97 protein-coding genes, 1 pseudogene and 1 riboswitch (1 of these 99 only partly in view) are annotated in these 91497 nt (G+C 67.3%); of the genes and pseudogenes, 60 read left to right on the top strand and 38 right to left on the bottom strand.

All coding sequences use genetic code 11. The annotated features are described in order from the left end of the window. Positions 1-448 precede the first annotated feature (448 nt). Positions 449-643 carry a hypothetical protein gene (locus tag ACH438_RS07450; RefSeq protein ID WP_397002268.1) on the bottom strand — a complete coding sequence of 65 codons (195 nt, stop codon included), beginning with the start codon at positions 641-643 and terminating at the stop codon, positions 449-451. A gap of 76 nt (positions 644-719) precedes the next feature. Then, positions 720-896: a hypothetical protein gene (locus tag ACH438_RS07445; RefSeq protein WP_397002266.1), complete on the bottom strand. Its 177-nt coding sequence runs from the start codon at positions 894-896 to the stop codon at positions 720-722. Between ACH438_RS07445 and ACH438_RS07440 the strand changes: the two genes are divergently transcribed. Further along, entirely contained in the window at positions 895-1878 is a 984-nt protein-coding gene (locus ACH438_RS07440) for a dimethylarginine dimethylaminohydrolase family protein (protein ID WP_397002264.1), read from the top strand. The two genes, ACH438_RS07445 and ACH438_RS07440, sit on opposite strands and share 2 nt — an antisense overlap. Positions 1879-1893: 15 nt before the next feature. Here ACH438_RS07440 and ACH438_RS07435 read toward each other — a convergent pair whose 3' ends face one another. After that, entirely contained in the window at positions 1894-2382 is a 489-nt protein-coding gene (locus ACH438_RS07435) for a Fur family transcriptional regulator (RefSeq protein WP_397002262.1), read from the bottom strand. Between the two features lie 141 nt (positions 2383-2523). Between ACH438_RS07435 and ACH438_RS07430 the strand changes: the two genes are divergently transcribed. The 17 genes and pseudogenes from ACH438_RS07430 (at position 2524) to ACH438_RS07350 (ending at position 17702) form a co-directional block, all read left to right on the top strand. Continuing rightward, complete coding sequence (locus ACH438_RS07430; protein WP_397002260.1) at positions 2524-3663, top strand: HoxN/HupN/NixA family nickel/cobalt transporter; 1140 nt, start codon at positions 2524-2526, stop codon at positions 3661-3663. 35 nt (positions 3664-3698) lie between these two features. Continuing rightward, positions 3699-3920 (top strand): annotated as a pseudogene (locus ACH438_RS07425) (hydrogenase maturation nickel metallochaperone HypA); the annotation flags it as partial. 240 nt (positions 3921-4160) lie between these two features. Then, entirely contained in the window at positions 4161-5216 is a 1056-nt protein-coding gene (locus ACH438_RS07420) for a hydrogenase expression protein HypE (RefSeq protein ID WP_397002258.1), read from the top strand. Between the two features lie 10 nt (positions 5217-5226). Next, positions 5227-7023, top strand: a complete 1797-nt coding sequence (locus ACH438_RS07415) for a nickel-dependent hydrogenase large subunit (RefSeq protein WP_397002256.1) — start codon at positions 5227-5229, stop codon at positions 7021-7023. Positions 7024-7053: 30 nt separating this feature from the next. Beyond that, on the top strand, positions 7054-8040 hold the full coding sequence (locus ACH438_RS07410; RefSeq protein ID WP_397002254.1) for a NifU family protein: 987 nt from the start codon (positions 7054-7056) through the stop codon (positions 8038-8040). Next, positions 8037-8669 carry a DUF5947 family protein gene (locus ACH438_RS07405; RefSeq protein WP_397002252.1) on the top strand — a complete coding sequence of 211 codons (633 nt, stop codon included), beginning with the start codon at positions 8037-8039 and terminating at the stop codon, positions 8667-8669. The genes ACH438_RS07410 and ACH438_RS07405 overlap by 4 nt, the downstream gene beginning before the upstream one ends. Continuing rightward, positions 8666-9316 carry a DUF6084 family protein gene (locus ACH438_RS07400; RefSeq protein ID WP_397002250.1) on the top strand — a complete coding sequence of 217 codons (651 nt, stop codon included), beginning with the start codon at positions 8666-8668 and terminating at the stop codon, positions 9314-9316. The genes ACH438_RS07405 and ACH438_RS07400 overlap by 4 nt, the downstream gene beginning before the upstream one ends. After that, a complete protein-coding gene (locus ACH438_RS07395; protein WP_397002248.1) occupies positions 9313-10653 on the top strand; it encodes a hypothetical protein in 1341 nt (446 codons plus the stop codon). The genes ACH438_RS07400 and ACH438_RS07395 overlap by 4 nt, the downstream gene beginning before the upstream one ends. 48 nt (positions 10654-10701) lie before the next feature. Next, a complete protein-coding gene (locus ACH438_RS07390) occupies positions 10702-10821 on the top strand; it encodes a DUF6893 family small protein (protein WP_397002246.1) in 120 nt (39 codons plus the stop codon). Between the two features lie 34 nt (positions 10822-10855). Next, complete coding sequence (locus ACH438_RS07385; protein WP_397002244.1) at positions 10856-11341, top strand: hydrogenase maturation protease; 486 nt, start codon at positions 10856-10858, stop codon at positions 11339-11341. A 3-nt stretch (positions 11342-11344) separates the two neighbouring features. After that, on the top strand, positions 11345-11599 hold the full coding sequence (locus ACH438_RS07380) for a HypC/HybG/HupF family hydrogenase formation chaperone (RefSeq protein ID WP_397002242.1): 255 nt from the start codon (positions 11345-11347) through the stop codon (positions 11597-11599). After that, positions 11596-13974, top strand: coding sequence for a carbamoyltransferase HypF (gene hypF / locus ACH438_RS07375; RefSeq protein WP_397002240.1), 2379 nt, complete (start codon positions 11596-11598; stop codon positions 13972-13974). Before ACH438_RS07380 ends, hypF begins: the two co-directional genes overlap by 4 nt. 18 nt (positions 13975-13992) lie before the next feature. Further along, on the top strand, positions 13993-14319 hold the full coding sequence (locus ACH438_RS07370; protein WP_397002238.1) for a HypC/HybG/HupF family hydrogenase formation chaperone: 327 nt from the start codon (positions 13993-13995) through the stop codon (positions 14317-14319). Continuing rightward, a complete protein-coding gene (hypD, locus tag ACH438_RS07365) occupies positions 14316-15428 on the top strand; it encodes a hydrogenase formation protein HypD (protein WP_397002236.1) in 1113 nt (370 codons plus the stop codon). Before ACH438_RS07370 ends, hypD begins: the two co-directional genes overlap by 4 nt. Further along, a complete protein-coding gene (gene hypE, locus ACH438_RS07360) occupies positions 15421-16551 on the top strand; it encodes a hydrogenase expression/formation protein HypE (protein WP_397002234.1) in 1131 nt (376 codons plus the stop codon). The genes hypD and hypE overlap by 8 nt, the downstream gene beginning before the upstream one ends. 46 nt (positions 16552-16597) lie before the next feature. Continuing rightward, on the top strand, positions 16598-17341 hold the full coding sequence (locus ACH438_RS07355) for a DUF6390 family protein (RefSeq protein ID WP_397002334.1): 744 nt from the start codon (positions 16598-16600) through the stop codon (positions 17339-17341). A gap of 103 nt (positions 17342-17444) precedes the next feature. Continuing rightward, the gene (locus tag ACH438_RS07350; RefSeq protein WP_397002232.1) at positions 17445-17702 is read left to right on the top strand and encodes a hypothetical protein; all 258 of its coding nucleotides are present in this window, start codon (positions 17445-17447) and stop codon (positions 17700-17702) included. Between the two features lie 8 nt (positions 17703-17710). Here ACH438_RS07350 and ACH438_RS07345 read toward each other — a convergent pair whose 3' ends face one another. The 3 genes from ACH438_RS07345 to ACH438_RS07335 form a co-directional block, all read right to left on the bottom strand. Beyond that, complete coding sequence (locus tag ACH438_RS07345) at positions 17711-17866, bottom strand: hypothetical protein (RefSeq protein ID WP_397002230.1); 156 nt, start codon at positions 17864-17866, stop codon at positions 17711-17713. Positions 17867-17869: 3 nt separating this feature from the next. Beyond that, positions 17870-18079: a CsbD family protein gene (locus tag ACH438_RS07340; RefSeq protein ID WP_397002228.1), complete on the bottom strand. Its 210-nt coding sequence runs from the start codon at positions 18077-18079 to the stop codon at positions 17870-17872. A gap of 110 nt (positions 18080-18189) precedes the next feature. Next, positions 18190-19008 carry a SigB/SigF/SigG family RNA polymerase sigma factor gene (locus ACH438_RS07335; protein WP_397002226.1) on the bottom strand — a complete coding sequence of 273 codons (819 nt, stop codon included), beginning with the start codon at positions 19006-19008 and terminating at the stop codon, positions 18190-18192. Positions 19009-19275: 267 nt separating this feature from the next. On the opposite strand from ACH438_RS07335, the gene ACH438_RS07330 reads away from it, so the two are divergent. Further along, positions 19276-20469 (top strand): PP2C family protein-serine/threonine phosphatase, encoded by a 1194-nt coding sequence (locus ACH438_RS07330; RefSeq protein ID WP_397002224.1) that lies wholly within the window; start codon positions 19276-19278, stop codon positions 20467-20469. On the opposite strand, the gene ACH438_RS07325 is transcribed toward ACH438_RS07330, so the two are convergent. Beyond that, a complete protein-coding gene (locus ACH438_RS07325; protein WP_397002222.1) occupies positions 20409-20765 on the bottom strand; it encodes an STAS domain-containing protein in 357 nt (118 codons plus the stop codon). The two genes, ACH438_RS07330 and ACH438_RS07325, sit on opposite strands and share 61 nt — an antisense overlap. Positions 20766-20983: 218 nt before the next feature. On the opposite strand from ACH438_RS07325, the gene ACH438_RS07320 reads away from it, so the two are divergent. Then, positions 20984-21400 (top strand): ATP-binding protein, encoded by a 417-nt coding sequence (locus ACH438_RS07320; RefSeq protein ID WP_397002220.1) that lies wholly within the window; start codon positions 20984-20986, stop codon positions 21398-21400. Between the two features lie 15 nt (positions 21401-21415). Here ACH438_RS07320 and ACH438_RS07315 read toward each other — a convergent pair whose 3' ends face one another. The 9 genes from ACH438_RS07315 to ACH438_RS07275 all read right to left on the bottom strand — a co-directional run bounded on the left by ACH438_RS07315 (position 21416) and on the right by ACH438_RS07275 (position 30521). After that, complete coding sequence (locus tag ACH438_RS07315) at positions 21416-21676, bottom strand: GlsB/YeaQ/YmgE family stress response membrane protein (RefSeq protein ID WP_397002218.1); 261 nt, start codon at positions 21674-21676, stop codon at positions 21416-21418. Positions 21677-21796: 120 nt separating this feature from the next. Continuing rightward, the gene (locus tag ACH438_RS07310; RefSeq protein ID WP_397002216.1) at positions 21797-25705 is read right to left on the bottom strand and encodes a SpoIIE family protein phosphatase; all 3909 of its coding nucleotides are present in this window, start codon (positions 25703-25705) and stop codon (positions 21797-21799) included. After that, the gene (locus tag ACH438_RS07305) at positions 25686-26042 is read right to left on the bottom strand and encodes an STAS domain-containing protein (protein WP_397002332.1); all 357 of its coding nucleotides are present in this window, start codon (positions 26040-26042) and stop codon (positions 25686-25688) included. The genes ACH438_RS07310 and ACH438_RS07305 overlap by 20 nt, the downstream gene beginning before the upstream one ends. 35 nt (positions 26043-26077) lie before the next feature. Then, positions 26078-26686, bottom strand: coding sequence for a PAS and ANTAR domain-containing protein (locus tag ACH438_RS07300; protein WP_397002330.1), 609 nt, complete (start codon positions 26684-26686; stop codon positions 26078-26080). A gap of 137 nt (positions 26687-26823) precedes the next feature. Then, positions 26824-27285, bottom strand: coding sequence for an ATP-binding protein (locus ACH438_RS07295; RefSeq protein ID WP_397002214.1), 462 nt, complete (start codon positions 27283-27285; stop codon positions 26824-26826). 110 nt (positions 27286-27395) lie between these two features. After that, complete coding sequence (locus tag ACH438_RS07290) at positions 27396-27680, bottom strand: hypothetical protein (RefSeq protein ID WP_397002212.1); 285 nt, start codon at positions 27678-27680, stop codon at positions 27396-27398. 73 nt (positions 27681-27753) lie between these two features. Then, positions 27754-29718, bottom strand: coding sequence for a potassium transporter Kup (locus ACH438_RS07285; protein WP_397002210.1), 1965 nt, complete (start codon positions 29716-29718; stop codon positions 27754-27756). Between the two features lie 22 nt (positions 29719-29740). Continuing rightward, positions 29741-30058 (bottom strand): STAS domain-containing protein, encoded by a 318-nt coding sequence (locus ACH438_RS07280; protein ID WP_397002208.1) that lies wholly within the window; start codon positions 30056-30058, stop codon positions 29741-29743. 193 nt (positions 30059-30251) lie between these two features. Further along, positions 30252-30521: a hypothetical protein gene (locus ACH438_RS07275; protein WP_397002206.1), complete on the bottom strand. Its 270-nt coding sequence runs from the start codon at positions 30519-30521 to the stop codon at positions 30252-30254. Positions 30522-30761: 240 nt separating this feature from the next. On the opposite strand from ACH438_RS07275, the gene ACH438_RS07270 reads away from it, so the two are divergent. From ACH438_RS07270 to ACH438_RS07260, 3 genes are all read left to right on the top strand, one after another. After that, positions 30762-31616 carry an aminotransferase class V-fold PLP-dependent enzyme gene (locus tag ACH438_RS07270; protein WP_397002204.1) on the top strand — a complete coding sequence of 285 codons (855 nt, stop codon included), beginning with the start codon at positions 30762-30764 and terminating at the stop codon, positions 31614-31616. Then, entirely contained in the window at positions 31600-32211 is a 612-nt protein-coding gene (locus ACH438_RS07265; protein WP_397002202.1) for a hypothetical protein, read from the top strand. The genes ACH438_RS07270 and ACH438_RS07265 overlap by 17 nt, the downstream gene beginning before the upstream one ends. Before the next feature lie 74 nt (positions 32212-32285). Beyond that, positions 32286-32849, top strand: coding sequence for a DUF4142 domain-containing protein (locus tag ACH438_RS07260; protein ID WP_397002200.1), 564 nt, complete (start codon positions 32286-32288; stop codon positions 32847-32849). Here the strand turns inward: ACH438_RS07260 and ACH438_RS07255 are convergent. After that, positions 32810-33019, bottom strand: a complete 210-nt coding sequence (locus ACH438_RS07255) for a hypothetical protein (protein ID WP_397002198.1) — start codon at positions 33017-33019, stop codon at positions 32810-32812. The genes ACH438_RS07260 and ACH438_RS07255 overlap by 40 nt on opposite strands. A gap of 75 nt (positions 33020-33094) precedes the next feature. Between ACH438_RS07255 and ACH438_RS07250 the strand changes: the two genes are divergently transcribed. Then, entirely contained in the window at positions 33095-33688 is a 594-nt protein-coding gene (locus ACH438_RS07250; RefSeq protein WP_397002196.1) for an ArsR/SmtB family transcription factor, read from the top strand. A 12-nt stretch (positions 33689-33700) separates the two neighbouring features. Here ACH438_RS07250 and dgoD read toward each other — a convergent pair whose 3' ends face one another. The 3 genes from dgoD to ACH438_RS07235 are packed head-to-tail and all read right to left on the bottom strand — an operon-like array spanning position 33701 to position 36544. After that, entirely contained in the window at positions 33701-34849 is a 1149-nt protein-coding gene (gene dgoD / locus ACH438_RS07245; protein WP_397002194.1) for a galactonate dehydratase, read from the bottom strand. A 52-nt stretch (positions 34850-34901) separates the two neighbouring features. After that, positions 34902-35525 (bottom strand): 2-dehydro-3-deoxy-6-phosphogalactonate aldolase, encoded by a 624-nt coding sequence (locus ACH438_RS07240; RefSeq protein WP_397002192.1) that lies wholly within the window; start codon positions 35523-35525, stop codon positions 34902-34904. A gap of 11 nt (positions 35526-35536) precedes the next feature. After that, positions 35537-36544, bottom strand: a complete 1008-nt coding sequence (locus ACH438_RS07235; protein WP_397002190.1) for a 2-dehydro-3-deoxygalactonokinase — start codon at positions 36542-36544, stop codon at positions 35537-35539. Positions 36545-36607: 63 nt separating this feature from the next. On the opposite strand from ACH438_RS07235, the gene ACH438_RS07230 reads away from it, so the two are divergent. After that, positions 36608-37378: an IclR family transcriptional regulator gene (locus tag ACH438_RS07230; protein ID WP_397002188.1), complete on the top strand. Its 771-nt coding sequence runs from the start codon at positions 36608-36610 to the stop codon at positions 37376-37378. Positions 37379-37382: 4 nt separating this feature from the next. Here ACH438_RS07230 and ACH438_RS07225 read toward each other — a convergent pair whose 3' ends face one another. Together ACH438_RS07225 and ACH438_RS07220 are read right to left on the bottom strand one after the other, a co-directional pair. After that, a complete protein-coding gene (locus tag ACH438_RS07225; protein ID WP_397002184.1) occupies positions 37383-38591 on the bottom strand; it encodes a M20 family metallopeptidase in 1209 nt (402 codons plus the stop codon). Next, positions 38575-39912 (bottom strand): MFS transporter, encoded by a 1338-nt coding sequence (locus ACH438_RS07220; RefSeq protein WP_397002182.1) that lies wholly within the window; start codon positions 39910-39912, stop codon positions 38575-38577. Before ACH438_RS07220 ends, ACH438_RS07225 begins: the two co-directional genes overlap by 17 nt. 117 nt (positions 39913-40029) lie before the next feature. Between ACH438_RS07220 and ACH438_RS07215 the strand changes: the two genes are divergently transcribed. Continuing rightward, positions 40030-41058, top strand: a complete 1029-nt coding sequence (locus ACH438_RS07215) for an Lrp/AsnC family transcriptional regulator (RefSeq protein ID WP_397002180.1) — start codon at positions 40030-40032, stop codon at positions 41056-41058. Between the two features lie 218 nt (positions 41059-41276). After that, positions 41277-41726 (top strand): SRPBCC family protein, encoded by a 450-nt coding sequence (locus ACH438_RS07210; protein WP_397002178.1) that lies wholly within the window; start codon positions 41277-41279, stop codon positions 41724-41726. A gap of 25 nt (positions 41727-41751) precedes the next feature. Here ACH438_RS07210 and ACH438_RS07205 read toward each other — a convergent pair whose 3' ends face one another. Beyond that, positions 41752-42318, bottom strand: coding sequence for a TetR/AcrR family transcriptional regulator (locus ACH438_RS07205; RefSeq protein ID WP_397002176.1), 567 nt, complete (start codon positions 42316-42318; stop codon positions 41752-41754). A 92-nt stretch (positions 42319-42410) separates the two neighbouring features. On the opposite strand from ACH438_RS07205, the gene ACH438_RS07200 reads away from it, so the two are divergent. The 3 genes from ACH438_RS07200 (at position 42411) to gcvH (ending at position 46037) form a co-directional block, all read left to right on the top strand. Beyond that, complete coding sequence (locus ACH438_RS07200) at positions 42411-43532, top strand: zinc-binding alcohol dehydrogenase family protein (RefSeq protein WP_397002174.1); 1122 nt, start codon at positions 42411-42413, stop codon at positions 43530-43532. Between the two features lie 42 nt (positions 43533-43574). Next, positions 43575-45335, top strand: coding sequence for a CocE/NonD family hydrolase (locus tag ACH438_RS07195; RefSeq protein ID WP_397002172.1), 1761 nt, complete (start codon positions 43575-43577; stop codon positions 45333-45335). A gap of 39 nt (positions 45336-45374) precedes the next feature. Further along, a riboswitch (glycine riboswitch) is annotated at positions 45375-45462 on the top strand. A 158-nt stretch (positions 45463-45620) separates the two neighbouring features. Next, positions 45621-46037 carry a glycine cleavage system protein GcvH gene (gcvH, locus tag ACH438_RS07190; protein WP_397002170.1) on the top strand — a complete coding sequence of 139 codons (417 nt, stop codon included), beginning with the start codon at positions 45621-45623 and terminating at the stop codon, positions 46035-46037. Between the two features lie 11 nt (positions 46038-46048). Here gcvH and ACH438_RS07185 read toward each other — a convergent pair whose 3' ends face one another. Further along, positions 46049-46195 (bottom strand): DUF6307 family protein, encoded by a 147-nt coding sequence (locus ACH438_RS07185; protein ID WP_397002168.1) that lies wholly within the window; start codon positions 46193-46195, stop codon positions 46049-46051. A gap of 213 nt (positions 46196-46408) precedes the next feature. Between ACH438_RS07185 and ACH438_RS07180 the strand changes: the two genes are divergently transcribed. After that, entirely contained in the window at positions 46409-47500 is a 1092-nt protein-coding gene (locus ACH438_RS07180; protein ID WP_397002166.1) for a fatty acid desaturase family protein, read from the top strand. Here ACH438_RS07180 and ACH438_RS07175 read toward each other — a convergent pair. Beyond that, positions 47497-48717: an alpha-hydroxy acid oxidase gene (locus ACH438_RS07175; RefSeq protein ID WP_397002164.1), complete on the bottom strand. Its 1221-nt coding sequence runs from the start codon at positions 48715-48717 to the stop codon at positions 47497-47499. The genes ACH438_RS07180 and ACH438_RS07175 overlap by 4 nt on opposite strands. Next, a complete protein-coding gene (locus ACH438_RS07170; protein ID WP_397002162.1) occupies positions 48714-49475 on the bottom strand; it encodes an SDR family NAD(P)-dependent oxidoreductase in 762 nt (253 codons plus the stop codon). The genes ACH438_RS07175 and ACH438_RS07170 overlap by 4 nt, the downstream gene beginning before the upstream one ends. 187 nt (positions 49476-49662) lie before the next feature. On the opposite strand from ACH438_RS07170, the gene ACH438_RS07165 reads away from it, so the two are divergent. Genes ACH438_RS07165 through ACH438_RS07140 form a run of 6 tightly spaced genes read left to right on the top strand, consistent with a single transcriptional unit; the run spans position 49663 to position 56092 of the window. Continuing rightward, positions 49663-51018 (top strand): enolase C-terminal domain-like protein, encoded by a 1356-nt coding sequence (locus ACH438_RS07165; protein WP_397002160.1) that lies wholly within the window; start codon positions 49663-49665, stop codon positions 51016-51018. Further along, the gene (locus tag ACH438_RS07160) at positions 51015-52127 is read left to right on the top strand and encodes a sugar ABC transporter substrate-binding protein (protein WP_397002158.1); all 1113 of its coding nucleotides are present in this window, start codon (positions 51015-51017) and stop codon (positions 52125-52127) included. Before ACH438_RS07165 ends, ACH438_RS07160 begins: the two co-directional genes overlap by 4 nt. After that, positions 52127-53677, top strand: a complete 1551-nt coding sequence (locus ACH438_RS07155) for a sugar ABC transporter ATP-binding protein (protein ID WP_397002156.1) — start codon at positions 52127-52129, stop codon at positions 53675-53677. Before ACH438_RS07160 ends, ACH438_RS07155 begins: the two co-directional genes overlap by 1 nt. Further along, entirely contained in the window at positions 53674-54858 is a 1185-nt protein-coding gene (locus ACH438_RS07150; protein WP_397002154.1) for an ABC transporter permease, read from the top strand. Before ACH438_RS07155 ends, ACH438_RS07150 begins: the two co-directional genes overlap by 4 nt. 2 nt (positions 54859-54860) lie before the next feature. After that, entirely contained in the window at positions 54861-55172 is a 312-nt protein-coding gene (locus tag ACH438_RS07145) for an L-rhamnose mutarotase (RefSeq protein WP_397002152.1), read from the top strand. A 5-nt stretch (positions 55173-55177) separates the two neighbouring features. Continuing rightward, positions 55178-56092: an aldo/keto reductase gene (locus ACH438_RS07140; RefSeq protein WP_397002328.1), complete on the top strand. Its 915-nt coding sequence runs from the start codon at positions 55178-55180 to the stop codon at positions 56090-56092. Between the two features lie 8 nt (positions 56093-56100). Here the strand turns inward: ACH438_RS07140 and ACH438_RS07135 are convergent, their stop codons facing one another. After that, the gene (locus tag ACH438_RS07135; protein ID WP_397002150.1) at positions 56101-56769 is read right to left on the bottom strand and encodes a FadR/GntR family transcriptional regulator; all 669 of its coding nucleotides are present in this window, start codon (positions 56767-56769) and stop codon (positions 56101-56103) included. A gap of 38 nt (positions 56770-56807) precedes the next feature. Here ACH438_RS07135 and ACH438_RS07130 point away from each other — a divergent pair, with 38 nt between their 5' ends. From ACH438_RS07130 to ACH438_RS07120, 3 genes are all read left to right on the top strand, one after another. Further along, a complete protein-coding gene (locus ACH438_RS07130) occupies positions 56808-57650 on the top strand; it encodes an amidohydrolase family protein (RefSeq protein ID WP_397002148.1) in 843 nt (280 codons plus the stop codon). 53 nt (positions 57651-57703) lie between these two features. After that, positions 57704-58549 (top strand): fumarylacetoacetate hydrolase family protein, encoded by an 846-nt coding sequence (locus ACH438_RS07125; protein WP_397002146.1) that lies wholly within the window; start codon positions 57704-57706, stop codon positions 58547-58549. A gap of 315 nt (positions 58550-58864) precedes the next feature. Next, positions 58865-59167: a hypothetical protein gene (locus ACH438_RS07120; RefSeq protein WP_397002144.1), complete on the top strand. Its 303-nt coding sequence runs from the start codon at positions 58865-58867 to the stop codon at positions 59165-59167. A 102-nt stretch (positions 59168-59269) separates the two neighbouring features. Here the strand turns inward: ACH438_RS07120 and ACH438_RS07115 are convergent, their stop codons facing one another. Further along, entirely contained in the window at positions 59270-60109 is an 840-nt protein-coding gene (locus tag ACH438_RS07115) for an LLM class F420-dependent oxidoreductase (RefSeq protein WP_397002142.1), read from the bottom strand. Between the two features lie 132 nt (positions 60110-60241). Here ACH438_RS07115 and ACH438_RS07110 point away from each other — a divergent pair, with 132 nt between their 5' ends. Beyond that, positions 60242-60628 carry a DUF4282 domain-containing protein gene (locus ACH438_RS07110; RefSeq protein ID WP_397002140.1) on the top strand — a complete coding sequence of 129 codons (387 nt, stop codon included), beginning with the start codon at positions 60242-60244 and terminating at the stop codon, positions 60626-60628. A 5-nt stretch (positions 60629-60633) separates the two neighbouring features. On the opposite strand, the gene ACH438_RS07105 is transcribed toward ACH438_RS07110, so the two are convergent. The 6 genes from ACH438_RS07105 to ACH438_RS07080 form a co-directional block, all read right to left on the bottom strand. Further along, a complete protein-coding gene (locus ACH438_RS07105; protein WP_397002138.1) occupies positions 60634-61047 on the bottom strand; it encodes a lipopolysaccharide assembly LapA domain-containing protein in 414 nt (137 codons plus the stop codon). Between the two features lie 70 nt (positions 61048-61117). Continuing rightward, entirely contained in the window at positions 61118-62086 is a 969-nt protein-coding gene (locus ACH438_RS07100; protein ID WP_397002136.1) for a glycine betaine ABC transporter substrate-binding protein, read from the bottom strand. Further along, positions 62083-62835 carry an ABC transporter permease gene (locus ACH438_RS07095; RefSeq protein ID WP_397002134.1) on the bottom strand — a complete coding sequence of 251 codons (753 nt, stop codon included), beginning with the start codon at positions 62833-62835 and terminating at the stop codon, positions 62083-62085. The genes ACH438_RS07100 and ACH438_RS07095 overlap by 4 nt, the downstream gene beginning before the upstream one ends. Next, complete coding sequence (locus ACH438_RS07090) at positions 62832-64046, bottom strand: ABC transporter ATP-binding protein (protein WP_397002132.1); 1215 nt, start codon at positions 64044-64046, stop codon at positions 62832-62834. The genes ACH438_RS07095 and ACH438_RS07090 overlap by 4 nt, the downstream gene beginning before the upstream one ends. After that, positions 64039-64689 carry an ABC transporter permease gene (locus tag ACH438_RS07085; RefSeq protein ID WP_397002326.1) on the bottom strand — a complete coding sequence of 217 codons (651 nt, stop codon included), beginning with the start codon at positions 64687-64689 and terminating at the stop codon, positions 64039-64041. Before ACH438_RS07085 ends, ACH438_RS07090 begins: the two co-directional genes overlap by 8 nt. Positions 64690-64755: 66 nt before the next feature. Further along, entirely contained in the window at positions 64756-66081 is a 1326-nt protein-coding gene (locus tag ACH438_RS07080) for an NAD(P)/FAD-dependent oxidoreductase (RefSeq protein WP_397002130.1), read from the bottom strand. A 240-nt stretch (positions 66082-66321) separates the two neighbouring features. Here ACH438_RS07080 and ACH438_RS07075 point away from each other — a divergent pair, with 240 nt between their 5' ends. The 8 genes from ACH438_RS07075 to ACH438_RS07040 all read left to right on the top strand — a co-directional run bounded on the left by ACH438_RS07075 (position 66322) and on the right by ACH438_RS07040 (position 74323). Continuing rightward, the gene (locus ACH438_RS07075; RefSeq protein WP_397002128.1) at positions 66322-66969 is read left to right on the top strand and encodes a DJ-1/PfpI family protein; all 648 of its coding nucleotides are present in this window, start codon (positions 66322-66324) and stop codon (positions 66967-66969) included. Further along, entirely contained in the window at positions 66966-67289 is a 324-nt protein-coding gene (locus ACH438_RS07070; RefSeq protein WP_397002126.1) for a hypothetical protein, read from the top strand. Before ACH438_RS07075 ends, ACH438_RS07070 begins: the two co-directional genes overlap by 4 nt. 256 nt (positions 67290-67545) lie before the next feature. After that, positions 67546-69270, top strand: coding sequence for a hypothetical protein (locus ACH438_RS07065; RefSeq protein WP_397002124.1), 1725 nt, complete (start codon positions 67546-67548; stop codon positions 69268-69270). 29 nt (positions 69271-69299) lie between these two features. Then, positions 69300-70538 (top strand): FG-GAP repeat domain-containing protein, encoded by a 1239-nt coding sequence (locus tag ACH438_RS07060; protein ID WP_397002122.1) that lies wholly within the window; start codon positions 69300-69302, stop codon positions 70536-70538. Further along, positions 70535-70975 carry a hypothetical protein gene (locus tag ACH438_RS07055; protein ID WP_397002120.1) on the top strand — a complete coding sequence of 147 codons (441 nt, stop codon included), beginning with the start codon at positions 70535-70537 and terminating at the stop codon, positions 70973-70975. The genes ACH438_RS07060 and ACH438_RS07055 overlap by 4 nt, the downstream gene beginning before the upstream one ends. Before the next feature lie 13 nt (positions 70976-70988). Next, positions 70989-71495 carry a hypothetical protein gene (locus ACH438_RS07050; RefSeq protein WP_397002118.1) on the top strand — a complete coding sequence of 169 codons (507 nt, stop codon included), beginning with the start codon at positions 70989-70991 and terminating at the stop codon, positions 71493-71495. 30 nt (positions 71496-71525) lie between these two features. Next, positions 71526-73277: a hypothetical protein gene (locus ACH438_RS07045; RefSeq protein WP_397002116.1), complete on the top strand. Its 1752-nt coding sequence runs from the start codon at positions 71526-71528 to the stop codon at positions 73275-73277. 26 nt (positions 73278-73303) lie between these two features. After that, complete coding sequence (locus ACH438_RS07040; protein WP_397002114.1) at positions 73304-74323, top strand: nitroreductase family deazaflavin-dependent oxidoreductase; 1020 nt, start codon at positions 73304-73306, stop codon at positions 74321-74323. Here ACH438_RS07040 and ACH438_RS07035 read toward each other — a convergent pair. The 3 genes from ACH438_RS07035 to ACH438_RS07025 form a co-directional block, all read right to left on the bottom strand. Next, positions 74285-75949 carry an AMP-binding protein gene (locus tag ACH438_RS07035; protein WP_397002112.1) on the bottom strand — a complete coding sequence of 555 codons (1665 nt, stop codon included), beginning with the start codon at positions 75947-75949 and terminating at the stop codon, positions 74285-74287. The two genes, ACH438_RS07040 and ACH438_RS07035, sit on opposite strands and share 39 nt — an antisense overlap. Positions 75950-75993: 44 nt before the next feature. Further along, complete coding sequence (locus ACH438_RS07030) at positions 75994-77589, bottom strand: GMC family oxidoreductase N-terminal domain-containing protein (RefSeq protein ID WP_397002110.1); 1596 nt, start codon at positions 77587-77589, stop codon at positions 75994-75996. A 99-nt stretch (positions 77590-77688) separates the two neighbouring features. Beyond that, the gene (locus tag ACH438_RS07025; protein ID WP_397002108.1) at positions 77689-78732 is read right to left on the bottom strand and encodes an AraC family transcriptional regulator; all 1044 of its coding nucleotides are present in this window, start codon (positions 78730-78732) and stop codon (positions 77689-77691) included. 189 nt (positions 78733-78921) lie between these two features. On the opposite strand from ACH438_RS07025, the gene ACH438_RS07020 reads away from it, so the two are divergent. From ACH438_RS07020 to ACH438_RS06970, 11 genes are all read left to right on the top strand, one after another. Then, entirely contained in the window at positions 78922-80592 is a 1671-nt protein-coding gene (locus ACH438_RS07020) for a hypothetical protein (RefSeq protein ID WP_397002106.1), read from the top strand. A gap of 151 nt (positions 80593-80743) precedes the next feature. Next, positions 80744-81598, top strand: a complete 855-nt coding sequence (locus ACH438_RS07015) for an MlaE family ABC transporter permease (protein WP_397002104.1) — start codon at positions 80744-80746, stop codon at positions 81596-81598. Further along, positions 81598-82464, top strand: coding sequence for an ABC transporter permease (locus ACH438_RS07010; RefSeq protein WP_397002102.1), 867 nt, complete (start codon positions 81598-81600; stop codon positions 82462-82464). The genes ACH438_RS07015 and ACH438_RS07010 overlap by 1 nt, the downstream gene beginning before the upstream one ends. 5 nt (positions 82465-82469) lie before the next feature. Beyond that, the gene (locus ACH438_RS07005; RefSeq protein ID WP_397002100.1) at positions 82470-83456 is read left to right on the top strand and encodes an MlaD family protein; all 987 of its coding nucleotides are present in this window, start codon (positions 82470-82472) and stop codon (positions 83454-83456) included. Next, on the top strand, positions 83453-84475 hold the full coding sequence (locus tag ACH438_RS07000; RefSeq protein WP_397002098.1) for an MCE family protein: 1023 nt from the start codon (positions 83453-83455) through the stop codon (positions 84473-84475). Before ACH438_RS07005 ends, ACH438_RS07000 begins: the two co-directional genes overlap by 4 nt. Further along, complete coding sequence (locus ACH438_RS06995) at positions 84463-85452, top strand: MlaD family protein (RefSeq protein ID WP_397002096.1); 990 nt, start codon at positions 84463-84465, stop codon at positions 85450-85452. Before ACH438_RS07000 ends, ACH438_RS06995 begins: the two co-directional genes overlap by 13 nt. Further along, entirely contained in the window at positions 85452-86552 is a 1101-nt protein-coding gene (locus ACH438_RS06990; RefSeq protein ID WP_397002094.1) for an MlaD family protein, read from the top strand. The genes ACH438_RS06995 and ACH438_RS06990 overlap by 1 nt, the downstream gene beginning before the upstream one ends. After that, positions 86549-87601 carry an MlaD family protein gene (locus ACH438_RS06985; protein WP_397002092.1) on the top strand — a complete coding sequence of 351 codons (1053 nt, stop codon included), beginning with the start codon at positions 86549-86551 and terminating at the stop codon, positions 87599-87601. The genes ACH438_RS06990 and ACH438_RS06985 overlap by 4 nt, the downstream gene beginning before the upstream one ends. Continuing rightward, positions 87598-88569: an MlaD family protein gene (locus ACH438_RS06980; protein ID WP_397002090.1), complete on the top strand. Its 972-nt coding sequence runs from the start codon at positions 87598-87600 to the stop codon at positions 88567-88569. Before ACH438_RS06985 ends, ACH438_RS06980 begins: the two co-directional genes overlap by 4 nt. Before the next feature lie 23 nt (positions 88570-88592). Next, positions 88593-89177, top strand: a complete 585-nt coding sequence (locus tag ACH438_RS06975) for a hypothetical protein (RefSeq protein ID WP_397002088.1) — start codon at positions 88593-88595, stop codon at positions 89175-89177. Between the two features lie 11 nt (positions 89178-89188). Then, positions 89189-90766 (top strand): FAD-dependent oxidoreductase, encoded by a 1578-nt coding sequence (locus ACH438_RS06970; protein ID WP_397002086.1) that lies wholly within the window; start codon positions 89189-89191, stop codon positions 90764-90766. Positions 90767-90778: 12 nt separating this feature from the next. Here ACH438_RS06970 and ACH438_RS06965 read toward each other — a convergent pair whose 3' ends face one another. Beyond that, on the bottom strand, positions 90779-91497 hold the 3' portion of the coding sequence (locus ACH438_RS06965; RefSeq protein ID WP_397002084.1) for an enoyl-CoA hydratase-related protein. The gene runs 31 nt beyond the window's last position; 719 of the gene's 750 nt are visible here — the last part of the coding sequence; its start codon lies off the right edge, out of view — the gene reads right to left on this strand; its stop codon occupies positions 90779-90781.

The following is a 91497-nucleotide window of genomic DNA, read 5'->3' as shown; positions in this document are numbered from 1 at the left end:
GCCGAATCGGTAGCCCGGATCCACGCCCGCACCGAACGCGAATCACGCCGCCACCGCGAATGGCTGGCCCAACGCGCCTGTTCGAGTGCAGCGCAAAGCCCTACGCCAAAAACCGGATCAGATGTCGAATCGGGCATCGAGCCAGAAGCTGGGCTAGGGGCAGGTCTAGAGGTCTAGTTAGTCCGACAGAGGCACGACCAGCACACCAGCGCGGGAACGCAGACAAGATCCCGCACTGGTGTTCCGGTCGTGCCTGCGTCAGTTTTCTTCAGGTTTCGGGGTTTTCGTGTTTGCCGTTTCCGGTTTTTGGTTTTGGTCTCGAGAAGGTGAGGCGTGCAGTCCATGGGCCGGGACAGGGGTCACGGCTCCCAGCTGGGCGTCAGCCCCGGCCCGGCAGGGCAGGGCAGGCGACGCAACCACACCTCCAGTTTTTATCTTTGTCTCTGTCCTAGCGGCGCAGCGCCCGGTAACCCACCCACACCAGCAAGCACGCGCCCACTACTACGAGCACGCCACCGATGTAGCTCCACTCGGAGTGCCCGGTCATCGGGGAACCGTGCAGAGATCCGGCGCCCTGCACTATCCATATCGCGCCGATGACGCACAAGATCACGCCGACCGCCGCCATAACGATCCGTTTCATGACACCTCCACTCGGATGTGATGACCGTATCGCCGTGTTCGGTGACGGCGATAGGGATTGCCGCTAATCAGGCATTTCAGTTGCGGCCGGTGAGCAGCCTGCGGGTGAGTTCGTCCAGGTGCCGCGCGGCGGAAGGGGCGAAGGGCGAGCCCCCTGTTGGGATGCGATGACCTTCGACGTGGGCGGTCAGTAGACCTCCACGCTCGACCTCGCGAGCGTATCGGGTCGGGGCGGTGGATATCGTTTCAGTCATGGTTGCCGACACTTTGCTGGTTCGGGTGGACAGTGAGTTCGCACCGTTGAAGACGGTGGTGGTTTCGCAGTGTGAGTTCCGGGGGCCTGCGGATCCTTCGTTTGTGGGGCACTGGATGCCGGTGGAGGCGGGGGCCGTGGAGATACTCGACGCGGTGTGGGGCAAGACGTTCGGGGAGGTGTATCCCGAAAAGCAGGTGGCTTGGGAGGGCGAGCGGGCGGCTTTGGCGGGGGTGTTGCGGCGGCATGGGGTCGAGGTGTTGCGGCCGCGGTTGTTCACGCGGGCGGAGCGGGCTGCGGCGGGGCGGGCGGGGTATGCCAATTTCTTCGTTCGGGATCCGTGGTTCACGGTGGGTGAGCACGTGATCGAAGGGGGGCTGCAGTTTCCGCATCGGCGGATGGAGGTGTTGCCGAGCCGGCCACTGCTGTTGGAGCGGGTCATGCCGTCGGATGCGCGGTATGTGTCGTTGCCGCAGCCGGAGAAGTCCGCGCTCGGTGAGCCGGGAGCGGGGCCGTTTCTCGAGGGCGGGGATGTGCTGGTGCTGGGTAAGCAGATCTTCGTGGGGCTTTCGGGCATGGCCACCAATGAGATCGGCGTGCAGTGGCTCGCGAAGTACTTGCAGCCCTTCGGATTCACCGTGACCACCGTGCGACTGCCCGAGCATGTGCTGCACCTGGATTGCGCGATCGGGCTGGTTCGCGAGGGTCTTCTGATCGTTTGCCCGGACCGCCTGCCCGAGGGACTCCCCGAGGCCTTGCGCGCTTGGGACCGCATCGAAGTCAGCGAGGACGAGGCGGCGGCCATGGCCACCAATGGACTGCCGATCGATTCCCGCACCTACATCACCGATCCGGAATTCGAGCGGGTCGGCGCCGCGCTGGAGGCGCGCGGAATCACGGTGGAGTACATCGATTTCTCGATATCACGGCTGTTCGGCGGCGCCTTCCGCTGCTCGACCCAGCCGCTGCTCAGGACCGAGTGAAGACTGACCGACCGATCAACTCTGCTGGCAGTTCGGGCACAGCCCGTGCAGGGTGAGCCCGGCGGTCTCGGGCAAGGCGAATCGGCTGCGCAGGCGAGCCTCGGCCAGCGCATCGGTGAGGTGTTCGGACGGGACTTCGTCGATCGCGCCGCAGCGGTTGCACACCGCGTGGTGGTGCGGAATATCGGTGAGCCCGTAGCTGGTCACGCGCTCGTCGATGACCAGCGCGTGCAGCACATGCGCGTCAACCAGCGTTGACACCGTGCGGTACACGGTCGTGAGATCCACATCGCGACCGGCTTCCGCGAGCCGCTCCTGAATCTGCGACACCGTCAGATGCCCCCGGTCCCGCGCCCGATCCAGGGTCGACAACACCGCCAATCGCGGTGCCGTGCACCGCAATCCACGACTGCGCAATAGACCACGCGCATATTCCTCCCCATCCCCCACCGGGGCCTGGGCACCGCCTGCGGCGGCGTGGGCGTGATGCGGCACTGCGGGCATGGCCACAGTCTGCCCCGTCCACCCCCGCCTCCGCCAACGTGTTCCCGGTCGGCGCATCACCGCCCCTCCTGCCAATGACTTGCAACAAGGAACAGTCGCGCCTACCTTCAAGAAATTCGGTTCGCACGGAGAGGGCAGACGGTGACGTCGACAGTTCAGCAGCGCAGGCCCTTTCGATTCCTCGAGCGGCTCGCGCTGACCAAACAGGAGTGGCTGCGCCTGGGCGGTATGGCTGCGGTGATCATCGGCCTGCACGTGATCGGCTGGTTCATCCTGGTCACCCTGGTCGCGCCGCAGCATTTCAGCCTCGGTGACCGCACCCTCGGCATCGGCGTGGGACTCACCGCCTACACCCTGGGCATGCGGCACGCCTTCGACGCCGACCACATCGCCGCCATCGACAACACCACCCGCAAACTCATGCACGACGGGCAGCGACCGCTCTCGGTGGGATTCTTCTTCTCACTCGGCCATTCCACCGTGGTGTTCGGCCTGGCGCTGCTGCTCTCGATCGGCGTGAAGACCATCGTCGGCCCGGTCGAGGACGATTCCTCGTCCCTGCACCACTACACCGGCCTGATCGGCACCACGGTTTCCGGCACCTTCCTGTACATCATCGCGATCATCAATATCGTCGTGCTCATCGGCATCCTGCGGGTCTTCCGGCGCATGCGCAGCGGCGATCTCGACGAGGCGGAACTCGAAAACCAGCTCGCCCGAAGAGGTTTCGCCAATCGCCTGCTGGGCCCGATCATGAAATCGGTCACCAAGCCGTGGCAGATGTACCCGATCGGCCTGCTGTTCGGCCTCGGCTTCGATACCGCCACCGAAGTAGCCCTGCTGGTGCTGGCCGGCACCAGCGCCGCGGCCGGGCTGCCGTGGTATGCGATCCTGTGCCTGCCGGTGCTGTTCGCCGCGGGCATGAGCCTGCTCGACACGATCGACGGCACCTTCATGAATTTCGCCTACGGCTGGGCTTTCGCCGAACCGGTGCGCAAGGTGTTCTACAACATCACGATCACCGCCCTGTCGGTTGCGGTTGCACTCATCATCGGCAGTGTCGAACTGCTCGGACTGCTCGCCGAGCAACTCGGCTGGACCGGCGGTATCTGGGATTGGCTGAGCGGACTCGATCTCAATATCCTCGGCTACTTCGTCGTCGGCCTGTTCGTTCTCACCTGGGTCGTCGCCTTGCTGACCTGGCGGTTCGGCCGGATCGAGGAGAAGTGGAACGCGGGGCTGAACACCGAAGGGGCCCCTGCCATTCGACCCGGGGAGTAGCGTGAAGCTACTCCGATCGTCGAACCGAGGCCGCCATGCACGAAATGGCGATAACCCAGAGTGTGATCGACGCCGTCTGTGAGCATGCGGCCGGCAGGCGCGTGCACCGCGTGACGGTCGAGGTCGGCGCACTGTGCGCGGTGGTGCCCGAGGCCATGGAGTTCTGTTTCGAACTGATCGCCGAGGGAACCGTCGCAGCCGGCGCGCACCTCGACATTTGCCTCGTCCCGGGCACAGCGTCGTGCCGGACGTGCGGATGATCGGGCCGGCGAGAGCGAATTATGCCCCGTGCGACTCATCCTCAAGGACGCTGAACAGCTTCGATCGCTGTGCGAATACCCAGTCGTACCTAGCGGGCAGGCCGGCGCCGGTGGTGGCCGAGAGCGGCAGCAGCTCGATACCGGGGTTGACAGAGTTCGCATATTCGCAACATTTGCCTAGCAGGAACCTGGCCTGGTGGCCGACAGCTTCAAAAGCTTCTGTAAGGGGTGGCGTCAATGCCAACTCGTGAAGCAGTCAAAGCCGAAGAGACGTTGATCCACGTTCTTTGGATCAATGCCGGCCTCAGTTGTGACGGTGATTCGGTGGCGTTGACTGCCGCCACCCAGCCCAGTATCGAGGAGATCGCTCTCGGATCCCTGCCCGGGCTGCCCAAGATCGCCGTGCATTGGCCGCTCATCGATTTCGAATGCGGCCCCACCGGCGGAGCCGACGACTTCCTGGAATGGTTCTTCAAGGCCGACCGCGGCGAACTCGACCCGTTCGTGCTGGTCGTGGAGGGCTCGATCCCCAACGAGCAACTGCACACCGAAGGCTACTGGTGCGGATTCGGCAACGACCCCGCCACCGGCCAGCCCATGACCACCAGCGAATGGCTGGATCGTCTCACGCCGAAAGCCACCGCGGTGGTCGCGGTCGGCACCTGCGCCACCTACGGCGGCATCCACGCCATGGCCGGTAATCCCACCGGCGCCATGGGCGTCCCCGACTATCTCGGCTGGGAGTGGAAGAGCAAGGCCGGCATCCCCATCGTGTGCGTGCCCGGCTGCCCGATCCATCCCGACAACCTCTCCGAGACCCTCACCTATCTGCTCTACATGGCCACCGGCCAGGCCCCGATGATTCCGCTCGATGAAGCGCTGCGGCCGAAATGGCTGTTCGGCGCCACCGTCCACGAGGGCTGCGATCGCGCCGGCTATTACGAGCAGGGCGATTTCGCCGACGAATACGGCTCCCCCAAGTGCATCGTCAAACTCGGTTGCTGGGGTCCGGTCGTGAAATGCAATGTGCCCAAACGCGGTTGGATCAACGGCGTGGGCGGTTGCCCGAATGTAGGTGGTATCTGCATCGGCTGCACCATGCCCGGATTCCCGGACAAGTTCATGCCGTTCATGGACGAACCGCCGGGCGGGAAGCTCTCGTCCACTGCTTCCGGACTCTACGGGTCGGTGATCCGCAGTCTGCGCCACATCACCGCGCGCACGGTCGACAAGGAGCCGCACTGGCGGCACCGCGGCACCGAGCTGGAAACCGGTGCGACACGCACCTGGTAGGAGAACTGCGATGACTCAGATCATCCCGGAACCCTCGCACCGCAATATCGAACCCGGCGCCCTGGTGGAAATGGCGTGGGATCCGATCACTCGTATCGTCGGCAGCCTGGGTATCTACACCAAAATCGATTTCGCCAATCGCGAAGTGGTCGAGTGTCACAGCACCTCGTCCATCTTCCGCGGTTATTCGATCTTCATGCGCGGCAAGGATCCGCGCGACGCGCACTTCATCACCAGCCGCATCTGCGGTATCTGCGGGGACAATCACGCGACCTGCTCGTGCTACTGCCAGAACATGGCCTACGGCGTGAAGCCGCCGCACCTCGGTGAATGGATCGTCAATCTCGGCGAGGCCGCGGAATACATGTTCGACCACAATATCTTCCAGGAGAACCTGGTCGGTGTGGACTTCTGCGAGAAGATGGTCGCCGAGACCAATCCGAGCGTGCTCACCCTCGCGGAGAAGACCGACGCCCCGCAGGCCGGCGCGCACGGCTACCGCACCATCGCCGACATCATGCGGGCGCTGAACCCGTTCACCGGCGAGTTCTACCGGGAGGCCTTGCAGGTCAGCCGGTACACGCGAGAGATGTTCTGTCTCATGGAAGGCCGCCACGTACACCCCTCCACGCTGTATCCCGGCGGAGTCGGCACGGTGGCCACCATTCAGCTGATGACCGACCACATGTCGCGGCTCATGCGGTACGTGGAGTTCATGAAGAAGGTCGTGCCCATGCACGACGACCTGTTCGACTTCTTCTACGAAGCCCTGCCCGGCTACGACAAGGTCGGCCTGCGCCGCACCCTGCTCGGCTGCTGGGGCTCCTTCCAGGACCCGGAAGTCTGCAACTTCGCCTACAAGGACATGGAGGAGTGGGGGCGGCGCATGTTCGTCACCCCGGGCGTCGTGGTGGACGGCAAACTCGTCACCACCTCGCTGGTCGACATCAACCTCGGCATCCGAATCCTTTTGGGCAGTTCGTATTACGACGACTGGACCGATCAGGAGATGTTCGTCAAGAACGATCCGCTCGGCAATCCGGTCGACCGGCGCCACCCGTGGAACCAGCACACCAACCCCAAACCGCAGAAACGCGATCTGGAGGACAAGTACAGCTGGGTGATGTCGCCACGCTGGTTCGACGGCAAGGACCACCTCGCCCTCGACACCGGCGGCGGACCCCTCGCCCGACTGTGGTCCACCGCACTGGCCGGGCTCGTCGATATCGGCTACGTGAAGTCCACCGGGCACAGCGTGCAGATCAACCTGCCCCGCACCGCCTTGAAGGGCCCCGTCGAATTCGAATGGAAGATACCGGCTTTCGGTAGCAACACTATCGAACGCAACCGCGCCCGCACCTACTTCCAGGCCTATGCCGCCGCGTGCGCACTGCACTTCGCGGAACAGGCGCTCGCCGAGATCCGGGCCGGGCGCACCAAGACCTGGGAGTCCTTCGAGGTCCCCGACGAGGGCATCGGCTGCGGCTTCACCGAGGCCGTGCGCGGCGTGCTGTCGCACCACATGGTGATCCGCGACGGCAAGATCGCCAACTATCACCCGTATCCGCCCACCCCGTGGAATGCCAACCCGCGCGACAGCTTCGGCACGCCGGGCCCCTACGAGGACGCGGTGCAGGGCCAGCCCATCTTCGAGGAGAACGACCGGGAGCACTTCAAAGGCATCGACATCATGCGCACCGTGCGCAGTTTCGACCCCTGCCTGCCGTGCGGGGTGCACATGTACCTCGGCGACGGCAAGTCCCTCGACCTGCTGCACTCCCCCACCCAAACCCCGCTCGCCCAGTGAGCATGAACCGATCGGCGGTGGGAGCGGCAGATGGCCAACGAACAGCCGGTCGGAGCCGGCACATACGGTGCAGCCGGAACACCCGGGTCACCCGGAAAGGAGAGCGCCCACCGGGCCGGTGACGCCTACTGGCGCGACGCCGGGCAGCGGATAGAGACACTGCTGCAAGCCAGTTCGGCCGGCGGCGCCGCGGCCCGGGAACGCGCCGAGCAGCTCGTCCACGAGTTGCTCGGCCTGTACGGGGCCGCGCTCGAGCGCATCGCGGTAGTGCTGGGCGATACCGAGATGCGCAAGCTGGCCGACGACGATCTCATCGCCAGCCTGCTCCTGGTCCACAGCCTGCACCCGCACGACGTGGACACCCGGGTCCGGACCGCCCTCGACAGCGTGCGCCCCTATCTCGGGTCGCACGGCGGCGACGTCACCCTGCTGGGCGTCGAAAACGGCGTGCTACGACTGGAATTCGCGGGCAGCTGCCGCACCTGCCCGTCCTCCTCGGTGACGCTGGAGCTGGCCGTCGAGGAAGCGGTCCGCGCCGCGGCGCCGGAGATAGAAAGCATCGAAGTCGTTGCCGCCCAGGAGGACAAGGCGCAATCCGGGGTGTTCTCCACCGAATCGCTGTTCGGCCATGTGCGTCCCGCCGGAGAATGGATCACGGTACCCGAACTGGCCGAGCTGGCGGCCGGTGAGGTCGGCGGATTCCGGATCGGCGGCGTCTCCACGCTGGCCTGCCGGGTGGGTGACAACCTGCTCGTCTATCGCGATCACTGCCCCGCCTGCGGCAATTCCCTGGCCGGGGCGGTGCTGCACCGCCGTATGGGTTTCCCCGCGGGCGACGCCGTACTGCGCTGCCCGACCTGCCACGCCCACTACGACGCCGTCCACGCGGGCGCACGCCTCGACCACGAGGAGCCGGCCCACGCGGCAGCGCTCGTGGCCGAGCATCTCGATCCGCTGCCGCTGCTCATGCGTGACGGGCTGCCCGCCGTCGCGGTACCCGCGGAGGTGCCGGGGTGAATCCGTCGTTCTCGGTGCTGCGCCGTCTCGCTGCCGCCGGGCCGCCGACGGATCGGGCCGAGCCGCGTTGTGAGATGTGCGCGGTACCGATCTCCGAGCCGCATACGCATGTGGTGAACATCGAAGGGCGGCAGCTGATGTGCGTATGCCGCGGCTGCTATCTGCTGTTCACCGAGCCCGGAGCCGGGCTGCGCTACCGGGCCGTACCCGACCGGTATCTGGCGTTCCCCGGCACGGTCGTGGGCCCGGCCGAATGGGATGCGCTCGAGATCCCGGTCGGACTAGCGTTCTTCTTCCGCAATTCGGCGCTCGGGCACACCGTGGCCTTCTATCCCGGGCCCGCCGGAGCCACGGAATCCGAACTGCCGCTGGAGAGCTTGCAGGCGGTATTGCAGCAGCACCCGGAGCTCGATGTGCTCACCGACGATGTCGAGGCGCTGTTGATCCGGATGCCCGAACGGGGCTCGGCGGGCGGCTGCCTGCTGCTGCCCATCGACGCCTGTTACGAGTTCGTGGGTCGAATGCGTCTGCTGTGGAAGGGATTCGACGGTGGTTCGGAGGCCCGGCAATACGTGGAATCCTTCTTCACGACCATGAGCGGCCGAGCCCGAGGCGGTGGGCGGCCATGAGCCCGGCCTACTCGATCACCTTCGCGGTGCTCGATATCAAGCCGGAAGCTTATGCCGTCAGCCCGACCCTGTCGGCGCGGGTGGGCATCGCGGCGCTGGCGGACGATCCGGTGCACGCCATCGCGCTGCGCGCACAGGTGCGGATCGAGCCCAACCGCCGGCCCTATACCGAGGGCGAAAGCGCCGGACTGCTCGATCTTTTCGGCACCCGGGACCGCTGGCACGATACCCAGCGCTCGTTCCTGTGGATGCACGCCACCACCATGGTGCCCGGATTCTCCGGCGGCACCGAGATCGATCTGCCGCTGCCGTGCACCTACGACCTGGAGGTCGCCGGGTCGAAGTATCTGCACGCGCTGCGCGACGGAAAAGTGCCGTTGCTGTTCCTGTTCAGCGGGACCGTGTTCTTCAAGGGCGCTTCGGGTTTCGCGGTACAGCAGATCCCCTGGGATCGCGACGACCGGTTCGAGATGCCGGTGGCGGTGTGGCAGCAGCTCGTCGACCTGCACTTCCCGCATGCGGGATGGCTGCGACTGCGCACCGAGACCCTCGATGCCCTCACCGCCTACAAGTCCGAGCACGGACTCCTCGACTACGACCAGACGGTCAGCGACCTGCTGGCCACCCGTTCCAAGGGGTCGGTATGAGCAGCGAGACCGGGGCCGACATGGTGCGGGCACACGCCCGCGCGGTCGCCGACGCCGTCCTCTACGAGGGCTATCTCCTCTACCCGTACCGCGCGAACTCCCGGAAGAACCAGTCCCGCTGGCAATTCGGCGTGCTCGGCCCGCAGGGCGCCGCCGCGGACGGCCTCGGCGAGGACTCCGAGCTACGCGCGCAGTTCCTGCTCGAGGGCACAGACACCACCACGCTCACCTTGGCCTTGCGGTTCCTGCAACTGCAGCAGCGCGCCGTCCACGACAGCGACGGACAGGTCCGGGCCGAACTGCGGGTAGACGGCCGCAGCCGGCTCGGCTGGGACGAGGCCGTCGAACAGGAACTGAGCTTCGGCCCGATCACCTTGGCCGACAATATCTTCCGAGCCGAGATCCACGGCGGCACCGAAACAGAGGAGATTCCCGCCGCCGACGGCACGCACGCCGGACAACTCGTACGCACCCGCCAACCACTCACCGGCCTGGTCGAGGTCACGGTGCACCCGGCCGGCGACTACCGGCGGATCAGCATCTCCGTCCGCAATACCGGCCGGCCCGCCGCCGACAAGGACGAGGCCATCGCCCGCTCGTTCATCGGCGCGCACCTCATCGCCGAAACCGGCAGCGGCGCTTTCGTTTCCCTGCTCGACCCGCCACCCGATGCGGTGACCGCGGTCGAGGACTGCACACAGCACCGCTGCTTCCCGGTCCTCGCGGGCCCCGAAGGCACCCGCAACCTGCTGCTGATCTCGCCCATCATCCTCTACGACCATCCCGAGATCGCCGAGCAGAGCGACGGACCACTGTTCGATTCCACCGAGATCGACGAGATCCTCACCCTCCGGGTACTCACCTTGACCGACGACGAGAAGTCCCAGGCCCGCGCCACCGACCCACGCGCCGCACAGCTCATCGACCGCTGCGAAGCAATGACACCCGAGCAGATGCAGCAGCTACACGGAGTTCTGCGCAGTCCCGTAGCAGAACCCCCACGCGTGCTTCCCGATCCAGCGGCGGACCTGCCCTGGTGGGATCCCTCGGTCGACGAGGCCGTGCGCCCCGACGCCGACATGATCATGGTCGCCGGCGTGCCGATCGCCAAGGACAGCCATGTGCGATTGCGCCCGTCCCGCCGGGCCGATGCGCAGGATCTGTTCTACGCCGGGCGTACCGCCCGCGTCGCCGCCGTGCACGAGGACGTCGACGGCCAGGTCCACATCGCCGTGGTCGTGGAGGACGACCCGGCGGCGGAAATGCACGAATGGTACGGCCGCTACCTGTATTTCGCGCCCGACGAAGTAGAGCCGCTCGATGGCGCACCGTCGTGACGACCCGACCGCGGGCCGGCACGGCAACCCTCTAGGAAAGGAACCAGCATGGAAGTCGTAGGAGTGATCGCGACCGTCATCGTGGCGCTGATCGTGGTGGCGCTGGCCGCCGTCGGCCTGCTCTCGATCCCGGATGTCAAGCGCTACATGAGAATTCGCCGCATGTAGCGCACTCGGCAAGACTCGGAGACGAGGTGATCCCGTGACGCGAGTGCTGATCGCCGGCATCGGCAATATCTTCCTCGGCGACGACGGCTTCGGCCCGGAGGTGGTGCGGCGCCTGCCGCCGCTCGCCGACCCCGCCGTGCGCGTCACCGATTACGGCATTCGCGGCATGCACCTCGCCTACGACCTGCTCGACGACTGGGACGCACTGGTACTCGTCGACGCGCTGCCCGACCGCGGCGCACCCGGCGAACTGCGCGTCTTCCGCGCCGAACCCGATACGACCGCCGCCGGACTCGACGCCCACGCCATGGATCCCGGTGCGGTGTTCGCGGCCGTGCGAGCACTGGGCGGCACCGTCCCGCCCACGGTGATCGTCGGCTGCCAGGTCGCCTCGATCGCCGACGGCATCGGCCTCACCGCACCCGTGGTCGCGGCGATAGAACCCGCTGTCACCGCGGTCGAATCGGTGCTGGCCGACATTCAGCACAGCCACAACCCCGGTCACCGGCAGGAGGTGTGAATCATGTGTCTCGGCATCCCCGGCCACGTGATCAGCATGGTCGAGGGCTACCACGATCAGATCGCGCTCGTCGACGTCTCCGGCGCCGAACGCACGGTGAATGTCGGCATGCTCGAAGACGATCCGGTCCATCCGGGTGACTGGGTGATCATCCACATGGGTTTCGCCGTCGAGAAGACCGACGCCGCCGGCGCGGCCACCGCGCTGCACGGACTGCGCCTGCTCGGTTCCGGCGAGCAGTCCGGAGAGCAGCCGTGAACACGCCACGGATCAGGCGGCGGATCCTGGTCCGCGGCGTGGTCCAAGGCGTCGGATTCCGGCCCTTCGTCTACACCACCGCCGCCGAACTCCACCTGTCCGGCGAAGTCTGCAACGACAGTTCCGGCGTGATCGTCGAAATCGAAGGCACACCCACCGACGCCGACGCCTTCACCGAACGACTGCGCCTACGACCCCCACCTCTGGCGGTCATCGAATCCATCGACGAGACCGGCATTCCGGTGCGCGGCGGCACCGGATTCCGCATCGGCGATACCACCCGCGGCGGCGGCCGCACCCTGGCCTCCCCCGATGTCGCGCTCTGCGCCGACTGCGCGGCCGAACTCCGCGACCCGGCCGACCGGCGCTACCGCCACCCGTTCATCAACTGCACCAACTGCGGTCCGCGATTCACCATTATCGCGGCGCTGCCCTACGACCGCCCGCAGACCTCGATGGCCGACTTCCCGATGTGCGCCGAATGCGCCCGCGAGTACGCCGATCCGGCCAACCGCCGCTTCCACGCCCAGCCCATCGCCTGCCACGCCTGCGGACCCACGCTGACTTTCACTACCACGCAGTCTGTCACCACCACGCGGTCTGTCACCACCACGCGGTCTGTCACCACCACGCCGTCCTTCACCACCACACAGCCGTTCCCCGGCCCCGACCGGCCCGATCCCGACATGCCGATCCAGAACGCGCGAGAATTGCTGCGACGCGGCGGAATTCTCGCCGTGAAAGGCATCGGCGGCTACCACCTGGCATGCGACGCCGCGAACGAGCAGGCTGTCACCGAGTTACGCCGCCGGACACGGCGCGGCGACAAGCCTTTCGCCGTCATGGTGCCCGATCTCGCCACGGCGCAATCCATTGTCGAGGTGGACGCCACCGCCGCGGCCCTGCTCACCGGCCCGGCGCGCCCCATCGTGCTGCTGCCCCGTAGAGCAGCGGCCCCCACCGCCGACGCCGTGGCTCCGCGCAATCCCGATCTCGGCGTGATGATCGCCTACACCCCACTGCACGTGCTGCTGTTCGGCCTGCCCGGCGATCCACCCGGCCCGCAGGTGCTGGTCATGACCTCGGGAAACCTTGGCGGCGAACCGATCTGCTACGCCGACGCCGATGCCGACTCGAGGCTGTCCGGCCTGGCCGATGCCGTACTCTCGCACAACCGCCGCATCCTGGTGCCGTGCGACGACTCGGTCGTCAGAGTGATCGACGGCTTCGAGATGCCGCTGCGGCGGTCACGCGGGTACGCGCCACTGCCACTCGCCTTGCCGATACCCGCGCCGCCCACTCTCGCGGTCGGTGCCGACCTGAAGAACACCTGCGCGGTGGCCGACGGCCGATATGCCTGGCTGAGCCAGCACATCGGCGATATGGACGATCTCGCGACCCTGCAGGCCTTCACCGCCACCGAGAAGCATCTGGAACAACTGACCGCGGTGCATCCGGAGCAATTGACCGCCGACGCCCACCCCCGCTACCGCTCTTCGGCCTGGGCCGCCCAGCACGCCGAAGGCCGCCCGGTACATCTCGTCCAGCATCATCACGCGCATCTCGCCGCCGTCATGGGTGAGCACGGCCTCGACGCCGACGCCACGGTCCTCGGATTCGCGTTCGACGGCACCGGTTTCGGACCGGACGGCGCCATCTGGGGTGGCGAAGTACTCGCCGCCGGATACAAGGGCTTCCACCGCCTGGCACACCTGCGCTACGTCCCGCTCGCCGGCGGCGACACCAGCGTCCGGCGGCCGTACCGAATGGCCTTGGCGCACTTGTACGCCGCGGGCATCCCCTGGTCGGAGGACCTGCCCGCCGTTCAAGCCTGCCCGCCCCAGGAGCGGGATGTGCTCGCCCATCAGCTCGAAACGGGATTCGGTTGCGTACCCACCTCCAGCATGGGCCGCTTGTTCGACGCGGTCGCCTCGCTCTGCGGGGTCCGGCACGTGGTGGATTACGAGGCGCAGGCCGCCATCGAATGGGAGGGCCTGGCCCGCGGCATCGACCCCGGCACGGCCGGTTACCGCTTCGGAATCACCGAGCCGGAGACCGATGAGCCCGCCGTCATCGACCCGGCCCCGGTACTGGCAGCGGTGATCACGGACATCCGGGCAGGCCGATCCCCAGCGGTCATCGGCGCGCGATTCCACGCGGGCGTATCGCGCTTGGTTCTCGACATCGCGCTCCACCACGGCGACCCGGCAACCCCGGTAGCCCTCTCCGGCGGCGTCTTCCAGAACGCACTACTACTCACCACCGTCGTGCACCTGCTGCGCGACAACGGTTTTCACGTCATCACCCACCACCGGGTCCCGCCCAATGACGGCGGCCTCGCATTCGGACAGTTACTCGCCACCGTGGCGAGATGAGCGGAGAGGAGAACAGCGATGTGCCTGGCAGTTCCCGGAAAGGTGCTCAGCCTGCACGAGCGCGACGGCACGCAGATGTCGATCGTCGATTTCGGCGGCGTGCACAAGGACGTGTGCCTGCAATACATTCCGGACGTGGCGGTCGGCGATTACGTCATCGTGCACGTCGGCTTCGCGCTGCAGCGCCTCGACGAACAGTCCGCCCTGCAGACCCTGGCGGAGTTCCAGCATCTCGGCGTACTCAAGGAAGAATTCGGCGATGGTTTCGCGATCGCCGCCGCGCAAGCGGGTGTGGCCAATCCGGAGACCACGCCACGGGCCGCGGAACCGGAGGTGGAATCATGAAGTACCTCGACGAATTCAGCAATCCCGAGCTGGCCAGGATCCTGCTCGACCGCATCCGCGCCACCACCACCAAACGCTGGGCGATCATGGAAGTCTGTGGCGGGCAGACACATTCGATCATCCGCCACGGCATCGACCAGCTGCTGCCCGACCAGATCGAGATGATCCACGGACCGGGCTGCCCGGTCTGCGTCACCCCGCTCGAGGTCATCGACAAGGCCCTCGAAATCGCCGCCCGGCCGAATGTCATCTTCTGCTCGTTCGGCGACATGCTGCGCGTGCCCGGCAGTTCCCAGGACCTGTTCCGCATCAAGAGCCAGGGCGGCGATGTGCGCGTGGTGTACTCACCGCTCGACGCACTCGAACTCGCCCGCGCCAACCCGGATCGCCAGGTGGTGTTCTTCGGCATCGGCTTCGAGACCACCGCACCCGCCAATGCCATGACCGTCTACCAGGCCAAACGCCTCGGCGTGCAGAACTTCTCGCTGCTCGTCTCGCACGTCCTGGTGCCGCCGGCCATCGCCGCCATCATGGAATCCCCGAAATGCCGGGTGCAGGCATTCCTGGCCGCCGGTCACGTGTGCACCGTGATGGGCACCGCCGAATACCCCCCGCTGGCCGAGAAGTACCGGGTTCCGGTGGTGGTCACCGGTTTCGAACCCCTCGACATCCTCGAGGGCATCCGCCGCACCGTGGAGCAACTCGAATCCGGCCGCCACGAGGTGGACAACGCCTACCGGCGCGCGGTCACCCCTGAAGGCAATGCCACCGCCAAGGCCATGCTGAACGACGTCTTCGAGGTCACCGATCGTGCCTGGCGCGGTATCGGCGTGATCCCCGCGAGCGGCTGGCGGCTCTCGGAGCGCTATCGCGAATTCGATGCCGAACACCGCTTCGCGGTCGCAGACCTGCATACCGCGGAGTCCTCGATCTGCCGTTCCGGCGAGGTGCTGCAGGGCCTGATCAAACCGCACGAGTGCGCGGCCTTCGGCAAGGAGTGCACGCCACGGAATCCGCTGGGCGCCACCATGGTCTCCTCCGAAGGGGCCTGTGCGGCGTACTACCTGTACCGGCGGCTGGATCTGCCCGCAGAGGTGGCTCATGCCTGACATCATCGGCACCGATTCCGGGGCAGTCGTTTTCGAGAACTGGGTATGCCCCATGCCCTTGCGGGACTCGCCGAACATCGTGATGGGTCACGGTGGCGGCGGGGCCATGTCGGGTGAACTCATCGAGCACCTGTTCCTGCCGGCCTTCGGTTCGGCCGCCGAAGCCGGGCTCGGCGATTCGGCGGTGCTCACCTTGGACGGCGCCCGGCTGGCGTTCAGTACCGACTCGTTCGTGGTGAAACCCCTGATGTTCCCGGGTGGTTCGATCGGCGACCTGGCCGTCAACGGCACGGTCAACGACATAGCCATGTCGGGCGCGCGGCCGGTGGCGCTGTCCACGGCCTTCATCCTCGAAGAGGGCACCCCGCTGGTGCGCATCGCCGAAGTCGCCTCGGCCATGGGCACGGCGGCCCTGGGTGCGGGGGTCAAACTGGTCACCGGTGATACCAAGGTGGTCGATGCCGGGCACGGGGACGGCATCTTCATCAATACCGCGGGCATCGGCATCCTCGACCCCGGCGTCGACATCCGGCCCGAGCTCGCCCGGCCCGGCGATATCGTCCTGGTCAGCGGGGAGATCGGATTGCACGGCGTCGCGGTCATGTCCTGCCGCGAGGGCCTCGAATTCGGGACCACCGTGTGCAGCGACACCGCACCGCTGCACGGTCTGGTCGCCGCCATGCTGAGCGCCGGGACCGCCGCCGGCAACGGCAACGGCAGCGCCGCCGGCAGCGACAACGCGACCTCGGGCGTGCACGTGCTGCGCGATCCGACCCGCGGCGGGGTGGCGGCGAGCCTGAACGAGATCGCCCGCGCCGCACAGGTGGGAATCGCGCTGGAAGAGAGCCGGATTCCGATTCCCGCCGGGGTGCGCGACGCGTGCGGGCTGCTCGGTCTGGATCCGCTGTACGTGGCCAACGAGGGCAAACTGGTGGCCTTCGTCGCCCCCGAGTACGCCGACCGCGTACTGGCCGCCATGCGCGCGCACCCGCTGGGCGCACACGCCGAGATGATCGGCCGCTGCGTCACCGAGCACCCGGGCATGGTCACCGCGCGCACCGCGCTCGGCGGCACCCGCGTGGTCGATCTACCGGCAGGAGAACAGCTTCCGCGCATCTGCTGAGCCGTACCCGGAGACCGGGAGGAGGACCGCGATCGACCGATCACTGATCCGCGTGGCGCGGGATGCCGCGGGCGAGCGCATGTTCGCGCGTTATGCCTACGCGCCCAATGCGCTCGGCTACTGCGGCCCACCCGACACCACCGCACTCCGGCACGGCTCCCCCGCCGAGATCCGGGCCGCCGCGCGCCGTTTCACCGGCGCCTGGCCGTATCTGCGGGTCATGTCGGCGATGACCGGCATCACCGACCCGCTCGATCCCCGCCTGGTCGAATCCTATTGGCACGGCGGCGGAATCGGCGCGACCCTCGACCCCACCGCATTCACGCGCGAGCTGCTGGCCATCCTGGGCCCGGCGGCCGGGCACTACTGGACCCATCTGAGCATCGAGATCGCCGAGGAAGCAGCGCCCAATCACTGCTTCCACGTCTTCGGCGTCTATCCCTGGAGTCACCTGCTCGGCTCCCGCGCAGCCACCACCGCCCTGCAGGTGCTGGACAGCTGCCGCATCACCGCCGCGCTGGTGACCGCCCGCGACGGCCCCGACCTCCGATTGCGCAGCCGCCCGCTGGCCTGGGACGGCGAGCGCCTCACCCTGAGCCCACCGGCGGACCGCCACTTGACGATCGGCCCCGACGATCACCCGGCAGCCGACCCACGCCCCGGCGATGTCGTTGCGCTGCACTGGGATCGGCCCGTCGCCACCCTGACCCCGGCTCAGGTCACGGACCTGACCGCGAGCACGGCCCATCAGATCGATGTCACGAACCGGCGACTGCTTCGCGACTCCTGAGCGCTCCCGCCGCTACTCCGTCGACTTCGGCTGGAGGGTTTCGCCTGGTGCGCAACGGGCATCCGGTCTGCGGGGACAGTCCGCACTGAGAAGGAGCGTCTCGATGACCGCCGACTACGCCACACCTGCCGCCCGGTCCGAACTGCCGGCCACCGTCCTCGACGGAGTCAACTGGCCCGGTCCGGCGCTGTTATTGCTCGGTGTCTCCACGCTCGCCTGGGCATTGACGGACACCGACGGTGATGTGGCCATCCGCACCGTCGTCGGTTCGGTCGTGACGCTGCTCGCGCTGATCGCGGGCTTCGTGTGGATCACCGTCGAGCACACCCGATTTCGCGCCCATGAGGACGCGAAATCGTGACGTGCTCGCTATGTTCCCGGCACCCGCCGGGCAGGCTCACGATCCACCACCGACTCGTTGTCCAGCATGACCGCTTCCCACCAGTCGTCCAGGGGGCTCGGATCGGGCCATACGACGGCAATCTCGCCGGATTCTCTGCTGCGACCGCGATTTCGATTGGTCATGATTCAGCGCAACGTCCGCGGACCGCGTGCACGCCGGGGGCGCCCTGAGCGCACCGCGTCCTTGACGCGCTCACCCACATTCCTCAGGTCGGCTTTCAGCTGCGTGCGGCGGCCGCGGTCGACCATGCGCTGATCACCGAGAACCTGCCCGGTCGCTTCCCGGACCTGGCCGCCGAACTTGTCGATCTTGTTCCTGATCTTGCCGCTCTTCATTTTTCCGTACCTCAGATCTCAATACCGCTGTGCTGCGGCAGTACCCGCTACACATCGATCGAATCGCATTGGGCCACTTCGTTGTGGCCGTTCGGCATAATGCGACCGTTTCAGGCCGCTCGGCTCTGTTCGCGCAACTCGGCGAGGGTTCGCGAAAGCAAACGGGACACGTGCATCTGCGATACGCCGATCTCGCGGGCGATTTCGGACTGGGTCTTACCATCACCGTAGCGCATGACCAGGATGCCGCGTTCCCGCTCGGGCAGGGCGGCCAGCAGTGGGCCGGCCGTCAAGGAGTCTTCGACCAGGGCGTATCCCGGGTCGTCGGTGGCCAATCGGTCCAGGCGGGAAGCGATTCGATCGGTGTCCTCCCCCATTGCCGGACCCGCTTCGAGGGAATCGGTGCTGTAGCAATTGTTCGCGATGAGCGCCTGGGTGATCTCGAGCAGGTCCAGCTCCAGATGGGCGGCCAGTTCCCGCGCGGTGGGCTGATGTCCCAGCTGCTGGAACAGCTCCGGAATGGCGAGCTGCACCTGCCGGCGCACCTCCTTGGTACGCCGGGGCACTCGCACCGCCCAGGTGCTGTCCCGGAAATATCGCCTGACCTCGCCCATAATCGTCGGCACCGCGAACGACAGAAAAGATGCGCCATTGCCGGGATCGAATCGGTCCACGGCGAGAATCACCCCGACCGAGGCGATCTGGGCCAGGTCGTCGAATTCCACGCCGCGCCCGCAGTAGCGGCGGGCGATGTGCTCGCCCAGCGGCAGGCATTTGCCGATGATTTCCTCGCGCAGCCGCGCATGTTCGCCGCCGTCGGCGGGCAGGGCGGCCAGCTGCTCCAGCCAAGGTTCGATGTTGTCGTATGAATCGCCACCGCCCGGGCCATCGAACGATGTTTCCGACCGAGCTGCGCATTCATTTGACATTGCAATTCCTCACTATAGGGTACGAGGATTCCGCTGTATTTATCGTTTACCCAGTACCGTTTACCCGGTATCGAGAAGTTCCAAACATCCATCTTTCATATCACAGGCAAATAACGAGCAGCATGACTCACCACAGACCCCGAGGTCTGCCCCCGTTTCCCGCGGTGCGGGCCCGAACATCGGCTACGATCTGACTGCCCTGTGGTCCAGAAATCGCCGTGGAGCTGGCGGTTGCGCCATTCGCAACATGCGACCACCGTGGTGCCCGTGCCTCATGCGAATGTGCTGCTGATCGAAGACGATCCGGCCGACGCACTGCTCGTCGAGGCCATGGTCGAGGACGACACCCCCGGCATCCGCCTGGCCTGGGCCCGCTCGCTGGCCGAGGCGAACGACAAACTGCGGCAACAGACTCCCGACTGCGTACTACTGGATCTGGATCTTCCCGATGCCCAGGGCCTGGACGCACTCGCCCGGGTGCGCGCCGCCACCGAGGCGGCGATCGTGGTGCTCACCGGTCTCGACGAGAAACTCATCGGCCTGGCCGCAATGGCCGCCGGCGCACAGGATTACCTCGTCAAGGGCCGGGTCGAGGCGGACCTGCTGAGCCGCGCCGTGCGCTACGCCATTCAGCGCAAGCAGGCCGAGCGCACCAGTGTGGCCTTGCACGCCAGTCAATTACACGCGCAGGAGAACGTGCGCCTGGAACGCGGACTGCTGCCCACGCCGCTGCTGAGCGCCGGCAGCGCCGTCGCCGTGGTCCCCCGCTACCGTCCCGGCCGCGCTCATGCGCTGCTCGGCGGCGATTTCTACGATGTGGTCGAGGATGCGGACGGACTCGTGCACGCCGTCATCGGCGATGTCTCCGGGCACGGACCGGATGCGGCGGCCACCGGCGTCGCCCTGCGATTGGCCTGGCGCACACTGGTTTTGACCGGCGTCACCGGGGAGCGACAGCTGCGGCTCATGGAGCGGGTCCTGCTGGCGGAACGCTCGGACCGCCACACCTTCGCCACCGCGACCACCCTGACCCTCGCGCCCACGCAGCGCACCGCCCGCATTCGGCGTGCGGGACATCCAGGCGCGCTGCTGTATTCGGCCACCGGCTGGGAGTGGTTGGAGGTATCGGGCGGTCCCGCACTGGGATTCCTGCCGGGCCGGGCGACATGGCCGGAAACCACCGTGGCGCTGTCCGCGGACGCCGCGCTCGCCCTGTTCACCGACGGCCTGTTCGAAGGCTGCGTCGACGCGCACCGCGACCGGCTCGGCGAAACCGGCCTGCTCGCCCTCGCGCGGGCGATCGAGACCACCCGTCCGGAGGCCTTCGTGGACGAATTGATCGAGCGCGTCGAGGAACTCGCCGTCCCCTCGGGCGGTCTCGACGACGATGTCGCGCTGCTCTATCTGCGCTGGAAGTCCGCCAGCGCCGCCTCGAGCGAATCGAACAACACCAGCACCTGATCGAGTCCGGTCACCTCGATCGGGCGGCGCACCTGCGGGGAGACCACCACCCGCACCCGATCCGGATCCGCCTTCTCCGAAGCCGCCAGCAGCAGGCTCAATCCCACCGAACCCATGAACTCGACCAGGGACAGATCGACGACGGGACCGGGGGCGCCATCCGGAAGGTCCTCCAGCACGGTGCGCAGGCGCGGCGCCGAGGTGATGTCGATCTCGCCCACGGCCCGCACCACGACGGCGTCACCGGAACGGCTGAGCGACACGGTCAACAGGTGCGAAACTCCGCTGTCGGTCACGGTCTCTCCCTCTCTGCCCGCACTTGTCGATGCCCCTCGGCATCATGCGTCCGCTCGGCCGGTTACCCCACCTGCACGGACCCAATCCCGATCGATCGGATCGACCGATATCGGCCCGCGTATGGGGACAAACCGAATAGCTCTGCGAGCCAAGGGTATATCCATGGAGACCCCCGGACGGGGGCGCGGGACGACAGTCGAGCGGAGAGGTGCGGACTATGCATTCGGTCCACAGCGAATCGACGGAGACCACCGCACGAATTCGGCTGTCCTACGCCGCCGAGGCGTCGGCCCTGGCACCGATCCGCCGGAGTCTGCGGAACTGGCTGTCGCACTCGGCCATCGGCCATGAGGACACCTGTGACCTGGTGCTGGCCGTCACCGAGGCGTGCACGAACTCCATCGAGCACGCCTACAGCGCCGAGGCCGGCACCCTCCAGGTCGAGGGCGAGCTGCTCGATGACCACGTGTGGATCGCGGTCACCGACGACGGCCGCTGGCGCCCGGCGGTGCAGGACGCGGAGGCGCTGCGCGGGCGCGGCATCGGGATCATCCGGACGCTGATCCCGGATTCGATCATCTCCACGAGCGCGGCCGGCACCACGGTGGAGATGCGGGTACCGCTGTGCGCCTGACCGCCGGGGCGACCGTCAGGCCCGTCGCACCCGGCCCACGACGAACAGCAGGATGACCGCACCCAGCAGGCAGGTCAGGAAGCTGAAGATCAGCCCGCCGCCCGAGACGTCGACGCCGAACAGCCGCAGCAGGAATCCGCCGATCAGGCCGCCGACGACGCCGACCACGATATTGAGAAAGATGCCCTGCTGAGCGTCGGTGCCCATGAACTTGCTGGCAATCCAGCCCGCGAGCCCGCCGATCACGATCCAGCCGATAATCCCCAGTCCGAGCACAGCTCCTCCTCAGAGTGCGCGGCGCCGCCCTGCAGCGCCCCGTATGGCTAGCTGGCAGAGCCCCAGCGTGACTCGATGGCCGAGCCCCGGTATGGCTCGCTCGCAGACTACGGTCCGGCGCTACGAAGACGTGGGAGGCATACCGGTCTGTTGTTCAACAGCCGCCCGATGCCCTGCCCCGACGCCGTCGAACCGCAGCGTCACCCGGGTGCCGTGCAGGCTGCGCATGGTATCGGCCGCATCGGCCAGGCCGTCGATCAGCACCAGCCCGCGCCCACGCGCCGGATCCCGCGGGCTCGCCGCGCCACTATCCGCCATCCCGGAGTCGGTGACGGTCGCGAGCAAGCCCGCACCGCGACCGGTCACTTCGACCGAAACGGTCTTGCGCGGATCCAGACCACTGCCGTGCTCGATCGCATTGGTCAGCGCCTCACACACGGAAAGCAGGATGTCGTATGCCCGTTGCGGTGGAATGCCGCGATCGTGCAACCATTCCCGCAGGCCGGTGCGCACTTTTGGCAACTGATCGGCGGCAGCCGGGACCGCCATGGTGAAACTGTCCCGCGTCGTGCCGGTCGGCCGCAGCGCGAGCAGGACCACGTCATCGCCGTAGCCGCCCGGCGGCCGTATCCGCTCGAGGAGTTCGCCGCACAGGACGGCGGTCGGCAGATTCGCACATTCCGCCGCCGCGGTCCGCAGCCGCTCGAAGCCGTCGTCCAATATCTCGCCCGGCCGTTCGATCAGGCCGTCGGTGTAGAACAGGAGCGTGCCGCCGACCGCCAAAGTGTGCCGCCCGCTGCGGCTTCCGGCGGAGAAACCGATGGTCGCGAGCGGTAGCCGCCGGCCGGCCTCGAGATAGACCGGCGGGCCTGCCGCGGGCATCAGCAGCGGATAAGGGTGTCCGGCGCAGCAGTATTCGACGGTCTGCGCAGCGGGATCGACCACCGCGTAGATCGCCGTCGCACAGTGCGCGCCCGGCACCGCCTCCGCGTATCGGTTCACCACATCGAGCACGGCGGCCGGATCCGTATTCGTCATGGCGGCCGAGGCGATCGCGGCGCGCAGCCGGCTCATCACGACCGCCGCCGAGAGACCGTGGCCGACAACGTCTCCGGCCGAGATGCCGATGCGGCCGGCCCGGTCCAGCGGCACCGCCAGATACCAGTCGCCGCCGACGCGCATGGCCTCTTCCGCCGGCTGGTATACGGCCGCCACCACCGCGGCGGTCGATCCGCCGTCCAGATCCAGTAGCTGTTCCTGGAATTCGAGCGCGATGCGCCGATCCCGGCGCTGCGCCCGGATCCGATGCAGAGCCGCCTGCACGAGTTCGGCCGACCTGGCCAGCGAACTCAGCTCCGCACCGGAGAACTGCCGCGGCTCGGTCCACCAGCGGGCCAGCGCACCGACCATCCGGTAATCCGAATCCCGCAGCGGATGAATCACTCCCGCGCGAGCGCCCCGCGGCATCTCCGCGCCGGCTCTGCGGCCGTCGCCGGAGGCGGTGTCGCTCACGATGATCGGCATGCCGGATCGGATCGCCTCGGCCATCGGATGATCGTCCGCCAGCGCCAGCACCTGCGGCGGAGCAGTCGCCCCGACCATCCCGTTCGCACCGAATTCGACACGTACCGAGGCTTTTCCGGTGTCGATGACCCCGATGGCGACCACATCCGCACCCGCCGACACCGGCGGCCAGGCGGCGACGGCCTCGAGAATGCCCTGCGCCGATTCGGTCGTCTGCAACGCGGTTTCCAAGTGCGCGAACGCCGTCTCCCGCAGTACATCGGTCTCACGCCGCAGCCGCCGGTCGCGTTCGCGCGCGACGGCGGCCAGGCGCGCGGCCACCCGATCCACCAGCTCCCGCGAGGCGAACGGTTTGGCCAGGTAGTCGTCGGCGCCGCCCGCGTAACCCTCACTGGCGGATTCGCTGCCGGAACGAGCCGACAACATGATCACCGGAATAGCACTCAGGCGCGGATCGGCACGCAGCGCCGCCACGAAGGCGAACCCGTCCAGGCCCGGCATCATGACATCGGTGACGATCGCATCCGGTCGCCGGGCGAGCGCGACCCCCAGCGCCGAACGCCCGTCCGCGGTGAGGATGGTGTCCCAGTGTTCCGACAGCACGCGATTCAGATACGCGCGCATATCGGCATTGTCGTCCACCACCAGCACCCGCTTGCGCTCCCCCGAATCACCGGCCGGCCCCGAATCACCCTGCGGCGCAAGCTCACCGGTCAGCTCGGCGACCGGCGGCACGACCCATTGCCCGGCCTCCACCACATAGGGGTTCTCGTCATCGTGCCGCCCGTCGAGCACCGCCGGATCCGGAACCGATGCCGATCGCGGCAGCACGATGACGACCGCCGCGCCCTCGTCGACCCGGCTCTCGACCCGGATTGTGCCGCCTTGCAATTCGACCAGTCCACGCACCAGCGCCAACCCCACGCCGGCGCCTTCGACTGTGCGGCCCCGCGTGTTGTCGCCTCGATGGAAGCGTTCGAAGATGCGGCCGAGCTCGCGTTCCCCGATGCCGATTCCGGTGTCGCGCACGCAGATCCGGCACGCCTCCGCCTCGGCCCGCACCTCGACGGTGATCGAGCCCGCGAAGGTGAACTTCACCGCGTTCGACAGCAGGTTGAAGACGATCGTCTCCCACATGGCCGGATCGATATCGGCGACCGCCGATTCGCAGTCCAGGACCAGGCGCAGCCCGGCCCGATGACACAGCTCGCTGAAGGCCGAGGCGATGTGCGCGGTGAGCGCGCCGATATCCGCGCACACCGGATCGGCATGTGCGCGACCGGCTTCCACGCGGGAGAAGTCGAGCAGTGAATCCACCAGCCGCCGCAATCGCCCCGCACTGCGCCGGGCCATGCTCAGCCGCTCCAGCAGCGCGGCGTCGGTGCCGCCAGCCGAGAGCGCATCGTCGATCGGCCCGAGCAGCAGCGTGAGCGGCGTGCGGAATTCGTGACTGACATTGGACAGGAACGCGGTCTTGGCCCGATCGAGTTCGGCGAGCTCGTCGGCCCGGCGGCGCTGCTGCTGATACGAGGCCACCGCCGAGAACGCCGAGGACAGCTGATCGGCCAGCAACTGACAGAATCCGCGGTACTGCTCATCGAGCGGGCGGCGCGGGCTGACACCGATCACCACCACCCCGGCGACCGGTTCCTCACCGACCGGCAGCACCAAGGCCGTATCCATCGGTGAATCCGCGAAAACCGCTGTCAGTCCAGGCAATACCTCCTCCAGGTCACCGACTTCCCACGCCGTCCGGGTACCCGGTGCGGCCTTGCGCGGCGTCAGTGCGCCCAGCTCGCGCGGCAGCAGCGGCAGCACCGATGCGGTGGCGCCCCGCAGCATCGGCGTCCCCGCGCCGTCCTCCACATACACCGCGACGAGCGGCAGATCCGCCGGATTCCGGGCGCACACCGTGATCGCCGCGGCCACCGCGGCATCGATGGATCGCACATCCATGATCTGCGCGGCCACCGCGTTCAGCACGCCCAGCCGGCGTTCGCCGAGCACCCGGTCCGTGGTTTCGGTTACGGCACAGAAGATTCCGTGGATCTCACCGCTGCCCTCGAAGATCGGGCTGTAGCTGAAGGTGAAGTACCGTTCCACCGGCCGGCCCGCGGTCACCAGCGCCAGCATCAGATCGTCGGACCAGGTCGCTTCACCGGTGGTCAGCACGCCCGCCAGCATCGGGCCGATCTCGCTCCAGATATCCCACCACACCTCGCTGCCGCGCCGGCCCAGCGCGGCCGGATGCTTGTCGCCGAGGATCGGGATGTAGGCGTCGTTGTAGATCTGGAAGAGATCCCGCGCGCCCAGCCACAGGACGATCGGAAAGCGTGAGGTCAGTGCGGTGGCGACGGCCGCGCAATGCTCGGCGGGCCAGCGCGACGGCGGCCCGAGCGGATGTGTGTCCCAATCGAATTCGGCGAAGCGGCGCCCCATCTCGCCGCCGACCGCGACGGCCGCGGCGAGAATCGCCGGCAGGGCCTCACGACTGTGCGGCGGCATCGTCCGGTCCCAAGGCCTCGGGCAGCGACCGATACAGCCGCAGCACCGTATCCAGGCCGGTCACCTCGAGCGGCCGCACCACCCACGGATTCGTCGCCACCAGGCGCACGCCGATACCGGCGGCCATCCCCCGCTCGTGGCACCGCAGCACCGCGTTCAAGCCGGCGCTGCCGAAATACGTCACGCCCTCCAGGTCGACGGCCACCACGGGGGCTGCCTCGCGTACCGCCGACTCCAGCGCGGCCCCCAGGTGCAGGACCAGCTCGTCCACGGTGCTCATATCCACGGCGCCACTGGCACGGACGACGATCGCGCTACCGGCGAACTCCCGCTCCACCTTCAATCGGACCACGGTATGTTGTACCACTCCTGTCAGGCCTCGGCGGAGATCCGCTCGTGGACCGTCAGCAGCAGGTGGTCGAACTGGCTGCGCGTGACCGAATCGACGAACGCCGCCGAATCCACCTCGGACATGAGCCGCCCGGCCAGCACCCGCAGCTTGATATTGGTCTCCTGTGAGCGCCACACCAGGATGCGGAAGGCCTGCTCCGCGGTGATCTGGTAGATCGCCATGAGCGCGCCCTTCGCCTGTTCGATCACCGCCCGGGCCTCGAGCAGTTCCGGCAGTGCGGCACTGAGGGTTTCCCGTCGCGTCTCGTCCAGGGTGTGGGTGATGTCGATGTAGTAGCCGGAGGTGCCGGCCACGGTCCCGTCCGCATTGAGCATCCGGTCGGCGACGACCAGCACCTTGTGTTCCCGGCCCGCGGTGTCGATGAAGCGGTGCCGGCTGGAGAAGGATCCGCCCGAGTGCAGTGCGCGGTCGAGCAGATCCTCGACGTGTGCGCGATCCTCCGGATGTTTGTGGGACAGCAGCAGTTCCGTCGTGGGTGTCACGGCGCCGGGCTCGTAGCCGTGCATCCGCGCCACCTCGTCGGACCATTCCCACCGTTGCCCGACGAACCAGAACCTGAAGGCGCCCACATCCGAGGCCGGCCCCGCGAGGCCTGCCCCTACCGGCTCACGATGCCGGGCTTCCGCCGAGGATGTCACGATAGGAGTATCCCACCGCTGGTCTGCGCGAAGTCCTCATTCGGCGCGGGCCCGGCGGCTTCACCGGTTCACAGCGCGGCGTCGGCGTTGCGGCTCCGGCTGAAGTCCACCACCACGGGATATCCGCGCAGCTCGGTATCGAAGGGGCTGTAGACGGTCCGCAGCGAATCGGTCAGGGTCTCGAGCAGGTGCCGGCCGAAACTGTTCTCCTGCAGCGCCTCGTCGGTCTGTACGACGGTGGTCACCCGTACCTCCACCTGCCGCAGGTCGTAGCGGAAATCGCAGTCGATTTCGCGGCCGGGGGCGGCCGACAGGATCAGGGCCGTCGCCACCTCGTCCAGCGCCACCCGCACGTCGGTCACCACGTCGAGGGTGAAATCTGCTGTCAGCAGGACCGTTTCGGCGACCGCGCGCAACATGGGCAACTGTTCCAGTTCGGCCGGTATGCGCAGTCCGATCCCGCCCGTACAGAGTTGCGACTCCACATCCGAACCCTCGACGAACATCTCGGTCTCCCTGCCATGCAGCACCTCCACACCCAGGACCCGGCCGTTTCCGGCTCTTCCAACCCCTGGCATTTCAACCATGCTCCCACCGCCTTCGGCGCCGATCACGTTTTCCATCCGATCCCCTCGACGACTTACCCCACTCGTCCCGGCCGAATCAGCCACCCGCCACCGGCGAGTCCGACGCCCGCGACCAGCGCACCCACCAGCCCCAGCGCCCACCGGCCGTCCACGATCGCCAGTATCACCACGGCGACGGCGAGCACGCCGAAGCACAACAGCGTGACGGCCACCCAATCCCGCCGGCCGGGCAGCTGCCACCCGGCGGTGGTCAGCGCCCGGGACCGTACTCGTGTGGAGCGCGAGAAGTCCGCCGCGTCGTCGAGCGGGGGAATCTCCGACGCGCCCTCGATGGTCATTGTCATTACCTCAGATCCGGCCCGAGCGATGTACCCATTGCCACTTGCCAGCGGTATACCCAGAATCGGACTTCTACACCTGAATCTGCGATCCCATGATGATGGTTCGATCCCTGGGCAGGCCGAAATACGAGGCGGCATCGGCGGTGAGATAGGACGCGGCGATGAAAAGCTGTTTGCGCCAAGACATCATCGTCGGTTCCGGGCCGCGGCGCAGTTCGATGGTGGAGAGGAAATACGAGGCCCGATCGAGATCCAGCGGCCCATCGGTGGCATCGGGATCCACCATTGCCAGCGCCTTCGGGATATTCGGCGTCTCCATATAGCCGTAGCGCGCGGTGACATGGGTGACGCCGTCCTCGGCGGGGCCCAGATGCTCGACCGAGAGGCGCTCTCCGTCTGGGATGCGGGGCACGGGCTCGACCTCGACCGACATGATCACGATGTGCTCGTGGCGCACATGATTGCGTTCCACATTGGCGCGCAAAGCGAGTGGCGCGGTGTCCTTGCCGCGATTGAGGAAAACCGCGGTGCCGGGCACTGATACGGTGGGCGGGGTGCCGGTGGCGATTTCGTCGATGAACTGATGCAGCGGGCCTTCCCGGCGGATCCGCTCGGCGGTGACGATCTGGCGGCCGCGCTGCCAGGTGGTCATGACGGCGAATACAGTCAGGCCGATCAGCAGCGGCAGCCAGGCGCCGTGCACGAGCTTGGTGATATTCGCGGCCACGAACAGCAGATCCACCCCGAGCAGCGGAATCGCGCCCAGTGCGATCAGCCAGCGCGGAATGTTCCAGCGCCGCTGCGCGACATAGAAGAACAGCAGGGTGGTGATGGTGATGGTCCCGGTCACCGCCATACCGAAGGCGAAGGCCAGGGCGGCCGAGCTGCGGAAGGCGAAAACCAGCGTGAGCACCGAGACCATCAGCAGCCAGTTGATCCACGGGACGTAGATCTGCCCGATCGCTGACTCCGAGGTGTGCGCGATCCGCAATCGCGGCAGATACCCCAGTTGAGCCGCCTGCGACGCAACCGAATACGCGCCGGTGATCACCGCTTGCGAGGCGATCACGGTGGCCGCGGTGGCCAGCAGCACCAGTGGCACGCGTGCCCAGTCCGGTGCGAGCAGGAAGAAGGGGCTACTGGCATGCGCGGGATCTTCGAGAATCAGTGCGCCTTGCCCGAAGTAGCTGAGCACGCAGGCCGGAAACACCAGCACCAGCCATGCGCGGGTGATCGACCGCCGGCCGAAATGCCCCATATCGGCGTACAGCGCCTCGGCGCCGGTGACCGCCAGCACGATCGCCGCCAGTGCGAAGAAGGCCGTGCCGAAATGGCCTGCCAGAAAACCGAGCGCATAGGTCGGTGAGAGTGCCTCGAGAATCCGCGGATGCTTTGCTATGCCCGCGATTCCGCAGGCGCCGATGGTGGTGAACCACACGATCATGACGGGACCGAACATCCGGCCCACCGCCGCGGTGCCGCGCCGCTGCACCAGGAACAGCGCGATGATGATCACCGCGGTGATGGGGACGACGAGATCCTTCAGCGAGGGCTGAATGACCTTGACGCCCTCCACCGCCGACAGCACCGAGATGGCCGGGGTGATCATGCTGTCGCCGAAGAACAGTGAGGCCCCGAAGATTCCGAGCGCCGCCAGGATGGCCGCGGTGCGCCGCCCGCCCGCCGAACTCCAGCGGCGCACCAGCGTGATCAGGGCCATGATGCCGCCCTCGCCGTCATTGTCGGCGCGCATGGCCAGCAGGACGTAGGTGACGGTCACGATGATCATGACCGACCAGAACACCAGGGAGACAACGCCGTACACATTCTCGGAGGTGACCCGCACCGGATGCGGGTCGCCGGGATCGAACACGGTCTGCAAGGTGTAGATCGGGCTGGTGCCGATATCGCCGAACACCACGCCCAAGGCCCCGACGGCGAGTCCCCAGCGCACGGTGTCGTGCACACTGGACTCCCCGCCCCGGTCGACGACGAACGCGGGACCGCCGCCGACCGTCCCCTTCACCTCTGACATACCGCTCCTCAGCCGGTCCGAATCACTGGGCCGGGATTTCGGACAGCGCTCGGATACCGGCCAATTCGAGCACACGCTCGATCTCGGGGCGACCGGCGAGCACGGTGATCTCGATCCTGCCGCGCACCGCGGTGTCCACGCTCTCGGCCAGGGCCCAGGCATTGCGCAGGCTGAGGAAGCGCGCCCGGCGCAGATCGACGACGACGGACGGACCGGCGGCCAGCGCGAACGCGAGTGCGGTGCGGAAGGCCCGCAACGACCCGAAATCGAGCTCGCCTTCCGCCTGGACGACCACACAATCGTGCCCCACCTGATTGTGCGCAATGGAAATCGCTGACATGGCAAACCTCCCGAAGGGGGTGTCCGGTGCGGTCGGCAGAACGGAATCGGGAGCGCCAGAACGCCTGCCCGAACCGTGGAGAACGGCGTACCGGACCTAGGGCGGCTGGAGTCTCAACCTGACCTCAGTCTGCCACGCACTCGGTGCAACGACCAGTCCGGCCAGGTGGGCGCCGGATCCGCGGGCAGCGCGGCTACGGCTCCGCGGAAAGTCCCAGGGCGGCCGCGAATCGCGAATACTCCTCGTCCGGCACGCACAGTTCCCACCCGGCCGTGCGCGGCGCGGCGGCGGGCCAGCAGGCCGCGGGCACCACCACGCCGGGTTCGCGTCGCCGCAGGTAGGCGGACCCGATGCTGGGCAGGTATTCCAGCGCGGCATCCCAATCGATTCCCCGGTCGATTCCCGGGATTTCGGCATCACTCTCGGTGGCCACCACCACGGTGCAAGGCTTTCGAAGACTCATCCCGTTCAATCCGGACACCCCCGGGCTGCCGCAGGTACGAAACAGATGCCATGTGCAACATTCAGTCTATTGCGACACCCACAGCGCCACAGCTGTTTTCGACGAACCGCAGCAAGCCGGAGAAATCCTGGCACCGGCGGCGTGGACCGACTATTGTGGATAAATGGCATCGTTCTACGTCGTTGTGACCCAACGACTTTGCGTGCCGGGTACGATCACGGGCCGGATCGGGTCGATGCGATGAGCGGCGGATCCGTGGACCAGCGCGCGGCGGCATTCTCGGAGTTCCTGGACCACTGGCACGGGTACACCGATACCGCCGAACTGGATGTACTGCGCGCCACGGAGTTCCAGCGCCTGGATGCCACCGGGCAGGTCTATCTCGACTACACCGGCGGCGGGTTGTACGCCGAATCGCAGCTGAACGACCATCTGCGGCTGTTGCGCGACAATACTTTCGGCAATCCGCATTCCGAGAGCCCCGCCTCGCGGGCCGCCACCGAACTCACCGAGCGAGCACGCGCGGCGGTGCTGGATTTCTTCCACGCCGCGCCCGAGGAATACCGGGTGATCTTCACCCCGAATGCGACCGGGGCGCTCAAACTGGTCGGCGAGTCCTATCCGTTCACCCCGGACGGGCGATTCACGCTGACCTACGACAATCACAACTCGGTCAACGGTATTCGCGAGTACGCCCGCGCCGCCGGCACCGCGGCCGCGTATGTGCCGGTCACCACGCCCGAGCTGCGCGTGGACGAGGCCGAACTGCACGCGGCGTGGGCCGCGCCGGCGACCGGACCGAAACTGTTCGCCTATCCGGCCCAATCGAATTTCTCGGGCGTGCAGCATCCGCTGGAGTGGATCACGCAGGCTCAGGCGCGAGGCTGGGACGTTTTGCTCGACGCCGCGGCGTTCGTGCCCACCAACCGGCTCGATCTGGATCGATGGCGGCCGGATTTCGTGGCGGTGTCGTTCTACAAGATGTTCGGCTACCCCACCGGGATCGGCTGCCTGCTGGCCCGGCACACCGCGCTGGCGAAGCTGCGCCGGCCTTGGCGCCGGTGGCAGCATCTGGGCGGTGTCGGTGGAGAGTGAGCGGGTCTTCCGGCCCGACGGTGCGGAGGCCTTCGAGGACGGCACGATCGGCTATCTGGGCCTGCCCGCCATCGAGCTGGGCCTGCGGCAATTGCGGCGCACCGGAATGCCGCTCATCCATACCCGCGTGCGGTGCCTGACCGAATGGCTGCTCACCCGCCTCACCACCCTGCGACATAGCAATGGAAGCCCTCTGACCAGGCTCTACGGGCCCGCGGACGGATACCGCCGCGGCGGCACGATCTCGCTGAACTTCCTCGATCCCGAAGGCTGTGTGATCGATGAGCGCCGGGTCGAGCACCGCGCCCGGACCTGGCGGATCTCGCTGCGCACGGGCTGCTTCTGCAATCCGGGGGCGGGACAGGTCGCGCTCGGGATCGACAAGGCGACGATCACCGCGAATTTCGACCGCACGCAACGACCCGATTACGACCGTTTCCTGCACGATATGGGCATGACAACCGGTGGCGCCGTGCGGGTTTCGCTGGGCCTGGCCACCACTTTCGACGATGTGTACCGCTTTCTCGATTTCGCGGAAACGTTCCGCGACAACGCTTCCGACGTCTCGGGGCTGCCGCCGCGCCGGCACTGCTGACGCGCATAATGGATGGGCCGGTAGCCACCCCGGCTGCCTGCGCAGAGCTCGAGAGAGTGGGTACGAAAGTGACCATGAAATTCTCCTCGGCCACAGCGACCATCGGGGCGTCATTCATCGTGATCGCTGCCCTCGCCGGATGCAGTTCGAACAGTAATTCCGCAAGTTCCACCACCACATCCGCGGCCGTACCGGCGGCCGACAGCACCTCGCCCTCGGCGAAATGGCTGATTGCCGTCCACGAAGACGATCTGGCCGAACAACAGGCCGGCGCCCTCGCGCAGAAATCCGGTTCCACCCAGCCGGTCCGCGACACCGGGGCCATGCTGGTCTCCGACCACGCGCTCATCGATGCCGGCATCACCATGCTGGCCCAGCAGCACAATGTCCCCCTCCCCAGCCAACTCAACGACACCCTGACCGCCGAAATGACCAAGCTCGACGGCTTGCAGGGCGCCGCCTTCGACAAGGAATTCGTCACCTTCTTCATCGCCGGACACCAAGGCGCGGTGAAGGCCACCCAGGGCGAAATCGCCACTGCCGGCCAGCCCGCCGATGTCATCGGCTACGCCAAGGTCGTCCTCCCGGTCATCCAGCGTCACCTCGCGGATCTGGAGATGGACAACACCGCCCACTGACTACAGATCAGCGCGAGCAACAGTTCGCCGGTGCCGGAGCACGCGGCTTCCACGGAGTCCGGCCCGATGGCGGCGAGGGTCAGGTCGTAGCAGCCGCTGAGCAGCGCGCCCGATCCGATCACCACGGGCAGCCACGAAATCCGGTGTATGACGGTTCGTTTCGGTCGCATGCGAACCAACGTACGATTGCCTACAGATTTCTGCAAACATTTCTTTGCAGAGATACCTCTGCTAATGTGGGGCACATGTCGAAACGCGCCGTCGAGCCCCAGACCAGCGTCGAACGCACAGCGCTGTACCGGACGCTGGCCCATCCCCTGCGGGGCCGCATCCTGCAGCATCTGGGCGCGAACGCCGAAGCGAACTCGACGACCCTGGCCGGCCTGCTCGGCGAGAGCACCGGCACGACCAGCTACCACCTGCGCAAACTCGCCGAGTCCAAACTCATCGAGGAGATCCCGGAGAAGTCACAGGGCCGCGAAAGGTGGTGGCGGGCAATACCGTTCAGCCACACCATGCCGGATCCGGCCACCATGGAACCCGATGAATACGCCGCGGCGAAACAACTCGCGGAACTGAAGATCAACGCCGACATCGACCGCTACGTCCGCGCCAATCAGGAGTGGACCGGCCCCGACGGCTGGGCGCAGGTACAGCGCCACGGCACCTACATGACCCATGAAGAGCTGCTCGCCTTCATCGACGAGTACATGGAACTACTGGAAAAGTACGGCCACCCCCTGCGCACCGATGCCCCGAAAGGCGCCCGCCCCATGGCAATCCGCCTCTTCGCCGTGCCCGACGAGCAGGATGGGAAAGACCACCAAGACGAGCGCTGAGCATCACCGCGATCACCACTCCGCGAACGAGCCGTCGGTATGCCGCCAGATCGGGTTGCGCCAGCGATGGCCCTCGGCGGCGCGCTCGGCCAGGTATTCCTCGTTGATCTCGATGCCGAGTCCGGGGCCGGACGGAATCTCGACCTGGCCGTCGGCGTAGGTGAACACGCTCGGATCGACGAGGTAGTCGAGCAGGTCGTTGCTGGTGTTGTAGTGGATGCCGAGGCTCTGTTCCTGAATGGTGGCGTTGTAGCAGCCGGCGTCGATCTGCAGGCAGGTGGCGAGGGCGATCGGCCCGAGCGGGCAGTGCAGGGCGAGGCCGATGTCGTAGGCCTCGGCCAGGTGCGCGATCTTGCGGGTTTCGGTGATGCCGCCCGCGTGCGAGGGGTCGGGCTGGATGATGTCGACCGCGCCCGAGGTGATGATGTCCTTGAAATCCCAGCGCGAGAACAGCCTTTCGCCGAGCGCGATGGGAATCGGGCTGTGGCGCAGCACATCCAGGCAGCCGTCCACGTGTTCGGAGAGCACCGGCTCCTCGACGAACATCAGCCGGTACGGTTCCAGCTCGCGCAGCAGCACTTTCGCCATCGGCTTGTGCACGCGCCCGTGGAAGTCCACGCCGATCCCGATATCCGGCCCGACCGCCGCGCGCACCGCCGCGACGTTCGCCACGCAGCGGTCGATCTTGTCGAAGGAATCCAGGTACTGCAGTTCGTCGGTGCCGTTCATCTTCACGGCCGTGAACCCGCGATCGACCACCTCGCGGGCCGCCTTCGCGGTATCGGAGGGCCGGTCGCCGCCGATCCAGGAGTACACCTTCATGCGGTCGCGCACGCGGCCGCCGAGCAGTTCGTGCACGGGCACGCCGAAGCTCTTGCCCTTGATGTCCCACAGCGCCTGATCGATTCCGGCCAGGGCGCTCATGTGGATGCCGCCGCCACGATAGAAGCCGCCGCGGTAGAGCACCGTCCACAAGTCCTCGATCCGCCTGGGATCCTGCCCGATCAGGTAGTCGGACAGTTCCTCCACGGCCGCCGCGACAGTGGCGGCGCGGCCCTCGAGCACCGGTTCGCCCCACCCGACCGGGCCGGTGTCGGTCTCGATCCGCAGGAACAGCCAGCGCGGCGGGACGGAAAAGGTCTTGACGGACGTAATCTTCATTGGTTCCTCCTGTACGGCTGGCCGCGACGGCGTCCGGCGATGAATGGGACGGTCAGGCCGTGGCGGATGACCATGCGGCGCAGAGCTTCCGGGCCCGTGCGCGGACGATGTCGGCGCCGTCGCCGGGGCGGTACACGCTGGTGCCGAGCCCGGCCCCGCCGGCGCCCGCGGCGGCCCAGGCGCCGATATTGTCCTCATCGATGCCCCCGACCGGCAGCAGTTCGACCTCGGCCGGTAGCACCGCGCGCAGGGCCCGCATGCCAGTGATCCCCAGCAGGTGGGACGGGAACAGCTTGAGACTACGAGCACCGGCGCGAACGGCGGTGAAGGCCTCGGTCGGTGTCGCCACACCGGGGTACGGGCGCAGGCCGAGTTCGATCGCCGCGGTGATGACCTCGACGTGGGTATCGGGCGACACGATGATGCGCGCGCCCGCGGTATGAGCGCGGGCGACATCGTCGACGTTCAGGACCGTGCCCGCCCCGACGACGCAGACCTCGCCGACAGCGGCGGCCAGTCGTTCGATGGAGAGGAAAGGCTGCGGTGAGTTCAGCGGCACCTCGACGGCAGCGAAACCCTCCTCCGCCAGTGCGGTTCCGATCGCGGCGACTTCGTCGGGCGTGATGCCGCGCAGGACGGCCACCAGTCCGGAGGAGGTGGTCGCGGTGTGGGTCATGGCGTGCTCCTTCATGATTGTTGCCCTGCTGCTTGCGCCGATCCGACCAGACCGGCGGTGCAGGCAATGGCCCAGAGTCCTTGTGCGGCAACGTCTTCGCCGATGATCTCGGCGGCAATGTCGCGATACTCGAGGGCGGTCGCATAGCGGCGGCACAGATCGGCACTGCCGCACAGGGTGATTCGTCCCGGCTCGCGATAGTGCGGCAGTAGCCGGCACACTTCGTCCCCGATGATCACGCCGGACACATAGTCCGGCAGCGCGGACGAGGCGAGGGCGCCCGCGAGGACAAGTGCCCGCGCGCCGAAGAGTTCCGCCGCGAGTCCGCGTGCCGCCGGGTTCGCGCTCGCGGCCAGCCCGCGGGCGAACGCCGCGTCATCGCGTACCGGCGTGGTCGCGGTATGTCCGAGGATGCCGTGTTCGGTGACGAGTGCGTAGAGCTCGCCGGACATGGCCGTGGTGAAGCCGGTGACCTCGCGGTCGTGGATGCGCAGCCATTTGCTGTGTGTCCCGGGCAGCACCAGGGTTTGCGCGGCATCGGGATCGGGCAGCTGCGCGAGGATGCCGATGGCCTGGGTCTCCTCGCCGCGCAGCACATCGCCGGGGATCATGCGGGCGGGGTCGGGAGCGACTCGCAGTCCGGGTACCAAGTGCAGCAAGCCTTCTCGGTGGCTCACCGGGGTGAGGTCGTCGGCGCCGAAGGTCAATGGGCATGGCACGGTGCGATATTCGGCTTCCTGCCAGCCGCGCGCGCTGCCCACCATGCCGCAGGCGATCGCGGGCAGGCCCGGGTGCGCGCGCAGCCAGTCGCCGACCAGTGTCAGGAAGGCGGCTTCGTGGCCGCGGGCCCGGGCGGCGGGATCGGTGAGGTCGATACCGGCGGAGGTGCTGAGCAGTCCGGCACCGGACCGGCGGGCGTCGAGAATGCGGCCGCCGGCGCCGAGCAGCCAGGCCCGCTGCGCGGACGTACCCCAGTCCAGCGCTATGAGGCACGGTTCCGGGGCCGGGTGCTGAGTCACGCCACCACTATCTTCGGGGTATCCCAAAATTACCAACGTGTTCCCTATATCTGGGACACTCGAATGGTGACCGCAGCTCCGACCGACATTCCTCCCGGCACCCAGACGCTGGCCCGCGGGCTGGCGGTCATCCGTGCCGTCGCCGATGGCGCGCACGATCTGCGAGCGGTGGTGGAGCGCACCGGCCTGGGCCGCAGTACCGCGCACCGGCTGATCCAGCTGCTCGTGCACGAGGGGTATCTGCGCAGCGGTCACCGCGGGTACACGCTGGGCCCGGCCCTCATCGAGCTCGGATTCAAGGCGCTGCACGGTAATCCGCTGCCGGTAGTGGCCCGGCCGATCCTCGAAGAGCTGTCGGCGAAGGTGCTCGACACCGTCCACCTGGCGGTCGAGGACGACGGATCGGTGCTCTATCTCGACAAGCTCTCCGGCTCGCGGGGCGCGGAAATGCGTTCCCGGGTCGGCTACCGCATGCCGCTCACGCGCGCGGGCGTAGGCAAGGCCCTGCTGCTGGATTCCGCGCCGCGCTGGGCGGCCCTGTTCGCCGCCGACAATGCACGGGTCGCAGACGGAAAGGGCGGCGACGCAACGGAATTCCTCGCCCGCATGACGGAGTACGCCCGGATCGGCGCGAGCCTGGATCTGGAGGACAATGAACCGGGCATCCGCTGCGTCGCGGCCCCGATCCGCGATGCCTCGCGAAACATCGTGGGCGCCATCAGTGTTTCGGCGACCACGCCCTATATGCCGGCCGAGCGCATGCGCGGGCTGATCCCGGTGGTGCGTCAGGCGGCCGGGCGGATCTCGACCGATCTCGGGTATCGCGAGGACTGAGCGGCTAAGCCGCGTCGGAACGATGTCCTTCGTCGGCGAGGCGGCGAATCGCCAGTTCGGCGTACAGCGCCGCGCCGTCGGCGAGCACCGATTCGTCGAAGACCGCGAGCGGGGAGTGATTCGCCGGTGCGCGTTCGGGTTCCGAGCCGGCGGGCGCCGCGCCCAGCATGAGCATGACGCCCGGGACCTCGTCGAGCACGCGCGAGAAGTCCTCGGACCCGGCGACCGGGTTGGGGGCCCAGGCGTATCGCTCCTCGCCGTGCAGTTCCGCGACGGTGGCCGCGGCGAACTCGGCCTCGCGGGCATCGTTCACCGTCACCGGGTACAGCTCTTCGTAGTCGACGTCGGCGGTCAAGCCGTGCGCCTCGGCCAGACCGCGCACCATGCGCACGATACCGTCCTTGATACGGGCATGCGCCACCGGCGAATACGAACGCACGGTCGCCTCGAAGTGGACCTCGTCGGGGATGACATTGTGGGTGGTGCCGCCGTGGATGGAGCCCACGGTGATCACCACCGGATCGTGGATGTCGAAGCCGCGGGTCACCAGAGTCTGTAGTGCGATGACCATTTCGCAGGCGGCGGGGATGGGGTCCTTGGCCAGATGCGGCATGGAACCGTGCCCGCCCGCACCGCGCACGGTGACCCGCACATTGTCCGAGGCCGCGAGGCAGGGGCCGCGGCGGGTGCTGAACAGCCCGGTCGGGGCCATGCTCATCACGTGCAGCGCATAGGCGGCGATCACCCGATCGCCCGCGGCGTCGAGGACGCCCTCGCCGATCATGCGCCGGGCCCCGTCGTAGCCCTCCTCCCCCGGCTGGAACATGAACACCACATCACCGGCGAGCCGATCGCGGTGCGCGCTCAGTAGCCGGGCCGCGCCGGCCAGCATGCTGGTGTGCATATCGTGGCCGCAGGCGTGCATCCGTTCACCGTGTGCGGCGAAGTCCAGGCCGCTGCGTTCGGCCACGGGTAGTGCGTCCATATCCCCGCGTAGCAGCACCGACGGGCCCGGGCGGGCGCCGCGCAGTACGGCGGTGACCGAGGACAGGGATGAGCCGAGGCTGATCTCCAGGCCCAGGCCGTCGATCGCGTTCAGGACCTTCTCTTGCGTCAGGGGCAGGGTGAGACCCAGCTCCGGTTCCAGGTGCAGACTCCGCCGCAAGGTGACCAGCTCGCCCTGTAGCTCCCGTGCGTCATCGCGAACCGACATCCGAGTTCTCCTTCGTGCTTGCGGCAGTGAACAAATCGACCTTCATGACCGTGAAGGTGCAGGCGAACGAGGCGAGCACCGCGCCCGCGACGTAGAACGGGATCACCGTGCTCAGGCCGATGCCGATCAGCCATTCGGCCAGCATCGGGAAGGTGCCGCCGAAGACGGCGATCGTTGTGGCGGTGACGATTCCGGTGCCCACCGCCCGCACCTCGACCGGCATCAGCATGGCGCAGAAGACGTGCCCGACCGACATGCCGGTGACCATCAGCAGGCCCAGCAGAATCGCGGCGACTTCGAAGGGCAGCACCCCGTGCACCATGGCGAACACGATGGGCAGCAGGCACACCGCGGCGATCGCGTAGGCGATCCGCATGACGCGCAGCAGCCCGGCGCGGTCGGCCAGCAGGCCCGCGAACGGCATGGCGATCAGCACGATCGCCAGCACCGGCGTCATCAGCGACGAGGCCGTGGTCGCATCCGTTATCCCCAGCGCCGCAGCGTATTTCGGCAGATAGACGAGCGCGAAGTAGTAGCCGATCGTCATGCCGAAGGTCGACAGGAAGACGGTCAGCACCGCCCAGCGATGGTTGTTCAGGATCGAGAGGATCGATGGGCGGCGTTGCGGCTCCGCACGATTCGCCTCGAGTAATTCCTCGGACTCCGGCGCGAAGCTGCGCACCCACAGCGCGAGCAGCCCGAGCAGGCCGCCGGCCACGAAGGCCCAGCGCCAGCCGCCGTGGTAGATGGCGTCCGAGCCGATGGTCGCGTTCAATACCGCCACCATGCCGAAGGCCAGCAGCGAGCCGAACATGACGCCGCCGTAGGAGATTGCGCTGAACAGGTAGCGGTGCCGCGGCGGCGCGGTCTCGGCGACATAGGCGGCCACGGTCGGGCCCTCGCCGCCGTAGGCCATGCCCTGCACCACGCGGATGGCCACCGCGAGGACCGCGGCCCAGACGCCGATCGAGGCGCTGCCGGGCAGCACGGCGAAGACGAGGCTGGCGGCGGAGACCAGGCTCATGCTCACCAGCAGACTGAATTTCCGTCCGCGCGAGTCGCTGAGCCGGCCGAGGAGCACGCCGCCGATCGGGCGGGCCAGGAAGCCGACGGTGAATCCGCCGTAGGCGGCCAGCATGGAGCTGAGGGAGTCCCCGCCGAACAGGTCCGCGGCGAAGTAGACCGCGAACACCACGTAGATGCTCCAGTCGAAGGATTCCACGATGGCGCCGACGGTGGCGGCCGTGAGTTCGCGGCGGCGATGGGGTGCGACGGGTGTCCGGTGAGTTGCCGACGGCCGCAGCGTCGAGGCGTCAGTCATGCGTTCTTCCTTTCTGACCGAGGTCAGACAGACGAGCAAACGTCCTGCTTCGGATGTTAGATTGCGGTGGCAATCGGACAGCCATCTCTGCATCTATAAATCAGATTGTGAGGCGAAATGCCGGATCTGCTCGCGATCGATGATCTGGAGCTGAAACTGATCAACGGGCTGCAGATCGATCCGCGGGCGTCCTGGAGCCTGCTGGGCAGTGTGCTCGGCATCGATCCGGCGACCGCGGCGCGGCGCTGGAATCAGCTGGAGTCCGACGGGCGCGCCTGGATCGCGGTCTATCCGGGGCCGGCCTCGCTGGCGTCGCTGGTGCTCGCCTTCATCGAAGTGGGTTGTGCGGCAGGCGAAGCACATCGGGTCGCGCAGCGGCTGCGCGACGAGCCCGGTGTCGGCACCATCGAACACATCACCGGGGAGGGCGATCTGCTGCTGACGGTCGTGCTGCACGACCTGGCCGCGTTGTCGTCGTATGTGCTGACCTCGCTGGGCACCACGCCCGGGGTACAGAGCTGCCGCACGCATGTCGTCACCTCGGTTCTCACCGAAGGCAGTCGCTGGCAGCTGCGCGTCCTCGATGCCGCGCAGCAGGAGCGAATTCAGGCCTCGGTCCCGCGGGCCGCGCACGGCACGACGCCCCTCCCCCGCCCCGACCCCGAGTTCCTGACCGCGCTGGAGCTCGACGGCCGCGCGAGTTCCACCGAACTGGCCGAGCGCACCGGTGGCAGTGCCAGCACCATGCGCCGCCGGCTCGGTACCGCGCTGTCGACCGGTCAGGTGACCATGCGCTGTGAAGTGGCGCAATCACTCTCGGGCTGGCCGGTCAGCGCGTCGCTGTGGTGCCGGGTGCGCCCCGAACGGCTCGACGCCATCGCCCGGCAACTCGCCACACTCCCGGAGACGCGCCTCTGCTGCGCGGTCACCGGCGGTCGCCCCAATATGCTGATCTCCGTCTGGCTGCGGTCGGTCGCCGATATCAACCGGTTGCAGGCCGCGCTCGCCGAACGGGTCCCCGACCTCGAAATCCTCGATGTGGCCTTGGCTCTGAGCCATGTCAAACGGCTCGGCCGGGTGCTGGACGAGGAAGGTCGCGCCACCTCGATCGTGCCGATCGGGATATGGCCCTTGACCGCACCGTGATTCGCGCGGATTCCGGTGCGGTCGGCGGAGCGCTTGCGAATGCGATTTCATTTGCAAAGTCGCAGTTCAAGTGAATTTACGCTGCTGTTGTGCTCTGATTTTCCGTATGTCAAGATCGTTCTCGCCGGCGCGGGGGGATTGAAGGCAGAGGCGGTCGGTTATCTGGATCGATAGTCCATTCGTTCACCGCGCCTGCATATTTCGGAGGATCAGTTCTCTTGGGAGCGATACACCTCAGCAAAGACGTCCCCGGCACACCCGAGGCGTTGTTCCGCACCATCGTCGCCCCACCCACGTGGGAGTACTGGCTGGGCATCCACCGCGAGTTCGTCGGCCGCCCACCGCAAACGCTGGTCGAAGGCTCCACCCTCGTCTCCGAGGTGCTGGTGCACGGCATGTCCGAAGAAGTCGAATGGACCGTCAAGAAGCTAGAAGAGCCGACCCGAGTCGTGTTGCGCGGCAAGGGCAGAGCCGGCGTCCAATGCGACCTGGCCTACCAGCTACAAGGCTCGGAGAGCGGCACCACCGTCACCGCCAGCGTCGCCTTCACCGGTCCCCTGATCACCACCAATGTCACCAAGGTCCTCGTCGAACAGGGCTACCCCCAACTCGACCGCACCCTCGGTCAACTAGCCGAACTCGCCTACGCGCTGCACGGGCGACGCTGAACCCGATTCGGCGCAGGGGGCCGAATCACGAAGGCGCGCCGACGGCTCGGCGCAGATCGGCGAGCGATTGCTGCATGAGGATATGCAGGTCTGCGGTGGCGTCTTCGACCCAGGCGGCGTAAGCCGCAGTGAAGACGGCCACCGCCGCCTGCGCGGCCAGGGTGGCGATATGGGCCGGGATGCCGCGCCGGCCCAAACTCTCGGCCATGGCCGCGGCCAGTGCGGTCATCTTGTTCAGATCGCGTTCCTGTAGTTCGGATGAGGACGCGATGAGTTGCCGGCGGGCAGCGGCGAATTCGCTGTAGCCCGCCAATTCCTGACCGGCCCGCGTCAGCGCGCCGATGGCGACCTCGATAGGGGCGAGGTCCGCGTCGCTCTCGGTCAGATGGCCGACGACACTCGCTTCGAATGCCTGTGCGCCGGCGAAGAGCACTTCCCGTTTGTCGGTGAAGTAGTTGAAGAATGTGCGCTTGGTCAGGCCGGCGCGCTCGGCGATCTCGGCGATCGTCACCGCGGCATATCCGCGTTCCGCGAACAGCTCCATGGCTGCCTGCTGCAGCCGTCTCTCGGTGTCCGGTTCCCAACGTGCCATGCGGCCAAGATACGGCATTGCACTTGGTGTAATCACATGCGACACTCGTGACTGCACCAAGTGCAATCACTCGATTCCGAGGAGCCTGTCCGATGCCGACCAATGCCGCCGCCTGGATCAACGCCGAAAAAGCCCAGCTGGAAGTGGGTTCCGCGCCCTACACCGCACCCGCTGCCGACCAGATCGTGGTCCGCAACCACGCCATCGCCATCAATCCGCTCGACTGGATCATCCAGCTCGCGGGCAACCTCGCTTACCGCTGGCTGCGCTATCCGGCCGTGCTGGGCGCCGATATCGCGGGCGAGGTGGTCGAGATCGGCAGTGCGGTCACCCGTTTCCGCGTCGGTGATCGGGTGCTCGCCCACGCGGTCGGCACCGACAAGGACAGCAACAGCCCCGCCGAGGGCGGATTCCAGCTCTACACAGTCGTATTGGAGCGGATGACCGCGCCGATTCCGGGCACGCTGCCCTTCGAAGACGCCGCGGTACTCCCTCTCGCTGTCTCGACCGCGGCGTGCGGACTGTTCCAGACCGACCAGCTGGGACTGCGGCCTCCGACGGTGGACGCCACCCCCACCGGGGAAACGGTGCTGGTGTGGGGTGGTTCGACGAGTGTCGGGTCGAATGCCATCCAGCTGGCCGTCGCCGCCGGCTACGAAGTCATCGCAACGGCCTCGCCGCACAACTTCGACTACGTGAAATCCCTTGGCGCGAGCGCTGTCTACGACTACAACAGCCCGGCAGTCGTCGCGGACGTCACTGCGGCGTTCGAAGGTCGCACCCTGGCGGGCGCCATTGCCTTCGGCCCCACCTCCGCCCGATCGTGTGTACAGATCGCCGGCGGGTGCCGAGGCAACAGGTTCGTCGCCCTCGCCACCCCACCGGTCTCCTTCGACCATCTGGCCGACCCCGACCGCCCCCGCTTCGCGGTCCCCCGCCTGATCCTGCGGCTCATCACTTCCAATGTGGCACTGCAGTTCTCATCGAGACTGCGCGGTGTCCGCACCAAGTACATCTTCGGCACCACCCTCAAGTCGAACGAGGTCAGCACCGCGATCTACCGCGACTTCCTCCCGGCGGCCCTCGCCGACGGCCGCTATCTCGCCGTGCCGAAACCCTTCGTCGCCGGACACGGCATCGCGGACATCCAGTCGGCCATGGACATCCAGCGCAAGGGCGTCTCGGCCGCGAAGGTCATCGTCACCCTGCCCTGATCCATTTCGACCATCACAGCTATTCACCGGAGGACACAGACCATGAACGACCCGGCAACCTCAGGCCCATTCCGTGTCGATGTGATCGGCGATATGACCATCGAATGGGACGTCCCCATCGAAACCGATGACGGAAACATTCTGCGCGCCGACGTCTTTCGCCCGACCGCGGAAGGCGTCTACCCCGCAATTCTCGCGTACGGCCCGTACGGGAAAGGCAAACCGTTCCAGCAATCGTGGCCCGCACAATGGCAGCAGATGGTCGACGACCATCCGGAGATACTCGACGGTTCCAGCGGCAGGTACCAGGTCTTCGAGCTGGTTGATCCCGAACAATGGGTGCCCGACGGGTATGTGTGCGTGCGCGTCGATTCCCGCGGCGCCGGCCGGTCACCCGGTTTCCTGGATCCGTTCTCTCCGCGCGAGACCCGGGACCTGTACGAGTCGATCGAATGGGCGGCAGCTCAGCCGTGGAGCAATGGCCGAGTCGGGCTCAACGGCATCTCATACTTCGCCATGATCCAATGGCCGGTCGCCGCGGCGCAACCGCCGCATCTGAGCGCGATGTGCGTCTGGGAGGGCGCCGCCGACCGCTACCGCGATGCCACCTATCACGGCGGAATTCTGTCGACCTTCACCGATTCCTGGTATGCGAGAACGGTTTCGGGGTCGCAGTACGGCATCGGTGCGAAGGGCGATCGCAATCCCCACACCGGGCTGCTCGTCTGTGGTGACGAGACATTCACCGAGGACGAGCTGGCGCAGCGCCGGGTGGACCTCGGGCAGGTGGTCCGAGAGCACCGTTTCCTGGATGACTATTACCGCGACAATGCTCCCGACTGGTCCCGAATCACGGTGCCGCTGTTGTCCGCGGGGAACTGGGGTGGCATGGGACTGCACCTGCGCGGCAATACGCGGGGCCTCGAACTGGCTGCGTCGCAGGACAAATGGCTCGCCATGCACGAGGACGACCATCTGTCGCTGTTCTATGCCCGGTACGGCACGGACCTGCAGCGGCGGTTCTTCGGGCACTTCCTGAAGGGCGAGGACACCGGCTGGACCGAGCAGCCCCGTGTGCATCTGCGGACTCGGCATGCGGATGGCCATGTCGGCGAGCGCACCGGATCGGACTGGCCACTGCCCGAAACCGACTGGACCCGTTTATATCTCGATGCGCACGACGGCTCGCTGGGCGCGAAGCCATCGACCGGCGCATCGGTGACCTACACGGGCAAGGCCGGCCGAGTCTCCTTCAGCTACGTCACTCCGGTCGACCTGGAGTTCGCGGGGCCGGTCGCGGCCAAGCTGTTCATCGCCTCGTCCACCACCGACGCGGACCTGTTCCTCGTGGTGCGCGCCTTCGCACCCGATGGCAAGGAGATCGTCTATCGCGGTGCCAACGACCCGAATGTGCCCATCGCCCAGGGCTGGTTGCGGGCCTCGCATCGCGCGCTGGACCCGGAGCGATCCCGGCCGTACCTGCCGGTTCACCCGCACGAGCACGCCGAGCCGCTCGTTCCCGGCGTCATTCATGAGGTCGATGTCGAGATCCTGCCGACCAGCCTGTACCTGCCGGCCGGGTACACGCTGACGCTCGATATCCAAGGCCACGACTACATCCATCCCGGGGCGGTGCCGGAAGTGCTTCCGGATCACCCGATCCCGTTCACCGGCTCCGGTCTCTTCCTGCACGACGACCCGGACGATCGGCCCGCGGACATCTCCGCGGGCAGTCTCACCGTGCATACCGGCGAGAAGTACGCCTCGCATCTACTGCTTCCGGTACTGTTCCAAAAGCAGTGAAGATCGCCTACTGTTCCACACACAATTGAAGATCGCCGTCGACGTGCAGCGGGAGAGTCTCTTCGGAGACGCCGTAGGAGCAACACCCTCCCCGGGAATCTCTCAGGCCCAATACCGCAGTGCCGAGGCAACTCTGGAGAAAGACGCCGGTTCCGACCGGGTCTTACCGAAGGTGAACAGCGTGCTCGCGGGTGCGCCCAAACTCTCAGGTCACAGGACAGAGCGGGGAGGTGACCATGCCGAGGTCCGGTGCCCGCCGGACACTGTCGAACAGGGAGTCACCTCATGTCCGAACCTCGTACCGCCGCCGCGCTGCCCTACGATCTCAGCTACTCCGATGAGCACGAATGGGTTGCGCTGGAGCCGAATTCGGCGCTGCCGGACCATCCGGTCCGGATCGGGCTGACCACGGTCGCGGTCGCGGCGCTCGGCGATCTGGTGCATGTCGAGTTGCCGGCGGTCGGGTCGACGGTCATGGCCGGTGAGACCTGCGGTGAGGTCGAGTCCACCAAGGCCGTCTCCGATCTCTACGCGCCGGTGACCGGGCGGGTGACGATCGTGAATGCCGCCGTCGTCGAGGATCCGGCGCTGATCGGGACCGATCCGTACGGGGAGGGCTGGCTGTTCGCGGTGCAGCCGACCGCACTGGGCAAGCTGCTCAGCGCGGCCGAATATGCCGCTGTCACTGAGCAACCCGCCTAGCAGCGGCTGGATCAGCGGATCTTCTCGGGGATCGTGTCGAGGGCGCGCAGCACCTGCACGGCGAGTGCCGTCGCGGCCTTCTCATCCAGTTTCGAGTTCTCCCGCACGGCATCCCGCACGCGGATAACTCGAAGCTCGTAGGGCGTTTTCACTGCCATGTCGTGCCGCCTATCAGTAGTTGGGCATTCGTTCGGCCAGGTGGCAGCCTCAACTGGACCTACAGCGTAGACATACGTCGCTGACACCAGAAGCCTACAGCACCGGAATGCGGCGGTAGAATGGAGAATCCTCTCGTCCTGTGACGATTCAGCTGGGCACCAGTGTCGCGGCCGGCGATATCGGCATCGATATCCGAAAGTCAGGCGACCACCATGTCCACACTCGTCGCGTCCGCAGACGGCCCGTTGACCCTGAGCCCGGCCCAGCTCGAAGAGATCGGCCGGCAGCTGGACGGTCTGCGCACCCGCATCACCGCCGATCTGGGCCAACGGGATCGCGAGTACATCTACTCGATCATCAAGGCGCAGCGCAGTTTCGAGGTCGCGGGCCGCGGCCTGATGTACCTAGGTTTCCTGCCGCCGTGCTGGCTGGCCGGCGTGACCGCCCTCAGCCTGTCCAAGATCCTGGACAATATGGAGACCGGCCACAATGTCATGCACGGCCAATGGGATTGGATGCGCGAGCCCGGCCTGAATTCCCGAGTCTTCGAATGGGACCTGGTGTGCCCCGCCGACCAGTGGAAGCACTCCCACAACTACATCCACCACACCTACACCAATATCCGCGGCCGCGACCGCGACCTCGGCTACGGCTTCCTCCGCATAGACCCTGAGCAGCAATGGAATCCGTACTACCTGGGCAACCCTCTCTACGCCTTCCTCCTGATGATGCTCGTCGAATGGGGCGTGATGCTCCACGACCTGGAAGTCGAGAACATCATCCAGGGCAAACGCCGCTGGCCCGACCTCAAACGCCTCCTCACCGCCCAATGGCGCAAGGCCCGCCGCCAAGTAATCAAGGACTACCTGGCCTTCCCCCTACTGACGGGCCCCCTCTTCCTCCCCACCCTGGCAGGCAACGCCACCGCCAACATAGTCCGCAACATCTGGGCCTACTCGATCATCTTCTGCGGCCACTTCCCCTCCGGCGTACAAACTTTCACCGAGGAGGAAACCGCCAACGAGACTCAGGGCGAATGGTATGTCCGCCAAATGCTCGGTTCCTCGAACATCACCGGCAGCAAACTCTTCCACATCCTCTCCGGCAACCTCTCCCACCAAATAGAACACCACCTCTTCCCCGACCTCCCCGCCAACCGCTACCAAGAAATCGCCCCCGAAGTCCGCACCCTCTGCACCGAATACAACCTCCCCTACAACACCGGCCCCCTCCCCCGCCAAATCGCCTCGGTATGGCTGAAAATCATCCGCCTCTCCCTCCCGCCCATCATCACCGGAACCTAGGCGCGGCCGAGTAGGCGGACGTGGTGGGGTTCGAGTTCGGCGATGGAGGTGACGCCCAGAAGTTTCATGGTGCGGAGGAGTTGGGTGTGGAGGATTTCTATGGCGCGGTTCACGCCGGGTTCGCCGCCTGCCATCAGGCCGTAGAGGTAGGCGCGGCCGATCAGGGTGAAGTTGGCGCCCAACGCTAGAGCTGCGGCGATGTCGGCGCCGTGCATTATGCCGGTGTCCAGGTGGATTTCGAGGTCTTTGCCTACCTCGCGGGACACCTCCGGGAGCAAGTGGAGAGGGACGGGGGCTCGATCCAGTTGGCGGCCACCGTGGTTGGAGAGGACTATGCCGTCCACACCCAGGGCGGCCAGGCGTTTGGCGTCGTCTATGGTTTGGACGCCTTTCACCAGGACCTTGCCGGGCCAGTGGTCGCGGAGCCAGGTCAGGTCGTCGAAGCCGACGGTGGGGTCGAACATGGCGTCGAGGAGTTCGGCTACGGTGCCGGACCAGCGGTCCAGGGAGGCGAAGGCCAAGGGTTCCGTCGTCAGGAAGTCCCACCACCACCAGGGGCGGCGCAGGGCGTCGAGGGCGCCGGAGGCGGTGATGGACGGGGGGACGGTCATGCCGTTTCGGGCGTCGCGCAGGCGGTTTCCGGCTACCGGGACGTCGACGGTGACGACGAGGGTTTCGAAGCCGGCGCGGGCGGCGCGGTCGACCAGTGCGAGGGAGCGGTCGCGGTCGGTCCACATGTAGAGCTGGAACCAGTTTCGGGCCGCCGGGCCGGTGGTGGCGGCGATGTCCTCGATGGCGGTGGTGCCCATGGTGGAGAGGGTGAAGGGGATGCCTGCGCGTTCGGCGGCTCGCGCGCCGGCGAGTTCGCCTGCGGCGTGCATCATGCGGGTGAATCCGGTGGGGGCGATGCCGAAGGGCAGGGTGACACCGGCGCCCAGAACGGTGGTGGCGGTGTCGGTTTTGGAAACGTCGCGCAGGATGGCGGGGCGGAATTCGAGGTCGGTGAAGGCTTGCCGCGCGCGGTTCAGGCTGATTTCGGCGTCGGCGGCGCCATCCGTGTAGTCGAACGCCACCTTCGGGGTGCGTTTGCGCGCGAGTTCTCGGAGATCCCAGATGGTTTGGGCGCGTTGGAGTTTCCGTTCACGTCCGGGGAACGGGCGTTCGAACTTGACCAGGGGTGCGAGCTCGCGCGGGCGCGGCATGCGGCGGGCGGTCATCGGGGCACCACCGCGGGTGCGCGCAGGCGCAGGGAGTGCATGCCCGCGTCCACCTCCAGCATGGTGCCGGTGGTGGAGGCGGCGGCGGGTGAGGCCAGGTAGGTGACGGCGGCGGCCACTTCGGCGGCGGTGACGAGCCGGCCGTGGGGTTGACGGGCCTGCAGCGCAGCCAGTTCCGCGTCCGGGTCGGCGGCCGCGGCGAGCAGTCGCTGCACCCACGGGGTGTCGACGGTGCCGGGATTCACACAGTTCACGCGAATGCCTTCACTGAGGTGGTCGGCGGCCATCGCGCGGGTGAGCGCGAGCACCGCTCCTTTGCTGGCACTGTAGACCGCGCGGTCGGGCAGGCCCGTGGTGGCGGCGATGGAGCAGATGTTCACGATGGCCGCGGCGGGCGAACGGCGCAGGTGGGGCAGCGCGGCGCGGCTGACCCGGACCAGGCCGAAGAGGTTGACCTCGAACACCTTTCGCCATTCGGTGTCGGTGTGATCGACGATAGTGCCCTGGGCGCCGATGCCCGCGCAGTTCACGACGATATCGAGGCCACCCATGGCCGCGGCCGCCGCGCTCACCGCGCCGCGCACCTCGGTGTCGTCGGTGACATCGCAGTGCAGGTACCGCCCGTCCGGTGGCGGTTCCAGGTCGAGGACGGTGACCTGTGCGCCTGCGGCCCCGAGGGTTTCGGCGACGGCCCGCCCGATGCCGGAGGCTCCACCGGTGACGATGGCGGCGGTTCCGTCGAGTGTCTGCGGCGACATGTCGATCCACTCCTATGGCGATAGCTCCGATGTTTAACCGCACCGACCGTAGCACCGTCGCGCGGTCCGGATAGTGGATTACGCACTGAAAGCCCGACTTTCACCGATTCCTCGCTACCCCTTGCCGCCGTAGACATCCGATGTATAGTCGTGACCCATATCACTCTCTACGACGGGGGCGCAGCCGATGCCACACATCACGCAGCTGGACACGCTCGACGTCCGGTTCCCGACGTCACGCGAATTGGACGGCTCGGATGCAATGAATCCGGATCCGGATTACTCGGCGGCCTATGTCATCCTGCGCACCGACGATCCGGACGGCCCGACCGGCCACGGGTTCGCCTTCACCATCGGCCGCGGCAACGAGGTGCAGCAGGCGGCCATCCGGGCGCTCGCGCACCTGGTGGTCGGGCGGTCGGTCGCCGGGATCATCGCCGATCTCGGCGGCTTCGCCCGCACCCTCACCGACGATTCGCAATTGCGCTGGCTGGGCCCGGAGAAGGGCGTCGTCCACATGGCGGCGGGCGCGGTGATCAATGCCGCCTGGGACCTGGCCGCCAAGTACGCCGGAAAACCGGTGTGGCAGTTGGTCTCCGAGCTGGAGCCGGAAAACCTCGTCGACCTGGTCGACTTCCGCTATCTCACCGATGCGCTCACCCCCGGCGAGGCCCTGGACATGCTGCGTGCCGCCGCACCCGGCCGGGCCGAGCGCACTGGAAAGCTGCTCGCCACCGGATATCCCGCCTACACCACCTCCGCGGGCTGGCTCGGCTACTCCGATGCGAAGCTGGCGCGGCTGGCCCGCCGCGCGGTGGCCGACGGATTCGGCACGATCAAGATCAAGGTCGGCCGCGACCTCGACGAGGACGTGCGCCGCGTCGGAATAGCCAGGGCCGCAATCGGTCCCGATATCGGCCTGGCCGTGGACGCCAATCAACGCTGGGACGTCGACCGCGCGGTCGAGTGGATCGCGGCGCTCGCACCCGCCGGACTGGCCTGGGTCGAGGAACCGACCAGCCCCGACGATATCCTCGGCCACGCCGAGATCCGCCGCCGCGTGCGACCGGTGCCGATCTCCACCGGCGAGCACGGCCAGAACCGGATCCTGTTCAAACAGCTCCTGCAGGCCGGCGCGGTCGACATCCTGCAGATCGACGCCGCTCGCGTGGGCGGCGTCAACGAGAATCTCGCAATCCTGTTGCTGGCGGCCAAGTTCGGCGTCCCCGTGGTGCCGCACGCCGGCGGCGTGGGGCTGTGCGAACTGGTCCAGCACCTCGCGATGATCGACTACATCGCGGTGTCCGGCACCATGACCGGCCGGGCCATCGAATTCGTCGACCACCTGCACGAGCATTTCCGCGACCCGGTCGTGGTCGACCGCGGCCGCTACCGAGCCCCGCGCGCACCCGGTTTCAGTGCCGAGATGCTGCCGCGGACCCTGGCCGCCTACACCTATCCGACCGGCGCGATCTGGCGCGCCAAACCCACGAATCCACTACTGGCCGAGGCACTCTCGACGAAGGAGTACGAGAACTCATGAAATCCGCCCCGCCGCTGCGCTCCAACAGATTCCTAGCCGTGGCCTGCGGCGTCCTCCTACTAGTGGCCGCCGGTGCGTGCTCACGCGAATCCACCGGCACCACCTCCAGCGGCCCGGCTGCCAGTGTCGGCGCGGGTGCGGACAACGGCGTGCTGGTCGGGGCGGATCAGCCGCGCTCGGACTCCGACTTCTGGAGCGCCTACGCCGGATACCTCGGCCCGAAGGCCGCCGCGGTCGGTGTGAAGCTGGACAACACCTCCTCCGACAATGACTCCGATCGGCTCAAGGCCAATGTCGACACTCTGCTGTCGAAGGATGTGAAGGCCCTCATCATCGCGCCGCAGGACACGGCCGCGGTGAAGCCCGCCATCACGGCGGCGACCGCCAAACATGTGCCGGTGATCAGCGTGGACACCCGCCCCGACAGCGGCGGCGCCTACATGGTGGTGCGCGCCGACAATCGCGCCTACGGCACCAAATCCTGTATCTACCTGGGTGAAACGCTCAAGGGCGCGGGCAAGGTGGTGGAATTCCAGGGCGACCTGAGCTCCATCAACGGCCGCGACCGCTCCGAAGCGTTCGCCCAGTGCATGTCCACCCGCTACCCCGGCATCAAGGTGATCGAGATCCCCACCGACTGGCAGGGCGATCGCGCGGTCTCGGGCCTGCAGGACAAGCTGCTCACCGATCCGGACATCAACGGCATCTACATGCAGGCGGGCGGCGTCTTCCTGCAGCCCACCCTCGCACTGCTCAAGCGCAGCGGCAAACTGGTGAAAGCCGGTCAGCCGGGCCACATTACGATCGTCTCCAATGACGGCATCAAGGCCGAACTGGATGCCATCACCGCCGGCGATATCGATGCCACCATCTCCCAGCCCGCCGATCTCTACGCGCAGTACGCGACGGTGTACGCCAAGGCCGCGATCGACGGCAAGAAGTTCGCGCCGGGACCGACCGATCACGGCTCCACCATCATCGACACCGGCGTCGGCGGGATGCTCGAGGATCAGTTGCCCGCACCGGTGGTCACCCGCAACGGCGGCAAGGTAGGCGAACTGGACACGCTGCCGCCGACCGCGCCCGGACTGTGGGGACACGGCGGCTGATGAGCGGTCAGATACTCCCCGAACCGGCGGACTCCCCCGGCGCCGATCCGGCGCCCGCCGTGCAGGTTCCGATTGCCGAGGCCATCGGCGTGACCAAGCGTTTCGGCCGCAATATCGCCCTGCAACGCGTCCGGCTCGCGGTGACCCCGGGCCGTACGCACGCGCTGGTCGGCCGCAATGGCGCGGGCAAATCCACGCTGGTGTCCATCCTGACCGGACTCGCAGCTCCCGATGAGGGGGAGGTGCGCTTCCGGGGTGAACCGGCGCCCGCGCCCGCCGACCGTGACGGGTGGCGGGCCCGGGTGGCGTGCGTGTATCAGCACTCGACGATCATTCCGGACCTGTCGGTGGCGGAGAATCTCTTCCTGGGCCGGCAGGGCTTCGGCGGGCGAATCGTGCACTGGCGCACGCTGCGTGGCCGGGCGCGCGAGCTGCTCGACACCTGGCAGGTGCCCGTGGCGGTGGATACGCTGGCCCGCGATCTGTCGGTGGAGCATCGCCAGCTGGTGGAGATCGCGCGCTCGCTGTCCTACGGCGCGCGGTTCATCATCCTCGACGAACCCACCGCGCAATTGGACAGTTCCGCCATCAAGCGGTTGTTCACCCGCATCACCGACCTGCAGGCGCAGGGCGTGACGTTCTTGTTCATCTCCCACCACCTCGACGAGACCTATGAGATCTGCCAGGACATCACGGTGTTCCGCGATGCCCGGCACATCATCACCGCGCCCGCCGCCGAGCTGAGCAAGCCCGAACTGATCGCGGCGATGACCGGCGATTCCGCATTGCTGGATGCCCAAACGTCCGGGCCCGCAACGCAACTCGGGTCCGCACCGGCATTGCAGGTCGAGGGACTCACCCGCACCGGCGAATTCGCCGACATCGCCTTCACGGTGCGTCCCGGCGAGATCGTGGGCCTGGCCGGTGGTGGGAGCAGCGGGCGTACCGAGGTGGCGGAAACCATCGTCGGACTGCGCAAGGCGAGCACCGGCTCTGTCTCCGTGGACGGAAAGGCCCTGCGCCGCACCGGTGTCGCGGCGGCGCTGCAGGCGGGCATCGGATTCGTGCCCCGTGACCGGCACGATCAGGGCCTGATCCTGGAAATGAGCATCGGCGACAATGCCACCCTCACCGTGCCCCGCCAGCTGGGCCGCTTCGGCCTGCTGTCGGGCCACGCCCGGAACAAGCTCGCAGGCAAGGCCATTCGCGATCTCGATATCAAAGCCGACAGCCCCGATCAGAGTGTCGCCGAACTGTCCGGCGGCAATCAGCAGAAGGTCGTCTTCGCCCGGGCGCTGGCCACCGAACCGGCCGTGCTGGTGCTGATCACCCCGACCGCGGGCGTCGACATCCGCTCCAAGGACACCCTGCGCGCCGTCCTGCGCAATACCGCCGCGCGCGGCACCGCGGTGCTGGTGGTCTCGGACGAACTCGACGATCTGCGCGACTGCGACCGGGTGCTGGTCCTGCGACAGGGCCGGCACGCCGGAGATTACGAAAAAGGCTGGGACGAACGCGAACTCGTCGCCGCCATGGAAGGACTGTCATGACCAGTTCCGCCGAAACCTCGCACCCGCAACCATCGCAGGCCGAGACCTCGCACGTCGAGACCTCGCCGGTAGAGGCACCGCACACCGCGCCCTCGCGGGCTGACGCATCACACGCCACCGCCCCGCAGGCTGACGCATCACAGGCCGTTGACTCGAGCGAGGCGGCGGCCGTAACCGGCGGTGCCGCCATGGTGGCGCGGCCCGGTCGGGGATTGGCGTCGGTGCGGTGGGGTGCGTTGCGTGATTTCCTGCTGGTGCCGCCGATTCTGCTGGTGCTGGTGGTCGGCTACTTCATCAATCACAACTTCGTGTCGCTGACCAACCTCACCAATGTGCTCACCACCATGAGCGGGATTTCCCTGCTGGTGCTGGCCGAGGTGCTGGTGCTGGTGGTGGGGCGAATGGATCTGTCGCTGGAATCCACGTTCGGGCTCGCACCCGGCGTGGCCATCTGGGCGACCATGGGTACGGCGAAAGTCGGTGCCTTCACATGGGCTTCGCCGTGGATGGCGATTCCGATGGCGCTGCTGGTCGGGCTGGCGGTGGGCGCGGTGAACGGCGTGCTGATCGTGCGGTTCGGGCTCAACGGGTTCATTGTCACGCTGGCCATGCTCATTGCGCTGCGCGGGCTGCTGACCTTCCTCACCGGCGGGTTCACCCTCACCAAGATTCCGGACTCCATCGACTGGCTGGGCAATACCAGGGTGCTGGGGATTCCGGTGGATGTGCTGGTGTGCCTGGCGCTGTTCGCGCTCGGGTATCTCGTGCTGACCTATACGACGGCGGGTCGCGCGCTCTACGCGGTCGGCGGCAATGAGCCCGCCGCGCGGGCGGCCGGAATCCGCACCGACACCGTGGTTCTCACCGTGCTCGTCATCGCCGGTGGGCTGGCCGCGATCGGCGGGCTCATCTACTCCGGTCAGTTCGCCAGTGTGCAGGTCAGTCAGGGCGACGGGATGATCTTCCAGGTGTTCGCGGCCTGCGTGATCGGTGGCGTGTCACTCAATGGCGGGCGCGGATCGGTGCTGGGCGCGTTCTTCGGCATCCTGATCCTGACGCTGATCCAGAAGCTGCTGTCCTACGGTGGCGTCAGCGCCGACTCCCTGAAGTTCATCAATGGCGCGCTGATCCTGGTGGCACTGGTGATCACCCGTATCGCCAGCGGCCGCAGGCAGGAGTAATCATGCGAATCGCCTTGCACACCAAGCTGAAACCGGGTGCGGAGCCGGACTACGAGGCGGCGCATCGGGAGGTGCCCGCCGAACTGGTCGCGGCCATCCGCGCCGCGGGCGCCACCTCGTGGACGATCTGGCGCAGCGGCACGGACCTGTTCCATGTGATCGACTGCGATGCGTACGAGAAGCTGCTCGCCGAACTGGCCGAGCTGCCGGTCAATATCGCATGGCAGGCCCGCATGGACGAGTACCTGGATACCGCCCACGACTATTCGGCCGCGGGCACGACGGCGGCATTACCGGTGGTGTGGCAGCTGTGACCGATATGACGGAGATCGTGCTCGGCGGCGCCGGATACGCGGGATTGTTCCGCGCCGTCGACGCCACCGCCGCCCAGGCAACCCTGGAAGCGGCTTGGGCAGCGGGTATTCGGGCCTTCGACACCGCACCGCACTACGGGGCCGGGCAGAGCGAGGAACGCCTCGGACAGTTTCTGCGCGGACGAGCCGATCCGACAGAGTTCACGGTCTCCACCAAAGTCGGCCGGCTGCTCTACAAGGACCCCGCCGCATCGGACGGCACCGACGACTTCTACGGCGCGCCGAAACGCTCACGGCGGCTCGACTATTCGGCGGCGGGGACCCGCCAGTCCGTGACCGAGTCACTGGCCCGGCTCGGGCTGTCGCGGATCGACACCCTGCTGGTCCACGACCCGGACAACCACCAGCCGCAGGCGCTGGCCGAAATGGTCCCGGAGCTCGCCGAATTGCGCGCCGAGGGCGTGTGCTCACGAATCGGCGTGGGCGTGAACCATGTCGACGTAGCCCTGCGTTTCGTCCGCGAATCCCCGATCGACGTCGTGCTGATCGCCGGGCGCTACACCCTGCTGGATCGTCGCGCCGAGGCCGAACTGCTTCCCGAGTGCGAGAGCCGCGGCATCCACGTGCTGGCGGCCGGCGTCCTGAACAGCGGCATTCTCGCGGATCCGCAGCGGCAGGCCACCTTCGACTATCGCCCGGCCCCACGCGACATCATCGAACGAGCTCGCACGATGGCCGAACTCTGCGCCGCCTGCGACGTCCCCTTGCGTGCCGCGGCCCTGCAGTTCCCCGGCAGGCATCCCGCGATCGGCGGCACTGTCATCGGCGCGGGCAGCGTGGCAGAAGTCGAGGACACCGTCGCGATGCTGAAAGTGACTGTGCCACAATCTCTCTGGGACGAACTCGATCGATGCCGCTGACGTCCCGCTCAGCCCGCCGCCATGCGCAGCCACTCCATGACGCCCCCGACATGCGCCAGCGCGCGGGCATGCGCCAGCTCCGGATCGTGGGCGGCAATGGCGTCGCAGATGCCGCGATGTTCGGCCACCGTGCGTTCGAAGGCGCCCTCTTCGGTGATGCCGCGCCAGATGCGGGCCCGGGTGGTCGGCATCGACAGCGAATCCAGCAGCGAGGCAAGCACTTTATTGCCCGACGCGGCCGCGATGGCGGCATGGAAGCTCAGATCGAGGGCCACCAGGTCGGTGACCGAGTGGCTGGGTGGTTCCACCAGCGTGCGCAGCTGCTCGATCTCGGCATCGCCCATCTGGCGGGCGGCCAGCGCGGTGGCGGCCGGTTCCAGAATGCGGCGCACGCCGAGGATGTCGAGCACGGAATCGTCCTGATGGAATTCCAGCAGGAAGCTCATGGCGTCGAGCAGCGAATTCGGTTCCAGGCTGGACACATACGTGCCGTCGCCCTGCCGCACGTCGAGGATGCGCACCAGCGACAGCGCCCGCACCGCCTCGCGCAGCGAGTTGCGCGAGACCCCCAGTTCGGCGGCCAGGTCGGCTTCGCGCGGCAGCCGCGAGCCCGGCTTCAGGTCGCCGGAGACGATCATCGCCTTGATCTTCGCTATCGCATCGTCGGTGACCGACACCTGGTTCCTTCTGTCGAGGATGTGACATCATGCCTCCGATGACTGTAGACGCCCACGTCCACATTTGGACGATCGGTGGTGGAAAATCCCACGTCGAATACGACTGGCTCACAGATACATCGGATGTTTTATATCGAACGTACACGCTCGGCGATGCCGAACCGGAGTTCGCCGAGCACGGTGTCGACGCGGCCGTACTGGTCCAGGCCTCCGATTCACTCGCCGAGAACGACGCACTGCTGGCGGCGGCCGCACACGCGAAACGCCCCACCGCGGTAGTCGGCTGGCTGCCACTGCATCGCCCGGCGGAGGTCGCGGCCGCCCTGCCCGCGCTCGCGCGGCGTCCCGAGTTCGCCGGCGTCCGGCACATGATTCACCGCGACCCCGACCCGAACTGGCTGCTGCGCCCGGAGGTTTCCGAGTCACTGGACCAATTGTCCGAGGCCGGACTGGTTTTCGATGCCGTCGCCGAACGCCCCGATCTGCTCGCCCAGGTCCCGATCATCGCCTCCGCGCATCCGGCGCTGACGGTGGTCCTCGATCACTTGGGCAAGCCCCCGATCGCCACCGCCGAATGGCAGCCGTGGGCGGATCTTCTCGCGGCCGCGGCCGCCGAACCCAATGTGGTGGCCAAGATCTCGGGCCTGGCCACGGTCTCCGGCGCGGAGGTCACCGCGGCCCGCTGGCAGCCGTATATCGATCACGCCCTGTCGGTCTTCGGCCCGAACCGTCTGATGTTCGGCGGCGACTGGCCCTTCACCCTGACCGCCGCCTCGTATCGCACGGTGTGGCGCACGACCCTGGCGACCCTCGACGGTCTGGACACCGCCGATCGCGCGCTGATCCTCGGCGAGGTCGCGGCCTGCACCTACAGGCTGTGAACCCGCGACGTTCCTTCAGTCCCTTCCCCTCCAAACAGAAAGCAGGACAACCCATGCGGTTCGGGAACATCAACGGCAGGCTCAGCCTCATCGACGGCGACAAGGCGCTCGATGTCGAGAAGGCCAGTGATGGGCGATTCGCATCGGATCCCGGTGTCGTGTTCGCGCACTGGGACGAGTTCCGGGAGTGGGGACAGCAGCAACCTCTCGGCGAGGCGATCCCGTTCACGCCGGAGAGCGTCGGCCCGCCGGTGGTCCGCCCGGCCCAGGTGTTCGGTATCGGGCTGAACTATCAGGCGCACGCGAGCGAGTCGGGCATCCAGGAAGCCGTGCCCACTCCGGCGGTCTTCACCAAGTTCGTCTCGAGCATCACCGGGCCCTACAGCCGAGTCAGCCTGCCGAGCGACAAGGTCGACTGGGAGGTGGAGCTGGTCGTGGTCGTCGGACGGCACGCGAAGGACGTTCGACCCGAGGACGGTTGGAGTCACGTGGCGGGCCTGACTGTCGGCCAGGACCTTTCCGAGCGCGCGATCCAGCTCTCGGGACCGGTCCCCCAGTTCTCGCTCGGCAAGTCCTATCCGGGCTTCGCCCCGATCGGCCCGGCGGTCGTCACCGTCGACGAATTCGGCGATCCCGACGACCTCGCCCTGTCCTGCGATCTCGACGGCGAGATCCTGCAGGACGGCCGCACCCGCGATCTCACCCGATCAGTTCCGGAGCTGATCGCCTACCTCTCCTCGATTGTCCAGCTTCTGCCCGGCGACCTCATCTTCACCGGTACCCCCGCCGGTGTCGGAATGGCCCGGCAGCCGCAACGATTCCTTACTCCGGGTGCGACGCTGAACTCTCACATCGAGGGCATCGGAACTATGAGCAACACTCTCGACACCATGAATTGATCAACGACACAAATGTCGCTTTTGTCCTTTTTACCTTTTAGACGCCTCCGCCGGGCACGCTGTCCGATCATTCTTCGTACGCGTGGCGGCGGACCCGGAAATCATATAAATATAGTGTGGCGCAGCGAGTTCTACGGATTCTCATGCGAGGGAAGTCCCGAATCGGCCACCCTGTGAGGCAGAGGTATTTCGGACTCCTCGTGAACCACGGGCTTTACTGAGCCAGCACACCTAGGTGATCGAAATGCCCCGATCCGAACTCGGCCTACCGGCACGTCTCCGGATCAGATCACCGCCCATCACGAAAGGCTGAACATGAAACGACTCATCGGAGTACTCGCGGCTACGGCTGCCGCCGGCGCCACCATCCTCTTGGCCGGACCCGCCCAGGCGGATGGCAACTACGTGGTGGTCAGTGGCGCGCAGTACAACGATCCCTCGGGTTGCTTCGTCTCGGAAGATACGGCTATCCCGCTGGCCATCTCGAACCAGTCCGACCAGACCGTGTACGTCTACACGAGCACCACCTGCGGCCAGGGTCCCTCGATCGCCCAGATCCCGCCGGGCGGAAGCGGCACGATCCCGGCCGGCTCCATCTCCGAGGGCCCCTCGAACTGACACTGACGACTCGGGATACCCCCGGGCATGATCCACGATGCCGGATCATGCCCGGGCGTCGGATAACACCGCGCCTACCGAATACGTCCTGCCGCAATGAGATCAGGCCAGCGGGGCCAGGGCTTCCGCGAGCGGGGCGAGGATCTTCGGGGTGTGCGGGGTCGGCAGGTAGACGATGGCCAGGTCGAGACCCTCGGCGGCCAAGCCGGCGATCTGATCGACGACCGGCCCGAAAGCGCCGTCCTCGCCGAGCCGGACGTGGCTGGACAGGGTGATCTCGCGGGGATCGCGGCCGATATCGGCGCAATGGGCATGCAGCACATCGCGTTTGCGGGCGAATTCCTCGGGAGTGCCGCCCACGAAGTTCCAGTGCTGCGCGAAGCGGGCGGTGGTGCGCAGGGTGCGCTTCTCGCCACTGCCGCCGATGCAGATGGGCGGGTGCGGGCGCTGCGGGCCCTTGGGCTCGTTGCGGGCCTCGGCCAGCTCGTAGAACTTGCCTTGGAAGGTGGTGGTCTCCTGCGACAGCAGGCCGACCAGTACCTCGCACGCCTCCTCGAAACGGTCGCTGCGGTCGCGCACACTGCCGAGTTCGAGGCCGTAGGCGCCGGATTCCTCCTCGTTCCAGCCCGCGCCGATGCCTAGTTCGAGGCGGCCGTCCGAGACGATGTCCAGGGTGGACACCATATTGGCGAGCACGGCCGGATGCCGGTAGTGGATGCCGGTCACCAAGGTGCCCATGCGCAGCCGGCGGGTTGCCTGCGCGAGCGCGGTGAGGGTGATCCAGCCTTCCAGGCAGGGTCCGGTCGAATCGGAGAAGATCGGATAGAAATGGTCGAAGTTCCAGCCGGATTCGAAGATTTCGATGTCGTCGGCCTCCCGCCACACGGCGAGCATGTCGGCCCAGGTCGTGTTCTGCTGTGAGGTTTTGAATCCGAAGCGCATGCCCGCCAGCGTAACCGGGGCGGTGCTATTGGCACGGGATGTCAGAGGCCTGCCACAGCTGTTCCGCCGCTGTGCCGACGACTGTGTCACGCTTTAGGCGGGCGTCTCTAGCAACGTGAGGAGACGATGCTCATGACCTTTCAGCCACCGCCAGGACCTGGTATTCCCGGTAACCCGGCGTTCCAGCCCCCACTCGGCAGCAACGGATTCGATACCTCGCCCAAGGGGTTCTTCGCCTCGCTGTTCGACTTCAGTTTCAGTTCCTTCGTCACGCCACGGGTCATCAAGGTCCTGTACATACTCGTGATGGTCGTGGCCGGGCTCGGCGCGCTGGGCATGCTCGTGTTCGGATTCGAGCTCAACCCCGTGGTCGGCATCTTCACGCTGGTCATCGCGTGCCCGCTCTATTTCTTCATCGTCGTGGCGTTGTACCGGGTCATCTTCGAGTTCTTCATGGCCATGTTCCGGATGGCCGAGGACATTCGAGTGATCCGCAATCGAGGCGGTGGCCTGCGCTAGACGGTTCAATGCGCGCGGCGCGTGCGCGCCAGGCGGGTGAAGGCCTGGCGGAGCTGAATGATCCGGACTCCGCCGGCCACGGCCATGACGAGCAGTCCGACACCGACGGCGACCAGAATGGCCACGCCGACCGGGAGCACGAAATGCCAGCCGAGGAAGCCGAAGCGGACGCTGGTCGTGTTCTGGACGACGAATATCAGCAGGATCACCAGGAATACGCCGCCCATACTCAGGCTCACCCAGATGCTGCCGGCCCGGGTCCGCTCGACCTTGGCCGGTAGCGGCGGCTCGATGGGAGCGGGCTGGATGGGTGGCGGCTCGACCGGCGCCGGTGGGACGGGGCCGGATTCGGGCTGCGGATGCTCCGCCTGGTGCGGATACGCCAGGCTCTCGCTCGGTGGGTTGTCGATCGGGTTCACGGTGACCTCCCTCGGCCTGCGGAACAGCCCGTTATCTCGGGCATAACCCCATTCGGCCTGTTCAAACGTGTCAATCCGTGACGAAGTGCTGCGATACCAGCCACTCCCGGGCGACGGCGGCGGGATCGCGGCCCTCCAGGTCGACCTTGCGGTTGAGACCGGTGATGGTTTCGTTGGTCAGCAGGCGCGAGATCGGTTCCAGGACCGTGGCCACTTGCGGGTGCGCGTCGGCGAAGGATTTCCGCATCACCAGTGCCGCATTGTATTTGGGGAAGAAGCCGAGATCGTCGTCGAGGATCTTCAGGTTCAGCGCCTGGATGCGGCCGTCGGTGGTGGCGACCGAGCCGAATTGGCAGGAGCCGCTCGCGGTGGCGGTGTAGACGAGCGCGTCGTCCATGATCTTCTTGTGGACCTTGCCCACGTCGATGCCGTATTTGCGGGCCATGCCCGGGAAACCGTCCTGGCGCACACTGAATTCGGTGCCGAGGCAGGTGGCGCCGCTGCTCGGATCGGTGTTCACGGCACGGGCGTAGTCGGAGAGGGTTTTCGTCCCGGTGCGCTGGGCGCTCGGTGCGTTGGTCACCAGGGCATAGGTGTTGTTCATCGGCGCCATATCCGCCCACAGCATGCCGTGCGCGGCCAGGTCGGCGGCGCGGACGGCCTCGAATTGCTTCTCCGAGTCGGGGATCGGGGTTTCGTTGCCGAGGTAGTTGATCCAGCCGGTGCCGGTGTAGTCGTAGGCGATATCGACCTGGCCGTGTAACTGCGCGTCGCGCAGGCTGTTCGAGCCGGTGATATTGGTCAGGTCACGCACCTGCGCGCCCGCCGCGGTGAGGACGAATTCGATGATGTAGCCGAGGATGTTCTGTTCGGTGAAGTCCTTGGAGCCCACCGTGATCGCTACCCCCTTCAACTGCGGCACGGGACGAATGCTGCCGGGCCCGACGTGCAAGGGCACGGCGCCACCGGATTCCAGCCCGCATCCCGCCACCAGCAGCAGGCCGATCGCGGCCAGCACCGCTCCCCATCGCACTCTCATCGCAGACCTCGCGGGCCGAGGAACTGCTCGGCCAAGGCGCCCAGCCAGTCGACCAGCAGTGCCAGCGCCACCGCCAGCAGCGCACCGACCCACAGCGTGACGTTATCGCGCAGCTTGTAACCGGTATCGATGAGAATGCCGAGCCCGCCCGCACTGACCAGGAAGGACAGGGTCGCGGTCCCCACCGCCAGCACCAGCGAGGTGCGCAGGCCCGCCAGAATGTAGGGCACGGCGAGCGGAAACTCTATGCGGCGCAAGACCGTCAGCGCGGACATGCCTTGTCCGCGGCCGGCGTCGACGAGTGTCGGGTCGACCTGCTGGTAGCCGAGGATGGTGTTGCGCAGTACCGGCAACAGCCCGTAGAACGCGATCGGCGCCACCCCGACCCAGAACCCGGTCTGCTGGGTGAGCAGGTAGTACAGCACGATCAGCCCGATCGCCGGGGCGGCCGCACCCACATTGGCGATGCCCACGAAAAGCGGTGCCAGCCTGCGATATCGGGGCCGGGTCAGCAAGGTGCCCAGCGGCACCGCGACCACGATGACGATGGCGACGACCGTCGCGGTGATCACCACGTGCTGGCGGGTGGCGGTGATGATGTTGGTGGCGTTCACGCTGGCCTGCTGGGTGGCGTTCAGCTGCCGATCGAACGCCCACACCAGAACCCCGGCCGCGAGCGCCACGGCCAGCAGCGGCTGGACCAGTAGCCGGATCAGGTCGGCGCGGCGCTCGGTGGTCGGCGTGGTCATGGCTGCTCCCCCGGAGCTCGCTCGCCCGGATTCTTTGTGGCTCCGGCGCTTTCGGCCCGCATGCCGGACAGGTGCGCGACGAGCGTGTCGATGGTGATCAGTCCCGCGTACTCGCCGCGGCGACCGGTGACGACGGCGTTCGCGGTGCTCTCCGCGAGCAGCGTCTCCAGGGCCTGCTGCAAGGAGGACCGCAGCGCCACCGTGCCGGTGACCGGTAATCCCGCGTCCCGCAACGATTCCACCTGCTCCAGCTGCTCGGCCGATACCCAGCGCAGCGGGCGGCGCTGAGCGTCGAGCACCAGACCCCACTTCCACTCCCGTTCCGCGAGCGCGGCACGCAGCGGCGCGATCTCGTCGGTCACCGCGGCCGTCGGGCATTGCCCGAGCTCGACATCCTCGACCCGGGTGAGCGTGAGCTGTTTCAGGGCGGCATCCGCGCCGACGAAACCGGCCACGGTGTCATCGGCGGGAGCGGCGAGGATCGCGGCGGGTGTGTCGTATTGCAGCAGCCGGGATCGATTGCCCAGCACCGCGATCCGATCCCCCAGCTTGACCGCCTCGTTGAAATCGTGGGTGACGAACACGATCGTCTTGTGCAGCTCGGCCTGCAGCCGCAGCAGTTCGTCCTGCAGCAGCCCGCGGGTGATCGGATCGACCGCCCCGAACGGCTCGTCCATCAACAACACCGGCGGATCCGCGGCCAGCGCCCGCGCGACGCCGACCCGCTGCTGCTGCCCGCCCGAGAGCTGCCGCGGATACCGGCGGCGGAAGGTTTCCGGATCCAGGCCGACCAATTCGAGCATCTCGTCCACCCGCGCCGCGACGCGCGCGCGATCCCAGCCGAGCAGGGTCGGCACCGTCGAGATATTGCGCGCCACCGTCTGATGCGGGAACAGTCCGGCCTGCTGGATCGAGTAGCCGATCTGCCGGCGCAGGCGATCCGGGTTCTCGCGGGTGACATCGCGACCGGCAATGGTGATGGTGCCCGAGCTCGGCTCGATGAGCCGGTTGATCATCCGCATGGTGGTGGTCTTGCCGCAGCCGGACGGGCCGACGAACACCACGATCTCACCGGCCGGAATGGTGATCGAGAATTCCTCGACCGCCGGATCCCGTTGTCCCGGATACCGTTTGGTCACCGAGTCCAGCACGATCTCGGCGCCGCGCGGCTCCTGCGTGGAATCGTTTCCCGCGGTGGCGGTTTCAGTCACGAATCCCCCTCGGGGTGGTGAGCCGGCCGACCAGGGCCAGCACGGCGTCGAGCAGCAGGGCCAGCACGATGATCAGCACGGTGCCGGTCAGCGCTTGCGGGACCGCGGTGGGGCTGCCCAGCCGTGCCAGGCCGGACAGGATCAGATTCCCCAGGCCCGGCCCCTTCGCATACGCGGCCATGGCGAGAATGCCCATGATCATCTGGGTGCTGACCCGCATGCCCGTCAGGATCGACGGCCAGGCCAGGGGTAATTCGATGCCGATCAGTACCCGCACCCGGTTCATGCCCACCCCGCGCGCGGCATCGGCCACCGCGGGATCCACCCCGGCCAGCCCGATGATCGTATTGCGCAGGATCGGCAGCAGCGCATACAGCACCAGCGCCGTCACGGTCGGCCGCACGCCGAGCCCCAGCACGGGAATCAGCAAGCCCAGCAACGCGAACGACGGCACCGTGAGAATGATGCTGGCCACCGCGGTGGCCAGCGCCGACCCCCATCGGCTGCGATGCACCGCGATCCCGATCGCCACCGCGATCACCGTCGCGATCAGCATCGATTGCACGACCGCGGAGACATGCAGATACGAATCCGTCAGCAACTGCTGCCGATGATCGACGATGAAGGTCCACAGCGTGTCCAGCGTCCCGCCCTCCCATCTAGGAGTCCACGGGACAGTGTATTGATGCGAACCGGACGGCGGGTACTTTCAGGACTGCCGGGGGATTCCTTCACTGCCGACGAAGCCGGATTCCTCGGAACCGACCAGGCCGAGCGATGACAATGGGCGCGGCATCACGGCATTGGTCAGGTAGGCGAGGATGATGGCCCAGCGATTGACGCCCCTGGATACGGCGTAGGTGTGATAGGCGCGGGTCACCGCCTTGGCCGGCAGGCCGGACAGGTGCACGCCCAGCGGATTCGCCACCGCGAAACCCGGTCCGAGGTCCACCACCAGGCCCATATCGCGGTGCTTGTACGGCTTGGCGCGGCCGAAACCCAAACTGGCGGCGACGTTTCGGGCCAGCGCCTTACCCTGCCTGGTGGCATGCTGTGCGGTCGGCGGGGTGATCTTTCCCGGGGAGGTCACATCCGGTACCGCGGCCGCGTCACCGCCGGCGAAGACTTCGGGATGCCCGGGCACCCGCAATGAGGTGTCCACGGTCAACCGGCCGCGTTCCAGCGGCAGGCCGAGGTTGCTCAGCATGGGCGCTCCGGTCACTCCGGTCACCCATGCGACGGTGTAGGTCGGCACCACGGTGCCGTCGGTCAGCACGACCTCGCGCTCCGACAGCTTCTGCAGCGACATCTTCAGGCGGATATCGATTCCCCGGTCACGCAGGACGTGTAATGCCTTGTCGCCGAGGCGTTCACCGACCTCGGGCATGACCCGCTCGGCGGTATCGAGCAGCAGGAAACGGATCTGGGTCCGGTCGAAGCCCCGGCGAGCGGCGTAAGCGTCGGCGAGCGCGCGCAACTGGGATATGAGTTCGGTACCGGCGTAGGAAGCCCCGACCACGACAACTGTGCGGCGGGCCTCGCGGACCTCGGGATCTTCTTCGTTATCGGCCAATTCGAGCTGTCGCAGGAAATGGTCGCGCAGGTACAGCGCTTCGGCCGCGGTCTTCAGACCGCGCGCGTGCTCGGTGAGGCCGGGGACGTCGAACAACCGTGTCACCGAACCCGGGGTCAGCACCAGCCGGTCCCAGGACAGCTCCCGATCCGGGCCCGTCTCGTGGGTGACGGTCACCGTCTTGGCCTGCAGGTCAACCGATTCGGCCTTCCCGATCACCAGCCGGACCCGCGGCAGCGTATCCGGCAGCGAGATGGTGACGAACCGGGCGTCTATCAGCCCGCCGGCCACGTCCGGCAAGAGCGGCGTGTAGAGCAGGTAATCGGTGGGCGTGACGAGCACGATCTCGATGTCCCGATCGGCCTTCGCCAGCAGCCGCACCAGCTTCCGGGCACAGGTGAAGCCGGCGAATCCACTACCGACGATCACGACACGCTGCGGGCTCGCATTGTTCTCCGACATCGGGCACCTCTCTCGTTTCGCCTGTGGCACGCCGATTCCGCGTGCTGCGCGAGGCAACTCCGATGGTGCTGTTTCGAGCGTATGCCCTCCGCCGGCATCGGTCAGCTGTCACGGCATATTCGAGCGGCGTGGCCAGAATCAGTTGAACCTTGGCGTTCCAGCCACTCGCGGCAAGGTTCTGCTCGCGACAGCATGGACAGCGTCCAGCAACGGACAGCCACCAGAAAGAAGAGGGACCGGATGCATGCCCAGATCGTATTGTTCGACGGCTTCGATCCATTGGATGTAGTCGCCCCGTTCGAAGTGCTTTGCGCGGGTAGTGATTTCGCCGGTGGAGAACTGATCGTGGAATTGGTGTCGGCGGAGGGCGCGCGAGCCGTGACCGGCGGCACGCGTGGGCTGGTGATGCATGCGACCGCGCGACTCGATCCGGCGAAACCGGGGTACATCGTTGTGCCGGGCGCATCGGGGCCCGTCGATGGCGACCCCGACGCCGGCGTCGATACCATCCCCGTTCTGCTCGCGCGAATGGGCGAGACGGATCTGATTCCTATACTGCGCAAGGCATTCGACAATCCGGAAATCGTCGTCGCGACCGTGTGCGGCGGGGCTCTCGGCCTGGCGATGGCGGGACTGCTCGAAGGACGCAGTGCTACCACCCACGCACTCGGCCTGGACGTACTGGACGCGACCGGCGCGAATGTCGTTCGCGCCCGGGTGGTCGACGACGGCGATCTGGTCACGGCCGGCGGCGTCACCTCCGGGCTCGACCTCGCCTTGTACCTGCTCGAACGCCGATACGGACCACGTGTCTGCCTGCAGGTAGAGGCCCTCTTCGAATACGAGCGGCGCGGAACCGTATGGACCGGCACGGGACGCGCCGCATGAGCATCGTGGGCACCTGGGACCTGACACTCCGGACACCGATCGGCTCACTCGCTATCGTCTACACGTTCACCGACTCCGACGGCACTGTCCGAGGCACCGCCACCGGCAAAGGCGAGACCGTACAGCTACACGAAATCACCATTGAGACAACCGAATCCGGAAATCATGCGACCTGGCGTCAATCGGTCACCAGACCCATGCGCCTCGACCTCGATTTCGATGTCACCGTGACCGGTGACCGGCTGACGGGCTGGTCGCGAGCCGGCCGGCTGCCGCGCACAAAGGTCACCGGCTCGAAACGATCGGACCTGGTCGGCTAGCCGGTCAGGGATTGAAAGGGATCGAAGCCCGACATCAGCACTGCCGCGGCGGGTTTCGGCAGGGGGCGGCCGTCCATGCCCTGGCTTTGGCCGCCGGGAGTCGCCGGCGCCGGTGGTGGATCCGCCGAGTTGTTCGCATTTGCCGCCGCGGGCGCATCCGGTTTCGTTAGCAGCCGAGGCGTGCTTGTCGGCAATTGTCAAACTCCTGGCCGTCCGCGAACTGCCGATCGGATCTCCCAGCCACTTCAATTCGGACATGCGTAGAACCCGTCGTATCCGTGGTCTGGCCGCGCTGCCGGCGGCAGTGCTTCTCGCCTGGGGCGGGTGCGTTGCCGCCGCGCCCGCGCAGGCCGATCCCTATCCCGCGCCGCAGCCGCCGGATCCGTCGTATCTGTTCACCGAGATCGGGCAGGTGTTCACCGGGACCTTCGTCGACGCGCTGACGCCCGGCCAGCTCGAATACTTCGTCAAGGCAGGCATTCTCACCAATGTGGGCCGGTTGGCGCAGCCGTTCGTCGACCTGACCAGACCGGAGACCTGGCATACCCCGCAGGGCGCGGCGGGAGCGCTCGCCGCGGCGCAGAAGTTCTGGGACGCGCTGACCCATGTCGCGCCCTTCGGTCTCAGCCTGCCGACGCACCCGGCCTACATCCCGGACTGGAATCACAACGGGCAGTTCGGCGTCGCGGACGCGGACGATCAGACCCACGACGACGATTACGACGATCCGCAATACGCCGAGGCCGAATTCCGGATGCCGTGCAACAACCCGGACGGCAGCGTGTGGTTCGAGACCACCGACGGCTCCTGCGCGCCGGGCGATTCCGGCGCGGATTTCAAGCTGGGCACGGTGAAGAAGTTCCGGATGATCAATGCCCGCGGCATCTCCCTGGCGGGCAAGGTGTTCTTCCCCGCGGGCGTCGACCCGGATCATCCGGGCGCCGAAAAGTACCCGGTGACAATCGGATTCCCGGGCGCCAGCGAACATCAGAGCGATGTCGGCATGTACGCCGAGGGCGCGGCCCGCGACGGTTTCGTGAGCTTCACTTTCGCGCAGGCCGGGCAGCCCGCCAGCGACGGCAACGCCCTGGACCTGATCACACCACTGCTGGCGTCCTGGGGTTGCTTCGCCCCCGGCTCCTGCCTGGACGCGCAGGATGTCACCAGATGGGTTGCGGGCCAGGACATCACGCCGATCAGCGATCTGAACAACGAGGTCGGCAATCTGCTGCGGTTGCAGAATCCGCGCCTGGTGCGGATCAACCCCGCCTATGCACCGGCCGGGGAGAATCAGCGCAATCCGTGGCTGGACCTGCTGGATCTGGATCACATCAATCTGTGGGGCCAGTCCGTCGGGTCGATCGGAATGTCGTCGTATCTACGCTGGCAGGATCAGGGCCACGGCTATGACGGGCGCCCGATCCCCAAGGTCGACTCGTTCGTGGGTATGTCCGGCTTCACCCAGGCGCCGGCTTCGGCCGCCGTGCAGTATCAGTCCGCGGATTTCGATATACCCGGTCTCAACGAGAACGGTTTGATCATCCCCAATCCGGTGTTGTCGGCCACCGACGGCCCGATCGGCACCAAGGATCTCTACGACATGGAGCGGCGCGATCCGCGCAGCACCGCCCCGATGATGACGGTCACCTACGAGGGCGGCAGCCACGGCGACTCCATCAACTGGCTCGGCGTGCCACACAATGCGAAATCGCCCGCGCTGTCGGTGCATTACGCCATGGCCTGGTTCAACTGCTACGGCCGCGCCGATACCGATCAGGCGGCGTGTGACGCCCTGCGGCAGCCGACCGACGGGCTCTCACGCGCGGTCGCCACCGAATACGCGCCCCAAGGTCATGACGGCCCGAGTCTGTGCGTCACCATCCCGGATCGCGCCACCCTCGAACAGGTGCTGCGCCCGCAGATCTTCATCCAGAACCTCACCAGCAGTCCGGGCTGGCACGACTGCACTCCGCAGCAGTGACTCGCGCGAATTCGACAGGGAAACAACACATGTGGACACACAAGACGTTGCTCGCCACGGGCGCCCTGACCGCGGCGCTCGCACTGGCCGGAATGAGCCTGCCCGCCACGGCGACGGCCGCGCCGGACTCCGGTTCCAGCGCAACAGGTTCCACCGGACCGAATCCGGTGTTCGAGGACTCCGTGGAGTACTACGCGGGCGGACTCGGCTCGGGATACGGCTCGCAGACCATGGCGACCGGTGATTTCTTCCATGACGGCAATCAGTCCGTCGCGGCCACCGGGGTGGCGGGCGGTGTGGCCATCCTGCGCGGCGATGGGCACGGCCACTTGGAGCGCACCCAGTTCATTCCCACCGAGATCGGCGCGAATGCCGTGGTGGCGGGCGACCTCCGGGGCACCGGGAATCTGGATCTGGTGGTGAGCAACCAGTTCAGCATCACCGTGCTCTTCAATGACGGGAACGGCCACTTCACCGTCGACCGCAAGTATTCGCGCGACCCGAATCCGAACGTCACCTACCGCACCGGCGGTCTGCCGGTGGGCGTGCAGCTCGCGGATTTCGACCACACCGGACACCTGGATATCGCGTTCAACAATCTCGTCCCCCTACCGGGCGCGATCGGCGTCATGCACAACGACGGCACCGGCCATTTCGCCGATCCGCAATGGCTCGCGGCGGGTCTGATCCGGTCGACGGTCCTGACCGCCGATCTCACCAATTCCGGCTACGCCGACATCATCACCGGCGATCTCGGCACCACCGGATTCTGGGTGCTGCTCAACGATCACCACGGCGGCTTCCTGCCGCCACGCTGGAACTTCCTGCCGCTGCCCGATGAGGATCTGAAAGCCGTGGACATGGACGGCGACGGCAATATCGATGTCGTCTCCGCCAATGTCGCGACCTTCAGCTTCTCGGTCATGTACGGCGACGGGCACGGCAATTTCGGGCCACCGCAGATGACGTTCGGTCCCATCGGGCCGTGCGCCGTCGCGGTCGGAGACTTCACCGGCAACGGCCGCATGGATGTCGCGGTCGAACAGTATGCGCCGTCCACGGCCATGATCTACCGCAATAACGGCGATCGCACCTTCAGCTACGTCGAACAGCACACCGTCGGGCTCGGCTCGCAGGCCGCCGAGGCCGCGCGCCTGGACAACGACCGCCACGACGACCTCATCTCCATGAGCATGCTCTCCGAATCCGTGGCCGTGCTGCGCAACCGCATTCCGCTCAATCCCGATGAAGGGCAGCAGGATCGATGAAAAGCAGGATCACGGCCGGGCTCGCCGTGGCCGGCGGCACACTGGCCGTCACCTTGGGCGCACCGCAGGCGCATGCCATGGAAGCGACCCTCTCGTGGGGTACGAGCTTCGGCGGCACCAGCATCAACCACTTCACGACCGTCCCGGCGGGTGCGCTGTTCGATGGCGATATCGCCACCCTCACCCCGGCGATCCAGCCCGGCATCCTCGGCGTGCTGTCCACAACCGCAGGGGGACATTGCGTTTCCGGCCGGTACGTCTTCTATCCGAAGGACGGCAGTACCCCGGAACTCGTGCCGATAGGACAAACCTGCGGTCTCCCCATCGTCTACGCCGTCACCGCGAGCCGCCCCGCCGGGGACTACGCGGAAGTCTGCGGTGAAGTCACCACCGATCCGTACCTGACCCGCACCTGCCTGCGCTTCCCCAACGACTGACGAAAGTTCCGCCATGACTTCGACTTTCACCCGCCGCATGGTCCTCGGCGCGGCGCTGGCCGCCCTGGCCGCGGTCCCGGCCGCACCCGCGCTGGCCGACACTCCCCTGCCGCCCGCCGTGAACGAACCCGCTCCCCTGCCGCCCGGCCTGACCACCAGCGCGGGCTGGCTGCCGCCGGTCGACTTCACCATCAATATCGCCGGATTCGACTTCAAGCACACCGATCTGACCCCCGAGTGGACGACCTACGACGCGGGCAATTGGTATGTCAGCCCGGATCTTCCGATCTTCACCCTCGGCTGGCTAGCGGACCTGAAACTCGGTGACGCCGGCGGCGCGGACGGCGAGATGACCTTCTATCTGAAAGACGGCACCCAGGAAGTGGTCCCGCTGCACTCGAACCTGACCATCTGGAACTACCTCTCCCAGCACCCGGGCCGCGACTACGCCATGGTCTGCCACCGCGCCGCCCGCCCGGGTGACGCCGGTCAGCGCACCTGCTTCCGCTTCGTCAACTGACCCTGCCGCGAGAAGAGAGACAACACATCGATGGGATCCCCCACCCGCCGCCGCGGCCTGACCGCGCTCACCGCCGCGGCCGTGGCCGCCTCGAGCTATCTGGCCACCGGCGCCACCGCCGCCGCGGAGACCGAAACCCCCGGCCGCACCGAGCGAGTCGTCGAGAACTGGGGCGGTATCGAGGTCCGGGAGATCACCCTGGACAGTCCGATGCTGCCCACCGCGGGCCCGCACCCACCGGAGTGCGACAAGATCAGCTACCTGCGCTACCGGCTCACCGGCGGCCCCGAGGATCCGCGACGGGCCGACGCGGTGCTCGTCATGCAGCCCGGCGCGACCGGCAGCGCCTACTCGATGGACCGGGTGGCGCGAAATACGTTGCACGACCTGGCCGCCAAGGGCAAGCAGGCCGAATGGTGGTCACTCGCCCGCCGCGGGGTCTGCCAGCAGGACGACACCGGCATCGATGCGGCGCGCGCCGCGGGCGACTACCGGATCGCCGTCGATTACTACTACAACCACAAGGAGATCGGCGGCAAGCAGTTCCCGGGCTGGCGAGGGCTGTGGGGCGACAAGATGGGCGCGGACTTCGGGGTCGCCCAGACCTCGCAGGACGAGAACGAGATCCTCACCCGCGAACTACCCGATCGGCACTTCCGGCAGACGAAAACCCTGTGCGGCGGGCATTCCCAGGGCGGTCTGCTCACCGGCTTGTTCGCGGCCACCGATTTCACCGGCAATCGCGAGGACGCCGGATACAACCAGTGCGCGGGATTCGTCGCCCTCGATACCCTGGTGACCGCCGATCCGGTGGGCCTGAAGGTGGATCCGCTCTTCAGTCAGCTCAGCACGCTGGGATCGGCACTGCCCGAGGCGATCTCGACGGCCCTGCTGAAGTTCGGCCTGGCCCCGGCCGACAATGCGCTCATCCCGATCTTCAATCCGCAGACCTTCAATGCCCTGTCCATCCTGGGCCTGGCCGCGCAGTTCGAGCCCGATGCCGAATCCGATGTGCTGAAGCGGCTTCCCGTCACCTGGGGGCTGGACAGCACCTTCCGAGTCGGTGGCGCGAGCACCTGGCTGGACGCACTCACCGGCGCGAACAATCTACGCGACTTCCGGTTCACCAATCGTGCGGCCTTCGGCCAGCTCCTCAGCAAGAACGGCATGAACATCGGCCTCGATCAGGTGAGCCTGGGCGCGCTGGCGGGTGGCCCGGTGCAGGAGAAGACCTTTCCGCTGCCGGACGGGTTGCAGCGCATCCCGCTGATCGGTCTCGGCGTGGGCGGCGTGATCGGGCACGAGAAGCGGGTCGGCCCGGTCGACCCGGCCACCCTCTACACCTGGGACGACTACCGCAACACGCCGACCACGTTCTATACCGACCCGTCCAAAGAGGTGGTGGATATCGACGACTTCGCCCGAATGGTCAGCGGCCCCCTGGGATTCACCGAATGGTACTTCCCGACCCGCGTACTCTACGACACCTTCCTCGCCCTGGCGGGCAGCCGCACCGGATCGCTGTCGAATATCCGATACAACGCCGAGGTCATGCAGAAGCCGATGATCACGATCAACGGCACCGGCAGCGTGGTCAAGGATTTCCTGGACGCCCAGGACATCGCGGCCTCCCTCATCCCGGTCGCACCGCATTTCCAGCGGGTGCTGGTCCCGAACTACACCCATATCGACACCCTCGCCGGCGCCGAAACCCAGAACGACGGCAGCCCCGACCCGGTGGGCGTGGCCATCGCCGACTTCACCGACCGGACCGCCGGATGAACCGCACCACCCCCGAAGGACCCACCGTGACACTCGAAATCGATGTCGCCGCCCCCACCGACGCCGCGCCACACTGGCGCGGCGCGGCCGGCGAACGCCTGCCCGGTCTCGGCCGGTTCCGCAAGACGAACACCCTGACCTGGCTGATCGCGCGCGCCGGCGGGCTGATCGGCGGCGGCAGGCGGGTGAAGCTGCTCGAGATCATGGGCAGCAGCGGAGCCCTGGCTCTCGCCTACGCCCCCTTCGGCCTGCGAATCGTGGTCGGCAGCAAGCTGTCCCGGGTCGACTGTGAGCTCGCCACCCTGCGTACCGCGTGGAATGTCGGAGCGCGCTACGAATGGCACCACCACGTCTACGCGGCACGCTTCAGCGGCCTGTCGCTGCCGACCGTGGAGCGCGTCACGGCGGGTCCCGAGGCCGACGGCTGGAGCGAACAGCAACGCCTGCTGCTCCGGGCGGTGGACGACCTGCACGCCGAGCGCGTCATCGCGGAGCCGACCTTCCAGGCGCTGGCACAGCACCTTTCGCACGCGCAACTGGTGGACCTGTGCATGCTGGTCGGCCACTACGAAATGCTCGCCATGACCCTGAACACCTTCGGCATCGAGCCGGAGCCGGAAACCTGGCGGCGCGGCCCGCTGCGCTGGGTACGCGACGAACTCAGCGGTGACGGCATCACTCCGGCTCGGCTCGCGGGCTTCAACCGCCGGGTCACCAATCCGATCACCCGAACTTGTGCGGGAAAAGTACGTCCCTACAGCGTGATTCACCATGAGGGCCGGAAATCCGGCAAGCCGTTCGTCACCCCCGTGGTCGCACACTACGACCGCGAACTACTGATCGTGCCGCTGCTGTACGGCAGCAAATCCGACTGGGTCCGCAACGTAATCGCAGCGGGCGGCGGACAAGCCACCTATCGCCACCGCACCCGCACCTTCACCGGTCCACGGGTGGTGGACGCCGCGGACGCGGTGGACCTGCCGGATCGGGTGCGGCGCTACACGCGCCTAGTCCCGGTGCTGATCGCCGACCTCATCCAGGACTGAATCCCACTCGCGCAGCACGCGTTTGAGGACCTTGCCGGACGGGTTACGAGGTAGCTCGTCCAGGAAGGTCACCGTGCGGGGGACCTTGTAGCGGGCCAGATTCACGCGGACGTGCGCACGGATCGCCTCGGTGTCCAGGTCGGTGCCCGGACGGCGAACAACGAACGCACGCAGCGCTTTTCCGAACTCGGCATCATCGACGCCCACCACCGCCACATCGGCGACCCCGGCGAGTCCGGCCAGCAGCTCCTCGACCTCCTGGGGGAAGACGTTCTCGCCGCCCGAGACGATCATGTCGTCATCGCGGCCGTCCACGAAGAGCCTTCCGGCGGCATCGAAATGGCCCATGTCCCCGGAGGACATCAATCCACCGATCATCTCCTTGGTTCCGCCGCCGGTGTAGCCGGTGAACTGCACCGTATTGCCGACGAAGATGCGGCCCTTCGCACCTGGCAGCAGTGCATGGCCCTCGGCGTCGAGTATGCGGACGGTGACGCCGAACGGGGTGCGGCCGGCACAGCCCGGGGCCAGGCGCAGATCCACCGGATCCGCGATGGCGGCGTACCCGCATTCGGTGGAGCCGTAGAAGTTGTAGAGCACGTCACCGAATCGATCGGCCACCCGCCGCGCGAGGACGGCTTCCAATTGCGCGCCGCTGGCCGCGATGGCCCGCAGCCGCCCGAGATCGTGCCGGCCGAGCTCTTCCGGGCCCAGGTCGAGAATTCGCTTCAGCATCACCGGGATCACCCACCAGACCGTGCTGTCCTGTCCGGCCACGGTCTCGAGCAGATGGGCGGGCGTGAATCGCCGCCGGGTCACCAGCGTGGCGCCCACGCCGATACCCAGCACCGAACCCAGAAATCCCCAGGCGTGGAACATGGGCGGAGCGATGTACACCGCCTGTCCCCCGCGCAGCGGGACATTGCCCAGCACCATGGCCGGCAGCGCGAAGGACTTCGGTTGCGGGCGTGGCGCGCCTTTGGGCGTGCCGGTGGTTCCGCTGGTCAGCATCACCACCGAGCCGGGTCTGCGCGGGCGCTCGGGTGTGCGGGTGCTGCCGAGCGCGATGAGCGCCTCCAGTGTCTCCGCGCCCGGCGCCCCGTCGGCCCAGCCGACGAAGCGGCCCTTCGGGCAATTCACCTCCGCCACCACGGATTCGAATTCCTGGTCGTGAACGAGCGCTTCGACGCCCTCGCGCTCGCAGACCTGAACGGCCTGCGGGCCGGAGAAGTCGGTGTTCAGATACAGCGCCCGGGCACCGGATTTGGCGCATGCGAAGGTGGCGTCCAGAAATCCGCGGTGATTGCGGCACAGGATTCCGACCCCGGTGCCCGGGCCGATGCCGCGCTGGCGGAACGCGTCGGCGAGCGCATTGGAACGCCGGTCGAGTTCGGTGAAGGTCAGCGACCCGAGTTCGTCCACCAGACCGACCCGATCGCCGAATCGCAAGGCCGCGGCCGTGATACCGCCGCCGATCGGGCCGAATGCCGCCATGGCCCGCAAGGCCGCGGGCAGGGTGGGATCCAACGGCACCATGCCCGCGCGAATCACCGTGCTCAGCGCATGCAGCTCCACAGCGGCCCGGGCCGGCGGGCCCGCGAGCCGGTCGTAGAACGTCGCTGCCATATTCGATTCTCCTACGGTGCTTTCGGTCGATCGCGGTGGTGGATTCAGCACGCGGGGGCGGGTGGGACCTGTGCCATGGCGGCTTCGGTCATGGCACAGATCGTCAGGCTCGGGTTGACGCCCACATTCGCGGGCACCGCCGAGCCGTCGCAGACGAGGAGGCCGGGATAGCCGAAAACCCGGTGGTGGCGGTCGATCACGCCATGATCGGTGTCTGCTCCGATGACGGCACCGCCCAGGAAGTGTGCGGTCATGGGTGCGGAGCCGAGGGTTTCGGCGAGGGCGGCCAGGGGACTGCCGTTCATGCGTTTCGCGGCCAGTGCCGCTACTCGCCGCGCGGTGTCGACGGCGGATGCTCCGGGCGGCGGCGTACTCGCGGCCTCTGTCCGCAGGCGGCCGGGGCCGAATCCCCGGCGCAGGCGCAGGGATACATCGGTGCCGCGCATTACGGTGAAGATGATCGTCCGGCGCGACCAGTTCCCGTGCCTTAGCAGGCCGAAGAGGTAGATCGGGTAGTCCCGCAGGAACTGGCCCAGGCGTCCCCAGCGCGTGCGAGCCGTGGGGACGGGTCCGTAGGACAGGGCGAGCAGGCCACCGCCGTCGCCGTAGGTGTTGTTGGTGAGGTGGGTGTGCTCGTCGAGGAAGATGCTCGAGGTGATCGCGACCTCGCTGCGGTAGTCGGCGTCGGGTCGCGTGGTCGAGGCGGCCGGGATGGATTCGTCGTTGGTGCGCACCATTTCTCCGAGCCGGTCCGACAGGTTCGGCAGTGAACCCCGGCGTTTACAGGCGGCGAGCAGTTCGTTGGTGCCCAGCGCTCCCGCCGCGATCACGACGCCACGCGCGGTGAATTCCCGTGCACGACCGCGCCCCAGCCCGGGCCGGTGTGCGCGCACCCGGTAGCCGTGTGCTCCGGCGTCATCGCCCAGCGGCGCGATATCCGACACCTTGAGCTCGGGAAGCACGGTGGCCCCGGCCTTTTCCGCCAGCCAGAGGTAGTTCTTCGGCAGGCTGTTCTTCGCGCCGTAGCGGCAGCCCAGCATGCACTGCCCGCAGTGCACGCATCCGGTCCGTACCGGGCCCGCGCCGTCGAAATACGGGTCCTGGACCGTCTTTCCGGGCGTGCCGAAGTAGACCGCGATCGGTGTGCGCCGATAGCCCTCGGGCACACCGAGTTCCGTCGCCAGCTCGCGCATGAGCCCGTCCACCGGCCGATCGCCCTGATAGGTCTCGACGCCGAACATCCGGGTCGCGGTCCGGAAGTGCGGCGCCAATTCCGCACGCCAGTCCGCCAATCCGGCCCACTGCGGATGCCGGTAGAAGTCATCGTGCTGGGGCTGGTACATGGTGTTCGCGTACACCAGGCTGCCGCCGCCGACACCCACCCCCGCCAGCACCATGGCATGCCGGTAGGGGGCCAGCCGCAGAATGCCGCGCAAGCCGAGACCGGGCAGCCACAGGAACTTCCGCAGCTGCGTCGCCTTCTCGGCGAAGTCGGCGTCGGCGAAGCGGCGGCCCTGTTCGAGCACGCCGACCCGGTATCCCTTCTCCGCGAGCCGCAATGCGCTCACCGCGCCGCCGAATCCGCTGCCGACCACGATCCAGTCGAAATCGAACCCGCCGCCGGGCCGGGATGTATCCACGTCTTGTCCTCCGCACTGCCTGTGTCCCGGCACGCTATCGACGCCGACAGCAGTGCGACCAGGTCAGTCGCGGACTCGCGATTGATATTTCCGGTCCGGCTACACCAATTGGGGTACCCGCGCCTGGGTACGCCTGTTGCGGGTGCGGTATTCCTGTGGCGGGCAACCCTTCCAGCGCCGGAAGGCCCGGATGAACGAGGCCGCCTCGGCGTAACCGAGCCGGGAGGCCACCTGTTCGGTGGTCATCGCGGTGTGATCGAGCAACTCCTCCGACAGAGCTTGCCGGACCTCGTCCAGCAGCGCCCGGAAGGAGGTGCCCTCCTCATTGAGCCGCCGGGACAGGGTGCGCGGGCTCATGAACAGCTCCGCCGCGACCGCGGCCTGGTCCGGAATGTGCCCGGGGCTGCGCACCAGCCGATCCCGGACGGTGCCCGCGATGCCGGTCCGGGCATGCCGGCGGGCGAGCAGGTCGCGGCACATCTGTTCGCAGGTGCTGCGGGCCCACTCGTTGGCTTGCGGCAGCGGCATGTCCAGGTAGGCCGCGGCGAAGGCCAGTTCATTGCGGGGCGCCCCGAATTCGGGTTCGATGCCGAGCACCTCGCGATGGCGCGTGGTATCCGCGGGTGCGTCATGCCGGAAGGCGATGCGGTGCAACGGCACTCCGGCCGAGAAGAGTTCCTTGCTCAGCATCTGGATGCCGGCCATGACCCGCTCGGTGAGAAAGGCGCGCGCGTCCTCGGGGACCTCGCGGTCGTCGAAGACCAGCCGGGCCTCGGTATCGGTCTCCTCGAAACTCAACTGCCCGAAGGCGAAAGCCAGCTCCACGTACCGCAAGGCCATGTCGACGGCATCGCGCAGGGTGCGACTGGACAGCATGGCCAGACCCCACGGACCGTAGAGCGAGACGTGATACCGGCTGCCCGCCTCCACGCCCAGCCCGGGTTCGGCGCCGAACCGGGCGAGCAGATTGCGCACCACGGTGAGCTCCTGCCGGGCGGTGGCTTCCGCGTTCGGATCGATCACCGCCTCGGTGGACAATCCGGTGCCCGCGAGGCACGCGGCCGCGGGCATCCCTCGTTCCTCCGCGAGCCGCGTCATGATGTGGACGCTGGAGGTATTCCGCAGTAGATCCCAGTCGAACATGTACGCACAGTCCTCATCGACTATCGGCCAGTATGCCGAATATTAATCGATCTCCGGGCAATATTGACCCAGACAGCCGTATCTTTCGCCCGAAAGGCCTTTCTTCCGCCGGTCAACCCTCGTTTCCGCCGATCTCCCTACCCTCACCTCAGGGTATCGAAGTAGCGAGATCGAGCGAGAGGTTCGGCAGTGACCCGTACAGAAGAAATCCTGGAGATCGCCGACGGCATCCGGCTGAGCACGGTGACCCATCACGCGCCGCTGCCCGATGGCTCGCCGGCGCACCCCGCCGAATGCGACGACCTGCGGCATCTGCGGGTCAAACGCGCTGCCGCGCCCGACGATCCGGCCGCCGCCGATGTGATCATCGCCCTGCTGCCCGGCGCCATCGCGGGGGCACGCTCACTGCAACCGCTGGGCCGCAATACCGTTCGCAATCTGGCAGCGGCCGGGCTCACGGCCGAAGTATGGGTGCTGGACCGCCGCGCCAACGGCGTGGAGGACCATTCGGCCATCGAAGTGGCCATGGCCGAGGGCGACTACCACCTCGCCTTCGATTACTACTACGGCGGGAAAACGGTCGGCGGCCGCGTCTTCGGCGGCTTCCACCGCGATCGCGAGCTCGGCTTCCTGGCCGAATTCGGCGCGGCCCGCACGGTCGAGGACGCCCACGAGGTGCTGCGCCGGGAAATCCCGGACGCCGATACCCGTGCGCAGAAGCTGATCCTGGGCGGGCATTCGCTGGGCGCGATCCAGGCCGGAACCTATGCCGCATGGGATTTCGCGGGCAGACCGGGCCACGATCAGATCGCCGGCCTGGTGGCGCTGGACTCGATCACGCACATGGATCCGTTGCGATTGTCCCGGCGGCCCGCGCTCGCCGGACCGCTCGGCCCGGTGGCGCGCGCCGTCGAACGTGGTCCGGCGCTCATGCGCCGCGGCCTCGTACCCAACACCACCGCGGTACTGAAGGGCGGCTGGGGCAATGCGGAAACCTTCGCGATCATCGCGGCGGTGGCCGCAGCCGCGACACTGGCGCCGGACGAGGAAACCGACATCCTGCGGCTGCTGCCCGAACGCGGCACCCCGGACCTCATCGTGCGCGGCTCGACGGCCCGCACCTGGCGTGAATTCCGCACCCGCACACCCGATTACCGCAAGCTGCGGCTCACCAACCAGGCGCTGCTCGGCCTGCTGGGCGGTGCGCACACCTCGGTGAATCTCGCGGTGTTGTCCATGAGCTGCGGCACCCTCGACAGCGCCGAGGTCGCGCCGCGCACCTTCCCGCTCTCCTTCGAAGCCGGCCAGACCCGCGGTCTACGCACCCTCTACCGCGGCGTCTGCGGCACCGCGCCACGCTACAGCCCGACCTCGTTCGAGACCCTGTATCGCTGGCGCGACTACGACCGCTGCGGAACCGAGGACGCCCCGGCACAACTCACGCGCACCGGCATCCCCGCCGCCACCGCCGACAGTGAAGTGGTCAGCATCGTCGAGCTGGCCCGCATGCTGGCCGGAGGCCGGCTCAATGTCTTCGAGGACTACTTTCCGATCCGCCAGATGCTCGATGCGACCGCGGCCCTGGGTGGCTGTCGCACCGGATCACTCGCTCCGCTGCGGCACGAACGAGGCGCGGCCCGGCTGCCGTTCATCAATCTCATGGGCAGCTCCAGCTTCACGCAGGCGCTGACCGGACTGGGCGTGTTCCCCGACGAAGGCGTGCACTGGTTTCCCGGCTACCTGCACTGCGATGTGGCCGCCGGAGCCGACCCGCGCGCCGACGGCACCCCGGAACCCATCGCGGCGGCGCTCGCGGAGTTCACCCGGGCCAGGGTGGCCTCGACGCCGGTCGCCTCCTGACCGCGGGGATCACCGTCGGAAACTGTCAACGCCCTGACCGGCCGTGCCATGGGCAGGGCCGTCACCGCTGCATACCGTGCAGAAAAGGTAACGCCCACTGGCTGTTTCGACGCCACACGACGCTCCGGCGCACAGCAAGGGAGGAATTCGAATGCAGCCCGAGGCCGCGACCCGGCTCCGCGGTGACACGGCCACGGCGCTGCGGATCCTGCGCACCACTGCCGCCGACACCGCGGTCGCCGCCCTGCGCACCTTCGGGCGCACCGCCGACCTCGGCGTCACCGCCGTGCGCGGTACGGTCGCCGATATCCTCGCCCGGCGCTTCCCGTGGCGCGAAATGCTGTACCAGGCTTGGTATCTGATCACCGTGACCGCGATTCCCGCGATCCTCATGGCGGTGCCCTTCGGGGTGGTGGTGTCGGTGCAGGTGGGCAACCTCATTCATCAGCTCGGCGCGGATTCGCTCGTCGGCGCGGCCGGCGGGCTGGGGGTCATCCAGCAGGGCGCGCCCATCGCCACCGGTCTGCTGCTCGGCGGTGCGGGCGCCTCGGCCATCGCTTCCGATCTGGGCGCGCGCACCGTGCGCGAGGAGATCGACGCGCTGCGGGTGATGGGCATCGATCCGGTGCACCGCCTGGTGATTCCGCGGGTGGTGGCCATGGTGCTGGTCGCGCCGCTGCTGAACATCCTCGTCATCTTCGCCGGGATCCTGGCCGGCTATGTGGTGGCCGTCGGCGCGCAGCATGTGACGCCGGGCAGCTACTGGGCCACCTTCGGCGCCTTCACGGTGCTGAACGATGTGTGGATCTCCTTGGCCAAGGCCGTATTGTTCGGCTTCCTCGTGGTGATCGTGGCCTGTCAGCGCGGGCTGGAAGCGCGCGGCGGGCCACGCGGGGTGGCCGACGGCGTGAATGCGGCGGTGGTGCTCTCGGTCGCCGCCATCATCGTGCTCAATCTGGCGCTCACCCAGGTGGTCACCATGTTCCTGCCCATGCGGGTGGCGTGATGACCGCTACGCCCTACGTGCCCAGGGGTTTTCGCACCGTCACGCGGCTGGCCCGTCATCCCGAACGGGTGCTGTCGCCGCTGGAGAGCGCCGGGTTCGCGCTCGGTTTCCTCGTGCAGGCGCTGGCCGGAATTCCGCTGGCGCTGCGGCACTATCGCGGCCAGACCATGCGCACCGTCACCGATATGACCTGGGGGCGTGGCTCTTTCCTGGTCGGTGGCGGAACCGTGCCGATGCTGGTGGTGCTGGGCGTGTCTATCGGCGCCGGTGTGGGTATCCAGGCGTTCGCGGCGCTGAATCTGATCGGGCTGGGCTCGGTGTCGGGTGTGGTGTCCGCGTTCGCCGATACCCGTGAGCTCGGGCCCATCGCGGCGGCAATCGGTTTCGCGGCGCAGGCGGGTTGCCGGATGACCGCGGAGATCGGCGCCATGCGCATCTCCGAGGAGATCGACGCCCTGGAATCGCTGGGGCTGCGGTCGATTCCGTTCGTGGTGAGTACCCGGGTGGTGGCGGGTGCGGTGGCGATCGTGCCGACCTTCCTGATCGCGCTGATCCTGTCGTATCTGTCGTGTTCGACGGTGATCGTGCTGTTGCACGGGCAGGCGGGCGGCGTGTACGACCACTACTTCTCGCAATTCACCAGCGGCTACGACATTCTCGCGGCGGTCGTGAAGATCCTCGTGTTCGGCGTCGCGGTCATCCTGATCCACTGCTACCACGGCTTCTTCGCCTCCGGCGGACCCGAGGGCGTGGGCATTGCCTCCGGTCGCGCGGTGCGGGCCAGCTTCGTGGCCATCATCGGCCTGGACATGGTGCTGACGTTGCTGCTGTGGGGCATCAATTCCTCGATCGAATTCCCGGGGTAGCGCGCATGCCGAACTACACGATTCCCGGCGTGCGCGTCGGGCGCGGCCACGCCCGTCTGCTCGGTGTGCTCGCCGTGCTGCTGGTCGTGGTCACGGTGCTGCTGTGGACCGTGCTCGATCACCGGACCACCGGGGCGCGATTGCGAATCCAGTTGCGTACCGAGCAGATCGGCGAGGGCATCGCGGCGGGCACGCCGGTGCGCTTCGACGGTGTGGCCATCGGGCGCGTCGCCGCGGTGCGACCCGCCGATACCGGCCGGCAGTCGCTCACCCTGGACCTGGATCCGGCGCAGCTCGCGGGGCTGACCGATGCCCTCACCGCGGACTACGCCCCCGAGAACCTCTTCGGCGTCAGCGCCGTCGCCTTGCACACCGCACCCGGTGGGACGCCGCTGCGCGACGGCGAGGTGATCGACATGACCGATCGGGTCGACGATGTCACCATGGGCGCGCTGCTGCGCTCGCTGACCCAGACCTCCACGCAGGTGCTCACACCGCAGCTGACCCAGCTGCTCACCCAGGCCGACACCGATCTGCACGCGTTCACGCCGGTGCTGCAGGCGGTCGTCGCGCTCAGCCGGGCGGTCGCCGACACTCAGCGGTATCCGTCGTCGTATCTGCTCGACAAGTACGCCGGGTTCTTCAACGGATTCGGCGCATTCACGTCGGCCACCTTCAAATTGGCCAAGGCCATCATGGATATCGAGATCTTCCAGCACGATCGGGACCGCTACGGCGCCTCCATCACCATGCTGCGCCAAGGGGTGCTGGAGGGGCTGGCCTCGACCCTGGACACCGTGCATCAGAACCTGGGCGGTTTCACCGATCCGCTCGCGCCGGTCGTGCAGGCGCTAGCCGACACGGTGCCCGATCCGCAGACTTCGCATGCGCAGCTCACCGAGACCATCGATCGGTTGAACCGCATGTTCGCCGATACTCCGGGCGGGCCGACACTCCAAGTGGCCGTGACACTGCTGGGAGCGGGGCGGTGAGGCCGCGCAGCCTAGGCGGCGTGCTGTGGCGGCTGGGCGTGTTCACCTCGGCCATGATCGCGTTGCTGCTGCTGGTCATTGCGGCCGTGGTCCGGCCGGTCGGCAGCGAAACCGTCTCGTACAAAGCCGAATTCACCGATGCGAGCGGGTTGAAGACCGGCGACGACGTGCGCATGTTCGGCGTGCAGGTCGGCAAGGTCACCTCGATCTCGTTGCGAGGCAGCCGCGCTGTCATCGGATTCACCGTGAGCGGGGACCGGCCCTTCTATGTCACCAGTGGTCTGGCGATCCGGTACCAGATGCTCACCGGACAGCGGTATGTCGAGGTCCGCCAACCGGATCTGCCCGGCGCCAGGCTGTCGCCCGGATCGACCGTGAGCGCCGACAAGACGGTGCCGTCCTTCGATATCACCCAGCTGTTCAACGGATTACAGCCGGTGCTGCAGGAATTCTCACCGGGCGCGCTCAATCAGTTCACCGAGAGCGTGCTGGCGGTCATCCAGGGCGACGGCCATGGCATCGGGCCCGCCCTCGACGCGTTCGAGCAGCTCAGTCGCTACGTCACCGACAAACAGGCCGTGCTGTCGCTCATCCTGTCCAATCTGCAGGCCATCTCCGGCCAGATCGGCGGCAAGTCACCGCAATTGGTCACCCTGCTGAAGGGCATCGCCGATGTCTTCACCTCCTTCCGCACCGAACTCGACGGCCTGCTGCACTTCGCGGCGGTCGCGCCGTCGGCGCTGGGACCGCTGAACAGCATCCTGGAAACCCTCGGCTTCACCGAGAACTCGAATCCGAACCTGGAAAAGGATCTCCAGCAATTGTTCCCCGACCCGAACCAGGCGCTCGATGCGCTCGGGCGGTTGCCCGGCCTGCTGCAATCGATGGCCGATCTGCTGCCGCCGGCCGGGCCGGTGGCGGGTGAGATCAAGCTGAGCTGCGCCAAGGGGCCCGCCGACGTGCCTGCGCCGTTCTCGGTGCTGATCAGTGGACAGCGGGTGTCGATATGCCGGAACTGAGGCCGGCCGGTGCGGCACGCGAACTCCGGTTCGGGCTCTACGGTGCGGCGGCGCTGGCGGTACTGCTGGTGGCGACCGCCGCGCTGTACCTGCTGCCGCTCGGAAAGTCCACGTACACCGCCGATCTCGCCGATGCCCGGTCCGTGCAGGCCGGGGACGAGATCCGGATCGCGGGCGTGCACGTCGGCTCGGTGAAATCGCTGGAGCTGCGCGGGGATCGGGTGCGCATGAGCTTCACCGTGAACGACAACGTCTTTCTCGGCGATCGCACCACGCTGGAGATACGCATGCTCACGGTGGTCGGCGGCCATTACATCGCCGCCTTTCCCGCGGGCACCGCGGCGCTCGGCCGGCAAGCGATTCCCGCTGATCGAGTTCGCCTGCCCTACAGCCTGATCCGTACCCTGCAGGACGCCGCCGCACCCGTGCAGCAGGTCGACGGCAACACCTTGCGCAAGAACTTCGACGCCCTGCAGGATTCCCTGTCCGGCAATCCGGATGCCTTGCGGCGCATGGGCCAGGCCGCGCAGAGCCTGGTCGGGCTGCTCGACCGGCAGAATGCCGATGTCTCGCGGGCGCTGACGGTCATGGACGAATACCTGACCGCCGTGAACGGCAATCGAGCACTGCTGGGCACGTTCATCCGCAAGATCGGCTCGCTGGAAACCGACGGGCTGGCCAAGAAGGCCGAGATCACCGAATCGCTCACCGTCACGGCGGAACTGCTGTCCCGCATCGCGGGGATCGAACCCGCGTGGCACGACGAACTCGAACCGCTCGCCGACCAGCTGGAAGCGGCCGTCCCTCAGCTCGAGGACCTCGGGCGTCGCTTCGACCAGGCGCTGAACGGTCTGAACGAGCTCCGGACCCGGCTCCAGGCCGCGGCCACCCCCGCGAACGGGGTGACGGTCGATCAATCCGATATCACCGTATCCGCTCCGGAAGTCTGCATTCCGCTGCCCGGAAGGGACTGCTGATGAAGCGCCTGTTCGGATCCCAGGGTTTCGTCACCGCCGCCGGCGTCGCGCTGATCGTGCTGGTGGCGGTGGTCGGGTATCTCCTCGCCTTCGATCCGATGAAGAAGACCCTCGCCTATTGCGCGGTCATGCCCGACGCCATCGGGCTGTACCCGGGAAACCATGTCACCACGCTCGGTATACCGGTCGGCTCGGTCACCGCCGTGACACCCGGGAACGGGGCGGTGCGGGTGAGTTTCACCGTCGATGCGGACCATCCGCTACGCGGTCAGGTCACCGCCACCACGATCTCGGACACGCTGGTCGCCGACCGGGATCTGGAGGTGGTGGGCGACAGTACGTCGGCGCAGCGCTGGCCCGAAAGTACCTGCGTCACCCGGACTTTCACACCCAAGAGCATTACGCAGACCCTGCGGGCCTTCTCCGGGCTCGCCGAACAGCTAGACGGGAACGGTGATCCCGCGCAACAGAATCAGCTGCGGGACGGGGTGCAGGCCTTCGATCGGGCCACCGCGGGCACCGGGGCGAAGCTGAATCAGCTCATCAAGGATCTCGGAACCGCCCTCGACCATCCCGACGCCGCCATCGGGCATCTGGGCGCCGCGCTCGACGCGTTCGCGTCCCTCGCCTCCAGCGTCTCGCTCAATTGGGCGGACATCAAAGTGGCGCTCACCCAGGCCGGGGAAGGGCTCGGGTTCATCAACTCCGTGTGGGGCAAGACCGTCGATATCGTCGACTCGCTGCTGGTGATCCTGCCCTGGTTCAACACCATCGCGCACAAGTACGGGCGTTCGATCCTCAATGGGCTCGATGCCGCCGTGCCGAAACTGAAGTTGCTGTCGGCCGGCATCGGCTCGCTGCAGCAGCTGCTGGAGATGATTCCGGCCGCGGTATCGGCCTTCGGCCGTTTCATCGATCCGCAGACCGGGCAGGTGAAAGTTGGGTACGCGCCGCCGCGGGTCGCGCTACCGCAGGACACCGCCGATCAGGTGTGCGCGGCGATCAATGCGCTGGTGCCGGGGCGGTGCCGCAATTCCGGCGACGGCTCGGCCAGTGTGGATCTGCTGCCCCTGGTGCTGGGATCGGCGGGCCCGCGATGAGAAGAACCGCGTGGCTCTGCACCGCGCTTGCCGTCGTGGCGGTGCTGCCCGCCGGATGCGCCATCGACCCGTCGTCGGTGCCGATACCCGGCGCCTCGGTAGGCGGCCCGGCGTATCAGGTGCACATCGAGTTCGCGAGCGCCCTCAACCTGCCCGCACAGGCGAAGGTGGTCGCCGACGGCGCGAAGATCGGCAGCCTGCGGTCGGTGCGCGTGATCGATCCGTCCACCGCCGGACCCGGGCGGGTGGACGCGGTCGTGCAGATCGAGGACTCGGTGAAACTGCCCGCCGATACCACCGCACAGCTGCGGCAGGACACCATCCTCGGCGATGTCTTCATCGGACTCACCACTCCCCCGGGCGATTCCGCGCACTACATTCCGCCCGGTGGGGTGATTCCGGTGCAGCAGACCAAACCCGCGCTGCAAGTGGAAGATCTGCTGATCGGGCTGTCGACCTTCGTGAACGGCGGGGCGCTGCATCAATTGCAGGAGATCATCGACCAGGCCAATGCGGTGCTGCCCGCCGATACTCGGGATACCGCACGGGTTTTCGATCGCCTCGGGTCCGATGCCGAAGACCTGTCCGGTCATCTCGACGTGCTCGACAAAGCTCTCGACGCCTTTCAGCGAGATCTCGACGCCGTGAAGGACAATCCGGTCGAACTGAATGCTTTGCTCAGTGTGCAAGGCGCGCACGATATTCCGGCCGATGTGCAGGAGCTGGTGAACACCCTCGGCATCGTCGGATCCCTGGGCGATATCGGCCAATCATTGGTCCCGTTCGCACCGCTGCTGCGCGCCGGCGACGCGGCGACCCAGGCATTCGTGCCGATGCTGCTGGCGCACAACCCACTCGGCCTGAGCGCGCCCTCGAACCTGAACCGGCTGCTGACGCTGCTGCGCGACAAGGTGATTCCTTTCGTGCAGAACGGGCCGAAGGTGAACATCACCTCGGTGACCACCGGCGACGATCCGGGCGCTCCCTCGACCGGTGAGCAGATCGACGGCATCGTGCGGGCCCTGCGAATGATCGGAATCGTGCGATGAAACCGCGCTCCCTGCTGTCCCCGGCGAGCATCCTGCTGATACTCGTACTCGGCAGCGCCTACCTCGCCTTCGGCGTGGTGCGGGTCGACTGGTTCCGCCACGACCTGGATGCCGCCATGACCATCCCGCAGTCGGGCGGGCTGCTGCCACGCTCGAAGGTACTGCTGTCGGGCGTGCAGGTCGGGCAGGTCACCTCGGTCGCGCACGTGGCCGGCGGTGTGCTGGTGCACTTCCGGGTCTCGGACCGCTACCCGATTCCCACCGCGAGCACCGTGCGCATCGACGGGCTGTCCGGGCTCGGCGAGTCCTATGTCGAATTCGAGCCGCCCTCCGGAGCGGGACCTTATCTGCGTGACGGGCAGACCTTGCAGGCCGCCCAGGTCGTGGCGCCGGTATCGATACCCGAGATCGCGAAGACCACCACCGCGCTGATGCGTCAATTGGACCCGGCCGCACTGTCTTCCATCGTGAACACCTTCGGCCAGGCCCTGTCCGGCACCGACGCGGTGGTCCCGGAACTGTCCCGCGCCACCGACCTGCTGGCCGCCACGCTGGTCAGCCGCACCGATCTGATCCGGCGCATGCTCACCGATCTGCAGGCCCATGCCACCGATATGGACTGGGCGGAACCGTCCCTGCTGAACGCGGCCGGGTCGTGGGCCGACTTCGGGCCGCGCGTATCGGACGTCGCCGCATCCATTGCCGCGGTGATCCGCGCGGGCGATCTACCGGAATCCTTCCAGGAGAACAGCAAAGACAAGCTCGGCCTGGTGCCCTTCCTGCAGCAGATCAGCGATCGCGTCAAGGAAATCGGCCCCGAACTCGCACCGCTGGCCCCGCTGCTCGCACCGCTGTACGCCACGGCCACCCCGATCATTCAGCGGCTCGACCTGGGCAGCCTGATCAGTCAAGCCCTGCACGCCACTTCGCCCGACGGTGCGCTGCGGCTGCAGATCACCGTCAAGTAAGCCGCATCGACACCGGAGAAGCCATGACCATCGAGCTCGTCAAGAAGATCGAGAAGCCCTCCCCGAGTACCGAACCCGCGAAGAACCGGTCGGTATCGGTACCGGTGCGCACGCTGGCCTGGTGCGCGGCGGTGAGCGTGCCGGTTGTCATCGCGGTGGTGCTGGCCGTCCTGCTGGCCTCGGCGCGCGCCGATATCGCCCACCGCAATACCGTTGCCGCGGACGACAACCACGCCGAACAGGTGGCCAGCGACTACGCCGTCGGGGCCTCCACGGTGAACTTCGCCGACTTCGATTCGTGGGTCGCGCGTTTGAAGAAGAACACCGCGCCCGCGCTGTCCAGCAAGTTCGACGCCACCGCACCCAAATTGCAGGATCTGCTCACGCCATTGAAGTGGACGTCCACGGGCAGTCCCATCTCGGCGAAGGTGGTCAGCGAATCCGCGGGGGTGTACAAGGTGAACGTCTTCGTGAACGTGTCCTCGACCAATGCCCAGAATCCCGACGGGGCACAGACCACGGTCACCTACACCGTGAGTGTGGACCGCAATACCGAGTGGAAGATCAGCGATGTCGGCGGCCTCGACGGGGCGCTGCCGCTCAAATGACGGGGACAGGTGTGACACACGATTTCGATTGGCTCGTCATCGGTTCCGGCTTCGGCGGCAGCGTGTCCGCGCTGCGCTTGCGGGAGAAGGGACACCGCGTCGGCGTGTTCGAGGCCGGACGGCGCTTCGCCGACAACGACTTCGCCGAACGCGCCTCGCAGGTGCGGCGTTACTACTTTCTGCCCGCGCTCGGGCTGAAAGGTATCTTCCGGCCGACACTATTCAAGGACGTGTTCGTGGTGACGGGCGCGGGTGTGGGCGGCGGATCGCTCACCTACGCGAACACGCTGTACCGCAGCCGACCCGAATTCGCGCACAATCCGCAGTGGGCGCATCTCGGCGACTGGGATGCCGAACTCGCACCGCATTACGACACCGCCGAGCACATGCTGGGCGTGACGACCCTCGAAGAGGAAACGCCCGCCGACACCCTGCTGCGGGAGTATGCCGCCGAGCACGGCTTCGCCGGCACCTACGCTCGCAGCCGGGTCGGTGTCTTCCTCGGTGAGCCCGGAAAGACCGTTCCCGACCCGTATTTCGGTGGTGCGGGCCCCGAACGGGCCGGCTGTGTCCACTGCGGTTCGTGTCTGCTCGGGTGCCGGCACAATGCGAAGAACACCCTCGTCAAGAACTACCTCTGGTTCGCTGAGAAGCGCGGTGCCCAGATCCTGGCGGAGCGCACCGTGATCGACATCCGGCCCCTCGGCGCCGCGGACGGCAGTGACGGCTACGCGATCACCAGTGAACGCACCGGCCGCTGGCTGCGCCGGGATCGCCGCACGCACACCGCGCGCGGCGTCGTGGTCGCGGGCGGGGCGCTGGGTACCAATCGATTGCTGTTGCGCTGCAAGCTGTCCGGATCCCTGCCCCGGCTCTCCACGCGGCTCGGGACACTGGTGCGAACCAACAGCGAATCCATCCTGGCGGTGACCGCACGCGACGACACCTACGATTTCTCGCACGGCCTGGCCCTCACCTCGGGGGTGTATCCCAGCCCGGGCACGCACATTCAGCCCGTGACCTACGGCGCCGGCGGCGATTTCATGTCGGTGCTCACCACGCTGGCGACACCGCGCGGCACCCGGCGCACCCGCCCGTTCCACTATGTCGCCAATGCGCTGCGGCATCCGGTGCGTTTCGCTCGTGCGTCGCGTATCCGGCACGCGTCGCGGCGCACCATGCTGCTCACCACCATGGAGTCGGTCGACAATTCGGTGACCCTGCGGGCCCGATTCCGATTGCCCACCGGATATCCGGTGCTCACCACCGTGCAGGATCCCGAACATCCCATCCCGCAGTTCATTCCGGCGGCCTACGCCGCCGCCGAGGCCATTGCCGCCAGGATCGGCGGCGTGGTGCGAGCGGCGGTGCCGGAGGCGATCCTCTCGATTCCCACCACCGCGCACATCCTCGGCGGCGCGGCCATCGGCGATTCACCCGCCACCGGCGTGATCGACGCCCGGCATCGGGTGTACGGCTACACCAACCTCCTGGTCTGTGACGGCGCGGCGATCCCCGCCAATGTGGGAGTGAATCCGAGCCTCACCATCACCGCCATGGCCGAGCGGGCCATGAGCTTCATCGAGTAGCCGCGCGGCAGATCATTTGCCGGTCCACCGGGGTTCGCGACGTTCCAGGAAGGCGGCGATGCCCTCGGCGGTGTCGTGGGACGACAGCGTCGCGGCCATCGCGGCCTCGGTGATCCGCCAGGCCTCGGCGTCATCGGCGGAATTCACGCGCTCCAGCGCGGTGAGGCTCTCGCGCACCGAGACCGGGGCGTTGCGGCAGATCCGCTGTGCCAGTTCCCGAGCGGACTGTTCGGCGGCGCCCGGCTCGGCGACGATATTGACGAAGCCGAGCTGGTAGGCCCGCTCCGCGGACAGCGGATCACCGGTCAGCAGCAGCTCCTTCGCCACGTTCAACGGCAGTGCCCGGCGGGCGCGGAACAGTCCACCGCACGTAGCGATCACACCGCGGCGAGGTTCCGGCAGGCCGAAGGTCGCGGTGCGCCCGGCGACCACCAGATCGCAGGCCAGCACCAGTTCCATCCCGCCGCCCAGCGCATGCCCCTCCACCGCGGCGATGAGCGGCTTGCTCATGCGGCGGCGGATGACGCCGTATTCGCCGCCGCGCGCGGTCTTCTCACCCGACCCGGCGCTCAGGTCGGTGCCCGCCGAGAACAGCGACTCGGTGCCGGTCAGCACCGCGACCCACAGGTCCGCGTCGTCCTCGAACTCGTTCAGCGCCGCATCCAGCCCCGCGGTCATCTCCGCGTCGATGGCATTGCGCTTGTGCGGGCGATTCATCCGGATCACCAGGG

It is taken from the genome of Nocardia sp. NPDC020380, from assembly GCF_044386975.1.
Lineage (GTDB): Bacteria > Actinomycetota > Actinomycetes > Mycobacteriales > Mycobacteriaceae > Nocardia.
The sequence above is the reverse complement of the archived record's forward strand: the minus strand, read 5'-3'. Positions and strand labels throughout refer to the sequence as shown.

Excerpts from the sequence above, each read along its gene's own strand:
- ACH438_RS07175 (WP_397002164.1), bottom strand. The coding sequence starts at position 48,717 with ATGACCGCCCGCCGCATGCCGCGCCCGCGCGAGCTCGCACCCCTGGTC.
- gcvH (WP_397002170.1), top strand. The coding sequence starts at position 45,621 with ATGTCCGAACCTCGTACCGCCGCCGCGCTGCCCTACGATCTCAGCTAC.
- ACH438_RS07155 (WP_397002156.1), top strand. The coding sequence starts at position 52,127 with ATGAGCGGTCAGATACTCCCCGAACCGGCGGACTCCCCCGGCGCCGAT.
- ACH438_RS07005 (WP_397002100.1), top strand. The coding sequence starts at position 82,470 with ATGCCGAACTACACGATTCCCGGCGTGCGCGTCGGGCGCGGCCACGCC.
- ACH438_RS07045 (WP_397002116.1), top strand. The coding sequence starts at position 71,526 with ATGGGATCCCCCACCCGCCGCCGCGGCCTGACCGCGCTCACCGCCGCG.
- ACH438_RS07165 (WP_397002160.1), top strand. The coding sequence starts at position 49,663 with ATGCCACACATCACGCAGCTGGACACGCTCGACGTCCGGTTCCCGACG.
- ACH438_RS07350 (WP_397002232.1), top strand. The coding sequence starts at position 17,445 with ATGACCGCCGACTACGCCACACCTGCCGCCCGGTCCGAACTGCCGGCC.
- ACH438_RS06980 (WP_397002090.1), top strand. The coding sequence starts at position 87,598 with ATGAAACCGCGCTCCCTGCTGTCCCCGGCGAGCATCCTGCTGATACTC.
- ACH438_RS07195 (WP_397002172.1), top strand. The coding sequence starts at position 43,575 with ATGAACGACCCGGCAACCTCAGGCCCATTCCGTGTCGATGTGATCGGC.
- ACH438_RS07065 (WP_397002124.1), top strand. The coding sequence starts at position 67,546 with ATGCGTAGAACCCGTCGTATCCGTGGTCTGGCCGCGCTGCCGGCGGCA.
- ACH438_RS07435 (WP_397002262.1), bottom strand. The coding sequence starts at position 2,382 with ATGCCCGCAGTGCCGCATCACGCCCACGCCGCCGCAGGCGGTGCCCAG.
- ACH438_RS07285 (WP_397002210.1), bottom strand. The coding sequence starts at position 29,718 with ATGTCAGAGGTGAAGGGGACGGTCGGCGGCGGTCCCGCGTTCGTCGTC.
- ACH438_RS07035 (WP_397002112.1), bottom strand. The coding sequence starts at position 75,949 with ATGGCAGCGACGTTCTACGACCGGCTCGCGGGCCCGCCGGCCCGGGCC.
- ACH438_RS06985 (WP_397002092.1), top strand. The coding sequence starts at position 86,549 with ATGAGAAGAACCGCGTGGCTCTGCACCGCGCTTGCCGTCGTGGCGGTG.
- ACH438_RS07140 (WP_397002328.1), top strand. The coding sequence starts at position 55,178 with ATGACGGAGATCGTGCTCGGCGGCGCCGGATACGCGGGATTGTTCCGC.
- ACH438_RS07110 (WP_397002140.1), top strand. The coding sequence starts at position 60,242 with ATGACCTTTCAGCCACCGCCAGGACCTGGTATTCCCGGTAACCCGGCG.
- ACH438_RS07450 (WP_397002268.1), bottom strand. The coding sequence starts at position 643 with ATGAAACGGATCGTTATGGCGGCGGTCGGCGTGATCTTGTGCGTCATC.
- ACH438_RS07250 (WP_397002196.1), top strand. The coding sequence starts at position 33,095 with ATGTCGAAACGCGCCGTCGAGCCCCAGACCAGCGTCGAACGCACAGCG.
- ACH438_RS06975 (WP_397002088.1), top strand. The coding sequence starts at position 88,593 with ATGACCATCGAGCTCGTCAAGAAGATCGAGAAGCCCTCCCCGAGTACC.
- ACH438_RS07025 (WP_397002108.1), bottom strand. The coding sequence starts at position 78,732 with ATGTTCGACTGGGATCTACTGCGGAATACCTCCAGCGTCCACATCATG.
- ACH438_RS07120 (WP_397002144.1), top strand. The coding sequence starts at position 58,865 with ATGAAACGACTCATCGGAGTACTCGCGGCTACGGCTGCCGCCGGCGCC.
- ACH438_RS07115 (WP_397002142.1), bottom strand. The coding sequence starts at position 60,109 with ATGCGCTTCGGATTCAAAACCTCACAGCAGAACACGACCTGGGCCGAC.
- ACH438_RS07440 (WP_397002264.1), top strand. The coding sequence starts at position 895 with ATGGTTGCCGACACTTTGCTGGTTCGGGTGGACAGTGAGTTCGCACCG.
- ACH438_RS07185 (WP_397002168.1), bottom strand. The coding sequence starts at position 46,195 with ATGGCAGTGAAAACGCCCTACGAGCTTCGAGTTATCCGCGTGCGGGAT.
- ACH438_RS07345 (WP_397002230.1), bottom strand. The coding sequence starts at position 17,866 with ATGACCAATCGAAATCGCGGTCGCAGCAGAGAATCCGGCGAGATTGCC.
- ACH438_RS07225 (WP_397002184.1), bottom strand. The coding sequence starts at position 38,591 with ATGTCGGTTCGCGATGACGCACGGGAGCTACAGGGCGAGCTGGTCACC.
- ACH438_RS06990 (WP_397002094.1), top strand. The coding sequence starts at position 85,452 with ATGAAGCGCCTGTTCGGATCCCAGGGTTTCGTCACCGCCGCCGGCGTC.
- ACH438_RS07420 (WP_397002258.1), top strand. The coding sequence starts at position 4,161 with ATGCCAACTCGTGAAGCAGTCAAAGCCGAAGAGACGTTGATCCACGTT.
- ACH438_RS07220 (WP_397002182.1), bottom strand. The coding sequence starts at position 39,912 with ATGACTGACGCCTCGACGCTGCGGCCGTCGGCAACTCACCGGACACCC.
- ACH438_RS07150 (WP_397002154.1), top strand. The coding sequence starts at position 53,674 with ATGACCAGTTCCGCCGAAACCTCGCACCCGCAACCATCGCAGGCCGAG.
- ACH438_RS07410 (WP_397002254.1), top strand. The coding sequence starts at position 7,054 with ATGGCCAACGAACAGCCGGTCGGAGCCGGCACATACGGTGCAGCCGGA.
- ACH438_RS07340 (WP_397002228.1), bottom strand. The coding sequence starts at position 18,079 with ATGAAGAGCGGCAAGATCAGGAACAAGATCGACAAGTTCGGCGGCCAG.
- ACH438_RS07400 (WP_397002250.1), top strand. The coding sequence starts at position 8,666 with ATGAGCCCGGCCTACTCGATCACCTTCGCGGTGCTCGATATCAAGCCG.
- ACH438_RS07310 (WP_397002216.1), bottom strand. The coding sequence starts at position 25,705 with ATGCCGCCGCACAGTCGTGAGGCCCTGCCGGCGATTCTCGCCGCGGCC.
- ACH438_RS07320 (WP_397002220.1), top strand. The coding sequence starts at position 20,984 with ATGCATTCGGTCCACAGCGAATCGACGGAGACCACCGCACGAATTCGG.
- ACH438_RS07445 (WP_397002266.1), bottom strand. The coding sequence starts at position 896 with ATGACTGAAACGATATCCACCGCCCCGACCCGATACGCTCGCGAGGTC.
- ACH438_RS07080 (WP_397002130.1), bottom strand. The coding sequence starts at position 66,081 with ATGTCGGAGAACAATGCGAGCCCGCAGCGTGTCGTGATCGTCGGTAGT.
- ACH438_RS07205 (WP_397002176.1), bottom strand. The coding sequence starts at position 42,318 with ATGGCACGTTGGGAACCGGACACCGAGAGACGGCTGCAGCAGGCAGCC.
- ACH438_RS07170 (WP_397002162.1), bottom strand. The coding sequence starts at position 49,475 with ATGTCGCCGCAGACACTCGACGGAACCGCCGCCATCGTCACCGGTGGA.
- ACH438_RS07255 (WP_397002198.1), bottom strand. The coding sequence starts at position 33,019 with ATGCGACCGAAACGAACCGTCATACACCGGATTTCGTGGCTGCCCGTG.
- ACH438_RS07390 (WP_397002246.1), top strand. The coding sequence starts at position 10,702 with ATGGAAGTCGTAGGAGTGATCGCGACCGTCATCGTGGCGCTGATCGTG.
- ACH438_RS07095 (WP_397002134.1), bottom strand. The coding sequence starts at position 62,835 with ATGACCACGCCGACCACCGAGCGCCGCGCCGACCTGATCCGGCTACTG.
- ACH438_RS07415 (WP_397002256.1), top strand. The coding sequence starts at position 5,227 with ATGACTCAGATCATCCCGGAACCCTCGCACCGCAATATCGAACCCGGC.
- ACH438_RS07395 (WP_397002248.1), top strand. The coding sequence starts at position 9,313 with ATGAGCAGCGAGACCGGGGCCGACATGGTGCGGGCACACGCCCGCGCG.
- hypE (WP_397002234.1), top strand. The coding sequence starts at position 15,421 with ATGCCTGACATCATCGGCACCGATTCCGGGGCAGTCGTTTTCGAGAAC.
- ACH438_RS07055 (WP_397002120.1), top strand. The coding sequence starts at position 70,535 with ATGAAAAGCAGGATCACGGCCGGGCTCGCCGTGGCCGGCGGCACACTG.
- ACH438_RS07335 (WP_397002226.1), bottom strand. The coding sequence starts at position 19,008 with ATGTCAAATGAATGCGCAGCTCGGTCGGAAACATCGTTCGATGGCCCG.
- ACH438_RS07380 (WP_397002242.1), top strand. The coding sequence starts at position 11,345 with ATGTGTCTCGGCATCCCCGGCCACGTGATCAGCATGGTCGAGGGCTAC.
- ACH438_RS07280 (WP_397002208.1), bottom strand. The coding sequence starts at position 30,058 with ATGTCAGCGATTTCCATTGCGCACAATCAGGTGGGGCACGATTGTGTG.
- ACH438_RS07260 (WP_397002200.1), top strand. The coding sequence starts at position 32,286 with ATGAAATTCTCCTCGGCCACAGCGACCATCGGGGCGTCATTCATCGTG.
- ACH438_RS07230 (WP_397002188.1), top strand. The coding sequence starts at position 36,608 with ATGGTGACCGCAGCTCCGACCGACATTCCTCCCGGCACCCAGACGCTG.
- ACH438_RS07125 (WP_397002146.1), top strand. The coding sequence starts at position 57,704 with ATGCGGTTCGGGAACATCAACGGCAGGCTCAGCCTCATCGACGGCGAC.
- ACH438_RS06995 (WP_397002096.1), top strand. The coding sequence starts at position 84,463 with ATGCCGGAACTGAGGCCGGCCGGTGCGGCACGCGAACTCCGGTTCGGG.
- ACH438_RS07290 (WP_397002212.1), bottom strand. The coding sequence starts at position 27,680 with ATGACCATCGAGGGCGCGTCGGAGATTCCCCCGCTCGACGACGCGGCG.
- ACH438_RS07215 (WP_397002180.1), top strand. The coding sequence starts at position 40,030 with ATGCCGGATCTGCTCGCGATCGATGATCTGGAGCTGAAACTGATCAAC.
- ACH438_RS07275 (WP_397002206.1), bottom strand. The coding sequence starts at position 30,521 with ATGAGTCTTCGAAAGCCTTGCACCGTGGTGGTGGCCACCGAGAGTGAT.
- ACH438_RS07075 (WP_397002128.1), top strand. The coding sequence starts at position 66,322 with ATGCATGCCCAGATCGTATTGTTCGACGGCTTCGATCCATTGGATGTA.
- ACH438_RS07160 (WP_397002158.1), top strand. The coding sequence starts at position 51,015 with ATGAAATCCGCCCCGCCGCTGCGCTCCAACAGATTCCTAGCCGTGGCC.
- ACH438_RS07130 (WP_397002148.1), top strand. The coding sequence starts at position 56,808 with ATGACTGTAGACGCCCACGTCCACATTTGGACGATCGGTGGTGGAAAA.
- ACH438_RS07010 (WP_397002102.1), top strand. The coding sequence starts at position 81,598 with ATGACCGCTACGCCCTACGTGCCCAGGGGTTTTCGCACCGTCACGCGG.
- ACH438_RS07180 (WP_397002166.1), top strand. The coding sequence starts at position 46,409 with ATGTCCACACTCGTCGCGTCCGCAGACGGCCCGTTGACCCTGAGCCCG.
- ACH438_RS07070 (WP_397002126.1), top strand. The coding sequence starts at position 66,966 with ATGAGCATCGTGGGCACCTGGGACCTGACACTCCGGACACCGATCGGC.
- ACH438_RS07240 (WP_397002192.1), bottom strand. The coding sequence starts at position 35,525 with ATGACCCACACCGCGACCACCTCCTCCGGACTGGTGGCCGTCCTGCGC.
- ACH438_RS07270 (WP_397002204.1), top strand. The coding sequence starts at position 30,762 with ATGAGCGGCGGATCCGTGGACCAGCGCGCGGCGGCATTCTCGGAGTTC.
- dgoD (WP_397002194.1), bottom strand. The coding sequence starts at position 34,849 with ATGAAGATTACGTCCGTCAAGACCTTTTCCGTCCCGCCGCGCTGGCTG.
- ACH438_RS07370 (WP_397002238.1), top strand. The coding sequence starts at position 13,993 with ATGTGCCTGGCAGTTCCCGGAAAGGTGCTCAGCCTGCACGAGCGCGAC.
- ACH438_RS07050 (WP_397002118.1), top strand. The coding sequence starts at position 70,989 with ATGACTTCGACTTTCACCCGCCGCATGGTCCTCGGCGCGGCGCTGGCC.
- ACH438_RS07200 (WP_397002174.1), top strand. The coding sequence starts at position 42,411 with ATGCCGACCAATGCCGCCGCCTGGATCAACGCCGAAAAAGCCCAGCTG.
- ACH438_RS07145 (WP_397002152.1), top strand. The coding sequence starts at position 54,861 with ATGCGAATCGCCTTGCACACCAAGCTGAAACCGGGTGCGGAGCCGGAC.
- ACH438_RS07015 (WP_397002104.1), top strand. The coding sequence starts at position 80,744 with ATGCAGCCCGAGGCCGCGACCCGGCTCCGCGGTGACACGGCCACGGCG.
- hypD (WP_397002236.1), top strand. The coding sequence starts at position 14,316 with ATGAAGTACCTCGACGAATTCAGCAATCCCGAGCTGGCCAGGATCCTG.
- ACH438_RS07100 (WP_397002136.1), bottom strand. The coding sequence starts at position 62,086 with ATGAGAGTGCGATGGGGAGCGGTGCTGGCCGCGATCGGCCTGCTGCTG.
- ACH438_RS07060 (WP_397002122.1), top strand. The coding sequence starts at position 69,300 with ATGTGGACACACAAGACGTTGCTCGCCACGGGCGCCCTGACCGCGGCG.